The organism is Pseudomonas sp. D(2018) (assembly GCF_005502555.1).
Classification (GTDB): Bacteria; Pseudomonadota; Gammaproteobacteria; order Pseudomonadales; family Pseudomonadaceae; genus Metapseudomonas; species Metapseudomonas resinovorans.
The window spans coordinates 1-115,048 of the sequence record NZ_SCOK01000006.1; the positions used below are offsets into that span (position 1 = coordinate 1).

The following is a 115,048-nucleotide window of genomic DNA, read 5'->3' on the forward strand; positions in this document are numbered from 1 at the left end:
GCAGCTCGCCGGCAGCGTGGCGGCGCCGCCAGCGTCGGGTGGCAAAGGACAGCGACGTAGGATGGGTAGAGGTACGAAACCCATCAATCCGGCGATGGGTTTCGCTGCGCTCTAGCCATCCTACCAACGGCCTTTCGGCCCGTTTCGCCTCTGTATTCGGACCCACAAAAAACGCAAAAAAAAACCGCGCTACGAAGCCCGTCCCACAAAGCTTCGGCGCGGTGAAAGCCCGCTGTGGCAGGCGTCGATGACCCCCTCACGGGAGCAGGAGTAACGCGTTAGAAACCCCAGTGCAGCATGGCCAGGACCAGGGCGGCGAGGAATGCGGTTTCACCCACCATCAGCAAGATCGGCTTGATACCCACCGCGGCCAGTTCCTTGAGCTGGGTCTTCATCCCCAATGCGCTGATGGCGATGACCAGGCACCAGCGCGACAGTTCGTTGCCGGCCTCCTGCACCGCCGGCGGAATGACGCCCGTGCTGTTGGTGGCGGCCAGCACCACGAAACCCACGGCGAACCAGGGCAGCAGCGGCGGCCGCTTGCTGCCGGGTTCGGCGCCACGGAGTCGGGTGATCATGGCGGCGCAGAGAATCACCGGCAGCAGCATGGCGACCCGCATCAGCTTGACCACCGTGGCGCTGTCGCCGGTTTCGTGGGACATGCTGTAGCCAGCGCCCACCACCTGGGCGACATCATGGATGGTGCCGCCGATGAACAGCCCGGCGTGCAGCGGCGACAGGCCAAGGGCCTCGGCGATCATCGGGTAGAGGATCATCGCCAGGGTGGACAGTGCCGACACACCGATCACGGTGAACAGCGTGGCGCGCTCTTTCTGCGGATGGCTGGGCAAAGCCGCGGCCAAGGCCAGGGCCGCCGACGCGCCGCAGATGGCAGTGGCGCCACCGGTGAGCAGGCCGAACAGGCTGTTGAAGCCAAGCAGACGCGCCGCCGCTACTGACACGAGGATGGTAACCACCACCAGTGCCACCACCATGGCGACTGGCTGCCAGCCGAGGGACGCGATCTGTTCCAGGGTGATGCGGATACCCAGCAGCGCCACCCCCACCCGCAGTACTTCGCGGGCGGTAAATTCGATACCGGCTTTGCACGCGCCTTCAGTCGCCAGGAAGTTCACCGAGAGACCCAGCAACAGGGCGAAGAGCATCACCGGAGCACCGTAGTGCTCGGAAAGGAAGGTGGCCGCCGCGGCGACCATGGCGCTGACGATCACACCGGGCATCAAGACCCGGGTACGCGACCCCAGCGCGGCTATTGCAGTTGCAGACATGCGAGAGTTTCCTGCGGCCGGGGCCGCGACAAATCGATAAAACAACGGCCTTGCTGCTGCTCCACCGCATAGGTGGCGACACCAAAACCGCTCACGCCCGGGACGCAGCCCGTGGCCAGGTCGAAGCGCAGGCCGTGGGCCGGACAATGCAGCAGGCGCCCGTCCAGCCGGCCCGAGAACAACGAGGCGCCTTTGTGCGGACAGCCTTCGTCGATGGCATAAAGCTCGCCGCCCAGGTTGAACAGCACCAGGGACTTCCCGTCATGGCGAAACAGGCTGCGTCCACCGGCCGGCGGTACCTTTTCCGCTGGGACTTCCACCCGCTGGTTCATGCCGGGCAGGCCTCCGTCGTCGGACGCAGTTCCAGGGCGCGCTGCAGCTGGGCCAACATCAGCCACGGCGGCTGGGCACCGGCCAGGGATGGGCGCTGGTCGATCAGGAATGAGGGCACCGCCTGGTTCGCCGGGACAGCCTCGCGGCCGACGTAGGGACGGCCATCGTCATACAGCGCGCTTTCCAGACGCCGCGGGTCGTAGCCGCACTGGCTGGCCAGGCGCAGCAACAGCTCGCCCTGGCTGAGGTCCTCGCCCGCCTCGAAGTAACTGGCGAACAGGCGCTCCAGCAACGCGTCGACCTGCCGGGCACTGCCCTGCCCCATCGCCAGCTCCAGCAGGCGGTGGGCATTGGCGGTGTTGGGCATGGTCGTGATGCGGCGCAGGTCCATGTCCACATCAGCGTGGTACGCGGCTTCCTGCACCTGCTCCTGGCGCGCCCGCACCGCCGCCTCGCTACCGAGCCGCTGCACATAGAACTCCATGAAGGGCACGCCCTGCGCCGGCAGGTCCGGCAGCAACTGCACACCCCGCCAGCGGAGCTCGACGGGAACGTCCGGCCGGCTCTTGGCCAGGGTGCCCAGGGCCCGCTCAAGGTTGCGTTTGCCGATCAGGCACCAGGGGCAGATAAAGTCGAAGGTCATCTCGACCAACAGCGGTTTCATGGGCGCTCCTCGCTGGCCATCATCGGTGCCAGCTTCTGAATGTCCCGGTGGTAGTGACGCTTGCCGTACCAGAACACCAGGGCTGCAGCGACGCTGATCAGCGGAACGAACTGGAAGGCGCGGTCGAGGCCGACACTGTCAGCCAGTACACCGGTGATATACGGCCCCGGCGCCAGGCCCAACAGGTTGTTGGCCAGGGTCAGGGTGGCGAAGGCCGTACCGTGGATCGAATAGTGCGTGAGGTTGGCAACCATCGCGCCGGCCGGGCCGGATGTGCCGGTCGCCACCAGCATGGCCAGGCCGATGATCACCAGTTGCGGCAAGCCGGGCGCCATGCGGAAGGCCACGGACAGCAGCACGCAACTGATCAGGCAGTAAGCGATGGCCAGGGCGATCTTGCGGTCCGGGGCGTTGCGGCACAGACGGTCGCTGAGGATGCCGCAGACGATCATGCCGGCGCCGCCGGTGAGCACGATGATGGCCGAGACCACGCCGGCCTGGTCGGTACCCATGTGGTAGTAGCGGTTCAGGTAGCTGGGGAACCACACCATCACCGCCGCCCCCACGAAGAGCTGCAGGCCGCTGCCGACGTAGGCGCAGATCACTGAATGGCTGGCGAACAGGGTCTTGAGCGGACGACGGCACGGAAACTCGTCCGTGGCGCTGGCTGCCGGCAGCGGATTGCCGAGGCGCGACTGCTTGACCACCAGCGGATAGATCACCGCCAGCGCCATGCCGAAGAATGCCATGCCGGCGAAGGACCAGCGCCAGCCCAGCTTCTCGGCGAGGATGCCGCCGAGCGCCATGCCCAGCACCGAGCCAAACATGCCACCCGCCATGAAGGCACCGGTAACGGTGGCGCGCAATTGCCTGGGGAAGACGGACAGCACCACGGCGATGCCAACGCTGCCATAGGCCGCCTCACCCACGCCCACCAGGAAGCGGGCAATGAACATGTGCTCGTAGTTCTTCGCCAGGCCGCAGCCCAGGGTCGCCAGGCTCCAGAGCATGGCCATCAGCACGAGGCTCTTTACCCGGCCAAAACGGTCGGCCAGGAGTGACAGCGGGAAGGTCAGCAGGCCTACCATCAGGGCGACGATTCCGCTCAGCAGACCGAGCTGGGAGTCAGTCAGCGTCCACTCGGATTTGAGCAGCGGGAAGACCGCGTTGAGTACCTGCCGCGACATGTAGTCGGAAATCAGCAGGCCGAACGTCAGGGCGAACACCACCCAGGCGTAGGTACGGGGGACGTTCACGGCCGAATCGTCGAACTCGGCGGTGGCAGTAGCATGGAAAGCCATTGGATTACCTTGAGTGTGCGTCTTGTTGTTCTTGTCACGCTGAGTTCAGTAGGAAAACGGCCTTCGCGCGGCGTTTTTTCCTACTGAACCAAACTGGCGGAACGGCGGATTGCCGCTCCACCTGGGCCGGCCTTGTGGGCCGGCCCTTGGTCTACGCAGGTCAGGCACGCATGGGAACGTGCTTCTGGCCCGGCTGGCGGTTCGGTGCCATGCCGTTCATGCGCAGGGTTTCTTCCACGTCCTTGTACTCCACGCCGATCTTGTAGATCTCGCGCGCTTCCTTGCCGCTGGCGATTTCGCGACCCAGCTCGTGGGCGATGCGCACGGTCTGCTGGATCTGCTGCACCGAGGTGAAGCGTTTGCCGTGCTGGTCGATGATGGTGTCCTCGATGCCGACGCGCGGGTGCAGGCCCATGGCCAGGGCCATGGTGTTGAACGGCAGCACGTTCTTCAGCAGCGATTCGGCGGTGAGGGTGCCGCCATTCGGTGCGCGGTGGATGAAGTTGAAGAAGTTGAACGGGTTAGGGCCGTCGAAGCCGCCGCCGATACCGATCCAGGTCAGGTTCAGCGGGCCCTTGTAGACGCCCTTGCGCACCAGGCGCTCAAGGGTTTCCAGGGCATGCATGCCGGTGAGCTGGAAGTGCGGCTGGATGCCATTGGCCATCAGGCGCTTGAGGTGCTCCTCGACCCAGGCCGGGCCGGCCGGCACGGTCATCTCACTGTAGGCGGCCTGGTAGACCGGGTTCTCCAGGGAGGTGCCCTTCAGGTACTCCGGATAGAGCAGCTCCATGATGTTCATCTGGGTGGTATTGATGGCCACGGTGACCTGATCGGGCTTCGGCGTCAGCTCGGCCAGCATGTGGCGGGTATCGTCGGACAGCCACTTGGCCGCCTCGCCTTCACCCTCGGGGGCGAAGGAGATGGAACCGCCCACCTGGATGATCATGTCCGGCACGGCTTCGCGCACACCGGCGATCAGCTCGTTGAACTTCGACAGGCGCTTGGAGCCTGTGCCATCCAGCTCGCGTACGTGCAGGTGCAGCACGGTGGCGCCCGCTTCATAGCAGTCCACGGCCTTCTGGACCTGTTCGTCCATGGTCACCGGGATGTCTTCCGGGAAATCGGCCGGCATCCACTCGGGGCCATAGGGCGCCACGGTGATGACCACCTTTTCCATATTTTCCGGGTGCAGGGAATCGTCGAAGAATTGCATGGGAATGTCCTCGGTATGTTCTTGTTCAGTAGTCCCGGCCGGGTGATGTCCGGCCGGGCGGATCGGTGGTCAGTAAGGCGTGTCGCCGATGATCCCGGCACGTTCCATCTTGCGAACGCAGGGCGGGTAATCCATCACCGCGTAATGCTGGGTGGAGCGGTTGTCCCAGATGGCCACGCTGTTCTTCTTCCAGCGCCAGCGCACCTGGTACTCCGGGATGTAGGCCTGGCTGACCAGGTAGCGCAGCAGGTCGCTGCCGCCCATGCTGAAGTCCTGGCCGTAGCGGACATGTTCCGGCGTATGGAAGTTGGTGAAGTGCGTGGCGAAGGCGTTGACGAACAGCACCTTCTCGCCCGTTTCAGGATGGGTGCGCACCACCGGGTGTTCGGCATCCGGGTACATGGCTTTGAGCGCCAGACGCTTTTCAGCGGGCATGGCCGCACCGAAACTGGCCTCGATGCTGTGGCGGGCGCGCAAGCCCTCGATGCGCTGTTTCACATCCTCGGGAAGCTTCTCGTAGGCCAGCGCCATGTTCGCCCACATGGTGTCGCCGCCCACTGGCGGGCACTCCACGCAGCGCAGCACGCTGCCCATGGGCGGTGCGTCGCGCCAGGTGGCGTCGGTGTGCCAGGAGTTCTCGTAGCGGTCGTTGGGCTTGTCGGGGGTCTTGTAGATGCGCACCAGGCCGGGATGCTCCGGGTCGCTACCGGCCACCGGGTGGTCCTCCAGCTCGCCGAAGCGACGGGCGAAGGCCACATGCTCGGCGCGGCTGATGTCCTGGTCGCGCAGGAACAGCACTTTGTGCTGGAGCAGCAGCGCCTTGATCTCGGCGAACAGGCCGTCGTCGCGGGACGCATGACCCAGGTTCACACCGCTGATCTCGGCACCGATGGCGCAGGTGAGTTGCTCGACTTTCATGGTCAGCGCCCTCAGATGACGAAAATGGACGAACCGGTGGTCTTGCGCGACTCCAGGTCCCGATGGGCCTGGACCGCATCTTCCAGCGCGTAATGCTGGTTGATGTCGATGTTGATGCGGCCGTTGCCGACGTGGTCGAACAGCTCGCCCACCAGATCGGCCTTCTCGGCCGGATCGGCGATGTAGTCGGCCAGCGCCGGCCGGGTGATGAACAGCGAGCCCTTCATGGCCAGCAGCACCGGGTCGAAGGCCGGAATCGGGCCGGAGGCGGTGCCGACGCACACCAGCAGACCGCGACGCTTGAGCGAATCCAGGGAGGCGTTGAAGGTGTTCTTGCCCACGCTGTCGAAGACCACGTCTACGCCGCGCCCGCCCGTCAGCTCACGTACGCGCTTGGCGATGTCTTCGTCGCTGTAGTTGATCACGTGGTCGCAGCCGTGGGCCCGGGCGACTTCCGCCTTGGCTTCGGTGGACACCGTACCGATCACGGTCAGGCCGAGCAGCTTGGCCCATTGCGAAACGATCAGCCCCACACCGCCAGCGGCAGCGTGCAGGAGGATGCTGTCGCCTTCCTTGAAGTCGTGGATGCGACGCATCAGGTAGGCCGACGTGAGGCCGCGCATGGTCATGGCGGCAGCCGTCTCGAAGGCGATGGTTTCGGGCAGCTTGATCAGCGGCGCCGCCGACACCAGACGCTCGGTGCTGTAAGCCCCGAGGGTGTTGAGGAAGCCGGTGTAGGTCACGCGATCCCCCAGGGCGACGTTGCTCACGCCCTCGCCCACTGCCACCACCACGCCAGCGGCTTCCACGCCGATGCCGTTGGGCAGCGGAATGGGATAGGTGCCATTGCGGAAATAGGTGTCGGCGTAGTTCAACCCTACGGCAACGTGCCGGATACGGACTTCACCGGGGCCCGGGTCAGCGACCTCGACCTCTTCGTAGCGAAGTACTTCCGGACCCCCGGTCTCATAGAAACGAACGGCTTTGGCCATGCCTTATTCTCCAATCTCAATTCTTGTAGGCGGGTCACGGACCCATGGATTGGACTCTAGGCATCCCCCCTATCGGCTGCTTCTCATAGGGCGTCAGGCGCTTCGCATTTCATGACAGGCCTGTCAGGCCGGCGAGGAAGCTGCGAGGCCCACGGCGGATTATTCGGCAGGAATCACTCGCGGCAGCGGCTGGAACTGGATGGGCTGGGTCCTGGTCTGCGTCAGGCTGTTTTCCACCTGCCCGGACAGGTGGATCACCCCGGCCATCACACCTACTTCCGGGTTGCGCATCAGCTCCAGCCACTCCTCGTCGAAGGCTTGGTTGAGGCTCTTGCGCAAGGTCGCTTCACGATCAGGCCGCCCTTCTTCATTGAGCATCGCGCTGATGCCGGTGAAGCCGAGGGACAACACCGGGCCAGCCACGCGCCCCATGAAGCTGGTGACGAAACTGGCAGCACCGCTGGTCGCCAGTTCCGATTCCAATTGCTGGCTGGTGTCCCGGGTGATGCGCGACAGGCCGTCATCGGTGGCCCAGGCCCCGGCGCCACCCGGCGCATTGCGGATCCGCTCCATGAGCGAGGAATAAGCGGGCAGTTCCTCCAGCGGGTCAGCCTTCAGCACCTGGTAGAGGGATGCGCTATGGCCCGGTGGCGGCAACTCGATGGCTGGGATCTTCTGCAAATGCAGGGCGAACTGATCGTCGGGCACGCCGAAACGCTGGGGAATAACCTGCAGACGCTCATCGAGCTGCTGGATGTAGGTTCGCGTGGCCTGCTCCATGATGTCGTCCGGATCGAGCTCCCGGGAAACCGGTTCCAGCACCTGTTCGTCATATTCCTCCTGCAGGTAGGCGGCCAGCCGGTTCACCGTTTCCTCGCGCTCGCCGTCGGAACTCAGGCGATACCAGCCCACCTTCATGCTCAGCCACTTGCGGGTCCAGAAACTGGAGAACCAGGGGAGGAATTCGCTATCGGTTTGCCGGTAGACCAGGTCCATCCAGCGTTCCATGGATTCCTGGGCATAGCGGCGAGCCTGGCTGGTGGCCGCCAGGGAAGCGGCGGCGATGTCCCTGTCCACCCGGTTCCAGGTGGCCTGGGATACCAGCACGGGAGGTGGTTCGGGTTTCGACGCGCACCCGCCGACCGTCAGCGCAAGGATGACGATCAGCATCGAAAGCAGCGTACCCGGAGTTCCGAGGAGCCTGCCGGGCACCTGCTCCACTCGGATTCCAAGGGAAACTTGCGCAGCGCTCATGAGGATTCGCCCACCCGTGTGCCTTTCGGCCCAGGTTCTTTGAGTATAGGTACCCCGTCCCTCCCCCGTCCCGTTGTCGGACACGCTGCACCACGGAGCAAAAATGCCGCCGCGCGGTCTTAAGCGTCGCCAGGTCGAGCATCGCGATGAGCGCGTGGGCACTGGCCAACTCCAGCCGTATCGGAATCGAGGTAATGAAATGAAAACAGGCCCGTTCGTGGGTGTGTTTGTTCTGGTCGCAGCCCTTGCCGGCACTGTGCAAAGTGCCCAGGCCGACCACAGATGGGACAGGGACGACGGCAGGGTCGAGCAGTATCGCGATGGCCCCTGCCGGGTAAAGGAAATCACCGACCGCGGTTATTTCAGGAAAGTCATCCGTTGTCCGAACGGTCGTGGCAAGACCTGGCGACGCGGCGACTGGCACCGCGACTACCGCGACGGCGCCTGCCGGGTCCGCATCAGCGCCTCGCGCGAAGTATTCGACAAGGAAAAGGTCTGTCGCGGGCGGAACCATTACGACGACTGATCGCTCCGGGGCCGGCCAATCGCGCCGGTCCCCTTCCCGCCTCAGATCACGAACAACTCCACGAATTGCTCCACCGGCATCGCCTCGAGCGCGGCCTGGTCCTTGCACTGGGCGAGGACCCCGGCGCAACGCTGGGGCGCGAAGCGGGTCGCCAGGCTGGCTTTGAACTTCTCTTCCAGCAAGGGCATCCCTTCGCTGCGCCGCCGGCGGTGGCCGATGGGGTACTCGACCTCTACCTTCTCCGTGCTGCGGCCATCCTTGTAGAACACCTGCACGGCATTGGCGATGGAGCGCTTGTCGGATTCCAGATATTCGCGGCTGTAGCGCGGGTCCTCGATCACCTCCATGCGTTCGCGCAGGCGGTCGATGATCGGGTGGGCCTGATGGAATCCGTCTTCATAGTGCTCGGCGGTCAGGTCGCCGAAGGCCAGGGCGACCGCTGTCATGTATTGCAGGCAGTGATCGCGGTCGGCGGCATTGGCCAGGGCACCCTCCTTGGCGATGATGCGGATGGCCGACTCCTGGGTATTGATGACGATACGATCGATTTCGGTGACGCGGTTGCGTACCAGCGGATGCAGGCGCACCGCTGCCTCGCAGGCCGTCTGCCCATGGAACTCCGCCGGGTAGCTCACCTTGAACAGGATGTTTTCCATCACATAGCTGCCGAAGGGCTGGGGCAGGCTGAAACGGTGCTGTGCCGAGGGTTTGGTCGCCAGGTCCTTGTTGGTGTGGCTGAAGGACACGTCGTAAAAGCCCCATTGGGGCGCCCCCAGCACACCGGGAACGCCCATCTCGCCGCGCAGGGCGATATCCGCCAGGCGCACGCCCCGGCTGGTGGCATCTCCCGCCGCCCAGGATTTGCGCGAGCCGGCGTTCGGCGAATGGCGGTAGGTGCGTAGGGCCTGGCCATCCACCAGGGCGTGGGAAATGGCCGAGAGCAGTTGCTCACGGGTCGCTCCCATCAGCCAGGCGCACACTGCGGTGGAGGCCAGTTTGACCAGCACCACATGGTCCAGGCCGACGCGATTGAAAGAATTCTCCAGGGCCATGACGCCCTGTATTTCATGGGCCTTGACCATTGCTTCAAGCACCAGGCGCATGTTCAGTGGCGGCTCGCCACGCGCCACACGCCGCTGGGACAGGTGGTCGGCAACGGCGAGGATGCCGCCGAGGTTGTCCGAGGGATGCGCCCACTCCGCCGCCAGCCAGGTGTCGTTGAAGTCCAGCCAGCGGATCATGGCGCCGAGGTCCCAGGCGGCCTTCACCGGGTCCAACCGATAAGAGGTGCCCGGCACCCGCGATCCCTGGGGCACCTGGGTGCCCTCCACCAGCGGGCCGAGCAGCTTGGTGCACTCGGGGAAGCGCAAGGCCAGCAGCGCACAGCCAAGGCTATCCATCAGGCAGTTGCGCGCGGTATCCAGCGCCTCCGCCGACTCCACGCGGTAATCCAGTACATAGTCGGCGATGTCCTGGATCACCTGGTCGTAGGGCGGTCGCTGGTTCAGGTCGACGTTGCTGCTCATGGCCCAGCCTCCCGCTTGCCAAGTGTTCTGGACCTAGATTCCACCATCGCGCCATTCACCGATACCCGAGGCGACCGACGGCCAGCGCATCCCTCGCCGTTGTGCTGGGCTTAGGGGGAAGGCGCAAACCGGAGAGACCCCCGATGAGCAGCGATCCGAATGTCCGCACACCCGCCCCCAGGCCACAGGGGCCCAGCCAGCCACCGGAACAGGTGCCGGCAGCAGACGTGAAACGCATCAGCGACAAGGCACCGAGCAAGGACAAGAAGCCGGATGATTGGGAGTGAAAGTTGGGGTGGCCCCTGATGGGTTTCGCTTTGCTCTACCGCATCCTACGACTGCCGGTTCGGGTGGGCACATCACCTCCAGGGTGAGGCTCCTTTGTCGAGTCAACGCAGAAAGAATCTACCTCCTAGCCCAGCTAGCCATTTCAGACAGGTCAAATTTTCCTGCAGTGGTGAAGCCTATAGCCTGTTAGCCCTATCAGCGGTTTCATGCGTTGTCGACGGGGGAAGTCAGGGGCGCACGCAAGGCACCGTTAACGCCTTTTTAACAACTTGAGCAGGATCGCCTCCAGGGCGGCGGGCCCCACCACGACTGTTAATGCCGCGCCGCTCGCCGCTGGTCCGTTGCATGCCTTGGGGTGACAAAATGAGAGCCTCCTTCGAGAGCGTTCTGAAGAGCAAGAACCTGGCGCACCTGGACAAGGCCCGTCGTTCAGGGCTGACCACTCCGGTCCGTCGCGTGTCGTTCATCCTGCGCGAGCACTTCTCGATGATGGCCTTCACTGGTGCGGTGGATGCCTTGATCACAGCCAATCTCATGAGCTCGGCCCCGGTGTTCGAGATTCAGGTCGTGGGGGAAGACAGCAACCTGGTAGTAAGTGATCTGGGCATTTCCATTTCCACCGATTGCACGTTGTCCCAGCTGGCTGAAAAAACCCAGGACATAATCGTGGTGTGCGGCGGTTTCCGCGTTCGCCTCGAAGGTGAGGTCCTGTTGCGGGCGAAGCTGCGATCAGCCGATGCGGCAGGGGCGGTGCTTGGCGGACTCTGGAATGGTGCCTACTTTCTTGCCGAGGCTGGATTAATGGATGGCCACGACTGCGCCTTTCATCCAGACGGCAGGGCGATGATGGCGGAAGTCTTTCCCAAGGTGAGAATGACGAATCATGCCCAAGTGCTCGACCGCAAGCGAATCAGCTGCGCCGGAGCGAACAGCTCGTTGGACATGATGCTGGACGTGGTGCGCCACAGTGCTGGCCAGGAGCTGGTGAGTGCGGTAGAGGAAGTCCTTAGCTGCGACAAGATGCGGGAAGTTGTGGATGTGTCTGTCGTGTCGATTGATTTCGATCCAACGTTGCCGAAGACACTCAAGCTTGCGCTGGAGCTGATGCATAGCAACATAGAAGACCCCATCGAGATCGAAGAGATCGTGCGCTATGTGGGTATCTCCAGACGACACCTGGAGCGCCTGTTCAGGCGCTACGTGCAGGCAACTCCTCCCCGCTACTACCTCGAATTGCGGCTCACGCGTGCACGCCAATTGTTGCAGCAGACCAACAAGTCGCTAATCGAAATTGCGGTGGCGAGCGGGTTCGTGACCCTTTCGCATTTTCAGCGCTGTTTTCGCGCAATGTTCGATATGCCCCCAGGACAGTTCCGAAAGCGCAACTTTTTCAAGGTTTAGCCTGCCGAGCTTCTTCTGCTTTAGACACTTGGTTGGCGACGACTGACTGGTTCTACCCCGGCGTTCTGGGTGTGTTCTGCATGGGTCTCTATCGCAGTACTTGTTCCTGAAGAGCCTGGACGGACTCGATGCGCGTAACGCAGAAATGATCATCGCTCTGGAGCCGGTATATGCGACTGCCTGCGCTTAGTGGTCCTTCGGGAAGCAGCCCTCGTCGCTCCTGTCAGCAGGAACTGCCTTGATTATCGTGACCACGGTCCTGTCTTGAGGTCTCGAAGCATATCCGCCGAACCGTCCATATCCACCTAATGGATGAGCTCCCGGGAGCACACAAACCGATGTCGATTTTCCTCTATGCGGTGGCGAGTATGGGCAACCGACCCCCGAACCAGGTGGGCTATACCAACCACGCGTGATGCCTACCAAAACTGAACTTCATCACGGGTTTGCCGCTGAGTCGAGGACGCGTCGAGAAGAGACTCGACCTCCCGACTTCCCAGCGACCTGCCGGCAACTTCGCATCTCCATAACAAGGCCAAGAGAAGAGATCAGAATGACCATCACTAGAGCGGAAAGCGCAAGCAGCGAGTTGGCGCAAGGCTTCAAGCCTCGCCACATCACCATGCTCTCGATCGCCGGCATCATCGGCGCGGGATTGTTCGTCGGTTCCGGACATGCCATCGCATCCGCCGGCCCTGCCGCGATCGTGGCCTATGCGATGGCCGGGACACTTGTCGTCCTGGTCATGCGCATGCTGGGGGAAATGGCGGTGGCCAGCCCCGACACCGGTTCTTTCTCCACCTATGCGGACCGGGCCATCGGCCGCTGGGCCGGCTTCACCATCGGCTGGCTGTACTGGTGGTTCTGGGTGCTGGTGATTCCCATCGAGGCGATCGCCGCAGGCGTTGTGCTGAACAACTGGTTCCCGCAGGTCGAGACCTGGTTCTTCGCCCTGACGGTCACCGTCCTGCTGACTGCCACCAACTTCTTCAGCGTGGCGAAGTACGGTGAATTCGAGTTCTGGTTCGCAATGCTCAAGATCATCGCGATCGTCGCCTTCATCGCATTGGGCGCCAGTGCCCTTCTCGGCGTCCTGCCTGATCGCGAGGTCAGCGGCCTGCGGCGTCTGATGACGGAGCATGGCGGATTCATACCCAATGGCTGGACCGCGATCATCGGTGCTCTGCTGACGACCATGTTCAGCTACATGGGTACCGAGGCGGTTACCATCGCCGCCTCCGAGTCGAACGACCCGGCCCGGAACATCGCCAAGGCCACCCGCTCGGTGATCTGGCGAATCAGCGTTTTCTACCTCCTGTCGATCTTCGTCATCATCTCCGTCGTGCCGTGGAACGATCCGCTGCTGCCCGTCCAGGGCTCCTACCAGCGCGCCTTGGAAATCATGAACATCCCCTACGCGAAGTTCCTGGTGGACATGGTGGTACTGGTGGCGGTGGCCAGTTGCCTGAACTCGTCGATCTACATTTCCTCGCGCATGATCTTCTCGCTCAGCAAGCGCTCCGATGCGCCGGCGTTTATCCAGCGGACTTCCGCCGCCGGCGTACCCCGCGCCGCCGTCATCGCCAGCACACTCATCGGCATGCTGACGACCGCCCTGAACTTCTTCGCACCCTCCCAGGTATTCTCCTTCCTGCTGGCCAGCTCCGGCTCCATTGCCCTGTTGGTCTACCTGGTCATCGCCTTCTCCCAGTTGCGCATGCGGTCGATGCTGCAGAGACAGAGCGCCGAAATCGCCTTCAAGATGTGGCTGTTCCCCTGGCTGACCTGGGCGGTCATCGCATTCATCGTCTTCGTCCTGGGCGTGATGTTCGTCATGCCTCAGCACCGGATCGAGGTGACTTCGACCCTGGGGCTGGCCGTAGCGATTATGCTGATCGGCATCACCACCAAACGGCAGCACCATCAACCCGAACGTATCGGCTCCGTAGGAAAAGCCGGATGACCTGTTAGCCGGAGCAGTCAGGCGACCGCTTCCGGCTCCCAATCCGACCGCCATAGCCGATAGGCGAGCCCGGCATAGCCGTTTTCGGCGCGACTCAACAGCTCGTTGGCGCGACCGTCGTCGTCGGCCTGCTCGATGCTGACCCACGCGCCCCCGGCCAACTGCTCCTGTAACCACCGCACGTAGTCTTCGGTCAGCACTGATGGGTTTCGCTTCGCTCTACCGCATCCTACGGCTGCCGATTCGGGTGGGTCGGGCTTCACCGGTCCGCCGGGCGCCGCGCCTCTGATGGGTTTCGCTTCGCTCTACCGCATCCTACGACTGCCGATTCGTAGGGTGGGCTTCAGCCCACCAACCAAGGTCAGTCAGCAGCCCGGGCGTTAGAACCCCACGCTGGCCTGCACGTACCAGGTACGCGGCTGGCCGACGTAGATGCCTGCGTTGTTGTCGCTGGAGCGGGTGAAGTACTGCTTGTCGAAGATGTTCTTCACACCTACCCCCAGCTTCAGGTTGGACAGCTGCTCACCGAAGTCATAAGCGCCGCGCAGGTTCCAGGTCACGTAGCCGGGAATGTCACCGAACTGGCCATCGGCGGTCGGCTCGGTGATGTAGTCGCCGGTGAAGTTCCCATTGGAGTCGATACCGGTGCCCGGTGCGCGCTGGCCGGACTGGGCGTAGCCATCGAAGTTGTAGGTCCAGCGCTCGACCTGATAACGCAACCCGACGTTGGCCACATGGCGCGAGTAGAACGGCAGGTCGCGGGTTTCGAAGCCCGGGATGTCGCCCTCGTAGGTGGCACGGGTGAAGGTGTAGGTACCGGTCAGGCTCAGGCCGGCGAGAATTTCGTCCAGGTTGTAGTGGCCCGACAGCTCCAGGCCCTGGTGCTTGGTGGCGCCCAGGTTGGTCCAGCCCACGTCGTTGCTGATGTACTGCAGTTCATGGTCGAAGTCGATGTAGAACAGCGTCGCTTCGCCGCCCCAGGTATCGCCGTTGTAACGCGTACCCACTTCGTAGGTCTTGGCCTTCTCCGGCTCCAGGCCGTTGGCCGTGTTATCACCGATGCCGCCCTGGCCGATCTGGAAGTACTGCAGGCTGCCGAAGGAGGTTTCGTAGTTGGCGAACAGCTTCCAGGCGTCGGAGAGGTGGTACATGACGCTGATGGCCGGCAGCGGCTCGTTGTAGTCCTTGCTGCGGTTCTTCTCCTGCACTGGCAGGCCGTTGGTGCCGCGCACCGGGCGGTCATGCCAGTCGGTGTTGATGCTTTCGAAGCGGACGCCGGGGGTGATGGTCCAGTTGCCGACATCGATCTTGTCGTCGAGGTAGAAGGCGTTGGCCTCGGTACCGCCGGTACGGTCCTGATAGACATGGCCATCCGCCGACGGGCCGGTGGTCGGCGTCGGAACGTTGTTCACCAGCCGCACCCGACTGGTCTCTTCGTGCATGGCTTCCTTCAGGTAGCGGTAACCGACGCCCACTTCATGGGTGCTGTCGCCGGCGAAGAAGATGCGCGAAACGCGCGGCTCGAAACCGTAGGTGTAGTAGCTGCGCGGGAAGGAACTGAGGAAAGCCTGGTCGCGGCTGGCGAGGTTGCTGCCCCGGAAGCTGTCGCTGTAGTAGGTCAGCACCTCGACCTGGGTAACGTCATCCACTTGGCGCAGGTACTTCAGCGAGACGTCCTTGCGGCGGCCGCTGAAGTTGTCCCAGTCGCGGTCGGACTGGAAGGGATTGTCGTCGTACTGCGCCTGGGTCAGGCCGCCGGGCATGTCGGCCGTGGCGTCGTAGTAGTGGAAGTTCAGCGAGATATCGTCCTGCTCGGTGGGCGCCCAGTGGGTCTTGAGCATGACGTCGTCGATATCGTTGCCGTTGTTGCTGTCGCGGTAGCCGTCGCCATTGACGCCCGAGTAGAGCAACGCGGCGCCGATGCCGTTGTCGGCAGTGCCGCCGATGAAGGCGCTGTTGAGGTATTTCCAACCACCGTGGGCGGTGTCTTCCATGGTGGTGGTCACATCGCCGGAGAATTTCTCCGGGATGGCGCGGGTGACGAAGTTGATTACGCCACCGACGTTCTGCGGGCCATAGCGCACGGAGCCGGCACCGCGTACCACATCGATGCTGTCGAGGTTGCCGAGCGAGATGGGCGCCATGGACAGCTGCGGCTGGCCATAGGGGGCGAAGGCTGCCGGGACGCCGTCGATCAGCACGGTGGAACGGGGCGACAGGCGCGAGGTGAGGCCACGCACGCCGAAATTCAGGGCGATGTCGCTACCGCCGGTGCCGTTGGACTCCTGCACCTGGACGCCGGGGACCGAACGCAAGGCGTCGCGCACGTTCATCGCGCCCTTCTCGATCATGGCTTCACGGCGCACCACGGTGCGGGCGCCGGGGTGGTTCTGTACCACGGCATCTTCGGCCGTACCCAGCCAGTCACCGACGACGCTGATGCTGGACGCCGGCAGTTCCATGGCCGAGGCGCCTTCTTCGCTGGAAACCCGGCGCAGGATGGCGGTGCCGTCCGCCAGGTCGAAGGTCAGGCCGCTGCCGGCCAGCAACGCAGCGAGGACCTCTTCCGGCAACAGGGTGCCGTCGACAGCCGGGGCCGCCTTGCCGGCCACCAGATCGGGACTGAAGAACAGCTGCAGCGAGGTCTGCTGGCCAAGCTGACCAAGGGCGCCAGCCAGGGACTGGGCCGGGATGTGTACTTCCTTGCGCTCGGAGGCCACGGCGCCGAGGCTGCCCACCGCCAAGGCCACCGCCAGGCTCAGGGACAGCCAGGGTTGGCTACGAAGGGGCTTGCTAGAGGAGGCTGGCGATACCGCGTGTTGCTGTACTTCGTTATTCACGTTCGTCCGGTCCTGAAAGAAAGCGCCCAGCCATGCGCTGGGCGTGAAGAGTCGGACGAGAAGACGAACGAGACGAAAAAAACCTGAATCTAAAACGGAATAATTTCGTTTGAGCCATCAGAAAGGGTTCTGACCTTGACCGGCAGGATGCGCGGCAAGGCCGTCAGCAAGGCATTGGTGTCGTCCGAGCGGAACACGCTGGAGAAGCGCAGGCTCGCGACTTCCGGGGCAACCCGCAGCGGTCTTTCCCGGTAGCGGGACACCTCTGCCGCGACCTCGGCCAAGGGCACATCGTTGAAAATCAGCTTGCCCTGGCGCCAGGCAGTGACGGCCTGGACGTCGATGCGCTGCACCGGTCCGATGCTGCCGTCTGCCCCTACCCGCACGCCATCTCCGGCCATCAACGGCCGGCTTGCCGCGCCCTGCCCGCCTGCCACCAGCACCTGGCCCGACTCGACTGCCACGCGCATCTCCTGCGCGTCATGGCGGACGTTGAAGCGAGTGCCGGTGACCGTCACGCGGCCGGGCCCGGCTTCCACCACAAAGGGCCGCGACTTGTCCGGTGTCACGCTGAACATTGCCTCGCCGGCATCTATCCGCACCAGGCGGCGGTCATCACCGTAGAGGACGGTGACGCGGGTCCGGCCGTTGAGGTCGAGCGTCGAACCATCCGCCAGCGTGACCTGGTGGCGCTCACCAAGTTGGGTGACAAAGGTGTCGCCGCGCAGAGAAAAGGGATCGAACAGGTAGGTCGCCCCACCCGCCAGCACCACACTGGCTGCAGCCGCCAGCGCGCCCTGCAGGAAACGCCGGCGCGACGCTACCGGCAAGGGTCGAACCTCCGCCGTGCAGAGCGCGCGCAGGCGTTGCTCGGGGATCAGGTCGGCAGCGCTCCACATCTGCTCGAGCAACCGGTACTCCTCGCGGTGCAACGCATCCGCCTGCAGCCAGGCTTCGAAGCGGCAGCGCTCCTCGGCGCTCTGCTCGGGGTCGCGATTGCGGCTGAACCAGTGGGCAGCCTCGTCTCGTACGTTGCAGGCGTGCGTCATCGTTGCGCCGTCCAGGTGGCGGGAATCAGGCTGCGGTGGTTGTCCATGGATCGGGTCTTGGTGCCCTGTCTGGTAGGTCCGGCTCATGAAGCGCTCAAGTCCAGGCGCTCACGCAAATGGCGAAGGGTGCGGATCATATACCGCTCCACCATATTCTTGGATAACCCCAGGCGCTCGGCAATTTCCGCCTGGCTCAGCCCTTCCAGCTTCTGCCAGATGAAAACCTGCCGGCAGTTCACGGGCAACTCGGCCAGCACCTTCTCGATGGAATCGGCAAGCTGCACGGCGTGCATATAGGCCTCGGGGTCGTTCCTCCCCTCCTCGTCCTGCCCGGCCATGTCCAGTTCCAACTGGGCGCGGCGCTCCTCACGGCGGAACTGGTCCACCGCGATATTGCGTGTGGTCTGGTGCAGGTAAGCGCGGGGTTGCTGGACGTTGCCCTGGTCGGTTTCCAGGACGCGCACGAAGGCGTCGTGGGCCAGATCCTCGGCGCGATGGCGATTCCTCAGCCGGCGCGTCCACGTGCCGATGAGTTCTTCATAGTGTTCGAAGAAGCCATGATTGCGCTGAGGCATCTGGGGATAGGAAGGGTCGGAAATCGAAAGGCGCGAATGATAATAGCTTGCAAGTATTCCCGCAATTTCCCCTTCCCCGCTTCCAGTCGCCAGCCGACGAAACCACCTTGCCTGCCCATATGGAGCCCATGCACCTTTGCGGGTATCTTCTCCTGCCGTCGCCAACTGCCCCACAGGAAGTGCCTGTTCCATGAGCCGTACCACCCTCCAGGCCGCTGTCTTCTGTCTTGCCGCTCTCTGTTCGGCTGCCACCTTTGCCAAGGTGGAAGTCCAACCCGTCCAGCACACCAAGGCGGGCCGGATTCTCGCCGTGCAGATTTCAGAAGACATCGCTCCCGGCGACTACGAAGCCCTGATGAAAGGTTTGCGCGCCAACGCCGGCAAGTTCGACCGCAAGCTGGTGTTGCTGGACAACATCGGCGGCAGTGTGACCGAAGCCATCCGCATGGGCCGCCTGCTGCGGGAAACCGGCTTCGATGTGATGGTCCCTACCGACGGCGTGTGCCAGGGCAGCTGCGTCTACCTCCTGGCCGCCGGCCGCAACAAGACCGTGCGCGGCTACGTCGGCCTGCACCGCCCCTACTTCCCCCACGGCGATTCCGCCCAGGTTGCCCCCGTCGGCAGCCGCTACAGCCCGACCGCCTACCTCAGGGAAATGAACGTCCCCTTGAGCCTGCTGGACGAGATGAACAGCATCGAACCAACGCGCATGCGGGTGCTGACGAAGGATGAGCTGGCGAAATACCGGTTGAACTGACGGCGGCTACCCTATGGGGCTGCAGCGTGGACTTGCCTATGACCCCTATAAGGTGGCGTCGCGGATGCAGCTAGCCAGGTCGACGTGTAGGAGCGAGCTTGCTCGCGAAACATCGTGCTCGGGCTGTTCGCGAGCAAGCTCGCTCCTACAAACAATCCGATTTCATCCCGCACATCAGCGGACGACCCAGTCCACCAGGGCAGCGGCAAGGAACAGGCCCAGGCCGAAGACGCTGTGATTGGCCAGGCTGCGCAGGCAGTTCTTCATCGGTATGGGTGTCTTGCTGGCGAACAGGCCGGCGCCCATGGCCGGCTGCATCACCAGCAACGGCGCGGCGACGGTGCCCATACCTACCAGCACGGCGGGCAGCAGGGTTGGGCTGGCGGTCCAGCCGATGCCGGTGAGCACCACGAGCAAGCCCGCGAAGCCAACGCCGATGGCGTAGTGGGTGAACCAGCCCAGGGCCAGCTCACCCGGAATGGGCTCCGCCCTGGCGATGGCTTCGTGGGAAAAGCGACCACGGAGCAGGTGACCGACCCAGCGACCGATGAAGGCGAAGTTGAGGGTCTGCACGCCCATGCGCTTGAGAACGAGCAGCCAGATGTCCATGACGGCGGTGGCGCCGATACCGATGCAGGCCACTGTGATGATGACGTTGGGAATATTCATGTGAGCCCCTTGTGCGTTGACGATGGGAGGTGTCGGGGCCACTCTAGAAGTTGAAGTCAACTTCAAGTCAAGGGATCACAGATGGACATTGCCGAGGTCGCCAGACGAACGGGCTTACCGTCATCGACACTGCGCTACTACGAGAAGAAAGGGCTGATCACTTCCCTCAGCCAGCAAGGGACCAGGCGCTGGTTCGCCCCCGGCATCCTCGACCAGTTGGCGCTGATTTCACTGGGCCAGGCGGCTGGGTTGTCGCTAGATGAGATCCGCTCGATGTTCTCGCCCAATGGCACGCCGAACATCGACAGGCAGCTGTTGCTTACCAAGGCCGATGAGCTCGACGCCCTGATCAAACGCCTGAAGGCCATGAGCAATGGCTTGCGCCATGCGGCGGCCTGCCCCGCTCCGAGTCATTCGGAATGCCCGACCTTCAAGCGGCTGCTGCAGGCGGCCTCCTCGGGGGCCATCGAACGTCGCTGGAACAAGCCTGCACCCACAAGCCGGTAGGCGGCTCGTCGGCGGACTGTTCAGATCAACCCAAGCGTCAGCGCCTTCAGCGTCGCCGCCGCGCGGGTCGAGCAATTCAGCTTGCGGAATACGCTCTCGACATGGGTTCGCACCGTGCTCGGGCTGATGCCGAGATCGCGCGCCACTTCCTTGTTGCTCGCCCCCGAGCTGATGCGCCGAAGTATCTCTGTCTCCCGCTCGGACAAGGTGCCGCTGGCGGTCTTGCACAAGGCAGCAGAGCGCTCTCCACGGGCGGCGGCAATCACCGCCTGGCATGCCCTCGGATCGAAACGCCCCTGCCCCGCTTCAGTCTCCAGCAACCGTGCAGCCTCGCCGTCGCTGAATGCCGGCCGCCATGGACGTTCAGACCGCAAGGCCTGCCAGGCCAGCGCCGCAGCCAGCAGGCGGTGGTCAGGCTGCAAGGAGTCACCACTGAAGGCGCGGAAGTAGCCACTGCCATCCAGCCGTTCATAGGCATGGGCGGCCAGTTGGCCGGGGACTGCCAGTCCGCCGATCTGACTGCACGCGCGCAAGGTCCAGTAGGGCACCAGCCGCACCTGTTCCTGGTCGCCAGCAAGCAGCGGGCCCGGCGTGTTCCAGATACGGTTGGGCACCGCCGCGCGGCCGATGCCGTGGATGAGCGCGGCCCGTCCCAGCTGCTCGACGCTACCCGACGGCAATCCCCACAGCCTGGCGGCTTCGCGCACCAGATCGGCTGCCTGGCGTGAATAGCCGGTAAGCCAGGGCAGCTTGAGGTCGATCACGTCCCCCACCAGCGTCAGCGAGACCTGTGCGTCGCTGCCCAGTGCATCTGACGGGAAATCTTCGGGCAGTTGCAGGGCCTCCAGCCAGTCGGCGGCATGGCGCAGCAGTTCAGCCGCCAGGGATGCCGGGTAGCGGCGATCCCCCTGGGAAGCGATCCACTCCAGCGCCGAGTCCAGGCCATGAACCCGGGAGAGAATTTCCAGGTCGCCCGCCAGCACCACCTGATACACGACCTCCGGCACGTCGGGATGGCGCAGACCAAGCGGATTGCCCTGGCCATCGAACTGCTCGAATACGTGGCGCAACCCCAGCTCGACATCGGCGTTCAAGCCCAGCGTGCGGGCGATATCACCGGACACCTCGCAATGCACTTCGGCCAGGGGCGCGGACTTGCGCATCGCGCGAAGCCCGGACGGCCCCAGCGTCTGGCTGAGCATCGCACGGCGACCGCCGACATCATCCCCCAGCAGGTGCATGAAGCCCTCGGCGTTAGCCGTGCAGCCTGACCAGCGCAGCAACGCCACCTGACGCGCGACGTCCGCCCGTACATCGTCGCCACCACAGGACTGCGCCAGGAGGCCAGCGAGGCGTGCGGTACGTCGGGATTGGTCGATGGGCTGGCCCATGCTCAGATCCCCCACCATCGCCAGGGCCAGGATGGCGTCCCCCAGTGCAACGCAGTCGGTGTCCATCAGATTGCTCTCCACGGATTCGCTCGCATTCTCGCCGACCTGCCTCGGATAAACGACCGATACCGGCACACTCGGGCAATCCCGACACTAGGCACTCCCAAGCACAGGAGATCCCACCATGTCCAAACCCAAGACCCTCGCCCTGGCACTCGCCATGGCCACCTCCCTCTTCACGCTCGGCAGTCAGGCCGCCACTGCGACCCCCTCGGTCGTGATCGTCCACGGCGCCTTTGCCGACGGCTCCGACTGGGCCAAGGTCGTGCCACTGCTCCAAGCCGAAGGCATCAGGGTAACCGTGGTGCAGAACCCGTTGACCTCGCTGGCCGACGATGTGGCCGCCACCCAACGCGTGCTGAACAACCAGGAAGGCGACGTGGTGCTGGTCGGGCACTCCTGGGGCGGCACGGTGATCAGCCAGGCCGGTGCCGACAATAAAGTGCGTAGCCTGGTCTATGTCGCGGCCTTCGCGCCCAACGCCGGGCAGAACACCAAGGAACTCTACAACGGCTACCCCTCGCCGCGCGGCGTGAGCCAGATCGCGCCCGACAAGAACGGTTTCCTCTATCTGACGCCACAAGGCATGGCCACCGACTTCGCCCAGGACGTATCGCGCGAGCAGGCCGCCGTGATGGCCGCCACCCAGGGGCCGATCCGCGCGGCGGCGTTCGAAGAGAAGACCAGCATCGCCGCCTGGAAAGGCAAGCAGAACTGGTACGTCGTGGCCAGTCAGGACCATATGATCCAGCCGGACCTGCAGCGTGACTTCGCCAAGAAGATTGGTGCCAGCGTCACCGAACTCGACTCCAGCCACGTTCCGCAGCAGTCACGCCCGGACGAGGTAGCCAAGGTGATCATCCAGGCCGTGCAGAGCGCCCATTGACCCGGATGCGACACGGCCGCACCTGAGGCGCGGCCGTGTCGGCAGCGAGAAGAGCGCGCTGGAAGCGACGCACGCATTCCGGGTCAGGCCACCGGAACCTGAAGATCAACACCATGCACAACACTTCGGTGATCCTGATCGGGGCACTGCAAACCTGTTCTGGCATGCGAAGTACCACCGGGACTCCGCCAACCGCTGGCTAAGACAGTTGATGTTCGAGCTGTTTTCAGACTGACAACGAGACAGCTGGGCGATCGTACCGCCCCCGCCCAGTGACGGACTTGCAGCCTGCTTGCTCAGACCCGGGCGGACCCGGCGTGCATGTGCGCAATCACAGCACCGCTGCTTTTGCCGGAGGCGTCTTCTTGCGTGGGGGCCGGACGGTCGGGGGTGCATCGGCGACCTCTTCCGGGTCCGGGAACGAATAGAGTTCCGCCCTGGAAAAGGTCGGCAAGCGCGGTGCGCGTTCGGGGGATTTTGCGGGGTCCGGGAGTGTCTGGACCCTGATCGATTTGTCGCTACAGCTTGAAATGCTCATGGTGCTCTCGCTAAAGCCCGGACTACTGCGGGCCAATTCAATGAGCATTGCAGAGCGCGGAGCCGGCGTCGGTACGCTAACGCACTCATGCCCTGTAGGGCACAAGGTTCAAGCCTTGGGACCCTGATGGGGTGGCGTTTCATCGCTCTGCGGCACGCGTGCCGCCTCGTTCGCTTCCTCGGCGCTGCGCAACAGCAGCTCGCCAGGCGTTTTCAGGGGAAGCGGGCCTCTGGAATGACGTTTGCCGGGTTTTCGAGGCAGGTTGGGATCAATGTAGGTGTGCATGACGACCTCAGGGACGAATGCGCTGCAGGATTGCAGTCGCTCGCATCAATCATTGCAGGTCCGGCGAGTCCTCTCGGTGCGCCAGCCCACAGAGGGCTAAGTGCCCTAGCGCACCGACTGCGCGCAGCCAGCCTGACAGCATGTTTGCAGCACGCCATTCCGCCTGTGAGGAGCTGACATGACCGCCGAAGCCGATAGCCAAACACCTGATACCGTCGATGCCGCTGCGCAGGAACTTGATAGCCTCGCGCGTAAACAACGAACACACGCCCTCTACCACTTCCTCGACAGGGTCGACGCCATCATCAAGAACCGCTGCGCGCTGATGCCGGAACGACAAGCCGAGGGCAGAGTTCCAGGCGAACAGCGCCTGCCGCAGGAGAACCAGCCCCCTCAGTCCTTCGGCTGTTCCATCACCCCACGTGGTGATGACGAACTCACCGACACCACTCCTGTCGAGGCTCCCAGGCGCTGATCCCCAGCGCTCGGCGGCCTTCCCGGCTACAGCCCGCATCTGCGCAACTCAACAGCGCTATGCGCGATGGCGCACCGACCGAACACCCTGCTCCTGAGATGATGATTGCGATGAGCGCTCGCCCGTTCGCGAGTCCCGCCATCCAATGATCGAGGCCAGACAATGAGCAGGGTTCTTGCAGACATCATCAAGGGCAAATGGCGCGAGCTGGTGGGTACCGCCAGGGTCGTCTGGGATGAACTGACAGTGGCCGAGTTGATTGGCTCCGAAGGCGATACCCAGAAGCTGGCCAACCTGATCCAGGAGCGCTACCAGATGACGCATGAAGAAGCCGAGAAGCAAGTGATCAGCTTTTTCGAGAGAAGCCGCACCCTCTGACAGCAAACTCCAGCCAAAGGCCAGCCTGGTAAAGGAGATGAGCATGATTACCGCGTACTTCGTCGTGGCGAGAGGCTCCGGCAACATCATCCGGATCACCCGACGCGAAAGCGTGCCAGACGATACACCCACCGTGATCAACGTGCCGGTGTCGACCGCCAGCCTGATGCGCTATGAGGACCTCCTCGCCCGCGGCGAGGACCTGATCAGCCTGCAAAGCGTCACCCGGCTGGTCAAGGCCGACAATCGCAACCATCAGAATTCCTGCCGGATCATCTGATCTGCGGGCCGCCCCTCAGTTGCATAGGGCAGCAGGCGGTCGGTTTCTTTCTTCACCACGGCATAGCACTCGCAGCTCAGTGCCTCGAGCCTGGGACGGTCGAGTACCGTGATGTGCCCGCGGCTGTACTCGATCACACCAAGCTTCTGCAGCTTGCCCGCGGCATCCGTGACGCCTTCGCGGCGCACGCCCAGCATGTTCGCGATCAATTCCTGGGTCATCGTCAGGTGGTTGCTCGGCAGGCGATCCAGCGACAACAGCAACCAGCGGCACAACTGCTGGTCGATCGAATGGTGCCGGTTGCAGACCGCCGTTTGTGCCATCTGGGTAATCAATGCCTGGGTGTAGCGCAGCATCAGGAGCAGCAGCTCCCCGTGGCGATTGACCTCGGTTTTCAAACGCTGCCCTTGCAGCCGGTAGGCGTGGCCGGCGCTCTGCACGATGGCTCGGCTCGGTGTGCTTTCACCCCCCATGAACACCGCCAGGCCAATCAGACCTTCATTGCCGACCACCGAGATTTCCGCCGAGGAACCGTTTTCCATCACATAGAGCAGGGAAACGATCGAGTCCGTGGGGAAATACACATGCCGCAAGGTGTCACCCGACTCATACAAGACCTTGCCGAGCGGCAGGGGTACCAGTTCGAGCTGCGGGATCAGGCGTTGCTGAACCTCTTCCGGCAATGCGGCGAGCAGGTGATTCTGCAATGGCGAAGGCGTGCGCGGCATAGAGGTCACCCATGAATCGAGCACCTGAAAGGGCCTCGTCCTTGTAACGATAGGACAACTGGACAACCCCGGGGTGAACCACCGGACGCAGGGTGTCCGGTGGAGGATTTCCTGCTTCGTACCAGCCGGCCGGACGCCTGGCCGCACGCTGTTATTCCATATTCGTTCACCGTCGCTTCGCGGTGCAGCCGGCAAGGGATAACCCCCGGTCCGGTTTACCGACAAAGGCAAGTAATTGCCGGCCAGAAGGTAGATAGTGGACGTCTACCCACCTCACGATCGGGCCGAGATCAACATGAAACGAAACTTCCCCGCGCACGTTGCATGGAGCGAAGCACGCATGAACGGTGACCACGCCCTGGCATTCGTTGCTGTCAAACCGCACAGCCCGGATACCGAAGCGAGCTTTCATCTCGTCTATGACCGGGCCAACTTTTCCCGACTCTCCGAAGCGCGCACCGCCGCAGAGCGTGCTCTGAACAAAATCCTGAGCTTCGACGCACGCGACGCGCCCGTGTTCAGCTCACCGGAATGCTGACCAACACCAGCCCGGGGCATCGGTCCGGGGCGGCATAATCCCAACCCCGCACAGACAGATGGACCTGGTGATGTGGATCGATCAAGGCAGCGCGAGAGGTACCTCGCCGCTGCCCTGCCGTCACCTGCCAACCTTACAGGCCTACGCCGGTTTCATCAGCGCGGCCGTGGTGGACCTTATGGCTGACTCATAGCTGCCGAGGCCACGTTTCCACAGCCCGCTCGTGCGGGTTTTTTCTGGGAAACAACTCGGCAATCGGTTTCGCTCGGGACGTTCCAGCAACAGTTGACTCAGACAGACTCCGTCAATCGCGCCGCACCAGCTTGGGCCGGAGCATGACCAGCGCGATCGCCAGGAACAGGAGAATGTGGATGAGCCCCCCGATGTAGAACGATGTGAGCACGCCCAGCGCCCACACAACCAACAAGACGATCACGATAGCTTCGAACATGTTCAATCTCCTTCCTCGGCCCGGCGCAGACCGGCTTCCATGCAGGTTGCGGCCGAAGTCACGGAGCGGTCTGTACGGCAACGCACTCATGACAAGCCGCTGACCACCCCCACGAGGCACGCGACCTGGCAGCGACCTCGTTGCAATCAGTCCGGCTTGCGTGCCCTACCGAACAGACCACCGCCAGCGCCAGGCGCCAGAGTGCAGCATGCGCGCAGTCAGCAGACTTCCCGCTCAACCCCACGACGTCCGTGAGCTGCAAGGCAAAAGGAGGCGGCCATGGTGACCAACCGACTGCTCAGCGGCATCCCGGGGCGGGAACGTGACCGGATCCTGAACCGTTGCGAATCGGTAAACCTGGACTTCGGCCGCACGCTTTGCGAGGCAGATCAGCCCTACAGTCACGCTTACTTCCCGCTTACCGGGTTCATCTCGCTGATAGCGAAGCTGGACGCCCATCGCCCCCTGGAGATGGGGCTGATCGGCAGCGAGGGCATGCTGGGCGTAACGCTCCTGCTGGGCGTTCGCAAGGCGCCGAACCGAGCGGTGGTGCAAGGCGCCGGTATCGCCTGGCGAATTACGGCCCCGCAGTTTGCACGCGAGCTGGGCGAGTGCCCTGCTCTGCAGCGCCGAATGAACCGCTACCTCTTCGTCTTGATGGCACAGTTGGCGCAAACGGCCGCCTGCACGCATTTCCATCAGATCCAGCCACGACTGGCTCGCTGGTTGCTGATGACCCAGGACCGCGCGCAGGCCGATCACTTCCACCTCACCCATGAGCTTCTTGCCGACATGCTCGGGGTACGCCGCAGCGGCATCACCGTGGCGGCGGGGGCGTTGCAGCAGAAACACCTCATTCACTACACCCGCGGTGAAATCACCATCCTCGATCGCACCGGGCTCGAGGCGGCTGCCTGCGAATGCTACGACGCAGTGACGGACTGCTACAGCAGGCTGCTTGGCTGAACCTGGCACCCTTGGGGCGGTGCCTGACGGGAAGCGGTAACGTCAGCTGGACTTGTCCTTCTTTCTCACGAAGTCCAGATAGAAGCTCACCACCGCAAACAGAAGAATCAGGGAAATCACCAGCAAGCCAGCCTCAGTGCTGCTCATCACACGCTCCAGTCAAGACTCGGCCGACATCCTGCGCCGAATGATCCAGGTGAATCCGTGGGCGGATAGCCGCGCACGCCAATGACCCTGGCCTCACGAGAAGACCCGGGTAAAAAACCTTCCTCGCCTACGCCCCTGCGAGCCAACCTCCCCTGCAGGCCTAGGGCGAGCCGCGCGGAAATCCCGCGCCATACGCTGCAGGAACAGCACCATCACGCCGCCCAGCAGCAGCATTGCGAGCACCAGGGCCGGATACGCCAGCCACCAGGGCACACCGGTGGTCATCATGCTGAACTCGGACATGCCGCCGATGCTGGCAATCAGGTTCAGGGGCAGGAACACCACGTTGATGAGGGTCAGCTTGCGCAGCATTTCGTTCATGGTGTTGTTGGCCAGGTTGCCGCGGGCATCCATCAGCCCGGCGAACACCGTCGAGTAGATTTCCGCCTGCTTGTAGCACTGGGTGTTCTCGATGATCAGGTCATCGATCAACGCCACCACTTCCGCGCCGAAGTGGTGCTTCTCGGCGTGGTTGCGCAGGCGCGAAAGCACCGTGCCGTTGCTGTGGATGGCGTTGATGTAATAGATCAGGCTCTCGCTGAGGTTGAACATCTGCACGAGATGGTGGTTCTGCATCGAGCTGTTGAAGCGCTGCTGCAGCTCGCGGGCGACCATCTTGATCACCTTGAGGTGACCCAGGTAGTGGTGGATGTTGTGCAACAGCATGTCCAGCAGCACATCCAGCGGCGTGTGCAGATCGTGGCGGACACCGAGGCCTCGCATCTGCGAGTCGTCCGGAGCGATCACTACCAGGCGCTCGGCGTTGAGCAACAGGCCGAACGACGACACCTCGAAGGAGAAACTGTCGCCACCGGAGTAGTTCTCCGGGCGTTTCCAGATCAGGAACAGGCTGTCTGGATGGAACTCGATGCGCGACACCTCGTCGGGGTCCAGCGCCGAGGCCAGGGCATGCTCATCAAGGTGGAACCTGCTTCGCAGCAGGTCGCGCTCGGCGGTGTCCGGATTGACGAAGAGCAGCATCTGGCTGTCCTGGTCTTCGCTGGGATGCAACGCCCCTTGGGCGAGTTGGAAGCTTTTGATCATTGGGACTCCCCTGATCCGGGCCAACGTGCTCTACCAGGTCTGTCCCCGGCGCTTCAGTTCCAGGCGGCGGACGAACTCCTCCAGCACCAGCGAATAGAGGTCGTCCTGCAGGTAGGCATCCTCGATGCCGGCGTCGAGATTGGGGTTGTCGTTCACTTCGATCACCACCACCCGGTCGTCCGCCTGCTTGAGGTCAACGCCATACAGGCCATCACCGATCAGGTTGGCGGTTTTCACAGCCAGGTCCACCACAGCGCGGGGCGCCTCGTGTACCGCCATGGTCCGGCATTCGCCGTTGACCTCGGCACCTTCGGCCTTGTGGTTGAAAATCTGCCAGTGCCCCTTCGACATGAAGTACTGGCAAGCGAAGATCGGCTTGCGATTCAGAATGCCGATGCGCCAGTCGTAGTCGGTGTAGAGGAACTCCTGGGCCAGCAGCAGCACCGAGTGCTCGAACAACTGCGCCGTCGCCCTGAGCAGTTGTTCCTGGTTTTCCACCTTGATGACCCCGCGTGAGAAGCAGCCATCGGGAATCTTCAGCACCAGCGGGAAGCCCAGGCGGTCGCCCACCTGTTCCAGTTCCAGTGGGTTGTCCTTGTAGAGGATTTCGCTGGCCGGCATCGCCAGTTTATTGCTGCGCAACAGGTCGGTCAGGTAGACCTTGTTGGTACAGCGCAGGATCGAAGTCGGGTCATCCATCACGACCAACCCTTCGCTTTCGGCCTTCTTGGCGAAGCGGTAGGTGTGGTTGTCCACGCTGGTGGTCTCGCGAATCAGCAGCGCGTCGTATTCGGCAAGGCGCGAGTAGTCCTTCTTCTCGATCAGTTCGACATCGATGCCCATGTTCCGGCCAACGCGAATGAAACTGTCCAGGGCCTTGGCATTCGAAGGCGGCAACGGCTCGTCAGGGTCGTGCAGGACGGCCAGGTCATAACGCGCCAGGCGCCTGGAACGCGGTACGCGCCAGATCTTGCGGCTGAAACCATCCAGCGCGTTGGCAAACTGATCTTCCTGATCCTCACGCAATTTGTGCAAGGCACCGGACTTTATTCCGGAAATCTGCCAGCCATCGGCCTTGCGGAATTCGACCAGCAATATCGGACAGGGAAATACCTCGAACAACTGACGGGCAATATCCTGCAAAGGCTCCATATCCGTCCGACCAAAGTAAAGACTTAATGTAAACCCTTCGGTACTTGCATACGGGTGTTTGACCAGCGCCTTTTCAAGCGTCTTTTCAAGATCATCAAGCGCCAGGCCATAGAGCGACTTCCGGGTAAGTTCACTGATTGTCCTGACCGACGGAATCACCTTGTGACCTCGCGCTTCAGCCAGCAGCGAACAATAGTAACCATGCCCCAGGTACTTGTAGTTACGGCACAAGTTGATGACCTGGACGCGTTTTCCTGACTCATTCTCGCGCGGCTGCTCTAGGTATTCCTGAGCGGTCAGTACATCTTCGCTCGGAAAGTATTTCGCCCAGTCTTCTTTTCGCTCGACAATAATCACCAACTGACTAGAACTCTTTTCATCATTCGCAATATATGCTTTACCGTCTATTGCCGGAGCCGGACTTTTGCTCAATACTCCGCGCAAATCAACCTGTGCCGATGCCATCTCTCTGTGACCCGTTGAAGAACAAGTGCCTAACTATTAAGCACGGACTTTCTTAAAAGTCTCGTTCCATTACGAAAGTTTTACGGCGATCCCCATGGACTTTATATTTCGCAATGCCAGACCCGATGACCTCCCGTCCTTGTTGGGCCTGGAGAACCAGTGTTTCGAGCATGATCGGCTGTCGCCCCGCAGCTTCCAGTGGATGATCAGCCGAGCCCACGCCAGCCTGATCGTCGCCCAGAGCCAAGGCCGGTTGATGGGGTACGCACTGCTGCTGTTCCACCGCGGCACTTCACTGGCCCGGCTCTACTCCATCGCCATTGCGCCCGACGCCCGCGGCCAGGGACTGGGCAAACGTCTGTTGGCGGAGGCAGAGCAAAACGCACGCGAGCACGACTGCGCCTATCTACGGCTTGAGGTACGCCCGGACAACCCGGCGGCCATCGGACTCTACGAAGGGGTTGGGTATCGGCGCTTCGCCCTGATCAACGACTACTACGAAGACCACGCAGACGCACTGCGCTTCGAGAAGCGCATCATCCAACGGCCCGCCAGCGCCGCACGCCAGGTGCCCTATTACCAGCAGACCACCGACTTCACCTGTGGCCCGGCCTGCCTGCTGATGGCCATGGCCGCCCTGCAGCCCGGACGAGCGCTGGCAAGGCGCGAAGAGGTGCAGCTCTGGCGGGAAGCCACCACCGTGTTCATGACCTCGGGGCACGGTGGCTGCAGCCCGCAGGGGCTCGCCCTGGCCGCCTGGCGGCGGGGCTTTCGCGTGAGCTTGCAGGTCAGCGTTGACGGGCCACTGTTCCTCAGCGGCGTACGCAGCGAGAACAAGAAGGACGTGATGCGCCTGGTCCATGAAGAGTTCTGCAATGAACTCCAGCACAGCGATGTGCAACAGGTGCGCAGCAGTCAGCTCGACATCCCACGCCTGTTGGCCGAGGGCGGCCAGCCCCTGGTGCTGATCAGCAACTACCGCCTGACCCGCGCCAAGGCACCCCATTGGGTGCTGGTCACCGGCTGCGACGAGGATTTCATCTACCTGCATGACCCGGACATCGACCACAGCCGTCATCGCCAGGCCCTCGACTGCCAGCATCTGCCGGTGAGCCATGCAGAATTTCAGCGCATGAGCCTGTTCGGCGGCAACAAACTGCGGGCTTCGGTCATTCTCCACGACAGGCAACAGGCCAACGGCCCGAACCATGGGTAGCGACAGGAACGCCCTTGGCTCAATCGCCTTCTGGACCGGTTCGAACTCAGGCTGCCGTTCTTGAACGGGTTTGCATGCCTTCCCAAACCCGAGGTTCACGGCAGCCGATAGAAGCCACCTAGCTGGCAGCTCCTGAGTCGCGTAGCTGAACCTGCGCAGCAGAGAGCTTCTGCCTCTCTCTGAGCAGGCAGACAACGAGTGCTGTTACACCGATGCAAAAGAAATAGAGCGCTTGAGGGCCGATATGGTCCATGAGCGCTCCTGCAACCAGTGGGCCGATGGTCGCGCCGATGCCGAACGTCATCAACAGCACGCCTGCTACGGAAACACGCAGCTCTGTTTCGAGATTGTCATTGGCAAGGGCCACGCCAAGCGGATACAGACTGAACTGCAGGAAGCCTACGACAGCACCGGCAAACATCACCCAGCCCAGCCCTGGGGCATCCAGAAAGGCCAATGGCAGATAGGCGATGGAGAGCAAGGCGGCGGTCAGTCGGATCAAGGTGACACGGGAATAGCGGTCCGACAGTTTCCCAAGCGGAAGCTGGGCTAACAGTCCCGCTGCGATGCTGGCGGCCATGAACTGGCCAACCTGCGCTGGTGTGAATCCCAGATGCGCCGCAAAGATCGGCGTCAAGCCGTAGAGGCAACCGTTCAGCAGTCCCGACGCGAGAATGGTGCCCAACGCCTGGGGCAAGCGGCGCAGATAAAGCATGGGTTGCACCCGCACCTGACTGATGGCGCTGGGCTGCATTCCCCGGTGCATGACCATGGGCACCACGCCAATGGCGAAAGCGATGGCCACACCGGTCAAGGCTGCCGCATCGAGCCCATTGCCGAGGCTGAGCAGCAGTTGTCCGAGCATCATGCCGACGTAACTGGCCACCATGTAGATCGACAGGGCACCGCCTCGGCGGTCGACCGGTGCGCAATCGTTCAACCAGCTCTCGATGACCATCAGCTGACACATCATCGCAGCCCCCACGATGAACCTCAGCGCAAGCCAAAGTGGCAGCCAATCACTCAATTGGTGGCTGAGCACCGCCATGACGATCACACCCGCGCTCACCACAAAGGCGCGGGGATGGGAAACGAGGCCAATCAGCCAGTAACCGATTCGGCCTCCAATCACCATGCCCAGCGCATTGGCGGCCATCAGGGCGCCGCCCCAGAGTTCAGCCACCCCCGCAGCGTTCAGGCGCAAGGCCAGGTAGGTCATCAGCAAGCTTGAGCCCAGCTGCATCAGTAGCGCTGCAGCGTAAATCGTTCCGAACGCCTTGGTGAGTGCGAACACGTTGAGCCCTGGATGAGTTGTGGTGGGAAATCAGGCAAGCCCGTGGCGCTGCTTCCAGTCACCGGGGTGCACGACATAGCCGAACAGCGCATGGCCGCCATAGATGAGCTCGGTCCCTTCCGGAATCCAAAGGAGCTGGCCGGGCTCCACCCGATAGAGTTCGCCGTTGGCCTTGAGCTCGAAACAGCCTTCGATGACGAAAATCACTTCGTCATACAGCAAGGTCCAGGCAACCTCCGCGCCCTCCCAGCGGGCAAAGCCGATCCCAAGATTTGGAGATACCTCGTTGCTGATTGCCCGGGCCACACTGGCGCCTCCAGGAGGCCCGCCGCGATGGGTGAAGGTCAGGTCCCGGTGATCGACAAGAAGTACCGGCCCTTTACCACCTGGAGCAGTCGTCATATCTCGCTCCTGCTGTTCCAGGCCGCCCAGCGAATGCGTGTCTTGACCCCCAGGCCGAGGAACGGCTCCGGCGGATTGAGCGAAGGCATGCCCGTCACTGCCTGGATATCGCGCAGCTGACTGGAGTCGGCACCTACGACCCTGTCCGCCAGCAGCGCCCCGGAGATGGTGCCCCAGGCTGCGCCGACCCCGTTGTCGCACGCTGTGGCGTAAACGCCCTCGCTCAATTGGCCGAAGAAGTTGGTGAAGTTGCGCGATATCGCATAGGTTCCTCCCCAGGTATGGGTGAAGGGAACATGGGCAAGTTGCGGGTAGCGGGCGAGAAACGCTTTTCGATGGTCGTCGCGAATTTGAAAGCGCGTCTTCTCATCGACACTGCGGCCATATCGCGGCACGTGCTTGTAGGTATTGCGAATGATGAGGCGACCATCCTGGGTCATTCGCACCGTGGTGCCTGCATGGTCGGCTGGCGTCAGGCCCCAGTCGAGGGACGCGCCGATGGCTTCCAGCTCGGCGCTCTCCAGCGGACGAGTCCAACTGGCAAAGGTCATCACGGGAAGCAGGCGATTACGCAAGTAACCGAACTCTTGGGTGAAGATGCTGGTGCCCAGCAATAGCCGTGGCGTGCGGATGATCCCCTGGTTGCCATGCAAGATCCAACGTCCCTGGGCATCCTGCTCCAAACGCTGGATGGGCGACTCTTCGAGAATCTCGACGTTCTCTGGCAAGGAAGCGCCCAGCCCGCGCACCAGTGCCGCCGGCTGCATCAGGTAGCAGCCCGGTGTGAAGATGGCGCGACTGTAATAGCTGGTGCCGAGTACAGCCGAAAGCTCCTCTCGCTCAACCCGTCGATAGGGTTCGCCGAGGTCGGCCATCAACTTCTCGAAATGATCGAGGTACGCCAATCCACGCTCGCCTACAGCGCCCTGATACTTGCCGGCATGGGACCACTGGCATTCGATGCGGTGTTGGCCAATCAGCGATTGCAGCTGATCGATAGCCGCCCGATTGAGCCCCAGTAGACGCTGCTTATGCTGCGGGTCCGGATGCTCCAGGGCGAACTTGTGCGGCAAATCGATGACGAAACCGGAGTTGCGGCCTGACGCGCCGTACCCGATGCGCTGGGCGTCGACGAGCAGGATGCGGGCTTGCGGCAGGTGCTCAGCCAGGCGTCGCGCCGCCGAGAGCCCTGCGAAGCCCGCGCCGATCACTACATAGTCGGCCTTCTGCTCGCCAACCAGGCGCGTGCAGGGAAGAGGCTCGGGCAGCGCGGCATACCACCCACAGCTGCGGTCATCATTGGGCAGGTTGACAATACTGTTCATGGTCAGGCCCTCAGGCCACGTTCTGTTGGATGTCCTGGCAGCTCTGCAGCCAGGTATTACGTTTCGACTGCGCCTGCCGTCCGAGAAGGACGAAGCCGCGCATGGCACCGGCCGCGTCATGGAAGGCTGCACTCAGTCCGTCCGCAGTTACTTCGCAGCGCCACTGTCCCTCGCATTCGACAGGTGGCGGCAGCAGGCAAAGCGGTGCCGCCGGCGTCTTCACCGTCACTGGCGCCAGTGGGTAGCTGACAAGGCTCGGCTGTCCCAGCAGGGTCTTGGCCAGGGCGCGTATGCCTTCGTTGATCGGTGCGAGATAGGGCAACAGCTGCCCGTTGATCTCAATGCAGTCACCCAGCGCATAGACGCCCGGCTGCGAGGTTTGCAGATGTTCGTCGACCTTGATGCCACGCCCGCACGCCAGGCCTGCCTCAAGCGCCAGCTCCAGGTTGGGCCGCAAGCCGACGGCGGACAGCACGAGGTCCGCCTCGAAGCGCTGGCCGTCGGCCAGGGATAGCTGATAGCCATCAGCCCCCTGCTCGATGCGCTGCAAGGTCGTGCGCAAATTCCATTGCACACCGAGGGCGGACAACGCTTCCTGCAATTGCAGCCCGGCGGATTCCGGTAACAAGCGCTCCATCGGCCAGGCACCCAGGCCAATCACGCGCACCTGGTAACCGCTGCTCGCCAGGTCATTGGCGAACTCGCAGCCGATGAGCCCATCGCCGAGGATCGCGACACGACGCACGCCCGCCAGCCGTTCACGGAACTCCCGATAGTCCTGGAGGTTGTTGACGCTCAGCAGCGCCTCGGCACGGCCCTCTATAGGCAACCGCACCGGCGAGGCCCCGCTGGCCAGCACGAGCTGTCCATACTCCATTTCGCCGAGACTGGTGTGCAAACGGCGCGCCTGGGTATCGATTCGCTCGACCCGGCAGTGGGTGTAGATACGGATGCCCAGTCGCCGCTCCAGCGCCAAGGGGCTTTCCGTCGCCAGCGCCTCGGCGCTGCGCCCTTGCGCCAAGGCGATGGACAGCGCCGGCTTGGAGTAGATGTGCCCGGTTTCCTGGGTGAGCACACGAATATCCAGTTGCGGGTTGGCCTTGCGCAGTTCCTGGGCCAGGCCGTAACCGGCATGCCCGCTGCCAATGATGACCACCGGCTGGGCTGGAATAACTGCGGCAAGGGGCTTCACCACGGCCGGTGGGGTCGCCACCGCAGTCACGGGCTCGCTGATTTCGATCATTTCGAAGTCGGACTTGCCCACTTTGCAGTCGGGGCAGAGCCAGTCCTCGGGGACGTCCTCCCAGCGGGTACCGGGGGCAATGCCGTCGTCCGGCCAGCCCTGGGCCTCGTCATAGATCAGGCCACAGATAATGCAGAGCCATTTTTTCATCGCCGCATCCCCCTTCATTCGCCCTTGATGCGCAAGGCCAGGTTTTTGGTCCGCACGTAGCTGTAGAGGGCCTCCTGGCCTTTCTCCCGGCCGAAGCCGGAAAGCCCTACTCCGCCGAATGGCGTCTCGATCCCGCCGGCATACCACTCATTGATGAATACCTGTCCGGCACGCAGGCGACGTGCACAACGCAAGGCCCGGTTGAGATCCTGGGTGAAGACGCCGGCGACCAATCCGAACTCGGTGCCATTGGCAATGGCGATGGCCTCCTCCTCGGTATCGAAGGGAATTACCGCAAGTACCGGCCCGAACACCTCGTCACGGGCAATTTCCATATCCGGGGTAACGTCGCGGAAAACCGTAGGCGCCATGTAGTGCCCGCGCATTCCGCTGATTGCCTCGCCGCCGGTTGCGAGCACTGCGCCCTGTTCCACGGCACGTCGGCACATGGCCTCGATGCCTTCGAGCTGGCCGGCGGAAATCACCGGCGTCAGATCTGGATTGTCCTGGCCGAGTCCGACGCTCAACCCTTCGGCCATGGCGGCCACCTCGGTGACTACCTCGTCGTACACGGAGCGGTGTACGAGCAGCCGCGACATGGCCGAGCAAACCTGGCCAGCGTTGAAAAAGATGCCGCTCTTGACGCTGGCGAGCAGTTGCTCGCGATCAGCATCGGGGAACACCAGCGCAGCGGACTTGCCACCCAGCTCCATGACGCTGGGAATGGCGTGCTCTGCCGCCACACGCAGAATGCTCTGGCCCGTGGGGACAGAACCGGTGAAGACGATCTGGTCGACATCGCCATGCCCGGCCATGTAGGCCCCCACTTCCCGGCCGCGGCCGCAGATGAGGTTGACCGCGCCACGCGGAAGCCCGGCACGATCAATGGCTTGTAGCAGGACGCAGAGCCCCAATGGGGAAAGTTCCGGCGACTTGATCACGACCGCGTTGCCTGCAGCCAAGGCCGGTGCCAGCGACCGGGCACAAATGGAAACCGGGAAGTTCCACGGCACGATCTGCAGCGACACACCCATCGGATCGTAGACAGTGAAGTCCATGTAGCCGTTGCCGAGAGGAATCGACGTCCCCTCGATCTTGTCCGCCATGCCGGCGTAGTACTCGAAATAGCGCGCCGCCTCGACGAACTCGTCGCGGGCATCACGCAGGCTCTTGCCGTTCTCCTGGCAAAGCACCCAGGCGCCTTCCTCGGTCACTGCGCGGATCTGTGCGGCGATTTCCAGCAGCCAGGCAACTCGCTGGGCAGGTCGCGCGCGGGTCAGCTCGCCGCTGTCCGCACAGCGACGCGCTGCCTGGATAGCGCGCTCCGCGTCGCCAATACTCGCTTGGGCGACAGTGGCCACCCGTCCGGTCGTCCCGGGATTGTTCACGGTGATGCGCTGCTCATTGTCGGTCCACTGACCGTCGATGAAGTTCAGCCAATGTGAGGCGATCGAATGCATGGCGGCCACCTCAGGCGTTCTGTGCGCAATCAAGCAGCTGGCGCGCAGCCCACTTGTGGAAGTAGTGGGTCGGCAGGTCCATCTCCGGCGAGAACGCGCCACCGTTGTAGCCGGGGGAGTTTCGACCTTTCTGCATGCCCTCTACCGATGCGATGTCTTCGGCGAACACCACACGCCAGGACTGCATGACGGCATTGCGCGCCGCTTCGAAATGGCCATCCAGTGCCTCGTCGCCTACATAGAAGAGACGCAGGTGCTCGACGGTCTTACCCGGTGCAATCGGCTCCAGCATCATCGCGAAGGCATGGTCGGCCTGGATGCCCAGCAGGACGTTGGGGAAGAAGGCCACGTACTCGGCGGTGCGCAGGCGATCCTTGGGCCAGGACGGGAAGATCGGCAGGTGCGTGCCAGCAACATCGGAGAGGTTGTAGGCGTGGCTACCCTGGCCGGCGAACTGATCGAACATGATGTTGTAGTGATCTTCGAGACGGGAATAGCTGTTCAGGCTCGGGTGTACCCACGGCAGGTGATAGGCCTCGCAGTAGTTCTCTACCGCCAGCTTCCAGTTGCAGTTGACCTCGATGCTCATGGCGCCGCTGTTGGCTTCGCGTCGCATCAGCCCCATGCCATCAGCACCGAGGAACTGCGTCCAGCGCTCGGTCAGCGGCGCGAGTTGCTCTTCCAGGGCCGGAGCATCGCCAGACAGATTGATGAAGACCATATCCATCCAGATCGTACTGCGCAGAGCCTTCAAACCATGTTTCTCGCAGGCGAAACGGTCGTCCTTGTGCTGATTGATGCCGCCCACATGCGGCGTTCCCTTCAAGCCACCGTTCAGGTCGTATGTCCAGGAGTGATAGGGGCAACGAATCACGCCCTGAACCTCGCCGGCCTCCTGTACCAACTTCACGCCGCGATGGCTGCAGACGTTGTGAAATACCTGAACCAGGCCTTCGCGGTTGCGCATCAGCAGCAGCGGCAGGCCCATGAAGTCCACTGGTTTGACATAGCTGTTCTTCGGCAGATCGCTCGCGAAGCCAATGCAGGCCCAGTTGCGGCCGAGCACCTGGTCGCGCTCCAGCTCGAAATAACGGTGGTCGGTATAAAATTCGTTCGTCAGTCCATGAGCTTCATGGATGGGAGCCAGGACGGTTTCCAGGGCATGGGTAGGGATGATCTGGGATGCAGTCATTGTTTTTCTCTCTCTTGTTCTGTTCGCAAGGACGGTTTGCACGGCTAGCTCGGCCTGGTGCTTGGCGCCGAGTTTCGACAGAGAGAGAAACGCCGACAAACGATTTTATTCAGCGTTATTTATTAGTTTTAATCATTAATTATTTTCTGTTTACTGCGAACCAGATCGCTGTTCGAAATCCACTCTCATTGAGCTTTAGCGCCAACGAATTAATGCGCTTTGGTAATGAATTGATGATGAGAAATGAGTTGTCGCAAGTTCTACGTTGACCCATTTTGTCGGCACGCCCGTGGCCCAAAAGCCCATGGTGATCGATGGGTACGCCTGACCCATTGGCGATGGATTCGCCAGCCCAACTCAGTCAAATCCTCAAACCCTTGAACAAGAACAAGAGGGGATAACAATGCGTGCAGAATCAGGCCTGTTGAAGGGCCTCAATCCCACCGTGACGGTCACTTCATTGGTCGCCGTCATTACCTTCGTGCTTTTTTGCGCCCTCTTTGCCGAGAGTGCGAGCGCTGTCTTCCAGTCCACTTCCGACTTCATCCTGCAGAACTTCAAATGGTTCTACCTGGCGTTGGTCAGTGGCGTGCTTGGGCTGCTGATCTACCTGATGTTCAGCCGCTACGGCCAGATCAAGCTGGGACGCGATGAAGACGCGCCCGAATTCAGCTTCGGGTCCTGGATTGCCATGCTGTTCAGTGGCGGGATGGGAATCGGCCTGATCTTCTGGTCTGTCGCCGAACCCATGTGGCATTACGCCGGCAATCCGTTCGCGACGGGATTGACCGATGAAGCCGCCACCACGTCGATGCGTATCACCCTCTTCCATTGGGGCCTGCACCCGTGGGCAATATTCACGGTTGTCGGCCTTGGGCTCGCCTACTTCGCCTATCGAAAGGGGCTGCCGCTGACCATGCGGTCCATCCTCTACCCGCTGATCGGTGACCGCATCTACGGGCCAATCGGCCATGTGGTGGACATACTCGCCGTGGTCATCACCGCGTTCGGCGTTTCGCAGTCCCTCGGCCTGGGTGTGGTGCAAATGAACACAGGGCTCAGCCAAGTGTTCGACCTGCCTATCAGCCTGGGTGTGCAGATAACCCTGATCGTGCTGATCAGCATCGTGACCACCCTGTCGGTCATGGCCGGTGTCTCCCGGGGGATGAAGCGCCTGTCTGAATGGAACATGCTGCTTTCCGTCGTTCTTGTCGCGCTGGTCCTTTTGCTGGGTCCCACCCGCTACATCCTCAACCTGATGCTCGAGAGCACCGGTGACTATGCCCAGAACATCGTGGGCCTGAGCTTCTGGAGCGATGCCCAGAAAGATAGCGGCTGGCAGAACTGGTGGACCGCCTTCTACTGGCCGTGGTGGATGACCTGGGGTCCATTCGTGGGTCTTTTCATCGCTCGAATCTCCAAGGGTCGCACCATTCGCGAGCTGATCGCTGGCGCCTTGGTGGTTCCCACCCTGGTCACCATCGTCTGGATGTCGGTCTTCGGCGGCGCTGCCTTGAAGAGCGAGCAGGCCGATCGCCAACTTCATGAACAACGCGTGGCGAGCGGTGAGCTTCAAGGCGAGCAAGCAAAGTTCGAGGGCGGAACGGTACTTCTGGCCACCAAGGAAGAAACCACAGCGGCCATGTTCACCCTGCTGGAGAAAATCGACGGCGGCATGATTGGCAAGTCCCTCAGCATTCTGGTGTGCATCCTGCTGGCAACCTACTTCATCACCTCTGCCGACTCCGGCACCCAGGTGCTATGCACACTGAATTCGCTGGGCAGCGCCAATCCACCTCAAAGCATCCGACTGCTTTGGTGCGTCATGGAAGGCGCCATCGCTACCGGCTTGCTACTGGCCGGTGGGCTCAAGGCCATTCAGATGGCCAGCATCGCCGCGGGCCTGCCAATTGCTGCATTCATCCTGCTACTCAGCTACACCCTGCTACGCAGCCTGCGTCAGGAGATGGCTGGCGTGCTGCCTGAGTTACCCCCTGGCAGCCGCAATCCCACGCAGGAGTTTTCCCGGGAGGGTGTCTCGCATATTGGCGGACCAGTGCCGGGCGGGGCCCTTGATCTCGGTTTGACTGCGCAAAAGGCCGGCTGACACTGGCTGGATAGAGCCACCTGAAAGCATCGAAGCCGACAGCCACAAGCTGCCGGCTTCGGTCGTTCTGGGCTTCACTCGCCCCGCACTGATGGCAAAGCCATCAGCCAATCCCGAAATAACCGCACACTTTGACGTGGGCCGCGTTCGCTCGGAGATTCAAGCAAGCAGAACTTAGCGTCTGTCTGAAGGATGACGTCATTCGGCCTGACCAAAGCGCCCGTGCTTAGCGGTTCATCCACCAGGTTGCCCCACGCCAGAGCGACACCTTGTCCACTGATCGCCGACTGGATAAGCATGCTGTAGCTGTTGATATTGACCCGGTGTTTCGGAGTCAGAAGCTCATACCCCAGACGCTTGAACCATTCCGGCCACCCAATCCAGTCCCGCTGCGAATCTTCGAGCCATAGCCAGGTACAGGACGAGAGCCCATCAACGGATCGCAGTTGCGGGTGCTTCTCCAGATAACCCGGGCTGCATACGAGGAAAATCTCTTCCGAAAACAGCGGAGTGACCTCCATTCCTTTGGGAGGCGTACCGCAGTAGTAGAGCGCCAGGTCGCTATCGAGCCTGGAATAGTCCTTCACATGGTCATGAGCAATGATGCGCAGGTCGATGTCTTCGTGCTGGCTCTGGAATTCCGCGACCTTGGGCAGTAGCCAGAGCGATGCCATAGCCGTACTGGTAGCAACGGTTACCTGCTGATCGCCTCGCCATTGACGAATCTCGCCGGTCGAACGGGCCAGGTGCAGCATGCATTCACGCACCGTTTCGTAGTACTGACTCCCGGTTGGAGTCAGGCTCATGCTGCGCGTCGTTCGGGTGAACAACGCCTTGCCAAGATACTCTTCGAGCAGACGAACCTGACGGCTGATCGCGCCCTGTGTGACGTTCAGCTCTTTGGCTGCGATCGTAAAGCTCAGGTGACGCGCAGCGGATTCAAAGGCAAGCAGGCTGTTAAGCGGCGGAAGCGGTTGGATTTTCACGGTTTGACGCACCCATCCATTCCTTTTTTATAAGTTCGTCATTTTAACGGGCCGCCTTGGGTTTAGGTGCGCCAGCGGAACAAAATGAACTGAGTATTTTGCCTCGCATGCGGATTGTGGTTGCCCGCACGTTCGCACCTCTGCTGTTGTGTTGAGAACGTACCCGCGAGGTGGAATTGACTTGCGCCTTCGGCCGGAAGCGACACAGGTGGGTAAACCTCTACACCGAGTACTCCGCCCCCTGTTGGTGCAAAATAGTGCCCACTAGAACTTTGCTAGCCTGGATTGTGAGTCCAGCCCCTGTCGCGTAATGCAGCGAAACGAGGACCGATATGAAAGCCGATTTTGAGCGGATTGATGCCCCTGAACCCGAGATGCCGCGTGATGGAAGTCACCACAGGTCCCACCAGCCGTCGGTGGTGACAGCATGATCGAGGTAACCGAGGTTTCAATTGCCGAACTGCGTGCCGCGCTCGAATCCGGTCGGACGACTGCGGTTGAGCTGGTCCAGGCCTATCTCGCCAGGATCGATGCCTATGATGGCCCCGACACACCCACGGCCCTCAACGCGGTGGTGGTTCGCAACCCCGATGCGCTGAAGGAAGCCGAGGCGTCCGACGCCCGCCGGGCCCGGGGCGAAACGCTGGGGCCGCTTGATGGCATCCCCTACACCGCCAAAGACAGCTACCTGGTGAAGGGACTGACTGCGGCCTCCGGCAGTCCGGCATTCAAGGACCTGATCGCCTATCGCGATGCGTTCACCATCGAACGACTTCGCGCTGCGGGAGCGATCTGCCTGGGCAAGACCAATATGCCGCCCATGGCGAACGGCGGCATGCAGCGCGGGGTCTATGGCCGCGCGGAAAGCCCTTACAACGCGAACTACCTCACCGCGCCCTTCGCGTCGGGTTCGTCCAATGGTGCGGGCACCGCAACCGCGGCCAGTTTTGCGGCATTCGGCGTTGCTGAAGAAACCTGGTCGAGCGGACGCGGGCCTGCATCGAACAATGGCCTGTGCGCCTATACGCCTTCGCGCGGGGTGATCTCGGTGCGCGGCAACTGGCCGCTGACGCCGACGATGGATGTCGTCGTGCCCTACGCCCGAACCATGGCCGACCTGCTCGAGGTGCTGGACGTTGTAGTGGCGGAGGACCCGGACACGCGTGGCGACCTGTGGCGTCTGCAGCCCTGGGTGCCGATCCCGAGCGTTGATTCGGTACGTCCCGCCTCCTACCTGGAGCTGGCCAAGCAGGCCGAAGCCCTGGCGGGCAAGCGCTTCGGCGTTCCGCGCATGTTCATCAACAAGGACCCGGACGCCGGCACCAGCGAAGCGCCGGGCATTGGTGGCCCGACCGGGCAACGCATCAACACTCGCCCGTCCGTGATCGCGCTCTGGGAAGAGGCGCGCAAGGCCCTGGAAGCCGCCGGCGCCGAAGTGGTCGAGGTCGACTTCCCGCTGGTGTCCAACTGCGAGGGCGACCGGCCGGGCGCACCGACCGTGTTCAACCGCGGCCTGGTATCCAAGGAATTCCTCCATGACGAACTGTGGGACCTGTCGGCCTGGGGCTTCGATGATTTCCTGAGGGCCAACGGCGATCCCAAGCTGAACCGTCTTGCTGACGTCGACGGTCCGAAGATCTTCCCGCACGATCCGGGCACGCTGCCAAACCGCGAAGGCGACCTGGCCGCAGGCATGGACGAATACGTGCGAATGGCCCAGCGCGGCATCAAGCAGTGGGACCAGATTCCCACGTTGCCGGATGGCCTGCGCGGACTGGAGCAGACTCGCCGCATCGACCTCGAAGACTGGATGGATCGCCTGGGGCTCGACGCTGTGCTGTTCCCGACGGTGGCCGACGTGGGCCCGGCGGATGCCGATGTGAATCCCGAATCTGCGGATATCGCCTGGAGTAACGGTGTCTGGGTCGCCAATGGCAATCTCGCCATCCGGCACCTGGGCGTCCCCACGGTAACCGTGCCGATGGGCGTGATGCCGGACATCGGCATGCCCGTTGGGCTGACGTTCGCCGGTCGTGCGTACGATGACTCGGCGCTGCTTGGTTTCGCTTCGGCGTTCGAGTCGACGGGGACCAAGCGATTGATTCCACCGCGAACCCCACCGCTGCAACGCGGCTAGATAGGGAGCTGGCGGGATGGGCGCGGTACAAGCCCATCCCTCAGCGAGCAACCGTCGTTTTGCTTATCCGACTTTGAACTGAGTGCGGCTGCGAAACTGCCCGGGGGCTATATCGAATTTTTCGCGGAAGCAGCGATGAAAATGCGGGAGCGTGGCGAATCCACTGGCGACCGCTATTTCAATGAGGGATTTGTTGGTGTGCTGCAACAACTGGCGTGCGTGAGTAAGGCGCAACTCCAGGTAGTACCGCGGCGGAGTTGCCTTGACGTAGCGCCGGAAGAGGCGCTCCAGGTGTCGCCTGGAGATGCCCGCATGACGGGCGATTTCGTCGATCTCTATGGGGTCTTCGATATTGCTGTGCATCAGCTCCAACGCGAGCTTGAGGGTTCGCGGCAGGGTCGGGTCGAAGTCGATCGACACCACGGACACATCGACGACTTCCCGCATCTTGTCGCAGCCCAGCACCTCCTCCACAGCATTCAGCAGCTCCTGACCAGCGCTGTGCCCGACCACCTCCAGCATCATGCCCAACGAGCTGTTCGCGCCGGCGCAACTGATCCGCTTGCGGTCGAGTACGTGGGAATGGGTGGTCACCCTCACCTTGGGAAAGAGTTCGGCCATCATTGCCCGCCCGTCAGGGTGGAATGCGCAGTCATGGCCATCCAGCAGCCCCGCCTCGGCAAGGAAGTAACAACCATTCCAGAGCCCTCCAAGCACTGAACCCGCGGCGTCAGCGTGGCGCAGTTTCGCCCGCAGCAGGGGGTCGCTCTCGAGGCGGACACGGAAACCGCCACACACGACGATGATGTCTTGGTGTTTTTCGTCCAGCTCCGACAGGGGGCAATCGGCGGCAATGGCAATCCCGAGGTCGCTCAGCACCAGGTTGCTCTCACCCCCGACCACCTGCACCTCGAACACGGGCGTTGAACTCATCAGGTTGGCGGTAACCAGGGCATCCACGGCGCCGGTAAACGCCATCATCGAAAAATGCTCGCGCAGGACGAAGGACACGCGGCGGACCGACGTCGTCAACCCGGCACGGCTGGCCCTATCCAGATGTGCCAGGTTCTTGCTCTTCAACACACTCTCGAATGACGTTCTCATCTCTCGACTCACAGGCGCTCAGGCGCCACCCGACAAGGCTGCATCGAACAGCAGCGCAAACAGCTTCGCACAGTCCGGGCTGTCAGGCAGTGCCGCAACCGTCTCTGCAATTGCCCTTCGCGACGCATTCCCCACTCGAAGGCGGCGTCCTCGAACATCGGCTCCGATGGCTCGATCAGGGCATACGTCCCGGTCACCTTGCAACGGCGTTTGCGGCGTTCGCGCCACCTACTCCTCGAAGCGACTCGTGGGGTCACGATCGCGGTCGTAGTGCCTCGTGAGAGGGAACGGCGGCAACCAGGACTCGCGACGGACGGTCCAGCTTTCATAGGTTGGTCTTAGTTGGTCGGGGGCATCCAGGGTGCCCAGGTTCACTTCGATCTCGTCTGCGGTGCGGGCGAAAACGGACGAGCCGCAGCGAGGACAGAAATACCGCCCGGCGTAGTCGCGTGTTTCGCCATCGATCGTCACCGCGTCCTGCGGGAACACGGCAGATGCGTGAAACAGGGCGCCATGATGTTTGCGACAGTCGAGGCAGTGACAAAGGCCGACCCGGTAGGGGAGCCCCGAGGCCACAATCCGGACGGCGCCACAAAGGCAACCGCCTGTGAATCGGTCCATGCTGCGTCTCCTCTGCTATCTAGCCGTCGGGATGCTGGCAACGAGCCTCGCCGGGTGCCCATTGAAGCTGTGCCAGCCATTTCCGCTGCTTGTGAAAATAGCAGCCACACCGTTGCAACGAGTGGCTATCGGCCTCGCCTCATCGCCATGGCTGGCTTCGTGACGAGCTTGAACCGCACGGCATTACCCAATCAATCGCCTATCGGGTGGTGTTCATGCAGTTTCACCGGGTCTTCCTTGCGCCCGCGTGCGATACGCATGCGGATGTTCAGCGCCTCCACGGCCAGGGAGAAGGCCATGGCGAAGTAGACGTAGCCTTTCGGCACATGGACTTCGAAGGATTCGGCGATCAGCACGGTACCGACCACCACCAGGAAGGTCAGGGCCAGCATCTTCAGGCTCGGATGCTTTCTGGCCAGGCGGCCCGAAGTGGCGCAGGCGCCGGCCCGCTTGTGGCGGAAAGGCGCTTGCACCCCGCATAGGTAAAGTCGCTGCCGGGCGAATCGGCGAGCGATAGACCGGCCCTTCCGGGATCGCCGGCAAGGGCCAGGACGGGGCCCGATCAGGCCGCCGCGTAAACCACCAGTTCCACCAGCATCTCCTCGCGAGCAAGGCCCGCCACGACCACGGCAGCGCGGTTCGGGTAGGGGGCGGCGAAGTATTCGGCGTAGACCGCATTCACCGTGGCCAGGTAGCTGCGGTCAGTGACGTAGATGAGCACCTGGGTCACCGCGTCCAGGCCCAGCCCGGCGCAATCCAGGGTGTGCTTGAGGTTGTCCAGGGTCTGCCGCGCCTGCGCCTCGATGCCCCCTTCCACCACACGCCCTTCGACATCGATGGGGATCTGCGCCGTGTACAAGGTCCCGTTACCGATCACGGCCCACTCCAGCGGGGCCTTGGACGGGTACAAACGGGTGCTGACTGCCTGTTTCATTGAACTCTCCAGGGGGAAGAAAAAAGGGAGGGACAAGCCCTCCCAAGGGACTAGACCTGCTGCTCGCGCGCCAGACGGCGGGCGATCTGTGGGGCGTTCCAGAGCGCGGGGAGGATCAGCAGGGACACCGGCACGGCGGTGATGACGATGAAGGATTGCAACGCCGTGACCCCACCCGAGCCGATGGTGATCAGCACCACCGCAGCCAGCCCCATGCCGATGCACCAGAAGGCGCGCAGCCACTTCTTCGGCGAGTCGTTGCCGGACATCGCCATGGCCACGGTGTAGGCCATGGCATCGCCGTTGGTAGCCACCGAGATGAAGCTGAGGAACAGGAACAGCGCCGACACCAGCCCCGCCAGCGGGAGGCTCTGGGTCACGCCCAGCAACATGGCCTCGGGCTGGGTGCCGTGGGCGGTGACGGTGCCGGGGTTTTGCAGCTCCAGGCCGATGCCGGTGCCGCCGACCACGGTGAACCAGAACATGGTGACCAGCGGCGCGATGATCGACAGGGTCATGATGATCTGGCGAATGCTGCGGCCCCGGGAAATCTTGGCCACGTACAGGCCCATCATGGGTGCATAGCCGATGAACCAGCCCCAGTAGAACACCGTCCACCAGTCGAGCCACTTCGGATCGGCGCGGTACAGGGTCATCGGCAGGAAGTTTTCCAGTTGCATGCCGAACGCCACGGGGAAGCCCGAAAGGATGAACAGGGTCGGGCCGGCCACGATCATGAACAGTGCCAGGCCGATCATCAGCCAGACGTTGATCTCGCTGACGAAACGGATGCCGTTCAGGCCCACCAGGCAGGAGGTGGTGTACATGGCCGTCACCAGGATGATGGTGATGGACTGGGTCAGCAGGTCATTGGGCAGGCCCCAGACGGCTTGCAGTGCATTGCTGATCTGCAGGCCGAGGAAGCCGATCGGGCCAATGGTGCCGGCAACGACCGCGATGATCGAGGCGGCATCGGCGAGGTTGCCGATGGGTCCCTTGAGTGCGCGCTCGCCCAGCAGCGGATACAGCAGCGTGCGCGGCGCCAGCGGTAGGCCCTTGTCGTAGTGCAGGTGCATCAGCACGATCGCCAGCAGGCTGCCGAGCACCGCCCAGGCGAGGAAGCCCCAGTGCACGAAGGACTGGGCCAGGGCCAAGTGGCCGGCCTGCTCGGTGTTCGGCTGCACACCGGCGAACAGCGGCGGCGGACTGGCGAAGTGCATCAGCGGTTCGGCAGCCGCCCAGAAGGCGCCGCCACCGGCCAGCAGTGCACACATGATCACAGCGATCCAGTTGAAGGTGCTGGTTTCCGGCTTCCGGTCGACGCCACCCAGGCGCACCCGGCCGCACTTGCTGAAGCAGATGCCCAGGCTAACCAGGAAGGTCGCCAGCATCAGTACCTGCCAGTAGAGTCCGAAGACTTTCGTCGACCAGGCGAACAGCGTGTTGACCAGCGCCGAGACGGCGTCGATGTCCACCAGCGCCGCCACCAGGAAACTGAGCAGGAAGCCACCGCTGATGACGAACAGCGGCCAGTCGATGCCTTGCAGTGCCGGGGGCTTCATCGGCGTGCTGCCTATGGTCTGGGTCGGGAACACTTTCATGATGCCTCCAGGTTGTAGCTTAGGCCCCGCCGGCATGCGGCACGCGCGGGGCGAATGACCAGGGGTTCGAAACGACGAGGGTCGTTCGTCAACGCAAGGGGCGCATGTCGCGCGCGCCCCCTGGAGGCAGCGGGTGATGGTGGTGTGCGGGTGGGCACAGGCCAGCTCCACGGCGGGAGTTGGACGAGGCTCTGTTCTTGTTTTTGTTCATGGCGTCCTCACGGGGTGGGTAGATCAGTTCTGCGGCGCGGTGCCGCGTTCCAGAAGGTTCAGCCAGTTCAGGCCCATGATTTTGCGCACCTCGTCCTCGGCGAAGCCGCGTTGGCGCAGGCCCTGGGCGATGACGGGGAAGTCGCGGCTGTCACGGAACCAGTGCAACGGGGCCGGCCAGTCGGCGTTGTCCGCCGAGCCTTCGCCGTAGTCCTTGGCCTTGCTCCAACGGCCATTGCGCATCCACTCCAGCACTTGCAATGGCTGCTGCTGGCAGAGGTCGGTACCGATGCCGATGTGGTCGATGCCCATCAGGTCGGCGGTGCGCGCGACCATGTCGCAGAACTCGTCGAGCTGGCAGGCCGAACCGCCGCGCAAGTGGAAGGGATAGGTGCTGAAACCGAGCAGCCCACCGGACTCGGCAATACCACGCAGCACCGCATCGGACTTGTTGCGCTTGGCTGCATGGAAGCTGGTGGGGTTGGCGTGGGAGATGATCACCGGCCGGCTCGACAGCTCAATGGCTTCCAGGGTGCTGCGCTCGGCGCTGTGGGACATGTCGATGAGCATGCCGACGCGGTTCATCTCTTCGATCACCTGGCGGCCGAAGCGGCTGATGCCATTGTCCTCGCGCTCGTAGCAGCCGGACGCCAGCAGGCTCTGGTTGTTGTAGGTCAGTTGCATGATGAAGACGCCGAGCTGGCGGAAGACTTCCACCAGGTCGATGTCGTCCTCGATGGGCGAGCAGTTCTGGAAGCCGAAGAAGATCCCCACCCGTCCTTCCTGCTGTGCCAGGCGGATGTCCGAGGCCTGGCGCACGGGGCGGATCAGCTCGGGAAAGGCCTCGAAGCGGCGGTTCCACTCGCCGATGCGCGACAGCGTCTCGCGGGCGGTTTCGTGGTAGGCGATGGTGGCGTGGACGGCGCTCAGGCCACCTTCCTGCATCTGCCGGAACAGCTCAGGGCTCCAGTTGGAATACTGCAGGCCGTCGATCATCAGAAGCTCTTGCATGGCGCTCTCTCCCTCAGGGACGCACGTAGACGGTCTTGACCACCGTGTAGAAGTCGCGGGCGTATTGCCCCTGCTCGCGCGGGCCGAAACTGGAATCCTTGCGGCCACCGAAAGGCACGTGATAGTCGGTGCCGGCGGTGGGCAGGTTGACCATCACGCAGCCGGTATTGGCCCGGCGCTTGAAGTCGCTGGCGTATTTCAGCGACTGGGTCATGATCCCGGCGGTCAGGCCGAAGCGCGTGTCGTTGAGGATGGCCAGGGCCTCTTCGTAGTCCTTCGCCTTGATGACGCAAGCGATGGGCCCGAATACCTCGTCGCGGTTGATACGCATGTCGTTGCGGGTGTCGACGAAGAGCGCCGGGCGCATGTAGAAGCCCTCGTGCTCCTCGGCGATGCGCTCGCCGCCGCAGACCAGGCGCGCGCCTTCGGCCTTGGCGTCTTCGATGTAACGCAGGTTCTGCGTCAGCTGACGTTCGTCGATCACCGGGCCGATCTGCACGCCCTCGTGCAGCGGATGGCCGACCTTGAGCTGTTTGATTCGCTCGATCAGCGCCTCGACGAAGCGGTCGTGAATGCCCTCGGTGACGATCAGGCGGGACGACGCCGTGCACTTCTGGCCGGTGCCGAAGAAGGCGCCGTTCACCGCGCACTCCACCGCCAGCGCCAGGTCCGCGTCGTCGAGCACCACCAGGGCGTTCTTGCTGCCCATTTCCAGTTGGCAACGGACGAAGTTGGCGGCCGTTGCGGCGGCGACCCGGCGCCCGGTTTCAACCGAGCCGGTGAAGCTCAGGGCATTGATGCCGCTGGAGTGGATCAAGCGCTCGCCGACTTCGGCACCGCTGCCCATCACCAGGTTGAAGGTGCCCGCGGGGAGGGCCTGCCGGGAAATGATCTCGGTCAGCGCCCAGGCGCTCGCCGGCACGGCATTGGCCGGTTTGAACACCACGGCGTTGCCGAAGGCCAGGGCCGGGGCGATCTTCCAGGCGGCGGTGGCCATCGGGAAGTTCCAGGGGGTGATGATGGCGACTACGCCGACCGGCTCGCGACGGACTTCGATTTCCACGCCGGGGCGCACCGAATCGGCCGTCTCGCCCATCTGCCGCAGGACTTCGGCAGCGTAGTAGTGGAAGAACTGCCCGGAGCGGTAGACCTCGCCAATTCCCTCGGCCAGAGTCTTGCCCTCTTCCCGCGACAGTTGCTCGCCGAGTTCCGCCTTGCGGGCGATAAGTTCGTTGCCGATGGCCATGAGCACCTGGTAGCGCTCCTCCAGGCCACTGCGGGCCCAGATGGCCTGGCCGGCTGTGGCGGCGGCAAGCGCCTGATCCACCTGAGCGGCATCGGCCTGGGTGTAATGGCCTATCACGTCGTCGACGTTGGCGGGGCTGCGGTTGGCAACACTCGCGGCACCTTCGACCCAGGCGCCACCGATGTAGTTGTTGAAGATCTTGCTGGGCATGTGCACCTCCGTTCTCGCTTTGAGCGCATGGTAGGTGCCGTCTCAGATAAACTAAAATTAGTTGTGAATATTGATTGATAAGGAAAACTTACCATGCTGCCGGACCTGAAGATCGTGCAGTTGCGCCATTTCGTCTGGGTCGCCGAGCTGCAGGGCTTCCACGCCGCGGCTGAACGGGCGCACCGCACCCAGCCGGCGATTTCGCTGTCCATCCGCGACCTGGAGGGCAAGTTGGGCCAGGCCGTGTTCGAGAAGCGCAATGCGCGGGTCACCAAGCCCGAGCTGACCCCCTTCGGCGTGCAGTTCCTGGCTTATGCCAAGGAGCTGATCGAGCACCACGACCGCGTGGTGCGCGACATGAGCCTGATCGCCCAGTACAAGTCCGGGCACCTGCGCATCGCCTCAGTGCCCTCCATCGCCAGCCGCCTGCTGCCGGATATCCTCACGCGCTTCATTGGTGATGCCACCGACCTGCACGTCAGCCTGTTCGACGATAACTCCGAGGCGGTGCTGAACATGGTGGAGAACCAGCAGGTGGACTTCGGCATCTCCAGCCTATGGGAAGCGGAGAGCGACATCCGCTTCATTCCCATCTGGGAAGACAGCATCGGCGTGGTCTGCCACCAGAACCACCCGCTGGCCGGCGAAGCGCAGCTCGGCTGGCAGCAACTGCGCGGAGAGCGCCTGATCGCCAACGGCACCTCGCGCCTGCTGGCCGGCACCCGCGCCGAGGAGCTGGTCAGCGACTCGCAGTTCTATATCTCCAACATGATTTCCCTGCTGGCCATGATCGAGGCCGGCATGGGCATCACCACCCTGCCCCGCTTCGCCTTCCCGGCCGAGCCCGGCCAGTTGCGCTTCATTCCCCTGGCCGACCCGCTGGTGACCCGCGACATCGGCATCGTGCGCCAGGCCAACCGTTCCCTGCCGGTGGCCGCCCAGGCCCTGTTCGAGTTCATCCTGCGCGACAACGAACTGGACCCGGAGGAATGGCGATAACCCGACTGATCGACGAAGCCATTTGAATAAGGCTTCCTTATCAAACGATAGGGCGATCTGAATTGCTCCGCGGGGCCTGCTGTCCCACCATCGGCGGCAGATCAATAACAAGCCGCCGCCCGAAAGCCAGCAGGCAACGGTGCGCGGTGAACGCCAGTTGAGGGCCCCAGAATGAGCACCCCTTCGATCATGGAATCCAGCCTGCCCGAGGCCGCGACTCCGTACATGCGACCTGCCCACCTGGTCATGGACCTGGAGCGGCTCGGCAGCCTGCACCAGAGCCGCCTGAGCTTCATGCGCAGCCTGGTCCGCCGGATCATGCGCGAGCAATGGCAGATCGAGGCGCCGCGCTTCGAACTGGATGCCGACGGCTATGGCACGGTGATCTACCGCATCCGTACCCGCGGCGACCTGTTCAGCTTCGTACTCTTCTCCCAGTACCTGGCGCCGGAAAAGCGCAACGACCGGGTCATCGCCAGCGAATGGGACCTGACCATGGCGCTCTGCGAAGGCGAGGTGGACGAGGCCTATGTCGACTACCTGCGCCAGAACGTGCCGCTGCAGGAAGCGGGCCGGCTCGACGCCAAGGTGATGGTGCTGTCCCGCGCCAACCGCAGCGTGCGCAACTTCGACAGCGTGGTGGAGGCCCTGAGCCAGGGGCGCCAGCCCGATGTGGCGCAGATCGCCCGGGTCGGCTACCTCTACCGCACCACCGCCGTCTATGGCAGCGGCAAGCTGGGCATGGCCGACTGGGAAAAAGTCAGCCGCAAGCACCCGGATTTCGCCCGCCCGTTTGCCGCCGAAATGTTCACCTGTTTCATGCTGCGCAACTTCAGCCTGCAGCAGGCCGAACACATTGCCCGGCGCCGCTCACCGGAAACCGCCGCGCCTTTCGCCCCGGCCCTCAAGCGCTACTTCGGCATCGGCAATTCCACCGGCCTTGGCATGGCGCCCTACCTGATCAACCACCCGCAACTGATCAGCCGCTGGATCGAAATGCGCGAACTGGCGCTAGCGCGCATCCTTGCCGGCGCCCCAACGGCCGCGCAACTGGCCCGACTGCCACAACTGCTTGAACGTGCCATCCGCCATCTCGAGCAAACCTTTACCGAAGACGAATGGCAGACCGGCCACAACCAGCGCGTCCTGGCTGACCTGCTGGCCCTGCGCACCGGGCTCGACCTGCAACCGCTGCAGGCCTGGCAGTCCCTGCAGGACTGGGCCCACAAGCGCGCCAGCCTGCAAGGGCAGGAGCTGATCAACTGCATCCTCCTGGAACTGCACCCGGAACTGGTAGACGAACTGGAAGACCGTCTCGCCCTGCCCGAGCAACTGGAACTGAACGCGGAAATGTCCGCCAGCCGGCTGAAAGAACTGATCGAGACGAGTTACGACTGGGCCCTGGCAATCGACTTCAGCGCGGAGGGTGCCCAGGAAACCTTCTGGTACCGCTCCGAAGAAAAGCAGGAGCCGCGACTCGGCAGTTGCAGCCTCGATGAAGGTCGGGACAAGCAGATGCCCCTCGGCATCGGCTACCTGGTGCAGCAGTGCCACCAACGCCTCTCCGAGTACCTGGCGCAAAACCCCGCCCACAAGGTCGCCCATTTCCTGCTCCGTCATCCGGAGCAACGCGGCATCGTCCGCCGTATCCAGACCATGGCCCGCACCCACTACGGCGAGATCCGCGCCAACCTGCTGGACCGTGACGTGCTGCCCATGCACCTGCTGCGCTGCAAGCTGTCGTTCTTCGGGGTGAGCAAGTTCGACCCGCGTTCGCGCCTGTGGGTACGCAACACCATGTTCCAGGGCGCGCCCCTGCTGGAGGACATCGGCCAGCCCTTCGACGATGACTGGTTCCTGCCGCTCGCCCCTACCCAGGAGAACGCTTGATGCTGATTTCCGCCAATGAACTCAAGGCCCTGCTCAAGCGCGTGTTCGAGGGCATGGGCTATGCCCTGGGCACCTACGAAGACGCAGCGGCCCTGGTGGGCTGGCTGCACCTGCACGGCGAAGATGGCCTGGGCGAACTGGAGCGGGCGCTGGACCTGGTAGCCGACCGCGAACGTCCAATGGCCGAACTCATCGCCGAAGGACCGGCCACGCTCACCGTCGAGTGTCATGGCCGTAGCGCTCTCAACTGCTTGCCGGCACTACTGGAACTGGCCAGCGTCCAGGCCCTGGAGCAGGGACTGGTGCGCGTCGACTTCCTTCACTGCCACAACCGCAAGTTCGTCCTTGGACTGCTGACAGCGTGCGCGCGGCAGGGCCTGTGGGCACAGGCCTCCTGGGATAACGGCCACGGGCCAGTCCAGCGGCATGTGGCGTGGATCGACGCCGGCGATGCAAACCCGACCTACCAGACGTACCAACTCGCAGCTGACGCGCCCCTGGCGCAACGGCAGTCACTGAGCCTGACGCTTGGTATCCCGGGCGACCCGCAGCGCCTGACCGAGCCCGCCCCTGCCCGGTACGACCGATGCGTCTCCCCGACGGAGTTCGCCCTGGCCGGTGAGCAGGCCCTGGAGAACGGCATGGAGGTTTCCCCCGCCCTGTGGCAACGCCTCAACCGGTTGGCCGAGGCCGTACTGGTGGAGAACTCCGAGCGCTCGCGCAGCGGTGCCGGCGGACGCTGAGCACCAAGAGGAAAACCGGCCCGGACACCCATGGCACGCGTGGTGGTCCGGGTCGTGCTGGCAACTGCCGAGTGCCGAGCCTAGTCAGCGGGTATTCATCGCACATCGACGAGCCCTATCCGCTTCGGGCCTGAAGCGCACGTCAAGCGACTCGCCGGTTCGCCATTGGGGTATCCGACGGCGTTGTTGAGCAGTCCCGCGCGCGGGCACGGGCCTACTTGACGCTTTTGATGAGATTGTCGCGTAGCGCCACGATCGCCTTCTGGATCTGCTCGAACGCTTCCGGCTCCAGGCCGGTCGCCTGGCTGAGGCTCCCTTCCAGTCCTTTCTCACGCAGTGCTCGACCCTGGCTCGTCAAACTGAGTCGCACTTGACGTTCGTCCTCAGGATCTCGCTGCCGCTGAACGAGCCCCATTGCCTCCAGCTTCTTCAGGATGGGCGTGAGCGTGTTCGATTCGAGAAACAGCTTTTCACCCAGTCCGCCAACGGTCTGATTGTCTTGCTCCCACAGCGCTACGATGGTGATGAACTGCGTGTAGGTGAGCCCAAGCTGCTCGAGAACGGGTTTGTAAGCCTTTCCGAAAGCCAGGTTCGCGGAGTAGACCGCAAAGCACAGAAAGTCGGAGAGTGGTGCGGGCTTTGCGGATGCCGCCTTGTTGCTGGGTTTCATAGGCTTCTCCCTGGGACGATGGCCATTGCCCGGAAGGAGCAGGCCATAAATCGCATACGATAATATCGGAACAACACCAACTCAATACCACACTGAGAGAACGCCCCGAGTACCTGATCGCTGGTCGGATGGTCCCTGTTTCCGTAACATTCGCCCCCCTATTTTTGTCATCCCTCGCGACCGCACCCGCCGGTCCACAGCTCAGGTACACCATGAAACCAGCCCGTCTGCGCGCCGATGTCCTGGCCGGACTCACCACGTCGTTCGCCCTCGTTCCCGAATGCATCGCTTTCGCCCTGGTCGCCCACCTTAACCCGCTGATGGGCCTGTACGGCGCCTTCATCATTTGCACCCTGACTGCGCTGTTTGGCGGTCGACCCGGGATGGTGTCCGGTGCGGCGGGGTCGATGGCGGTGGTGATCGTCGCGCTGGTGGTGGAACACGGCGTGCAGTACCTCTTGGCCACCGTTTTGCTGGGCGGGGTGATCATGATCGCGTTCGGGGCATTGCGCCTCGGCAAGCTGGTACGCATGGTGCCCTACCCGGTGATGCTCGGTTTCGTGAATGGCCTGGCGATCATCATCGCGCTGGCCCAGCTGGAGCATTTCAAGACGGGGGAAGACTGGCTGGGCGGCATTCCGCTGTACCTGATGCTGGGGCTGGTGGCACTGACCATGGCCATCGTCTACCTGCTGCCGCGCCTGACCCGCGCCGTGCCGCCCGCGCTTGTGGCGATCCTTAGCGTCGGCCTTCTGGTCTACCTGCTCGGCCTGCCGACCCGCACCCTCGGCGACATGGCGCACATTGCTGGCGGCCTGCCCACGCTGGCCCTGCCGCAGGTGCCCTGGGACCTGGAAACCCTCAAGGTCATTGCGCCTTACGCCGTGCTGATGGCACTGGTGGGCCTGCTGGAAACCCTGCTGACCCTGAACCTCACCGACGAGATCACCGAGAGCCGCGGCTACCCGGACCGTGAGTGCGTGGCCCTGGGTGCGGCCAACATCGTCTCCGGCGCGTTCGGTGGCATGGGCGGTTGCGCCATGATCGGCCAGACAGTGATCAACCTCAGCTCCGGCGGCCGTGGCCGGCTCTCGGGGGTGATCGCCGGGGTGATGATCCTGCTGTTCGTGCTGTTCCTCTCGCCGCTGATCGAGCGCATTCCGCTGGCAGCACTGGTGGGCGTGATGTTCGTGGTGGCCCAGCAGACCTTCGCCTGGGGCTCGCTGCGGGTGGCGGGCAAGGTGCCACTGAACGACGTGCTGGTGATCGGCGCCGTGACCGTCATTACCGTCTTCACCGACCTGGCCACTGCCGTTCTTTGCGGCATCGTCATCGCCGCCTTGAACTTCGCCTGGCACCACGCCCGTGAACTCTATGCCGACAGCCACGTCGAAGCCGACGGCAGCAAGCTCTACCAGCTTCACGGCACGCTGTTCTTCGCGTCCACCACTCCCTTCCTCAACCAGTTCGACCCCGCCGACGACCCGCACCAGGTGACCCTGGACTGCCGCCATCTCAGCTTCGTCGATTACTCGGCCATCGCCGCGCTGAAGACCCTGCGCGAACGCTATGCCAAGGCCGGCAAACACCTGCGCGTCATACACCTGTCCGAGCGCTGCAAGAAGCTGCTCAAGCGAGCGGGGGAGCAGCACTAGCCACCCCTCGTCCGAAGGGCTGGCGGGATCAGGGGCGTTCGAGGGGATTCTCGCGCGGTTCACGGGCCGGTGGATCACCACGCACGGGGGAAACGGACGGGCATCAGTGTGAGAGGCTGACGGTGAACTATGCGCGACGGGCTTGAGGAACGAACGACCGCGGATTGAACCAGGCCGTGCCCCCATATCGGCCGCAATTTGATGGGTATCGTGGCCTCCACCCATCCTACGATTGCATCCCGCCACGGTGCGCAGTTCACGCCGTCCTCCCGTCCCGCTGAAGGTCACTTGACCCTGAAGTAACTACAGGGTGTTCACTGCCGTCACCTCCCCTTGCAGGAACACCCCATGAAAACCGAACTTCACATCGCCATCGAACAGGCCTTCCAGCAGGCCTGCGACGCCCTCGCCGCCCAAGATCCGCAACGCGCCTACCCCTGGCTGGAACGCGCCCACATCCTCAGCCAACGCCTGCCGTTGCTGCATACCCGCAGCCACTGGCTGATGCTGAAGGCCGGCTGGCAGCAGGGCGATTTTCGCGAGGTGATTGGCCAGGCCTTCCGCATGCCCGCCGCCCTGCTCTTCTCGCGAATCTGGGTCCCCCTGGGTAACACCGGCCGGGCCAGAGTCAGCGCCTTCAAGCCGATGCCAATGTCCGAGGAGCTGCGCCAACTCCTGGGCTGAACCGGCTCAGTCAGGCTCGGGTGCGATGTGACGCGCCAACTGAACGCCTGATGACTGGGGGAATATCAATCGCAGGGCTCCGACGGAATACCGACGCACGTTTTCCTGACATCGACTACCGTAAAACTGTCCCCTTGCAGAGGACAATTGAAGTCGCCACGGTCGCCACCTCCCCCGTAAGTTGACCGCACCGTGGCGGCCTTTTTTTGCCTGTTTTCCTTGTGGGGGCGAACTCAACGGCACGCCTGCCCTACCCTCGCTTAACCGCCTGCAGGGTGTAGCTCAGTGGCAACCGCCAACGGTCCCGCTCCAGCCGCCACTCGCCCGCCTCGTCCAGCACCATTCGGCCGGGCAGTGCTTCCCAGGGAATGCTGTCGTGCTCTTCCAGGGCGGTGAGCTGCAGGCCATGCCGCAGCAGCGCTGTAACCACCTCGCCCAGGCCATGGTTCCATTCATAGGACCGGGTCGCGGTCAGTCTGGCGTCGGTTTCCACGTAGGTGCTGTCGTCGTCCCATTCCATGGGCTCGGTCCGTTCGAAATAGGGGTACTCGATGACCAGCCCGTCTTCCCGCGCCTCGTTTACCGCACAAAGCATCGGGTGCCCTTCACGCATGAACAACCGACCGCCCGGTTTGAGCAAGGCAGACACCACACGCGCCCACTCGTCGATGCGCGGCAGCCAGTTGATCGCGCCGATGCCGGTGTAGACGAGATCGAACGTACCCGCCGGCAGCACCTGGTCGGCTGCGTAGACGTCGGATTCGACGAAGCCGATTTCCTTCCCGCAGCGACACGCCAGCAAGCGCGCCTGCTCAAGGGAGGCTGGGGAGAAATCGAGGCCGCTCATCCGTGCGCCCAAGCGGGCAAGGGACAGCGTGTCGGTGCCGATATGACACTGCAGATGCACACCGTTCTGGCCGGTGATATCGCCCAGTCGCGGCAGGTCGAAGCGCACCACATCCGACAGGTAACCCGGATCGCTGGCAAACGCCTCGGCGGCATAGTCACGGGACGCGGCATGCAGGGGGGCACGCTCGTCCCAGTTGACCTTGTTCAGTTCGAGGTAATCACTCATGAGGCAAGACTCCGTTCTTCCCTGGAAAAGAGCGGAACGCTACCCCTGCACCGTGCAACCGTCTACCAGTTCTGCACGAACAGCTGGATGCCTGTCAGCAGCAACCCCGCCCAGGCGATGCGATAGAACCAGGTGTGATTCACCCGCCCCTGCAACCAGATACCCAGCCACACCCCGACCACCACGATGGGCGCCAGGGCGAGACTTGCGGTCAGGCTGGTGGTGGTGAACTGCCCAAGCAGCGCATAGGGCACCAGCTTGATGGCATTGGTCAGCAGGAAGAAGCAATTCACCGTGGCGACGTAGCGCACCTTGTCCATCTGCTGCGGCAACAGATACATCATGATCGGCGGACCACCCGCATGGGCGACGAAACTGGTGAAGCCTGCGATGCCCGACAGCAAAGTGCCCTTGGCCACCTTCGGTGCACTGGGCGCCTGGGCCGCGGCAGCGTTCAGCACGTTGAGCAGGAAGAAGACGATGGCGATGCCGCCGATCATCAGACCGATGAGCCGCTCACTGAGCAGACCGAAGCTCAGGGTGCCCACCAGCACACCGAGCAATGCGCCAGGGAGCATGATCTTCAGGTTGCGCGGGTCCCATTTGCCGTAGAAGCGGCGCAGACCGGTGATATCCGCCATACAGAGAATCGGCAGCATGATCGCCGCCGCCTGGGTGGGCGGCATCATCAGGGCCAGCAGCGGCACCGCAATGCCCCCCAGAGCGCCGCCGAACCCTCCTTTGGAAATGCCGGTCAGCAGGACGGCGGGAATGCCCAGTAGAAACAACTCGGCGAATGACATCGGTGGACAGCCTGTTCAGGTGGACAAACGGACGGGGCGCCATTATGGCGGGCTTTTCGTCGAGTGCCTCCGTCCTGGGGCCCCGAAACGGGCGGTCAGCGAACACCCCGGCCCAACTGACTCTTCGACGTAAGGGCAACCGTTCGTCCAGAAGCAGGCACCCCCCCTATTGACGCCATTTTGTTTGTGCGCAAACATTTCTACATCGCATACGATTTAATCGAATGCGACCACAAGGCAAAACCACCACCCGGCAACCGCTCAAGCACACGAAGCAATGAGGAACTCCCCATGACCACCAAGATCGAAAAAGTCCTTTTCACTGGCAAGACCCACACCACCGTAGCCCACCGCGAAGGCGCGTCACGTAATGACCACGGCCGCCTCGACATCAAACTGTCGGCCCCCCGTGGCGGCAGCGCGAACTCGGAACTCCAGTTCGACGCAACCCTGCCCCACCCCACTGCCGAGCAACTGTTCGCCGGTGCGTGGTCGGCCTGCTACATCGCCGCTATCGGGCTCGTGGCCCAGCAGCGCAAAGTGGTGCTGCCGAAGGACCTGGCCGTCGAGATCGAAGTAGACCTGGGCATGACCGGTAACGCTTATTTCATCCAGGCTCGTTTCAACGTCAGTTTCCCGGGCGTACCGCACGAAGTCGCCGAGGCAATCGCCAAGGAAGCCCACGAGATCTGCCCGTACTCCAAAGCCACCCACGGCAACATCGACGTCGCACTGAATGTGATCGCCGATTGATGCACCGCTCGCCTAGTGCATCGCGAGCTACATAAAAGCCGCCCCGGCCTGAAAGCCGGGGCGGCTTTTTTGTTCGCGTGACACGGTTGGCGTTGCCCGGGGCTAATTGCCCGCACGCCCCTCAGCCGCCTCGAATATCGCCAAGAGATCCAGCGCCGTGCTTTCCAGGTACTTCCCGGCCCGATAGTCCGGCTTCATGGCATCGCCACCGGCGATCACATCCTGCGGCCGTTCAATGAAACGGCCAACCAGCGTGAAGCGTTCGTCCAGCACCGCCACGAGGGGGATCTGAATGCGTTCCAGCCCAAGGCGCTCCTGCAAATCGTCCTCCGCGCGCCCCTTGGAGATCACGACCAGATCGACGCGCGGCTGCAGGCGATGCAGGAAATCCATGACCGTGACGTTGATCTGGCAGTCCGGGCACCACATCTCACCCACCACCAGCAGGTGGTAGCGGCCCTGCACGGCCTGCAGGCGCTGCCGGGTTGCTTCGCTGAGCGCGCCGGGTTCGGCCAGTTTGCGCTGCACCGCCTGCACGGCGGCGATTTCTGCCGGCAGACCGCGGCCGACGAACGCGTCAAAGCGTTCACCGATGGCAAAGAGTTGCTCAAAGGAGGCCATGGGGGGGTTCCTCAACTACAGAAATAAAGGTGGCATCCCAGCAGAAATACCGGGGCACGGCAAATGGGTGAGATCCGTTTGACGACGCGGGCAGTCGGCCTATCAAGAGGAGCAGGCCTTCGTTCACGGCATCGCCGACAAGGCTCAGGTTCTGGCCGAAACCGGCCTGTGGAACCGGTGGATCAGAGCAAGCGAGGAACAACTTCGGGCAAGGCCTAATCCATCGCCAGCATCAGGAACAGTCCCACCATCAGCAGCGCCGAAGCCGCCAGGGCGGTACCGGCTCGAACATGGTTCCAGCGCGTCCAGTGCTCCACATAGTGGCGCCACGGGGCGACGGCATCGGGGCTGCCCGCGTTCAGCTTTGCCAGGGCGTTATTGCGCGGGACGTTGCACACCAGCGTGACGCCGAAATTACCCAGCAGGTACATCAGGCTGCCGACGAGCAGGAATAAGGTACCGGGTACGTCCCAATGCACGAAGGTGTAGAGCGTGAGCAGCGCGCAGGCAGCAGTCGTGCCCAGGAAGATGGCGAGGAAGACTCGGTTGAGCACCGTCTGGTTGATGGCCTGCATGGCGGCGATGCCGGCTTCCGGCGCAATGCGCGCCAGCGCCTGCATCACGAAGTTGGAGAATGCGAAGAACAGCCCGCCCATCAACCCGCAGGCAATCACGGCGAGGAAGGCGAGCACAAAGGCCAGGTCATCGATAAAGGGCATGGTCGGGTTCTCAGGGGCCGTCCAGTCAAGTCCAGGCCCCGCGCCTGTGAGGTTCAGGGGAGAAGGAAAGCAGATTTATGGGTGCTTGTGCATTCGCCTTGAGTCGATAACGACCCGCTGCGGCATGCTCGCAATCGCCGCTCAGGGCAGTCTCCTTGTCACTTTCCAGATTCCCCCACGGATCGGTCGGCAGGTATTGGCTCGCAGTACAACCGCATGCGAAGGGTTTAACGCACCGTTCGTCCCCCATCCGCCTGCCTTGCTACGCCCCCGTGCATTCTGGATCAGACGAGGATTCCTACCGCCCAGTCGTCAACCGAGTTGCCGAGGACACGAGCATGGCTGAAGAAAACGAATCCAACCGGCACCTGCGTGAAGTGTGGACCTGTCTTAATCGAATGGACGAGCGATGCAGTACATATCCCAGGCCCTCACGTTGCGCGCGGGCCAATAACGTTCAGGGAGGGGGAGTTGTACGCAGACGGGGCATTCGGGGGGGCACGACCACCACGAGCCCTGCGCCACTTGCACGAAGGTCTGGCGCGCCTGCAGCGCGCGGTGGACAAGCTGACGACGAAAGGCCGGGATTAGGCTGGCTATGCCTGCATTACGTGTTGCAGGCAGCTGCATTGCCCGTAGGAGCTGGCTTGCCAGCGAATGGCGGCGTTTCGCTGGCAAGCCAGCTCCTACAAGGCTCTTGACCCGATGGTAAATCTCTCGCAACAGCTAGCGCAGACCTAGCGAATAGGCTCAGCGCGCCACTTTGCAGGTCATTTCAGTGCCATACCAAGTCACCTTGGCTTCGCCCTGGTGCTCCCAGAAATCCATGCCGTCGGTGCTGTAGTGGGCGCCGCTGGCGGCGGGCTGGCTGATGGCGATGGTCTGGTCATTGCCATAGGTGAACACCGCTGCAGTGGGCTCGAGGTTGTTATAGAACGCAGCGGTGAAGGGTTTGCTGTTATCCCCGCAGATGAATTCCACGGCCTTGGGCGCCATCACCGAGCCGGACTGGATCTGCAGCTCCACCAGACGCGTCTGGTAGCTCAGGGTCAGGCACTGGTTCTGATCGTCCGCCTTCCAGCACTCATCGCGACCCTTGAGCCAGCCGCGCTGTTCGGCACGCAGTCGCTTCTGGGTCGCCGCGTCGGTCGCGGCCAGGGTTTTCTTGTAGACATCCGAAAGTTGGCGGTCCAGAAGGCTCAGGTCAGCGCTTTTGCATACCTGCTGCTCGACGCCCTTTGCCTTGGTGCAGTCGAAGGATGGGCCGGAGTCGGCCATGGCCAATGGGCTGGTGGCGCTGAGCGCCAATAGAAGTCCTTTTGCGGGAATCATTTCGGCCTCCAAGCCTGTGGTGGGGACGATTGCCAAGTAAAGCGCAGAGCGCCCGAAATATCCTCCCGGCAAAGGGATTACGGATCCTCCAAGCGTCGGGGAGTCAGGTCATCGTCTCCGAACAGATCAGGCTGCCTGATTAGGAAGAGGCTTTGCGCGTTCGATCCTGGCCCGGCGGTCAGGCGAGTTGAGTGCTTCCCACAGATCATTGCGACGCTGCAGGTTCAGCCAGAAATCGGCCGAGTTGCCGAAGACCCGGGACAACATCAACGCCGTGTCCGCCGTGATGGCGCGGCGGTTGTTACAGAGTTCGTTGACGAGCTTGCGCTGAACACCCATGGCCTCTGCCAGTTGACCCTGGGTAATGCTCATGGGCTCGAGGAACTCTTCGGTGAGCATCTCGCCGACGCTCACCGGCTTACGTTCGGTAATGATCATGCTTCACCTCATCGGTAGGAGTGATTGTCGAGGTACACCCCCGACGCTTCGCCTTTGTCCCCATCCCACTCGAACACCAATCGCCACTGCTGATTGACGCGAATGGAATGCAGCCCCTTCAACTTGCCCACTAGCTTCTCGAAGTGATTGCTCGGTGGAATGCGCAGGTCACTGTCAGTCGTGGCATCGTCCAGCAGCTGTAGCTTTCGAAACAGCCGGTTGCTGATATCGGCTGGAATCTGTTTAGCGTGTTCGTCACGAACGAAGAACGCTTCCAGCCATGCCTCCCTGAAGCTTTTGATCATGAGTCAAATTCTTAGGATTTGTGCCACTGTACCGCACAAGGGTACACCGCGACTACGGCCAAAGGGTGTGATCGCCCTCTCCAGCACAGGCCTCAATGCGAATGCAGCAACAGCGCGAACAACTCGGCATGGCCGCTGACGTTGAGTTTGTTGTAGAGGTTGCGCCTGTGCACTTTCACCGTCTCGGGTGAAATCCCCATGCGCTGGGCAATGGCCTTGCTGGAAAAGCCCTGGAGAATCAACCGCGCGGTATCCATCTCGCGCTCGGTCAGGCGCGCGTCGAATCGACCCAGGATGGAGGCCAGGTCGCTGGCCATCTCTTCGTTCGCCGGCCCCTCCGGAGGCATGATCTGCACGTGCCTGCGCATGGCCGCCAGCACCCAATCACGCACGCAGAGCAAGCGCCCATATTCGTGGTCGGCGAAGGCTTGCTCGCGTCCCAGCGAGAGGCTGAGCACGGCATCGTCCAGGTTGCAGATGAACTGCAGCTCGCCGCCACCGACCACGGCGCGGAAGTAGCTCAGGTAGTACTCGCTTTGCAGGAACTGGTCAGGTGCAACGGATTCAAGGCGGTGCAGGCCATCGGCGATGCCGTTGCATGCGGCCAGGTAGAAGGGATCGAGCAGGTAGCGGCCGGCGCAGTAATCGGCCAGGTCCTCGCGCTCGTCCAGCCCGCCGCGGAACTCGAAGTCGGCCAGCAACTGCGGCACCCGGCCCGGGCGCATCAGTGCCACCAGCGCGTTGTCCACGGGAACCAGCAGCCGCAGCGTATCCACCAGGCTGCGCCAGAAGCCTTCCTGCCCCAGGCTGCCGAACATGCGCGCCAGCCCCTGGTGCACCGGCAGTTCTCTCAACAAGGCTTCCACGCTCTACCCCTTTCGCATAACCCGTGATGGGAATGTCCAGCAACGCCTCAGACCTCTAGCCTCGGAACCCTCGACCACCAAGGGCCTGCCAGGGGCCAGGAGTGCCGCATCATGCTTCGTCACCGCTCGTACCTCAACCTCGGATTCGGCGCCTGCCTGTCGGCGTGGCTGTCGACCGCCGCAGCCGACGCGCCCACCGTCCACGTGTACAACTGGTACGACTACATCGGCCAGACCACCCTGGCGGACTTCAAGCGCGACACCGGTATACAGCCCGTGTACGACACCTTCGACAGTGCCGAGATGCTGGAAGGCAAATTGCTCACCGGTGGCAGCGGCTACGACGTGGTGGTGGCCAGCAACTTCAGCCTGCCAACCCTCATTCAGGCCGGCGTACTGGAGCCCCTGGACCCGTCCCGGCTGCCCAACTTCAAGCACATGGATCAGGACCTGCTGGCCAAGCTGGCCGTCAACGATCCCGGCAATCGCTACGCCGTGCCTTACCTCTGGGGCACCAACGGCATCGGCTACAACGTCGACAAGGTCCGCGCCGTGCTGGGCGACCAGGCCCCGGTGAACTCCTGGGACCTGCTGTTCAAGGAGGAGAACCTGGCCAAGCTGAGCCAATGTGGCGTGGCGATGCTCGATTCGCCTTCCGAAGTACTGCCCATCGTCCTGCACTACCTGGGGCTGCCGCCCAACAGCACCAACCCCGACGACTACAAGAAAGCCGAGGCCTTGCTGCTCAAGCTGCGCCCCCATATCGCCTACTTCAACTCATCGAAGTTCATCAGCGACCTGGCCAACGGCAACATCTGCGTAGCCCTGGGCTGGTCCGGCGGCATGCTGGAAGCCAGGACCAACGCCGAACAGGCCGCGAACGGCGTGAAGATCGAATACAGCCTGCCGACCGAAGGCGCGCCCGTGTGGTTCGACACCCTGGTGCTGCTCAAGCAATCGCCGCACCCCGATCAGGGCCTGGCGTTCATCGACTACCTGATGCGGCCGGAAGTCATCGCACCGATCTCCGATTTTCTCAACTACCCCAACGGCAATCGCAACGCCACGCCGATGGTCGCCGAAGCCACCCGCAACGACCCCAGCGTTTATCCGCCAGCCGAGGCCATGGCCAGGCTGTTCACCCTGGAGCCACTGCCCAAGAAAGCCGAGCGCGTGCGCACACGCGTCTGGAGCAAGGTGAAGAGTGGCCAGTGATTCAACCCTCCATCTTTCCTGTAACTACCTGCCATGAGTAAAACGATGAAACCACGTGCCCGCGATCTCGGACTCCAGTTTGGCCAACTGCAACCTGGCCTCCTCAATGCCATCACCGACGTACCCGGCGTGCGGGTCGGCCATTGCGATATACGCGGCCGCACAGCCGAAGGGCGTGATATCCAGACCGGCGTCACGGTGATCGAACCACGCCCGGGCTCGACCAACCTGCAGCCCTGTTTCGCCGGCGTCCACATCCTCAACGGCAACGGCGATGCCACCGGCCTTGAGTGGATTCGCGAGGCCGGCCTGCTGACCAGCCCGATCGCCTTCACCAATACCCACAGCGTGGGCACCGTGCGGGACGCTCTGATTGCCCTGGACCGCGAGGAGCAACCCCAGGATGGCCGGCTGTACTGGAACATGCCGGTGGTGCTGGAGACCTTCGATGGCCTGCTCAACGACATCAACGGCTTTCACGTGCGTATCGAGCATGTGGCCCAGGCCCTGGGCAATGCCGTCGATGGCCCGGTGACCGAAGGCGCGGTGGGCGGCGGCAGCGGCATGATCTGCCATGAGTTCAAGGGAGGCATCGGCACCGCCTCGCGCCGGCTGAGCACCGAGCAAGGCGGCTGGACGGTCGGCGCCATCGTCCAGGCCAACCACGGTGTCCGGCAAGAGCTGCGCGTCGATGGCTACCCGGTGGGCCGCTACATGGAGCAGGTGGACTCACCCTTCCTCAAGGCCCGCCTGCCGCACCCCGGCATGGGCTCGATCGTCGTCTGCCTGGCCACTGACGCGCCATTGCTGCCGCACCAGTGCACGCGCCTCGCCCAGCGCGCCAGCATCGGCCTGGCCCGAACCGGTGGCGGAACGGAAGATCACAGCGGCGACATCTTCGTGGCCTTCTCCACAGGCAACCAGCACCTGCCGGCACCCGCCTACGAGGCCAAGGGTGCGCCGACCTGCGACAACCTGCGCATGGTCAACAATGACCACATCAGCGAATTGTTCCTCGCCGCCGCCGAAGCCGTGGAAGAAGCCATCATCAACGCGATGCTGGCCTCGCCCACCACCGAAGGCAACGGCCATCGGGTACCGGGGCTGGACGTCGAAACCCTGACCAAGGCGCTGCATCAGGCGGGTTGGCCGGGCCAGAAACCCTGACAAGGACGAAGCTTCCTGTGGGGGGCGCTTTCATTGGCCCCCACAGGAGAAGCCGCCGCCCGTGCCGAGCCGGCCCAATGGGTTTACCATTGCGCCCTTTCCTCTCCACTGGCTGCCCCCAATGACCGACCCCGTCCGCTTGTCCAAATGCGTTATCGAACTCACCGGCTGTTCGCGCCGGGAGGCGGAGCTCTATATCGAGGGCGGCTGGGTGACGGTCGATGGCGAGGTGGTCGAACAGCCGCAGTTCAAGGTTGAAGGCCAGACAGTCGCTCTACTCCCTGGTGCCACGCCCGATCCGCAGGAGCCGGTGACGCTTTTACTGAATCAGCCCGCCGGCCTGTCCTTCGAAGCCGCCCAACGCGTGCTCAACCCTGAAAGCCGATGGCCGGAAGACCGCGCCGCTGTGCGCCTGCTGCGCAGCCACTTCGCTCGCCTGACCACCACCCTGCCGCTACAACCGGGCGCCAGCGGGCTGCTGGTGATGACCCAGGACTGGCGAGCCCTGCGCAAGCTCAACGAAGACGCGAACAAGCTGGAACAGGAATACGTCGTCGAAGTCAGCGGCACGATGCTGGACAAGGGCCTCGACCGCCTGAAACGGGGCATCAAGGTCAAAGGCCAGGACCTGCCACCAGTGAAGGCAAGCTGGCAAAACGAAACCCACCTGCGCTTCGCTCTGAAGAACCCCAAACCGGGCCTGATCGCCGCTTATTGCAGCGCCGTTGGCCTCAAGGTCGTCGGCATGAAGCGCATTCGGATCGGCGGCGTACCCATGGGCAAGGTGCCGGTCGGGCAATGGCGCTACCTGGGGCAGGCCGAGCGGTTCTGAGGCCGTTCTGGGCCTTCTCTTTGTAGGGGCGAATTCATTCGCCAAGGGATGCGCAGCGTCCCCGCAAACCCAAGGGCAGCCCTTCGGCCGGCGCATGAATTGGCTATATCTGCATTGCCCGTAGGAGCTGGCTTGCCAGTGAATGGCCCCGTTTCGCTGGCAAGCCAACTCCTACAAGGCACTTGGCCCGATGGTAAATCTCTCGCAATAGCTAGCGCAGACATGGCGAATGAATTCGCCCCTACAACCGCTGTTCCTGGCCGGTACGGCTTTCCTGCGGTCGCTGGCCGGACGATGCCGTTCGTTCGGCTGGGTTGGCGCTCAGGCGCTGGAACTCGAACACCGGTGTCTTGGCCGGTTTGCTCCGGATGGCGACGCTGCCCGGCCCCTGGCCAGCGTACTGGCCGTAGACGCCCAACATGAACATGCCGATCACCATGAAGATGGCGGCACGCTCGATCGACCTGGGGTTCTTGCCGGAAGGCTGGTGCAGGACCTGCAGCCTCGGCGAACGGGATGCGCGCTTCATCAGTCGTCCAGGAGCCGGTCCATCAATTCCAGGCCCAGGCGCTGGGTGCTGGATTCGTCCCGCAGCTCGCGCTGGCTGATGCCGGCGATCTTGGTCCGAGGGATGGCGAGGTGCTGGTTGCGCAGGGTGATGGAACAACTGCCATCGGGCTCCCACAAGCACTCGAACTGAAAGGTGACGCTCATTTTGTTCAAGGTGTCCTCAACCTGGCGAAGCATCAAATTATTCATTCTCAGTCCTCCCCACCAATCGAGTGGCCGGACTGAAAAACCTAGCAGGGAAACTCGCCACGTAAATGTCATTGGGCGGCTATTCATCGGAAAGCTTCCTCCAACACAATGACAACCCCGTTGCAGAGCCTTTGCAGACAAACGGTCCTTGAAACCTGCCTCAGTGGGTACGTCACTTGCCATAAGGCAAGTCCGAGGCGGCCCGCATGCCCAACGATCCTGTTGCACCCGTGTTCGGCGTCGAGGAAAGCTTTTTCCTGGTCGACACACGCAGCCGCAACCTGCCAACGCAACTGCCGGATGGATTTCTCGAGACGGCACGGGACGCGTTCAGGGAAGGCTTCAGCCAGGAAATGTTCCAGAGCGTGGTGTGCCTGGACATGGCCCAACCGACCCTGCTGGAAATCAATGAGGCCCGCGCTTGCCTGCTGGAGAAACGTACGCGCCTGGCTGCCATCGCCAGGGAGCATCAGCTGGCGCCACTCTGTGCGGGCTCCCACCCCTTCGCCGACTGGCATGTGCAGGTGCCGTCGGATGACCCGCACTACCAACCGCTCTTCGAAGACCAGCGGATGATCGCTCACCGCAGCCTGGTCTGCGGCATGCGCGTGCACGTGGTGGTGCCGCTGGAGATCGACCGCATCCAGGTGATGAACCGGGTACTGGGCTGGCTTCCGTTGCTGTTGGCGCTGAGCACCTCATCGCCTTTATGGAACGGCCGCCCAACCGGGTTGATGAGCTACCGCCAGGCGGTGTGCGCCGAGTGGCCGCACAAGGGCATTCCCGAGCACTTCCCCGACGAGCCTGCCTTTAACGCCTATCTGCAGTGGCTGATGGCCTCGGGGTCGATACGCCGCGAAGGCGACCTGGCCTGGTGCATTCGCCCGTCGCCGCGCTTTCCCACCCTGGAACTCCTCGCGGCCGATGCCTGCCCCTCGGTGGAAGACGCCCTGTGCATCGTCGCCCTGTTCCGCGCCCTGGTCAGTTGGGCCATGGTCCAGGACGACGGCGACCTGCAAGACGCCCCCCTGCAACGCCTGGTCCTGAAGGAGAACCACTGGCGCGCCATGCGCTTCGGCATCCACGGCATGTACCTCGACGGCTCGGGCGAGGCCAGCCTCTCTGCCGGGGCCTGGCTGGCAAGGGCGTACGCCTGCTTTGGCGAACTCGCCGAGTCCGAGGGCGATGACCAGGCCTTCGTCCGTGGCCGGCATGTGCTGCGTTACGGCAGTAGCGCCGACCGGCAGCTACTGCGCTACCGGGAAGCCCTGCAGTCCGGCCTGCCCCGGCAGCAGGCGCTGGTGGCGGTCATCGACGAGCTGATTGCCGAAACCACTGGCGGCTAGCCGACCGGGCTGACCTTCAAGACACAGGAAATGCTCTGTGTGCGGCCGTCCCAGATATAGCGGAAGTGCGCGCCCTGCACCGGCAGGCTGACCGCAGGCGGGCGGAAGGCCGCCACGCACTCGTGGCCCGGCAGGCGCACGCTGTTGTACAGCAGCCCCCACTTGCCGGCATTGCGGTGAAGCCCGGCGAAGGCCTGGCTGGTGCCGTAACTGGCCATGTCCGGGTCATGCAGCTCGACACGGTCGCGCACATCGAGCATCGGGCTGACCACCTTGTTCACATAGGCCCGTAGCGTGATTTCGATGCTCGCCTCCTGGGTGGCACGCCAGAAGTGCTCCTGGTGGTAACGGGTTTCGGCGATGGCCGCGTCGAGGGAGCTTGCACAGTAGTAGACGCCGAAGCTGCCGTCGGTAAAGCGGCTGGCGCGACCGATATGGGTGAATACGGCCATCACCACGGTGGCGCCGCTGCCACTGACACGGTCTTCGGGGGCAACGCGGGAAATCTCCCCCACCTGGTCGCGCAGGCGGTCGTTGGTCATGGCCTCGATGGCGTAGGCCAGCTCCAGCTCATCGGGATCGAGGGTGTCTTCGAATACGGAAATGGGCGGGAAGGCGCTGTTGACCAGGCGATAGGCCTTGCTCCACTCGGGAATCCGTTCCACCAGCAACTCCTCGGTCATCAGCCTCGCACTCCATCGAGGTAACGGCGCACATCGGCCACATCCACCACCTGGCCACCGAGCATGTACTGCAGGGCGCTGCGGCCGTTGAAGGGTGCCGCGCTGTTGGGCTTGTGCACCCATTCGTAGGCACGCGCTTCCTGGTTGCTGAAGAGGATACGCAGGGACTTGTGGATGCCCATCAGGTAGGAGATCCGCTCCAGCGTGTCGTGCGGCAGGCGCACACTGGGCAGCTTCTTGTAGCTGAAATAGGTGGTGTTGCCGATGGAGCCGAGCAAGGTGCGCTGCTGCTCCTTGGAGCAACCCCACTTGTCCATCAGGTTGAAGAAGAACTTCAGGGCCACGCGGCCGGCTTCGCCGCTCTGGAGGTCTGGAATGACATGGCGGGCAGGGCTGCTCATGGCGTCTCCTGGGTGAATGACTATGCTTTCAACTCTACTCCTGATCCGAACTATTTCAAGTATTCAGTTCGTATACGTAGTCACTTTTGTCCTGCTGACGGCCTTCATGTGCGATCAATGGAAAAAAACGCCAATGTAGCGGAGCGCTCAGGACCTAGGCCCCGCCGTCCACGCTGGCTAGAGTGCCGGCGCACGCCATTCGCGAGGGCCACCGCCATGCTCGACGCCACCACCGCCCGCCGCTCCCGTTACCTGGAGAACCGCCACCTGGCACTGGCCCTGTTCGCCGAGCAGGGCTACGGCCAGGTGAGCATGCGCGACCTGGCGGCACAGCTGGGCATCAAGGCCGGCTCCATCTATCACCATGTGGAAAGCAAGGAAGCCCTGCTGTTCGAGTTCATCGAAGAGCTCTACGAGCAGTTGCTGGACAATGCCGCCCTGGCCACCCGCCGACACCGCGACCCAGCCAAGTGCCTGGCCGCGCTGATCGACGCCCACCTCGCCCTGCATCAGCCCATGGGCCTGCACTTCCGCCTGGCCGAGCTTGAAGCCCGCTGCCTCTCCGGCGAGCGCCTGGAACAGGCCCGCGCGCTGCGCCAGGCCTATGAAGCCGCCCTGCTGGAGCCCTTGCAGCAACTGGTCGGCCAGCCCCTGGATGTCGCCGGACGCGGTGCCGTGGCCAGCATCGTGTCCCTGCTCAACCAATTGCCGGCCTGGCTGGATGCCAGCGGCCTGCCGGCGGAACAAGGGCTGGAGTTGATGAAGCGGATGGTACTGGGCAGCGTGCGCGGTGCCATGCGCCTGCCCTGAGGCGGGCGCGCCGTCGCAAACAGCCGGGCTACCGACTGGGCAGCCCTTCGGGCTGCATGGCGATTGAAATGGCGCTGTCTGCGTTAAGTGTTGAAGGTCCTGGAATCCCTTGTAGAAGCTAGCTTGCTAGCGATTTCGCACTGTGCGTCAGGCCGGAAGAAACCGCATCTCCTTGCTCTCCCCCAGCAGGAACGCCCGGTTGTACTCGGCGCTTTCGCGCAGGTACTCGGCCGCCAGGGCGATGCGTTTCAGCTTGCGCAGGTCCTCGCGGTAGTACATCCAGAACTGCCGCGTGACTTCCACCTGCCCCGGCAGCACTTCCACCAGCCGCGGGTCGGGCCCGGCGATGAAGCACGGCAGGATGGCCATCGCCCGGCCCTGCAGCGCCGCGTGGTACTGGGCGATCACGCTGGTGCTGCGCAGATGGCTGACCGCGCCGGGGATCACGTCCTCCAGATAGAGCAGCTCCGGGCTGAACGCCAGGTCATCGACATAGGTGACGAACGCCCGCCCGGCCAGGTCCTCGCGGCGTTCGATCGGCCCCTGGCGCTCCAGGTATTCGGGCGTCGCGTATAGCCGCAGCCGGTAGTCGCACAGCCGCGAGCAGACGTAAGGCCCCCGCTCCGGGCGCTCCAGGGCAATGGCGATGTCCGCGTCGCGGCGTGACAGGCTGATGAAGTGCGGCACCGGCAGGATGTCCACCGAAATGTGCGGGTAGCGGTCCTGGAAGCGGCTCATCTGTGCAGTGACGAAGTACGAGCCGAAACCTTCGGTGGAACCGATGCGCAGATGCCCGGACAGCGCCAGGCTGGTGCCCGAAACCTGCTCGCAGGCGGCCTGCAGGGTGCTCTCCAGCGACTCGGCATAGCTCAGCAGGCGCTGCCCCTCGGGTGTCAGGACGAACCCGGCATTGCGTGATTTCTCGAACAACAGCGCGCCCATGCCCTGCTCCAGGGCACGGATGCGCCGCGACACCGTGGTGTAGTCCACATCCAGGCGCCGGGCAGCGGTGCTGGCGGTACGGGCGCGCGCCACTTCGAGGAAGTACTTGAGGTCGTCCCAGTTCAGGCGCCCGACCAGGGTAGGATTTTTTTGCATATCGAATCGGCTTTTTTGGCTATTCCAAGGCGTATTTGTGCCTACCTATACTCGGTCCAACGCACCTTGGCCAGCTTCCAGGGCCAGCCCGCCAGACAACAACAAAGGAAAGGCGACCATGAGCGACAACCGGCATCCCTTCGTCACCGCCCGCGACTTCCTGTTGGCCCATCGCACCGACTACGACACCGCCGTGCGCGAGTTCAGATGGCCGGAGCTCAAGGAATTCAACTGGGCGCTGGACTACTTCGATGTGATGGCCAAGGGCAACGACGCCCCGGCGCTCTGGATAGTCGGCGACCAGGGTCGCGAGCAGCGCTACAGCTTCCAGGACCTGTCGACCCGCTCCAACCGCGTCGCCAACCACCTGCGCCAGCTCGGCGTGCAACGCGGCGAGCGCATCCTGCTGATGCTCGGCAACGAGGTCGCGCTCTGGGAGATCATGCTGGCCGCCTTCAAGATCGGCGCCGTGGTCATCCCCGCCACCGCCCTGCTCACCCCGGAAGACCTGCGCGACCGCCTCGACCGGGGCCGGGTCAGACATGTGATCGCCGGCAGCGCCAACGTACAGAAGTTCGACGGACTGGCCGGTGACTACACCCGCCTCTGCGTCGGCGAGCCGGTACCGGGCTGGATCAGCCACGCCGGCGCCCTCGCCTGCTCCGGCGAATTCGAGGCCGAAGGCCCCACCCTCGCCACCGACCCGCTGCTGCTCTACTTCACCTCCGGCACCACCTCCAAGCCCAAGCTGGTGCTGCACAGCCACCAGAGCTACCCGGTGGGCCACCTCTCCACCCTCTACTGGATCGGCCTGCAGCCCGGCGACGTACACCTGAACATTTCCTCCCCCGGCTGGGCCAAGCACGCCTGGAGCTGCTTCTTCGCCCCCTGGAACGCTGGTGCCTGCGTGTTCATCTATGACGTCCCGCGCTTCTCCGCCCGCGGCCTGCTGGAAACCCTGGCCAGCCACGGCGTCACCAGCCTCTGCGCACCGCCCACCGTGTGGCGCATGCTGGTGCAGGAAGACCTCGCCGCCTACCGCTCGCGCCTCAGCCTGCGGGAGCTGGTGGGCGCCGGCGAACCGATGAACCCGGAGATCATCGAACACATCCGGCAAGCCTGGGGCCTGCCCCTGCGTGACGGCTTCGGCCAGTCGGAAACCACCGCGCTGATCGGCAACACCCCCGGCCAGCCACTCAAGGTCGGCTCCATGGGACGCCCGCTGCCCGGCTACCGCGTAGTGCTGCTGGATGCCGACGGCAACCCGCGTGAGGAAGGTGAAGTGGCGCTGCAGTTCGACCCGCGCCCGCTGGGCCTGATGACCTGCTACGAAGACAGCCCGGAGAAAACCGCCGAAGTCACCCGTGGCGGCCACTACCGCACCGGCGACACCGCCGCCCGCGATGCCGAGGGCTACATCACCTTCGTCGGCCGCGCCGATGACGTGTTCAAGTCCTCGGACTACCGCATCAGCCCCTTCGAGCTGGAAAGCGCCCTGATCGAGCATGACGCCGTCATGGAAGTCGCCATCGTGCCAAGCCCGGACCCGGTGCGCCTGGCCGTGCCCAAGGCTTTCCTCATCCTTGCGCCGGGCCATGTTCCCAGCCCCGCCCTGGCCGAGGCGATCCTCGCCTTCGCCCGCGAACACCTGGCGCCCTACAAGCGGGTGCGCCGCCTGGAGTTTGTCAGCGAACTGCCCAAGACCATCTCCGGGAAGATCCGCCGCGTCGAGCTGCGCCGCATCGAATTGCAGCGCCGCCAGGACCACACGCGAGCCGAGCTGGAGTTCTTCGAGGAAGACTTCCCGGCCCTGCGGACCGAGACCGCCCGCTGACCCCCACCCCATTCACCGGGGCCGAACCATCGGCCCCACGGGCGACCTCGCCCTGACGATTCACTCACGACAGGATAGGAACCATGAGCCAGAACACCGCCATCCCCACCGTCAAATTGCTGATCGACGGCAAGCTGGTCGAGTCCCGCACCAGCCAATGGCGCGATGTGGTCAACCCGGCGACCCAGGAAGTCCTGGCCCGCGTGCCCTTCGCCACTGAAGACGAAATGAACGCCGCCGTGGCCAGCGCCAGGGAAGCCTTCAAGACCTGGCGCAAGACCCCCATCGGCGCCCGCGCGCGCATCTTCCTCAAGTACCAGCAACTGATCCGCGAGAACATGAAGGAGCTGGCCGCCCTGCTCACCGCCGAACAGGGCAAGACCCTGCCGGACGCCGAGGGCGACATCTTCCGTGGCCTGGAAGTCGTGGAGCACGCCGCCAACATCGGCACCCTGCAGATGGGCGAACTGGCCAACAACGTCGCAAACGGCGTGGACACCTACACCCTCAACCAGCCCCTGGGCGTGTGTGCCGGCATTACCCCCTTCAACTTCCCGGCGATGATTCCGCTGTGGATGTTCCCCATGGCCATCGCCACCGGTAACACCTTCGTCCTCAAGCCGTCCGAGCAGGACCCGATGGTGACCATGCGCCTGGCCGAACTGGCCATCGAAGCCGGGATTCCGGCCGGCGTGCTCAACGTCATCCACGGCGGCGTCGACGCGGTGAACCTGCTCTGCGACCACCCGGACATCAAGGCCGTATCCTTCGTCGGCTCGACCAAGGTGGGCACCCACGTCTACAACCGCGCCACCGCCAACGGCAAACGCGCCCAGTGCATGATGGGCGCCAAGAACCACGCCATCATCCTGCCCGACGCCCACAAGCAGCAGACCCTCAACAACCTCGCCGGCGCGGCCTTCGGCGCGGCGGGCCAGCGCTGCATGGCGCTCTCGGTGGTGATCCTGGTCGGCGAGGCACAGACCTGGCTGCCGGACCTGGTTGAAAAAGCCAGGAGCCTGAAGATCGGTGCCGGTGTCGAGCCGGGTACGGATGTCGGCCCGGTGGTCTCCTGCGCCGCACTGGACCGCGTCAGCAGCCTGATCGCTGCGGGCGAACGGGAAGGCGCGCAGTTGGTACTCGACGGCCGCAACCCGCAGGTGACCGGCTACGCCAGCGGCAACTTCGTCGGCCCGACCATCTTCGCCGGCGTCACCCCGGAGATGAGCATCTATCGCGACGAGATCTTCGGGCCGGTGCTCTGCGTGGTGAACGCCGCCAGCCTGGACGAGGCCATCGCCTTCATCAATGCCAACCCGAACGGTAACGGCACCGCCCTCTTCACCCGCTCCGGCGCCGCCGCGCGGCACTTCCAGGAAGAGATCGATGTCGGCCAGGTGGGCATCAACGTGCCGATCCCGGTACCGGTCCCGCTGTTCTCCTTCACCGGCTCCCGCGCCTCCAAGCTCGGCGACCTCGGCCCCTACGGCAAGCAAGTGGTGCAGTTCTACACCCAGACCAAGACCGTAACCTCGCGCTGGTTCGACGAAGACGAAGTGGGCGGCGCGGTCAACACCACCATCACCCTCAAATAACCACCGCCCCGTCGGTTGGCGTAGAGCGAAGCGAAACCCAACGTTCCCGAACACCGGGGTCGTTGGGCCACGCGCAGCTCGAACCAACCCATAAAACCTGCAAGCGAGAACGGACTATGAATATCGGCTTCATCGGACTCGGCAACATGGGCGGCCCCATGGCCCTCAACCTGGCAAAGGCCGGTCACCGGCTGCACGTCTTCGACCTGTCGCAACTGGCGGTGGCGCAACTGGTGGAGGCCGGCGCCCGTGCCGTTGACTCCCCCGCCGCCGTGGCCCGCGCGGGCGTCGACGTGATCATCACCATGCTGCCGGCAGCGCAGCACGTGAAAACCGTCTACCTCGGCGAAGACGGCCTGCTGGCCAATGTGGCCAAGGGCGTGCTGCTGATCGACAGCTCCACCATCGATCCGCATAGCGCCCGTGAAGTGGCCGCCGCCGCCCGCAAGCAGGGCAATCCCATGCTCGACGCGCCGGTTTCCGGCGGCACCGGTGGCGCGGCGGCCGGCACCCTGACCTTCATGGTCGGTGGCGAAGCGGCGGACTTCGACCGCGCCCATCCGGTGCTCTGCGCCATGGGCCGCAACATCGTCCACTGCGGTGACACCGGCAACGGCCAGGTGGCCAAGGTGGCCAACAACATGCTGCTGGGCATCTCCATGATCGGCGTCGCCGAAGCCATGTCCCTGGGCGTGTCCCTGGGTATGGACGCCAAGGTGCTGGCCGGCATCCTCAACACCTCCAGCGGCCGCTGCTGGAGCTCGGAAATCAACAACCCCTTCCCCGGCGTGCTGGAAAACGCCCCTGCCTCGCGCGGCTACAGCGGCGGCTTCGGCAGCGACCTGATGCTCAAGGACCTCGGCCTGGCCACCGAAGCCGCACGCCAGGCGCGCCAGCCGGTGATCCTCGGCGCGCTGGCGCAGCAGCTCTACCAGAGCTTCAGCCTGCAGGGCCACGGCGGCCTGGACTTCTCCGCCATCATCAAACTCTACCGGCAGGACGGCTGAACAGCCGTCCGGGAGCATCACGATGCAGGATTTCGAACTCTCCGAAGAGCAGCGGATGATCCGCGACATGGCGCGGGATTTCGCCCGTGCCGAGGTGGCGCCGCACGCGCAGGCCTGGGAAAAGGCCGGCTGGATCGATGATGAGCTGGTGCAACAGATGGGTGATCTGGGCCTGCTCGGCATGGTGGTGCCGGAGGCATGGGGCGGCACCTACATCGACTACGTGGCCTATGCCCTGGCGGTGGAGGAAATCTCCGCCGGCGACGGCGCCCTCGGCGCGCTGATGAGCATCCACAACTCGGTCGGCTGCGGCCCCCTCCTCAACTACGGCAACGAGGCCCAGAAAGACCGCTGGCTGCCGGAGCTGGCCAGCGGCGCCGCTATCGGCTGCTTCTGCCTCACCGAACCCCAGGCCGGCTCGGAGGCGCACAACCTGCGCACCCGCGCCGAACTGCACGACGGCCAGTGGATAATCAATGGCGCCAAGCAATTCGTCAGCAATGGCAAGCGCGCCAAGCTCGCCATCGTCTTCGCGGTGACCGATCCGGAACTGGGCAAGCGCGGCCTGTCCGCCTTCCTGGTGCCGACCGACACCCCCGGATTCAACGTCGACCGCAGCGAGCACAAGATGGGCATCAAGGCCTCGGACACCTGCGCCGTGACCCTGAGCGACTGCCGCATTCCCGCGGAAAACCTGCTGGGCCAGCGCGGCAAGGGCCTGGCCATCGCCCTGTCGAACCTGGAGGGCGGCCGCATCGGCATCGCCGCCCAGGCTCTCGGCATCGCCCGCGCAGCCTTTGAAGCAGCCTTGGGCTATGCGCGGGAGCGGGTGCAGTTCGGCAAGCCGATCATCGAGCACCAGAGCATCGGCAACCTGCTCGCGGACATGCAGACGCGCCTGAATGCCGCGCGCCTGATGATCCTCCACGCCGCCCGCCTGAAGAGCGCCGGCCTGCCCTGCCTGTCGGAAGCCTCCCAGGCCAAGCTGTTCGCCTCGGAAATCGCCGAGCAGGTGTGCTCCAGCGCCATCCAGATCCACGGTGGCTACGGCTACCTGGAGGATTACCCGGTGGAGAAGTACTACCGGGACGCGCGCATCACGCAGATCTACGAAGGATCGAGCGAGGTCCAGCGATTGCTGATTGCACGGGAGTTGGCGAACTACGCGCTTTGATCGGCGCGTTGGGGCGAACCTGCGGTCCGCTTGGCGAATGAACTCGCCCCTACAAGGGAGTCACCCAGCCTCGTAGGGGCGATTTCAATCGCCGCCCAAGACACTCGCTGTCAGCCCACCGACTCCAGCAGCCCACCCAGCGCCTGCAGCGGCCGCACGGCGCGCGGCAGCGCGTTGCGGCGCTTGCCGGCGTACTGGTAGAGCGACTCGGCAATTTCCTCGGCGCGCACCGGCAGTACCGACAGCAGCGTGTCGCTCAGGCCATGGCTGGCCTGGCAGAAGCCCTGCATGTAGACCGCCGCCTTGAAACGCTCATCGGCCTGCACACGGTAGTCGCGGCCCACCTCGAACTCATCGAGGTATTCGGCCACCGGCGCCAGCAATTCGCGGTGCATCTGCCGTTCGTAGCCGGTCGCCAGGACCACCGCGTCATAGACATGGGTTTCCACCTCGCCGCTGGCGCTGTTGCGCAGGGTGATGGCGATGCCGGCGTCGCTGGCTTCGACCTTCTCCACCTTGCGCAGGCAACGGAAGGCATGGCGCTGCAGGCCGGAGACTTTCTGGCGGTAGAAGATGCCGTAGATGCGCTCGATCAGGTCCAGGTCCACCACCGAGTAGTTGGTGTTGTGGTACTCGTTGATGATGCGTTCGCGGTCGGCGATGGGCTGGCGGAACACCAGGTCGGTGAATTCCGGGGAGAAGACTTCGTTGACGAAGGGGCTGTCGTCCGCCGGCTTGAGGGAGGAGCCGCGCAGGATCATGTCCACCTTGACGCCGGGGTAGCTGTCGTTGAGGTCGATGAAGGCCTCGGCCGCGCTCTGGCCGCCACCGATGATGGCGATGCGCATGGGCGCACCATTGACGCAGGGCTGCGTGGCCATGCGCTCCAGGTACTGGGCGTGGTGGAACACCCGCGCGTCGCCCTTCAGGTGGGCGAATGGCGCCGGAATGCGCGGTGTTCCACCCACGCTGACCACCACCGAACGGGTGCTGCGGGCAACCTCGCGGCCATTGGCATCGCGGGAGATCACCTTCAGGCCTTCGACATTGCCGCCCGCCAGTTGCGGCTCCACACGCAATACGTGCTCGCCGTAGCTGGCCTGCTCGGTGAAATGCCCGGCGACCCAGCGCAGGTAGTCGTTGAACTCCATGCGGCACGGGTAAAAGGTGCCGAGGTTGATGAAATCCACCAGACGGCCGTGCTGGTGCAGGTAGTTGACGAAGGAGTAAGGGCTGGTGGGATTGCGCAGGGACACCAGGTCCTTGAGGAAGGAAATCTGCAGCTCGCTCTGGGCCACCAGGGTGTTGCCGTGCCAGCGGTAGTCGGCCTGGCGGTCGATGAACAGCGAGCGCAACGCGCCGTGCTCGCCAGACAGCTCCTCCAGCGCAATGGCCAGGGCGATGTTCGAAGGGCCGAAACCTATGCCGATCACATCTAGGTCGGTCGGGGTGTGCATCGGGGTCATCTCGTAGTCCTCTGAGTCATGAGCCGGGCCAGGCGCCAGGGGCATGCCGTCGGCATGCGTGCTCAGAAGTAACGAGACGTGTCTGCGAAAATTTAGCGGGGTGAGGGGAAGATCTTCCTGTGGGGGCGCATTCATTCGCCATGCAGGCCGCAGGCCTGCCCTTCGTACTGTTTCGGGGGTAGCTACGCCGCCCTTGGCGATTGAAATCGCCCCTACACCTCCCACTCCTGAATACGCACGCGGCAATGCTTCATCGCATTGACGATGTGCTTTTCCACCATCCCCTTGGAAATGCCCAGCCGCTCGGCAATCTCGTTGTGGCCCAGGCCCTCGATCTTGCGCAGGAGGAAGGCATCGCGACACACCGCCGGCAGTTCATCGAGGGCACGCTCGACCATGTCCAGGCGCTGCTTCTGGTAAAGCGAAACCTGCGGCGAATGCACCCGAGGTCCCTCTTCCTGCTCCAGGACTTCCAGGGGCTCGTTGCGGCGCACCAGATTGCGACGATGCTCGTCGATGGAAAGGTTGATGGCGGTGCGATAGAGGAAGGCGCGCGGCTGCTCGATCGCATCCTGGCGCGTCCGTTCGAGCACCCGCAAATAGGCGTCATGCGCGACGTCGGAGGCCAGATGGCGATCTCCCAGCGTCGACGTCAGGTACTTGACCAGTTCCCGGTAGTAAGACTCCAACATCACTTCCCCGCCGCGCCGCCGGTGGACTTCCTCGAACCTGTGAAAATGTGAACAATGCCCGGTACTGGCACTTGGTACCCGCACAAATTTATAATAATTCTCATCAACATTTGAAGCCTGACCACTGATTTAACTGCCACGCCACCAGGCCCGCAACGGATCGACTCCCCTATGAACACGCCACCGCCTGCCACCTCCAGGGGCGAAAAGCTCACCGAGGATGCCGCCTACTGGTGCATGCGCCTGCACGATCAGGACTGCACCGACGAGGAGCGCCTGGCGTTTCAGCACTGGGTCGACGCGGACCCTGACCACGCCCGCGAATTCGCCGAGATGCTGGAAATCTGGGACATCTCGTCCGAGCTGCCGAAGCGCCGCAGCCCCCTGGCTGCGCAACCGGCATCGATCATCGAGTTCCCCAAACCGGCCCCACGCCAGAGCGGCCGCCTGCGCCGGATGGCGGTAGCCGCCGCCCTCGCCCTCTTCGTGCTACCGGTGGCCGGCTACACCGGCTGGAGCCTCGGCCTGGTCCCCAACGACTACCGCCGCTATGAAGCCGAGAACAGCCGTCGCCATGTGGTCCTGCCCGATGGCAGCGAAGTGGACCTGAACCTTGGCACCCGCCTCTCCTACGCCAATTTCAAGGACCAGCGCAGCGTGTCGCTGAGCCAGGGCGAAGCTTACTTCCATGTCGCCCATGACTCCCGGCACCCCTTCGTGGTGAGCGCCGCCAGCGGCACCATCACCGTCACCGGCACCCGCTTCAACGTCTGGAAATACCAGGACGAAGTGGTGGTCACCGTCACCGAAGGCTCGGTACGGGTCAGCAGCGACCGCCAGCGCAACCAGGGCAGCACCCTCACCCCCGGCATGCAGGCGCGCTACCACGCACAGGACTACTTGCCCGCCGTGGGCCCGGCCGATACATCCGCCACGCTCGCCTGGCGCGACGGCAAGCTGATCCTCGACGACATGAGCCTTGCCGAGGCCCTGCCGCTGATCAACCGCTACCTCGACCGCCCCGTGCTGCTGGCCGACCCGGCCACCGCCCAGGTCCGCGTCGGCGGCATCTACAACACCCGCGACATCCACGGCCTGGTCAACACCCTGCCCAAGGTCCTGCCGCTGAAGATCAGCAAGAACCAGGAAGGCAGCACGGTACTGAGCCTGCGCTGAATCGACCTGTGACACTAACCCTGTGGGGGCGAAAACCCTGTGGGGGCGAATTCATTCGCTAAGCAGACCGCAGGTCTGCCATTGCGGCTTCAAGGGACTGATGCGCAGTCCTTGGCGATTGAAATCGCCCCCGCAGGAAAACCGTCGCTGAAGCCCTAAATTCCCTCTTCCACGGCTCGTTCAGTCAGGGATGCGCCAATCCCACCCCGCTGCCGGACCCCTGATGCATGAGAAGTCGCCGTACCAAAGCCTGGGCCCTGACCGTTCCCCTGATCGCAACCGCACTGGCCCTGGCCGGTTGGCAAACCTTCTCCTCCGGTGATGCTCCGCCCGCCACGGTCGCCGTCACCCGCGCAGATCTCGAAAGCAGCGTCACCGCGCTCGGCACCCTGCAACCGCGTCGCTACGTCGACGTCGGCGCCCAGGCGTCGGGCCAGGTCCTGCGCCTGCATGTGGAAGTGGGCGACGAGGTGAAGGAAGGCCAACTGCTGCTGGAGATCGATCCGTCCACCCAACGCGCCAAGGTGGATGCCGGCCACGCCCAGATTGATAGCCTCAAGGCGCAGTTGGAGGAGCAACAGGCCCAGCACGACCTGGCGCGCCAGCAGCACCAGCGCCAGGCCAACCTGGCCCGCAGCGGTGCCACCCGTGATGAAGATGTGCAAACCGCCAACGCCCAACTGCGCGCCACCCAGGCCAAGCTGAAAATGCTCAAGGCACAGATCCGCCAGGCCGAAGCGACCCTGCGCAGCGACGAGGCGGAGCTCGGCTACACCCGCATCTACGCCCCCCTCTCCGGCACCGTGGTCGCCCTTGACGCCCGCGTCGGCCAGACCCTCAACGCGCTGGAGCAGACGCCCCTGGTGATGCGCATCGCCAGGCTGTCACCGATGACCGTCTGGGCCCAGGTGTCCGAAGCCGACATCGGCCGGGTCAAGCCAGGCATGACCGCCTACTTCACCACCCTCGGCGGCGAAGGCCGGCGCTGGCAGGGCAAGGTGCGGCAGATCCTGCCGGTGCCGCCACGTCCGCTGGAGCAGATGAACCAGGGCGGTGGCAGCCCCGTCAGCGGCACCGGCCAGGGCGCCAGCAGCGGCCGCGTGGTGCTCTACAGCGTGCTGCTGGACGTGGACAACGACGACCACGCCCTGCTGTCGGAGATGACCGCACAGGTGTTTTTCGTTGCCGCCAGCGCCAAGGGCGCCCTCAGCGTGCCCCTTGGCGCCCTGGAAGCCATCGACGGCAAGCCCGACACCTACCTCGCCCGCGTGCTCGACAGTCGCGGAGAACCGAAGGCACGGGAAGTCCGCACGGGCGTGCGCGACCGCCTGCGCATCCAGATACTGTCCGGCCTGGAAGAAGGCGAGCGACTGCTGGTCGGCCCCGCCGCCAACGAAGGCTGAAGCCCGCCATGAGCGAACCCCTGATCCATCTCGAAGGCATCCGCAAACGTTACAGCGGCGAAAATGGCGCGCCACAGACCGAAGTGCTGCGCGGCGTCTCGCTGTCCATCCGCACTGGCGAGTTCGTCGCCATCGTCGGTACTTCAGGCTCGGGCAAATCCACCCTGATGAACATCCTCGGCTGCCTCGACCGTCCCAGCGACGGCCGCTACCGCTTCGCCGGCCAGGACGTCGCCGACCTCGATGACGACCAACTGGCCTGGCTGCGGCGCGAGGCCTTTGGCTTCGTCTTCCAGGGGTATCACCTGATCCCGTCGGCCTCGGCACGGGAAAACGTCGAGATTCCCGCCATCTACGCCGGCACCCCGGCCGAGCAGCGCCACCGGCGCGCCAGCGACCTGCTCGCCCGACTCGGCCTCGAACAGCGGATGGACCACCGCCCCAACCAGCTTTCCGGCGGCCAGCAGCAACGGGTGTCCATCGCCCGCGCACTGATGAACGGCGGCCACATCATCCTCGCCGACGAACCCACCGGCGCGCTGGACAGCCACAGCGGTGCCGAAGTCATGGCCCTGCTGGACGAACTGGCCGATCTCGGCCACACCATCATCCTCATCACCCACGACCGCGAAGTGGCTGCGCGGGCGCGGCGGGTCATCGAAATTCGCGACGGGCAGATCCTCAGCGACAGTGGAAACACCGTCGCGCCGGCAGTCGAAACCGACGCCATGGCCGAACGCCTGGCGCGCGGCGACAGCGGCGGCGCCTCCCTGCTGGCGGACATCCGCGAAGCCATGCAGGCAGCCTGGCGCGTCATGTGGGTCAACCGCTTCCGCACCGCCCTCACCCTGCTCGGCATCGTCATCGGCGTCGCCTCGGTGGTGGTCATGCTGGCGGTGGGCGAAGGCAGCAAGCGCGCGGTGATGAACCAGATGGGCGCCTTCGGCTCCAACCTCATCTACCTCTCGGGCCTGTCCGAAACCCCGCGCAGCCCGGCCGGCATCGTCACCCTGGCCGACGTCGAGGCGCTGGCCAGCCTGCCCCAGGTAAAGATGATCATGCCGGTCAACGGCGGCGATACCGTCGTGCGCTACGGCAACGTCGACCACCAGGCCTATACCCGCGGCAACGGCGTCGACTTCCCGCGCATCCTCAACTGGCCAGCGGTGGAAGGCAGCTTCTTCACCCAGGCCGACGAAAACAGCGCCGCCGCCGTGGCGCTGATCGGCAAGAAGGTGAAGGAGAAACTCTTCCGCAACGGTGAGGACCCGCTTGGGCGCTACATCCTGATCAACAACGCGCCATTCCAGGTCATCGGCCTGCTGGCGGAAAAAGGCGCCAGCTCCGGCGACGAAGACGCCGACAACCAGATCGTCGTGCCCTACTCCGCCGCCAGCGTGCGCCTGTTCGGCCAGCCCAACCCGGAGTTCGTCATCATCGCCGCCGCCGACTCCGAGCGCGTGCATGAAGCCGAGCAGGCCATCGACGCCCTGATGCTGCAACTGCACCGGGGCGTTCGCGACTACGAGCTGACCAACGACGCGGCGATGATCCAGGCCGAGGCGCGCACACGGAACAGCCTGTCGCTGATGCTCGGCGCCATCGCCGCCATCTCCCTGGTGGTGGGCGGTATCGGCGTGATGAACATCATGCTGATGACCGTGCGCGAACGGACCCGCGAAATCGGCATCCGCATGGCCACCGGCGCCCGCCAGCGCGACATCCTCCGCCAGTTTCTCACCGAAGCCGTGATGTTGACCCTGATCGGCGGGCTGGTGGGCCTGGTCTTGGCCATGCTGATCGGCGGCGCCCTGCACCTGGCCGACGTGGCCCTGGTGTTCTCCCTGCCCGCCGTGCTCGGCGCCTTCGGCAGCGCCCTGTTCACCGGCGTCCTGTTCGGCTACATGCCCGCGCGCAAGGCCGCACAACTGGCGCCCGTGGTGGCCCTTTCCAGCGAATGAACCCGATGAAGCCACGCCTTACCCTGCTCTCCCTTTGCGTTCTCCTGGCCGCCTGCGGCTCGCCCCTGGAAAAGCCCGAAAGCGGCATCACTGCCCCAGCGGCCTGGCAAGGCCCCAACGACCCGCAAGCCGCCCGTACAAGCACCGACTGGTGGCAAAGCTTCCACAGCGCCGAACTCGGCCGCCTGATTGAACAGGCCCGCCTCGCCAACCAGGACCTGGCCGCCGCGCTGGCCCGCGTACGCCAGGCCGAAGCCTCGGCGCGCATCGCCGGTGCCGCACTGCTGCCGAGCCTGAACGCCAACCTCGACGCCAACCGCCAGGGCCTGATCAGCGGCGACGGCTACAGCCAGCTGGACGCCAGCGGCGAGGACAAACGCATCGACTACTTCAGCGCCGCGCTCAGCGCCAGCTACGAAGTGGATTTCTGGGGTGCCAACGCCGCCGCCCGCGACGCCGCCCTGCAACGTCTGCGCGCCAGCGAGGCGGACCGCGCCACCCTGGAGCTGACCATCAGCGCCGGCGTAGCCAGCACCTACATCCAGGCGCTGGCCCTCGGGCAGCAACTGGAGATTGCCCGGCAGAACCTGGCCAACGCCGAGCAGGTGCTGGACCTGGTGCAGTCCCGCCAGGCCGCCGGTGCCGCCACGCAACTGGAACTGGCCCAGCAACGCAGCCTGGTGGCGGCGCAGAAACGCCAGCTCCCCCTGCTCGCCCAGCAACAACGGGAAGCGCAGATCGCCCTGGCCGTGCTGCTTGGGCAGCCGGTGCAGGACCTGAAGCTGACCGGCCGACTCGAAGACCTGAACAACCCCGGCATCGCCGCCGGCCTGCCCAGCGACCTGCTCACCCGTCGCCCGGATATCGCCAGCGCCGAAGCGCAACTGGTGGCCGCCGACGGTGACCTCAAGGTGGCCCGCGCCGCCATGCTGCCCAAGCTGACCCTCACCGCCAGCCTCGGCAGCGGTGCCGACCATTTCCACGACTTGATGCGCAACCCCTACTACAACCTGGCCGCCGGGCTGGCCGCGCCGATCTTCAGCGGCGGTCGCCTGACCGCCGAGCGCGACCGCGCCAAGGCGCGCCAGGACGAGCTGCTGGGAACCTACAACAGCGCCATCCTCAACGCCCTGGCCGACGTGGAGAAAGCCCTCAACAGTGCCGACGGGCTCGACCAGCAACGCCGCTGGCAAGGCGAAGAAGTGGAACAGACGCGACTCGCCTTCGACCTCGCGCAAACGCGCTACGAAGCGGGCGCCGAAACGCTGCTCACCGTGCTGGAGACCCAGCGCACCCTGTTCCAGGCCCAGGACCAGCAAGCACAATTGCAGCAGGCCCGGTTGCAAGCGTCGGTGAGCCTGTACCGGGCGCTTGGCGGCGGCTGGAGCCCAGCTCCAAACACCCCGTAGGACGGGGTAGAGCGAAGCGAAACCCACCGGCACGAATTGATGGGTTTCGCAGCACCTAGGGTGGACGTCGCTTATTACGTCCACCATCGGTGCCACATCTGGCACCGTTGGCGGACCGGTGAAGCGTGGTCCATCCTGCGAAAAGCGTGCTACACCGTCCGCCCCAAGCTCCTTGCATAGAACGGCCGCCGTGGCGCGCGCTTGAGCAGGTCGGGCACGTCCTGGTCCGCACTGAAGGCGATGCGGATGGCCAGTTTCATGGTCTCGATATCGGTCTCCACCGTGGTCATCTCGGCGTCGTGCAACCACTGCCCGCAGCCATGGCTGGTCGGACCAAGCCAGGGCTCGTCCACTTCCACCCATTTGCCCGGCGCGAACCAGGGCACGCCGTTCACTTCGTGACGCACCACCTCGCCCGGATGCGCGCGTTCATGGGCGCGGAACCAGTCTTCCAGGCGGTCGTCGATCCAGCCGTGGAAGGACCAGAACACCGGGTTCACATGGGACGAGAAGGGGTCGCCGAGGTAGTCGTTCTCCGCGCGGAACCAGCGCGGCGAGAAGTCCACCGGGTCGCGGTCGAAGATCACCGGCATGCCGTTGGACGGGTCGCGGGTGACCGCCGCCCAGCGCATGTGCAGCCAATCGTGCATGCCCAGCTCCAGCTGCGAGCCGAACTCACCGAGCTTCAGCTTCGCCAGGTACTCCGGGTCCTGATACTGCGCTTCCCACATCTGGAAGTTGGCGTGGAAGGCTTCGTTGCTCTTGATATCCAGCAGCCACTTGTTGAACTCCTCGTCTTCCGGCGCTTCCCAGGCCGGCGGCACGGCGTAGCCGTCGTGGTTCACCGTCTTTGCCGCGAAATCCTCCAGGCCATAGCCGATGTACTGGCGCGGCAGCGGCAGGCTGGTCCAGGACGGCAGCGGCTGCAGCCTGCGTGCAGCCATCAGCATGTGCCGGTGCATGAAGAGAAAATCCACCCCGGAGCCATTGCGGTGCTTGGCCTTGCCACGGGCATCGCGCTCCTGCCCCAGCGGGCCGGGCTGCCAGCCGAGGCCGCGCAGGGCGTTGCGCTTGTCGTCGTCGAGGTCGTCCCATTTGTCCCGCGAAGCGTGCCAGATCTGATGGAACAGCCGGTGGCCCGGCGATACCAGCCAGGCCAGCGTTTGCGGTTGCAACGGAATACGCTCGCGGGCTTCGGGGAAGGGTTGCTTCACCGCCAGGAATTTCAGCGGCGTGCGCATGGGCTCATCCAGCCAGGCCAGACGGCCGCTGAGCGATGCGCTGCTGCCGTCGCTCGCCCACGCACCCCAGACCTCATCCAGCAACGCCGTGCATTCATAGGCTGCCGGGCGGCCATCCTCGGCCAGGCGCCAGCGCACGCGAGTCTGCTGGCTGCTGGAAAGGTCGCCCAGAACCTGGAACGTCTTGCCATCGGGGGTGCGCAACACGCCACGAATGGAACGACCGGCCGCCGCGACATCCAGAAGCAGCTCACACTCACCGGTCAGGCCGGGCAGCACGGCATCCACCACGCGGAAACGCCAGCTGCCGCGCAAGCGGTTGCCCAGGTGGCTCTCGGTGGTTTCCGGCAGGGTCAGACTGGCTTCGTCCGGCGTCAGCTTCGCCGCCTCCTTGCGCTCCCGATCCTGGTGCCAGGCATGGATGGCAGTGGGTACTACCACGGCGGTCGTGGCCGCCACGCCTGCCATGAAACGTCGTCTGGTGAAGCGCATAACCTGTCGTCGATCCTCGTGAGCCGTGCCCTATCAAGGCAAGGACGAGTCGCCATCCGCGAAATTTAGCGGGGCCGAAGCGTAGGATGGGTAGAGGAACGAAACCCATCACAGCCTAGCGATGGGCTTCACAGGCTCTACCCATCCTACGGAGCTGAGCTAAATTTCCACGCCCCTCGCGCGTTCTGATGCATAACGCGTCCATCATCGAGGGAACCATGCTCCGCTCCAGAAAACTCCTGCTGACCGGCGTCGCCCTGTTCGTCCCGGCCCTGGCCGCGGGCCTGTTCTTCGGCCAGAAGTACCTGCTGGAAGAAGGCCCCGCCTACCCGCCCAAGGTGATGAAGCACGCCAATGAACTGCAGGAGCGCATCCTCTCCTTCGACAGCCACATCAACGTGCCCATCGACTACGGCACCCCCGGCTCGGAAGCCGACAAGGACAGCGGCACCCAGTTCGACCTGCCCAAGGCCGCCCGTGGCCGTCTTTCCGGCGCGGCGCTGACGGTATTCGCCTGGCCCGAACTGTGGAACGGCCCCAACGCGCCGCATCGCCCCACGCCGGCCTTCCTGCCCGAAGCGCAGCAGGAGCAGGAGACCCGCTACCGGATCATCACCGGCATCGCCCGCGACTTCCCCAACCAGGCCGCCATCGCCTACACCCCCGATGACTTCCGGCGCCTTGCCAGCGAGGGCAAGTTCGCCATCGTCATCAGCATGCTCAACGCCTACCCGCTGGGTAACGACATCAGCCGCCTCGACCACTGGGCCGCGCGCGGCATGCGCATCTTCGGCTTCAGCTACGTGGCCAACAACGACTGGGCCGACTCCTCGCGCCCCATGCCCTTCTACAACGACACCCCGGACGCCCTCGGCGGCCTCTCCGATATCGGCCGCCAGGCGGTGAGCCGGCTGAACGAGCTGGGCGTAGTGATCGACGTGTCGCAGATGTCGCGCAAGGCCGTGGAAGAAGTCACCCGCCTCACCCGCGCGCCGGTCATCGCGTCCCACTCCGCCGTGCGCGGCCTGGTGGATATCGACCGCAACCTCAGCGACCAGGAACTCAAAGCCATCAAGGACACCGGCGGCGTGGTGCAGGTCGTGGCCTTCCCCACCTACCTCAAGCCGCTGACCCAGAAAACCCGCGAACGCCTCAACGAACTGCGTGCGCAACACGGCCTGCAGCCCCTGGAAAACCTCAACCAGGCGCTGATGCCCGCCGACCCGGTGATCGCCATCTGGCCGGAACAGAAGTTCGGTGAATACGCCGGCGCCCTCTACGGCATCCTCGAAGAAGAGCCCAAAGCCACCCTCAAGGACTACGTCGACGCCATCGATTATGCGGTGAAGAAGGTCGGCATCGACCACGTCGGCATCAGCTCCGACTTCAACGACGGCGGTGGCGTAATCGGCTGGGAGAACGCCAGCGAAGCCCGCAACCTCACCGCCGAACTCATCACCCGCGGCTACTCCGACCAGGACATCGCCAAGCTCTGGGGCGGCAACTTCCTGCGCGTCTGGGGCGAGGTGCAGAGGCTCGCCACCGTCGCCGCCCATCCCTGATCCCCTCTCAATCGGACGCAGTCATGACCGATCGCCGTACCTTCCTCAAGCAGGCGGGCCTGCTCGCCGCCAGCCTGCCGCTGATGCCCGTCGCCGAACGCGCCGGAGCCGCCGCGCCTGCCGCAACCGGCAACAAGTGGACTGACCTGCGCGCGCTGTTCGAGCTGGACCCGAATTACCTGCACTTCTCCAACTTCCTCCTGGCCTCCCACCCGCGCCCGGTGCGCGAGGCCATCGCGCGCCTGCGCGAGCGCTTCGACGAAAACCCCGGCGAAGTGGTGGACTGGCACCGCGAAGAAGTCTGGAAACATGAAGACGCCGTGCGTGCCGAAGTCGGCCGCTACCTCGGCGTGCGCCCCGGCCAGGTCGCCCTGATCGGCAGCACCACCGAAGGCCTGGCGATGGTCTATGGCGGCGTGCAGGTGCGCCCGGACCAGGAAATCCTCACCACCGTCCACGAACACTACTCCGCCTACACCACCCTGGAATTCCGCCAGCAGCGCGCCGGCACCAAGGTGCGCAACATCACCCTGTTCAAGGACCCGCAGAAGATTTCCCTCGATGAAGTGCTGGGCAACATCGCCGGCGCCATCCGCCCCGAAACCCGCGTACTGGGCATGACCTGGGTGCAATCGGGCAGCGGCGTGAAGCTGCCCATCGGCGAGATCGGCAAGCTGGTGCATCAGGCCAACCGCAACCGCGACGAGCAGGACCGCATCATCTACGTGGTGGACGGCGTGCACGGCTTCGGCGTGGAAGACGCGACCTTCGCCGACCTGGACTGCGACTTCTTCATCGCCGGCGCCCACAAGTGGATGTTCGGCCCGCGCGGCACCGGCATCATCGTCGCCCGCTCCGAACAGCCGAAAGGCATCACCCCCAGCGTGCCGACCTTCACCGAAGGCAAGAATTTCGGCACCCTCTTCACCCCCGGCGGCTACCACGCCTTCGAGCACCGCCTGGCATTGGGCGAGGCCTTCAAACTGCACCTACAACTGGGCAAGGCCGACGTCCAGGCGCGCATCCACCAGCTCAACAGCCACCTCAAGCAGCGCCTGCTGGAATACCCCAAGGTCCAACTGGTGACCCCGGCCAGCCCGGACTTCTCCGCTGGCTTCACCTTCTTCCGCGTCCAGGGGCGCGACTGCGACAGCGTGGCCAACCACCTGATGAAGAACCGCGTGATCGCCGATGCCGTGGAGCGCGACGTCGGCCCCGTGGTGCGCCTTGCGCCTAGCCTGCTGAACAACGAGGCGGAGATCGGACAGGTGATGACGATCCTCGCTCCCCAGCTTTCCTGATCACTTTCCAGCTAGGACTTTCCATGCGCACTTCCACCCTGCTTCTCGCCAGTCTGCTGGCGACCGCCGCCAGCGGCGCCCAGGCCAATGCCAAGGCCGAGCCCGGCCAGGTGTTCAAGGACTGCAAGCACTGCCCCGAAATGGTGGTGCTGCCCGCCGGCAGCTTTTCCATGGGCACCCCGGACAGCGAAGTCGGCCGCCAGCCCGACGAAGGCCCGCTGCACACCGTGACTTTCGCCAAACCCTTCGCCATCAGCCGCTTCCAGGTGACGGCAGAGGAATGGGACGCCTACCTCAAGGCCTCCGGGGTGAAGATCGCCGATGGCGACACCCGCCCCGGCCGCGAATGCATCGCCGGCAAACCGCGCTATGAACAAGGTCCGCGCCAGCCCGCGGTGTGCATGAGCTACCCCGATGTGCAGGCCTACGTCGCCTGGCTGTCGAAGCAGACCGGCAAACACTACCGGATGATCAGCGAGGCCGAGCGCGAGTATGGCTCCCGCGCCGGTAGCCAAGGCCCGTTCCCCTTCCCCTTCGATGAAGGCCAGCCCTACAGCATCGCCAAGCACGCCAACGTCTACGGCGCGGCGGACGGCTACAACTACACCGCCCCGGTGGGCAGCTTCGAGCCCAACGCCTTCGGCGTGTACGACATGCACGGCAACGTCTACGAATGGGTCGCCGACTGCTGGCACGACAGCTACAACGGCGCCCCGAACGACGGCAGCGCCTGGATGGACGAGAAGTGCGAGCTGGTGCAGATCCGTGGCAACGACTGGGGCGAACCGCCGATCTTCTCCCGCTCCGGCAACCGCAACAACGCCTACCCCAGCGACCGTGGCGACTGGATCGGGTTCCGTGTGGCCCGGGAGCTGTAAGCCTTCACATATTCCTTGTAGGGGACGATTGAAATCGCCCCTACAGTGAACTGCCACGCCGACACCACCTAAATCCCCCCATTCCCCGCTCGTCTTCCCCTGTGTCAGCCATTGCCTTGGCCATCGAGGACTCCCCATGACCACCCGCTCCCCCAGCGCCGTCGGCGAACTGTTCAAACTCCTCAGGCCTTATTGGCCCGTCGTGCTGGTTTCCACCCTGCTGGGCATGGTCGGCGGCCTGTCCGTCACCGCGTTGCTGGCCACTATCAACAAGGGGCTGCATGCCGACGGCGGGATGAGCAACGCCCTGGTGCTGGCCTTCGCCGGTTTCTGCGTACTGGCACTGGCCAGCTCGATCATTTCCGACATCGGCACCAACTACGTCGGCCAGCACATCATCGCCAGGCTGCGCAAGGAACTGGGCGCCAAGGTGCTCTCCGCGCCTATCCAGCAGATCGAGCGCTACCGCACCCACCGCCTGATTCCAGTGCTGACCCATGACGTCGACACCATCAGCGACTTCGCCTTCTCCTTCGCGCCGCTGGCCATCTCGCTGACCGTCACCCTCGGCTGCCTGGGCTACCTGGCCATGCTCTCGCTGCCGATGTTCCTCATCACCCTGCTGGCCATCGCCATCGGCTCGCTGATCCAGTACGCCGCCCAGGCCCGTGCCTTCCAGGGCTTCAACGACGCCCGCGAAGCGGAGGACCTGCTGCAGAAGCACTATCGAGGCATCGCCGAAGGCGCCAAGGAACTGCGCATCCACCGCCCACGCCGCCTGCGCATGCATGAAGCGAACATCCAGGGCACCGCCGAGCGCATCTGCACACTGCAGATCGGCTCGATCAACACTTACGTGATCGCCAAGAGCCTGGGCTCGATGCTGTTCTTCGTGGTCATCGCCATCGCCCTGCTGGTGCAGTCTTTCTGGCCAGCGGCGGACAAGGCGGTGATCAGCGGATTCGTGCTGATCCTGCTGTACATGAAGGGCCCCCTGGAGCACCTGATCGGCGTGCTGCCCGTCGTGGGCCGGGCGCAGATCGCCTTCCGCCGCATTGCCGAGCTGAACAGCCAGTTCTCCTCCCCTGAGCCTCATCTGCTGGAAGCCGCGACCGACCCCGCGCCGCGCCGCGTGCACAGCCTGGAACTGCGCGACCTGCGCTATGCCTACCCGCCAGCCGAGGGCGCCGCGCCCTTCCAGCTCGGCCCGGTGAACCTGACCCTGAAGCAGGGCGACATCCTCTTCATCGTCGGCGAAAACGGTTGCGGCAAGACCACCCTGATCAAGCTGCTGCTGGGCCTCTATGCGCCCACCGGCGGCGAGATCCTGCTGGACGGCAAGCCGGTGGACGCCGCCAATCGCGACGACTACCGCCAACTGTTCACCACCGTCTTCGCCGACTACTACCTGTTCGATGACCTGATCCAGGGCACAGGCACCATCCCGGCAGACGCCAGCCGCTACCTGGAACGGCTGGAGATCGCCCACAAGGTCCAGGTGCAGGACGGCACCTTCAGCACCACCGATCTCTCCACCGGCCAACGCAAGCGCCTGGCCCTGGTCAATGCCTGGATCGAGGAACGCCCGGTGCTGGTGTTCGACGAATGGGCCGCCGACCAGGACCCGACCTTCCGCCGCATCTTCTACACCGAGCTACTTCCGGAGCTGAAGGCGCTGGGCAAGACCATCATCGTCATCTCCCACGACGACCGGTATTTCGATGTGGCGGACCATCTTTTGCGGTTGGAGAGCGGGAAGGTGGTGAGTGCCGAAGGCGTTGCAGAGCTGGTGTAGGGCCGAAGGTCCGCCATGAGGTTCCTGGGGCTGCTTCGCAGCCCTTGGCGAATGAATTCACCCCTACAAGGAACCGCCCCGCGCCCGCCCCCGAAACACCTCGTTACACCTCCCCTGGCGGATTCGCCGTTCTCATCCGTCCTTACCAGACAAGCCCTGAAAAATTCGGATTCCCCATGCGTTCCTTCGCCACCCTCCTTCATCGCTGGGCCGGCCTGGCCACAGCTGTTTTCCTGTTCATCACCGGTCTGACCGGCGCGATCATCTCCTGGGACCACGAGCTGGATGACGTGCTCAACCCTCACCTGACCCAGGTCAGCAGCCAGGGGCCGGCCATGGACCCATTGGAGCTGGCGCGCCAGGCGGAGGCCCGTGATCCGCGTGCGGTGGTTACCTTCGTACCGCTGGCACCGGAACCGGGTGAATCCCTGGAGCTGGGCGTCACGGGCCGGGTCGACCCGGCCACAGGCAAACCCTTCGAGCTCGGCTACAACCAGGTCTTCGTCGACCCCGTGACCGGTGCGGAACTGGGCAAGCGCGAATGGGGCGCGGTCTGGCCGGTGACCAGCGAGAACCTGGTGTCCTTCCTCTACGTACTGCACTACAGCCTGCACATTCCCGAATTCTGGGGCATCGACCACTGGGGCCTCTGGCTGCTGGGTATAGTCGCCATCGTCTGGACCCTCGACTGCTTCGTCGGCCTCTACCTGACCCTGCCCGCACGCCGCCGCCAGGCCGCCGTCAAGGCCAGCAAAGCCGCCAGCGGACCGTCCTGGTGGCAGCGCTGGAAGCCGGCGTGGAACGTGCGCTGGAGCGGCGGCTCCTACAAGCTCAATTTCGACCTGCACCGCGCCTTCAGCCTCTGGACCTGGGTGCTGTTGCTGATCCTGGCGTTCACCGCGTTCTCCCTGAACCTGTATCGGGAAGTCTTCTTCCCGATGATGCAACTGGTCACCGAAGTCACTCCCGGCCCCTTCGACAAACGCGAGGAAACCCCGGAAAACCAGCCCATCGAACCGCGCCTGGGCTTCGCCGAGGCCATCGCCACGGCCAAGGCGGAAGCCACCCGGCGTGGCTGGGAAGAACCGGTGGGAAGCATCTTCTATGCACGTCAGTTCGGTATCTACGGCGTCAGCTTCTACCACCCCGGCGGCGACCACGGTGACGGCGGCGTGGGGCCGGCAGCGCTTTACTTCGACGGCCAGGACGGCAGCCTGCTGGGCGACAGCCAACCCTGGAAAGGCACCGCCGGCGACATCTTCGTGCAGGCCCAGCTGCCCCTGCATTCCGGGCGTATCCTCGGCCTGCCGGGGCGCATCCTGATCTCCGCCATGGGCGTGGTGATCGCCATGCTATCGGTCACCGGCGTGATCATCTGGTGGCGTAAACGCGCAGCCCGCGTGCGTTCCCTGCAGAACAAGGCGCAACGCCAGACGAGCACTGAAGACGGCGACATCCTGCCTTCCAGCTGACCTTCCCGCCGCCGCAGGCCTGCTCTGTTCGATCAGGCCTGCGGACCCGTCCGAAGATTTTCTCGCGATTCCATTCCGGTTTTTCCTGCCTCGTTCGTTTAATTCCAAACAAGAACGAAACGCAATTGCCAACACAACAACGAATCGAGATCAGGAAGATGCCTTTCAAACCCGCGTTGTCCCCCTTCACCAAAGCCTTGCTGATGCACCGCGCCCTGCAGCGCAACCTGGCGGCCGCCTCCCTCGGCATGGCACTGACCCTGCCCTTCCCGGCCATGGTGCAAGCCCAGCAGGTGAGCCTGGACATTCCCGCGCAGTCCCTCGCCGGTGCCCTGCGCCAACTGGGCCAGCAGGCCAACCTGCAGATCCTCTACAGCCCCAACGACGTGGCCAACCGCCGCAGCCCGGGCGTGCGCGGCAACTATGAGCCCGCCCAGGCGCTGGCCGCCGTCCTTGCCGGCAGTGGCCTGCGCTACAGCGTCGACGGCAACACCGTGACCCTGGTTTCCCCCAGCGACAGCAGCGCCCTGGAAGTGGCGCCCACCAGCATCAACAGCACCGGCCTCGGCGAAACCACCGAAGGCACCGGCTCCTACACCACCGGCGCGACCAGTACCGCCACCAAGCTGCCGCTGTCGATTCGCGAAACCCCGCAGTCGGTCAGCGTGGTCACCCGCCAGGTGATGGACGACCAGAACGCCACCAGCATTAGCGACGTGCTCAAGCACACTCCGGGCGTATCGGTGCAAGCCTACGACAGCGACCGCATGGAGTTCTCCGCCCGCGGCTTCGCCATCACCAACTACCAGTACGACGGCGTCAACACCATCTATGACGGCGTCTACGACCAGGGCACGACCCACGTCGACATGGCCATCTACGACCGCGTCGAGGTCATCAAGGGCGCCACCGGCCTGATGACCGGCTCGGGCGACCCGTCGGCCACCGTCAACCTCGTGCGCAAACGCCCGACCCGTGACTTCCAGGCCTCCATCACCGGCATGGCCGGCTCCTGGGACAACTACCGCACCGAGGGCGACGTCTCCGGCTCGCTGAACACCGAAGGCACCGTGCGCGGCCGCTTCGTCGGTGCCTACCAGGACCGCCAGTCCTACCTGGACCACTACTCGCAGAAGAAGGACATCACCTACGGCATCCTCGAGTGGGACCTGACCCCGGACACCCTGCTGACCTTCGGCATCGACCACCAGAACGTCAGCCCGCGCGGCACCTCCTGGACCGGCAACCCGGTGTACTTCGCCGACGGTTCGAAAATCGACGTCAGCCGCTCCTGGAACCCCGGCACCGACTGGAGCCGCCGCGACTTCGAGTCCTACACCTACTTCACCTCGCTGGAACAGAACCTGGCCAACGACTGGAAGCTGAAGGTGAACGTGAACCAGATGCGCAACGAGCACGACACCCTGCTCGGCTCCGCCAGCGGCGGCAACCCCGACCCGGCCACCGGCCAAGGTGCCTTCTTCTACTGGGGCCACTGGGAAGGCAAGCGCGTCCAGAACACCTTCGACGTGAACGTTTCCGGCCCTTTCGAGCTGTTCGGCCGCGAGCATGAGCTGGTGGCCGGCTTCACCACCGCCGCCGCCAAGACCACCGGCGACGACTTCGATAATTCGGCATTCGTGGAAGTCCCCGGCAACATCTACGACTGGGATGGCAACTACCCGAAGCAGGGCTTCCCGAAGATCGGCGACTACGAGATCAACCAGCGCCAGAACGGTGGCTACCTGGCCGCACGCTTCAAGCCGGCCGACGACCTGTCGCTGATCCTCGGCACCCGCGTCAGCGACTTCAAGTACGACGAGAAGCACGACAACCTCGACGGCACCCCGCGCCTGAACCGCTCCAGCTACGAGCAGCACGGTGTGGTCACGCCTTACGCGGGCATCGTTTACGACCTGGACGACGTCTACTCGGCCTATGCCAGCTACACCAAGATCTACCAGCCGCAGTCCCTCAAGGACGCTGACCTGCAAACCCTCGAACCGGTCGAAGGCGACGCCTACGAGACCGGCCTGAAAGCGGCCTACTTCGACGGCAAGCTGAATGCCACCCTGGCCTTCTTCCGCATCGAGCAGGACAACTTCGCCCAGTACGTCGAGACCAACCCCGAGTTCATCGACATCTACCGCGCCATCGATGGCGCCACCACCAAGGGCCTGGAACTGGAAGTCGTGGGCGAAGTCATGGACGGCTGGAACATCACCGCCGGCTACACCTATGCCCGCACCCGCGACGCCGACGAGCAGCGCGTGTTCGGCTTCCCCCTGGCGGCCACCAAGCCCGAGCACCTGGTCAAATTGTTCACCACCTACCGCCTTCCCGGCGAGCTGAACAAATTCACCGTGGGCGGCGGCGTGGACTGGCAGAGCGGCTTCTACGCGCAGATCTGGAATCCCGCCCTCAACGACAACGCCATCCTGGAGCAAGGCAGCTACGCCCTGGTCAACCTCATGACCCGCTACCAGCACGACGAGCACCTGAGCGTGACCCTCAACGCCAACAACGTCCTGGACAAGGAGTACTACACCGGCATGGGTAACTTCTCCACCGTGTTCTACGGCGAACCGCGCAACCTGATGCTCACCACCAAGTGGGACTTCTGATGGCCTGAAGCGGAAACGACAAAGGCGCCGAAAGGCGCCTTTGTTTTTAGGAGCACGAAACCCATGGCGAGAACCTTGTAGGGGCGATTTCAATCGCCAAGCGAACCGCAGGTTCGCCCTTCAATCCTCAATGCGGATGTTGCAACTCCCGCAATGCAGCGGTGGCCAGAAAGCCGGAGCGCGAAGCGTAACGTCTATCGCTCTTCACCCGCTCATCGATGCGACGCAACAGATGCTCCGGCATGGTCGCATTGAAACGTACGGAAGCGCCGAGATATGGCGTGGTATCGAACTCCACGACCGCCCAGACACCGCCGGCATAGTCAGGATTGGCCAGATGAACATCCACTTCCTGCGGTTGGGGAATGGGTTCACCATCCGCCATCAACCCTTCGAAATGCAGGGCCAACGCCTCCGTGAGGTTGTCCAGCGCCTCACTGACGGTTTCACCGGCAGAAAAACATCCAGGCACATCCGGAACCGTCACGCCGTAGTCGGAACCAGGGTCCTTATGAAGTACAACTGGAAATTTCATGAACTCCACCATCTGATTGCTGTTGCTGGACCTGGGCTTCATCTGAGGCCTGCCTGCTTGAGAATGTTGCGGACAGTCCCCTCCGGTAAATCGCTCTTGGGGTGAGGCACCGTAACCCTGCCCTTCTTGGCTGGGTGCTTGAACTGGTGATGACTGCCTTTGACATCCACCTCGAACCAGCCATCCGCCTCGATCAATTTGATCAACTCCCGACTTCGCATCCTTGCACTCCATGGCTTGCGCCTTGGTGTGTACCGTACACATCAAATCTCGGACTGGTCAATTCCGATTCGCAGGTGTGGCTTGCTGGCTCGGATTCACCGCCCTTCGCGAATAAATTCGCTCCTACAAAATTACTCGAAGCAGAACACAAACCTTGTAGGGGCGATTTCAATCGCGAAACGAACCGCAGGTTCGCCCCTCGAACCTTCAGGGGCAGCTGCGCTGCCCTTGGCGAATGAATTGGCTCCTACAGTCAAACCAACTTTCCCGCCAGCCACTCCACCACTTCGGTGTGAATCCCTTCCACCTCGGCCAGCAACCCGGCCATGCGCAGGAAGTCGTGGGTCAGGCCGGGCTGGGTCAGCACCTTCACCTCATTGCCCGCCGCTTCCAGCTTCTGCGCATAGGCCAGGCCTTCGTCGTGCAGCGGGTCATGCCCGGCGAGGTAGACCAGGGCCGGCGCCAGGCCGGACAGGTCGGGCGCCAGCAAGGGCGAGCAGCGCCAGTCGGCCAGGTCTTGCGGGGTGCGTCCGTAGTGCTGGTAGAACCAGTCCAACGTCGCGGTTTCCAGCAGGTAGCCCTCGGCGAAGTCGCGGTGCGACGGCCGCTTGGAGGTGGCATCGGTCACCGGATAGACCAGCACTTGCGCCTTGGGCACCAGGGCCAGTTCCTCGGGGTTACGGGCGGCGATGATCGACAGCACGGTCGCCAGACTGGCGCCAACGCTGTCCCCGGCAAAGGCCACGCGCGTCGAGTCGAGGCTCAGCGCGGCACCTTCGCGCAGCAGCCAGTTGGCCGCATCGCAGGCGTCCTCAACCGGTGTCGGAAAACGCCATTCCGGGGCCAGGCGGTAGTCCACCGCCAGCAACGCGAAGAAGCCGTGGCCGGCAAGGCGACGGCACAGGGCGTCGTGGGAGTCCAGGCTACCGACCACATAGCCGCCGCCGTGGAAGTACAGCAACGTCGGCTGCGGTTCCGCGCCCAGATCGGGGGCTCGGTACAGCCGCGCCGACAGCGTCCAGCCATCGCGTGCCGGAATGCCCAGTGACGTGCAGGCGACGTGTGCCAGCGGCTGGTCCAGCGCCAGGGAGGCCAGTTCAAAATCAGCGCGGGCCTGCTCCGGGGTTTGTTCGTGCATGGCCCGGCTCTTGCCGGTAAGACGGCCGAATTCGACCAGTTCGAGGAAGGCTTCGAGTTCAGGCACGACGGCCATGGTGTGTCCTTGAATGGAGGGCGACAGAACCTAAGGAACGATTCCGGCGCTCGAACATTTAGCTGACTCCGATGGGTAGAGCCTGCGAAACCCATCGCTCCGTGGTGATGGGTTTCGCTCCGCTCAACCGCATCCTACGAAAGCGTCGCCGGCTGGGGTGCCAGCAGCGCCTGCAGCTCGGCCAGCAGCTCGGCCAGCAGCTCGTCCTGCTGCAGCAACGCGTAGTGCCCACCGGAGACGACGCGGTCCAGGGCGCGGTGAACCTGGCCGTCGAACACCCGGCGTTCTTCGTCGCGGCCGGCCACCCACCAGCAGTGGGCCGCCACGTCGGTCGACGGCAGGCTGTGCTGGCCAAGGGACAAGGCCTTGAGGCGCGAGCCCACGGCGAAGATCTGCCCCAGCTCGCTGGCACCCAGCAGGCCGTGGTCGCGCTCGCCGCTGTGCGGTGCATCCATCGCGGCCTCGATCACCCGTGTGGCGCCCTCGGCCTCGGCCTGATTCGCCGCATGCAGGGCGATCAGCCCGTCAGCCTCTTCCGCCGCCATGCCCAGCACGAAGACCAGGAAGTCGCGCAGGTCCTCGCGCCAATCCCCCGCTTCGGCCACGCCGGCCACGAAGGTGTCCACCAGGCCGGCGAACTCCACCAACTGGCCCCGGGCTTCCAGCTCGTGGGCCACCAGCAGCGCCAGGGCGCCGCCGAGGGACCAGCCGAGCAGGTGATACGGGCCGTGCGGCTGCTGCTGGCGGATGCGCGCGGCATAGGCTTCGGCCATGGACTGCAAGGAAACGTCCTGCCAGGTCGGGTCGAGCAACATCCGGCATTGCAGGCCGTAGACCGTGCGCCGGCCGTCGAGTCGGCGGGCCAGCGGCTCGTAGTCGAACACTGTGCCGAAACCGGCATGCAGGCAGAACAGCGCCGGCACCTCGGGGATGCGAGTGTTCAGCGCCAGCAGCGGGTCCGGCGCTTCGTTCTGCTCGGTTGGCCCATAGCCGGACAGTTCGGCAATACAGGGCTTCTGCATCAAGTCGCGGAGCTTGAGGGTGAAGCCCAGCTGCGGCTGGCTGCGCACCCGCGAGATGACCTTGAGCACTTGCAGCGAGTCGCCGCCCAGTTCGAAGAAGTTGTCGTCGATGCCGACCTTGGGCACGCCAAGCACCTCCTGCCAGATGGCTACCAGCGCCTGTTCCAGGGCGTTGCGCGGGGCGCGGTAGCTGTTGGCGCTCCACTCGGGTTCGGGCAGCGCGCGGCGATCCAGCTTGCCGTTGGCCGACAGCGGGAAGCACTCCAGCACCAGGATGCGCGCCGGCACCATGTAATCCGGCAGCTGCGCCTGGAGTTCGGCCTTGAGGGCGCGTTCCAGGCCAGCCCCGGCGCTGGACACCACGTAGCCGGCCAACTGCTTGCCGGTGGCGCTTTCGCGCACCACAACCGCCGCATACTGCACGCCGACGCAGGCCCGCAGGCGCGCCTCGATTTCGCCCAGTTCGATACGGAAGCCGCGAATCTTCACCTGCTGGTCGAGGCGGCCGAGGTAGTCCACCAGGCCATCCTCACGCTGTCGTACCAGGTCGCCGGTGCGGTACATGCGCCCGCCCCGTGCGGCGAAGGGGTCCGGCACGAAGCGCTCGGCGGTCAGCCCTGCACGCTGGTGGTAGCCGCGCGCCAGGCATTCGCCACCGAGATACAGCTCGCCGGCGACGCCCACCGGCAGCGGGTTGAGATCGGCATCCAGCACATACAGGCCACGCCCCGCCACGCCACGGCCGATGGGTGCGTAGGCGGCGTCGCAGCGCTCGCTGGCCTCGGCGCGCCAGAGCAGCGGCGTGACCACGGTTTCGGTGGGGCCGTAGCCATTCACCAGGCGGCGCGGACGCAGGGCACGCTTGACCTGCTCGAAGCTGGCCTCGGGCACCGCATCGCCGCCGAAGCAGTAAACCTGCACGGCCGGTGCCTGGCCCTGGCGCTCGGCCACGTCGGCCAGTTGTTGCAGGTAAGCCGGCGGGAAGCAGGCCACGGTGACACCGTGCTGCTGCAGGGCAGCCAGCGTCTGCTCCGGTGTCCACAGGCTGTCGTCGCGCACCACCAGGCTGCCGCCGGCCAGCAACACACTGAGCCAGCGTTCCTGGGCACCGTCGAAGGCGAAGGACATGAAGTGCAGCTCGCGGCTGGCGCTGTCCAGCTCATACAGGTCGATGATGCTGCGGCAATGGCGGTGTATCGGTCCGCGCGCCACAGCCACGCCCTTGGGCAGGCCAGTGGAGCCGGAGGTGTAGATCAGGTAGGCAAGATGACCCGGCAGGTACGTGACCTGCGGCGCGGCATCGGTGCCCTCTACCACCAGACGATCCAGTTCCAGGCGCGGGGTATCGCCGCCGAGGGCGACGCGCTGGTCCAGGTCGCTGTCGCAAAGCAGCAGGCTGGCGCGGGAGTCGGCCAGCATGAAGGCCAGCCGCTCGGCTGGATAGTCCAGATCCAGCGGCACGTAAGCGCCGCCTGCCTTGAGCACGGCGAGGAAGGCCAGCACCAGTCGCTCGGAACGTGGCAGCGCCACCGCTACCAGGCTTTCCGGGCCGATGCCGCGCTGCTGGAGCTGACCAGCCAACTGGTTGGCCTGGCGGTCCAGCCCGGCATAGGTCAGTTCGCGGCCCGCGCAGATCAGCGCCACCTGGTCCGGCTGCTGGCGCACCCGCTGGTCGAAGGCAGCCAGCAGGTCGCCCGCCTGCGCTTCCACCGTTGGCAGCTCGAAGCAGGCACCCGGCAGGCCGAACTCGCCCAGCGGGCGCGCCGCGTCAAAGGTGATCACCGCCAGCAAGCCTTCCAGCTGGGCGCGGATGCGCACCACTTCGGCCTCGCTGAAGCGCTCGCGCAGGTACAGGTACTCGATCTCCAACCCTTGTTCAGTGGCGCTCACCATCAGATCCATGGGGAAGTTGGTGACGCCACCGCTGCCGACTTCGGCAAAGCGCAATTCACCTTCCTGCGAGCCACGCAGGGCGCGGTCCACCGGGTGGTTCTCGAACACGATGATGCTGTCGAAAAGGCCCTGGCCGCCCTGTCCGGCCCAGCGCTGGATATCGGACAGCGGCGTGTGTTCGAAGTCGCGCACCGCCAGGTTGTAGTCCTGCAGCTCACGCAGCCAGTCGCCAAGCGCCCGCTGCGGTTCCAGGGTCTGGATCACCGGCAGGGTATTGATGAACAGGCCGAGCATGTCCTGCGCGCCGGCGAGGTTCGCCGGGCGGCCGGCCACCGTGGCGCCGAAGGCCACGCTGCGCTGGCCGCTGTGGCGTTGCAGCAGGAGCAGCCAGGCGGCCTGCACCAGGGTGTTGAGGGTGACGCGCTGCGCCTTGGCGAAGGCATGCAGGCCACGGGTGGCCTCGGCGTCGAGGTAGCTGTACATCACCCCGTGGCCCTTGCCTTCGGCGCCGGATGCCTTGGCCAGGATGGTTGGCTCCTCGAGGGTCGCCAGCCGATTGCGCCAGAAGCCTTCGGCTGCACCACCGTCCTGGCGTTGCAGCCAGGCGATGTAATCCGCATAGCGCCCGGCCAGGGCCGGCAGGTTCTCGCCGGCGTACAAGCGCAGCATCTCGCCCAGCAGGCGCGAGGCGCTCCAGCCGTCCAGCAGCAGGTGGTGGTAGGTCCAGATCATCTGGTAGCGGGCATTGCCCAGGCGAACCAGGGTGAAGCGCATCAGCGGCGGCTGGGCAAGGTCAAAGCCACGGGCCTGGTCCTCGGCGGCCAGCGCTTGCAGCGCGGCTTCGGTCTCGGTGCGGTCGCGCCAGTCCAGCTCGGTGATGGGTAGCTCCACCTGCTGGTGCACGGCCTGCAACGGGTCGGCCTGGCCATCACGCCAGAGGAAGGCTGCACGCAGCACTTCATGGCGCTCCAGCAATACGGCCCAGGCGGCGCGGAAACGCGCCGGGTCCAAGCCGTCGACGGAGACGCTGAGCTGGTTGACGTAGAGGTTCAGCTCCGGGGAATCCACGCAGTGGAAGAGCATGCCCTGCTGCATCGGCGACAGCGGATAGAGGTCGCTCAGCCCGGTGCGATTTGCCTGGCTCGGTGCCAGGGCGAAGGCCGGCGTATCCAGCGCCACGTCCAGGGCGGCATCGCGGCGCACGGCCACCGCCGCCAGGGCGCGGATGGTCTGCTGCTCGAACAACTGCTTGGGCGTGAACGCCAGGCCACGCTGGCCGGCACGACTCACCGCCTGCAGGGAGATGATGGAATCGCCGCCCAGTTCGAAGAAGTTTTCGGTGACGCCGATGCGCTCCAGCCCCAACAGCTCCTGCCAGATGTCCACCAGCAACGCTTCGGCCGACGTCGCCGGGGCCACCCGTTCACCCACCTCGCGGCTGCCTTCCGATGCCGGCAGCGCCTGGCGATCGAGCTTGCCGTTGGGGGTCAGCGGGAAGGCCGCCAGGCACATCAGGTGCGCCGGCAGCATGTGCGCCGGGAGGCCGGCACGCAGGTGCGCGGTCAGCGCCTCGCGCAGTGCGGCCTCGTCGGCCAGCGGGTCGCGCGGCACCACATAGCCCACCAGTTGGCGGCCAGCGGGGCCTTCGCGGTCCACCACCCAGGCTTCGCGCACGCCTTCATGTTCCAGCAGGCTGGCCTCGATCTCGCCCAGTTCGATGCGGAAACCGCGAATCTTCACCTGCTGGTCGATGCGGCCCAGGTACTCCACCACGCCGTCCGCACGGAAGCGCGCCAGGTCACCGGAGCGATACAGGCGCGCGCCGGGCACGAAGGGATCGGGCACAAAGCGCTCGGCGGTCAGCCCCGGACGCTGGTGGTAGCCACGGGCGACGCCTTCGCCGCCCAGGTACAGCTCGCCGGGCACGCCCACCGGCAGCGGCTGCAGGTTGCCGTCCAACACATAGGCCGTGCGCCGGCCCACCGGCCGGCCGATGGGCATGAAGGCGGAGTCGAAGGTGGTATCGGGATAGGCGCGCCAGATCAGCGGCGTGACCACGGTTTCCGTCGGGCCATAGCCGTTGATGATGCGCGGCGGCCGCAGCACGCGCTGGACCTCGTCGAAGGCGTGCTTGGGCATGCCCTCGCCGCCCACGGTGTAGGAGCGGATCGGCAGGTCGCGTCCGGCTTCGCCGATGTAGTCGGCCATCTGCAACAGGTAGCTGGGGGTGAAGCAGGCGATGGTGATGCCGTGGCGGGCGATCTCGGCGCAGGTGCGCTCCACGCTCCACAGCTCGTTGTCGCGGGGCATCAGCGCCGAGCCATACACCAGCGGGGTCAGCCAGCGCTCGTGGGCGCCGTCGAAGCTGATGGAGGCGAATTGCAGCTCGCGGTCTTCCGGGGTCATGCCGTACAACGCGCCAATGGCCAGGCAGTGCATGGCCAGCGGGCCCTGGGCGACGCTGACGCCTTTCGGGCGGCCGGTGGAGCCGGAGGTGTAGATGAGGTACGCGAGGTTTTCCGGGTGGCTGAGGTTGACCGGGTTGCTCTCGGGCAGGTGCGCCAGCGGCTCGCTGTCCAGGGCCAGCATCGGCAGGCCTTCCGGCACCGGCAGGCCGGCGTGCAGCCAGGACTGGCTGAGCAGCAGCGCGATGCCGCTGTCCTCCATCAGGTAGCGCAGGCGCTCGGACGGGTAGGCCGGGTCCAGCGGCACATAGGCGCCACCGGCCTTGAGGGTGGCCAGCAGCCCCAGGATCATGTCCGGCGAACGTTCCACCGCCACGCCCACACGGACTTCCGGGCCGACACCCAGCTCGCGCAGACGATGGGCCAGGCGATTGGCGCGGACATTCAGTTCGGCGTAGCTCCACTCCAGGTCACCGAAGATCAGCGCCGTGGCCTCTGGTCGCAGCGCAGCCTGGGCCTCGATCAGTTGGTGTACGCAGGGTCGGGTTTCCGGCTCTGGCTGCGGCAGGTTCCACTCCACCAATTGCTGGCGGCGCTCGGCGACGGTGAGCAGGTCCAGGTCGCCCAGGGCGCTCTGTGGCGCGGCAACCATGGCCTCCAACAGGGCCGCCAGATGCTCGCTCATGCGGGCAATGGCAACACGGCTGAAGTGGCCGCGCAGGTAGCTCCAGGTCAGGCTGAGCTGGCCTTCATGCACCGCCGCCAGGGTCAGTGGGTAGTTGGTGCGCTCGTGGTTTTCCGGGATGGAGAACGCCAGCCCCGCCGGAGCACCCTGCTGCAGGGCCGCGGCGATGGGGAAGTTCTCGAACACCAGCAGGCTGTCGAACAGCGGTTCGCCGGCGCTTCCCGCCCAGCGCTGAACATCCGCCAGGGCGGTGAACTCATGCTCGCGCAGCTGCAGGTTCTGTCCCTGCAGGTGCTCCAGCCACTGGGCGACGCTCAGCGACGCTTCGGGCGCGGCGATTACCGGCAGGGTGTTGATGAACAGGCCGAGCTGGCCTTCCGCACCGGGCAAGTCCGCCGGACGGCCGGACACAGTGGCACCGAAGGCCACGCAGCGCTGGCCGCTGTAGCGTTGCAACAGCACTACCCAGGCACCCTGCACCAGGGTGTTGAGGGTCACTTTGCGTTGCCGGGCGAACTCGGCGAGGCGCTGGCTGGTGGCCTCGTCGAACTGTTGGCGGTGGTCGGCATAACCGCCCTGCTCCGCTTCATCCGGCGCGCCATGGGCCAGGCTCTGGGCCAGCAGCGTCGGCTGGTCGAGTTCAGCCAATTGCGCGCGCCAGAAGGCCTGGTCGGCCTCGGCGTCCTGATCGTGCAGCCAACCGATGTAGTCGGCGAAGCGGCCGGCCGGGGCCGCCACGTCGTCGCCGGCATAGCGTTGCAGCACTTCGCCCAGCAGCAGCGAGTTGCTCCAGCCGTCCAGCAGCAGGTGGTGATGGGTGTAGATCAGTTGCTGACGGTCATCGTCCAGGCGCACCAGGGCCAGACGCAGCAGCGGCGGCCGCGCCGGGTCGAAGCCCAGGCGCTCGGCATCGCTCAGCGCCGCCAGGGCGTCGGCCTGATCGGCACGACCGCGCCAGTCCAGCACCTGCAGCGGCAGGCGCAGGTCGCGCTCCACCAGTTGCAGCGGTTCGCTGGCGCCAGACGGCCAGTGGAAGCCGCTGCGCAGGATCGGATGGGCATCCAGCGCCGCTTGCCAGGCGCGGCCCAGGCGCTCGGCGTCCAGGCCGCGCACCTCCACGCTGAGCTGGTTGACGTAGGCGCCGGCCTGCGGCTCGTAGAGGCTGTGGAACAGCAGGCCCGCCTGCATCGGCGAAAGTGGATAGAGGTCGTCGATGCGCGCCGGTGCAACGGGCAGCGCGTCCAGCTGCGCCTGGGTGACGCGCGCCAGTGGAAAGTCCGCCGGGGTCACGCCGCCAGCGCCCTCTTCCTGGCAATGGGCAATCAGCGCCAGCAGTTCGTGGCGGAAGCCTTCGGCAAGGGCGCGGATGGCACTGGTTTCGAAGCACTGGCGGCTGAAGCTCCAGTCCAGCTTCAGCTCGCCACCGTAGACCTGGCCATCCACTGCCAGCCAGTTGATCAGCGGCGCATCGGCATGCTGCGTCGCGCCACTGCTCTCGCGAGCGGGAGCGAACAGCGCGTCCTCGCTGAAGCTCTGGTCGAACTGGCCCAGGTAGTTGAAGGTGACTCGCGCCTGGGGCAGCGCCGCCAGGGCGGCACGCGTGGCGTCATCGCCCAGGTGGCGCAGCAGGCCGTAGCCCAGGCCCTTGCCGGGAATCTCGCGCAGCTGCTGCTTGATCGCCTTGATGGAGCCGGCCATGTCCGCAGTCGGAACCAGCTTCACCGGAAACAGGCTGGTGAACCAGCCGACGGTACGGGTCAGGTCGAGGTCGTCGAACAGCTCTTCACGGCCATGGCCTTCCAGTTGCACCAGGGCCGACGATTGCCGGGACCAGCTGCACAGGGCGCGGGCCAGGGCGGTCAGCAGCAGGTCGTTGACCTGGGTGCGGTAGGCGGCCGGCGCCTGTTGCAGCAGGCTGCGGGTCTGCTCGCGGTCCAGGCCGATGCTGACGCACTGGCGATGGCGCAGCGCCTGGCTGGCAGTCGGGTTGGCCACTGGCAGTTCACCGCTGGCATCCGCCAGATGCGATTGCCACCAGGTCAGTTCGGCATCCAGTTGGCCGGAGCGCGCGTACTGCTCCAGGCGCGCGGCCCAGGCCTGCATCGCGCTGGTCTTTTCCGGCAGAGGTTGATCGGCGTAGGCGGCTTGCAGGTCTTCCAGCAGCACGCGCCAGGACACGCCGTCCACCACCAGGTGGTGGATCACCAGCAACAGGCGCTGGCTGCCATCGCCGCAGTTGACCAGCGCCGCGCGCAGCAGCGGGCCGTCATGCAGCGATAGGCTGCGCTGGGCTTCATCGCAGAGCGCCTGCAGAGACTCCTCGCCCATGGCGCGACCGGTCCAGAGCAGGTCGGTGGCGGCGGTGCTGTCCAGCGGCATGTAGCGCGCGGTCCATTGGCCGTCGACTTCGCGGAATTGCAGGCGCAGCGCGTCGTGCTGGGCCAGGAGTTTCTGCAGGGCCGCTTGCAGGCGGCCCAGTTCCAGCGGCTCGCGGGGCTGCAACAGCACTGCCTGGTTCCAGTGCTGGCGCTGTGGGATGGATTGCTCGAAGAACCAGCGCTGCACCGGAGTCAACCGCTGGGCACCTTCCACCGGCCCTTGCTGAGCCTGGCTGGCTTCCTGCTCACGGGCCACGGCGGCCAGGGCTGCCAGGCTCTGCTGCTGGAACAGGTCACGGGGGGAAAGTTTCAGGCCGGCGCGTCGGGCACGGCTAACCACCTGGATGGAGATGATGGAATCGCCGCCCAGTTCGAAGAAGTTGTCCTGTCTCCCTACCCGCTCGACGCCCAGCACCTCCTGCCAGATCGCCGCCATCTGCTCCTCACGCTCACCGCGCGGCGCTTCGAACTCGCGCTGGCTGACGCTGGCTTCAGGCTTGGGCAGGGCCTTGCGGTCCAGCTTGCCGTTGGGGCTCAGCGGCATGCTTTCCAGGAGGATCATCTGCGCCGGCACCATGTAGTCCGGCAGGCTGGCCAGCAGGTGCGTCTTCAGCGCCTCGCGCCACGGCCCCTGGGCAGCGGCGTCCAGCAGTTCGCGGCGCTTGGGTACCAGATAGGCCACCAGTTGCTTGCCGCTCGGGCCGTCCAGGGCCAGCAGCACGGCCTCCTGCACGTCGGGGTGTTCCTGCATGCGCGCTTCGATCTCGCCCAGCTCGATGCGCAGGCCGCGAACCTTCACCTGGTGGTCGAGTCGGCCGCAGTACTCGATGGCGCCGTCGGCGCGATAACGCGCCAGGTCGCCGGTGCGGTAGAGGCGTTCGCCGCTGCCGAAGGGGTCTGCCACGAAGCGTTCGGCGGTCAGGCCCGGACGGCGGTGGTAGCCACGGGCCAGGCCGACGCCGCCCAGGTACAACTCGCCCACGGCACCCGTGGGCAGGGGTTGCAGCTCGGCGTCGAGGATGTGGGTACGCAGGTTGGCGATGGGCCGGCCGATGGGCACGCTGTCGCGGCCCTCCTCCAGGCAGGTCCAGTGGGTGACGTCGATGGCCGCCTCCGTGGGGCCGTAGAGGTTGTACAGGCCCGCATTGGGCAGCAGGCGCAGGGTCTGGCGCTGCAGCTCCACCGGCAGGGCTTCGCCGCTGCAGATGATGCGGGTCAGCGACGTACAGCCGGCCGCTTCATCGGCGCCGACGAAGGCCTGGAGCATGGAGGGCACGAAATGCAGGGTGGTGATGCCCTCGTTGCGGATCAGCGCCGCCAGCCCCTGCGGGTCGCGGTGCAGGCCGGGTTCGGCGACCACCAGGGTGGCGCCTTCCATCAGCGGCCAGAAGAACTCCCACACCGACACGTCGAAGCTGAACGGCGTCTTCTGCAGCACCTTGTCACCGGCGCGCAGGTGGTAGGCCTGTTGCATCCAGGCCAGGCGGTTGTACAGGGCAACGTGGCGATTGCCCGCGCCCTTGGGCTTGCCAGTGGAGCCGGAGGTGTAGATGACGTACGCAAGGTTCTCGGCCGTGGCGAGGTTGTCCAGGTTCTCGCCGGACTCCTCGGCCAGCCAGTCGGCATCACCTTGCAGGCAGATGCTCTGTACGCCTTCCGGCAACGGCAGCGTGGCCAGCAGGTGCTGCTGGGTCAGCAGCAGTTGGATGCCGCTGTCTTCGATCATGTAGGCCAGGCGGTCGGCCGGGTATTCCGGGTCCAGCGGCACGTAGGCGCCACCGGCCTTGAGGATGGCCACCAGGGCCACGACCATTTCCAGCGAGCGCTCGCAGGCCACGCCCACCAGGGATTCCGGGCCGACGCCCTGCTTGCGCAGGTGACGGGCCAGGCGGTTGGCGCGCAGGTTCAGCTCGGCATAGGACAGGCGCTGCCCCTTGAACACCAGGGCCGTGGCCGCGCCGTTCTCGGCTACGCAGGCTTCGATCTGCTGTTGCACGCAGACCGGGCCGGGATACCGGGTAGCGGTCGCGTTCAGCGCTTCCAGGGTGGCGCTGCGTTCGGCGGCGTCCAGCAGCGGCAGCTCGGCGATGGGCGCCTCCGGGTTGGCCAGCAGGCCGCCCAGCAGGTTGCGCCAGTGTTGCGCCAGGCGCTCGATGCGCGGTGCGTCGAACAGGTCGGTGGCGTAGGTCAGGCTGGCCAGCAGGCGCTCGCCTTCTTCATGGGTGTCCAGTTGCAGGTCGAACTGGGTGGTGCGACCGCTCCAGTCCAGGCTTTCTACCTTCAACCCCGGCAGCGCACCGTCGAGGGCACCCGGCCTGGACTGCTGGTGGTTGACCATCACCTGGAACAGCGGGCTGTGGCTCAGGCTGCGCTCACCTTGCAAGGCCTGCACCAGACGCTCGAAGGGCAGCTCCTGGTGGTCCTGGGCACCGAGCACGGCATCGCGGGTGCGCTCCAGCAGTTGGTTGAACGGCAGGCGACCATCCATCTCAGCGCGCAGCACCTGGGTGTTGACGAAGAAACCGATCAGGCCGCGGGTTTCCGCGCGGTTGCGGTTGCCCACCGGCACGCCGACACAGAAATCACGCTGGCCGCTGTAGCGGTGCAGCAGGGTCTGGAAACTGGCCAGCAGGAGCATGAACAGGGTCACGCCGCGTTGCCGCGCCAGGGTCTTGAGGCCAGCAGCGGTGGCCGCGTCGAGGGCGAAGTCCAGGCGCGCGCCACGTTGGCTCGGCTGGGCCGGGCGTGGGCGGTCGGTGGGCAGTTCCAGCAGGCTCTGCTCGCTGCCGAGCTGGGCTTTCCACCAGTCCAGCTGTCGTTCCAGCTCGCCGGCTTCCATCCAGCGGCGCTGCCACAAGGCGTAGTCGGCGTACTGGATCGGCAAATCCGGCAATACCGCATCAACGCCCTGGCTGAAGCCGGCGTAGAGCTGGGAGAACTCTTCCACCAGCACGCCCATGGACCAGCCGTCGGCGACTATGTGATGCAGGCACAGCACCAGCACCTGATCCTCGTCGTCCAGTTGCAGGAGCGTCACGCGCAGCAGCGGGCCGGTGGCGAGATCAAAGGGGCGCTGGATCTCCGCTTCCACCCGGAGCAGGGCGGCGTCCAGACGCTGGCCTTGCGGCACGTGGCGCAGGTCCACCTGTTCCAACGGCAGGCTGAATGCCGCTTCCACCTGTTGCAGCACCTGGCCTTCCTGCTCGATGAAGCGCGTGCGCAGGGTCTGGTGACGGGCCACCAGCGCATCGAAGCTGCGTTGCAGCGCCGCCACGTCCAGCTTGCCGATCAGGCGCAGGGCCGCCGGGATGTTGTAGGCGGCGCCTTGCGGGTCCAGTTGCCAGAGGAACCACTGGCGTTGCTGGGCGTAGGACAACGCCTGCGGCTCGCCGGCTTCGGCACTCGGCGGGATCGGCAACTGGCCGAAACTCACGCCCTGCTCGGCCATGCGCTTGAGGAACTCGCGACGCTGCTCGGGGGCCAGGCCGGCGAAACGGGTGGCGATACGCCAGGCGGTGGTGTTTTCCATCAAAGAGTCTCCATCTCGTCCAGCAGCGATTCGAGCGCGTCCAGACGTGCAGCGTTGTCAGCCGGAGCCTGTGCCCCGGCCAGGGCCGCGTAGGCCCGAAGATCGGCGGACTCGAACAGCGCGCGCAGCGGCAGTTCGATGCCCAGTTCCAGTTCCACCCGGGCGCTGGCTTGTGCCGCCAGCAGGGAATGCCCGCCCAGGTCGAAGAAGTTGTCGCGGCAACCGACCCGCTCCACTTCCAGCACCTCGGCCCAGATGGCGGCGATGCGCCCTTCCAACTCGCCCTGGGGCGCCTCGAAGGGTCGCTGCCAGGCGTCGGCATCCGGCGTCGGCAGGGCCTTGCGGTCGAGCTTGCCGTTGCCGGTCAGCGGCAGTTGGTCCAGCAGCAGCAGGTGCGCCGGCACCATGTAGTCCGGCAGCCCGGCCTTGAGCGCGGTGCGCAGGGCATCGCGCCAGGCCAGCGGGTCGACCGGCTGCACCTCGGGCACCACGTAGGCACAGAGCTGCGCCCCGGCGGCGCTCTGCTGCACCGCCAATACCGCCTGGCGCACGCCGTCCTGCTCCAACAGGCGCGCTTCGATCTCGCCCAGCTCGATGCGGAAGCCACGGATCTTCACCTGCTGGTCCTTGCGGCCCAGGTAATCGATGCCGCCATCGGCGCGCTGGCGCGCCAGGTCGCCGGAGCGGTACAGGCGCTCGCCAGCGGCGAAGGGGCTGGGCACGAAGCGTTCGGCGGTCAGCCCGGCGCGGCCGTGGTAACCACGGGCGAGGCCGGCGCCGGCGATGTACAGCTCGCCACTGGCGCCCACCGGCACCGGCTGCAGGTTGGCGTCCAGCAGGTACCAGGCGAGGTCGCGGATCGGCCGGCCGATGGGGCTCTGCGCCGGGCCGTCGAGGTCCGCCAGGCTGATCGGCCGGTAGGTGACATGCACCGTGGTTTCGGTGATGCCGTACATGTTCACCAGGGTCGGCTTGCGGTCGCCAAAGCGCTCGAACCAGGGCTTGAGGCTGGCCAGCTCCAGCGCCTCGCCACCGAAGATCACCACCCGCAGGGCCAGCTCGCGGGGGCTGCTGCAGGCCAGCGGCAGCAGTTGGCGGAAGGCGGTCGGCGTCTGGTTGAGCACGGTAACGCGCTCATCGCCCAGCAACTGGAGGAAGGCTTCCGGCGAGCGGCTGACGAAGTACGGCACCACCACCAGGCGGCCGCCGGTGCAGAGGGCGCCGAACAGCTCCCACACCGAGAAATCGAAGGCGTAGGAGTGGAACAGGGTCCAGACATCCTCGGCGCCGAAGCGGAATTCCTCCGCCGTGGCGCTGAGCAGGCGGGTGACGTTGCCATGGCTGAGCAGCGCGCCCTTCGGGCGGCCGGTGGAGCCAGAGGTGTAGATGACGTAGGCGAGGTTGTCCGGCGCGGTACGGTTGCCAGGGTTCTCGGCGCTGTAGCCGGCCAGGTCCTGCTCATCCAGGCAGAGCGCCTGGAGGCCTTCGCGCATCGGCAGCCCGTCTTTCAGGTGAGCCTGGGTCAGCACCAGGGCGATGCCGCTGTCTTCGACCATGTAGGCCAGGCGGTCGGCCGGGTATTCCGGGTCCAGCGGCACATAGGCGCCACCGGCCTTGAGGATCGCCAGCAGCCCCACCACCAGCGGCATGGCGCGTTCCGTGGCGATGCCCACCCGCACGTCCGGGCCGACACCCAGCTCGCGCAGCTTGTGGGCCAGGCGGTTGGCCTGGGCATTCAGCTCGCCGTAGGACAGGTGCTCGCCCTCGCAGCTGAGCGCCAGAGCCTCGGGACGCTGGGCAGCCTGTGCCTCGAAGAGCTGGTGCAGCACCGGCGAAACCGGCTGCGCCTGGAACGACGGGTTCCAGCTTTGCAGCAGGCCATCACGCTCGGCGGTGGTGATCAGCGGCAACTCGCCGACTCGGCATTGCGGGTCTTCCACCACCGCACGCAGCAGGTGCTGCCAGTGGCCGGCGAGGCGTTGGACGCTGCTGGCGTCGAACAAATCAGCCGCATAGGTGAGGCTGGCGTGGAGAGTGTCGCCCTGCTCTTCGGTGTCCAGTGCCAGGTCGAACTGGGCGCTGTGCTGGCGCCAGTCCAGGCGCTCGACCTTGAGCCCCGCAAGCTCGCGCTCAACGCTCTGGCCCAGTTGCTTCTGGTGGTTGTAGAGCACCTGGAACAGCGGGCTGTGATTGAGGCTGCGCTGCGGTTGCAGGGCTTCCACCAGTTGCTCGAAGGGCAGTTCCTGATGGGCCTGGGCGCCCAGCGCGGCCTGTCGGACCTGTTGCAGCAGCGCGCTGAAGGGTTGCTGGCCGTCCACCTCGGCGCGCAGCACCTGGGTGTTGATGAAGAAGCCGATCAGGCCTTCGGTTTCCAGACGCGAACGCCCCGCGTTGGGCACGCCAACGCGGATGTCGTCCTGCCCGCTCATGCGGTGCAGCAGGGCCTGGAAGCTGCCCAGCAGGAGCATGAACAGGGTCACCTGCTGCTCCTGGGCGCGGCGGCGCAGACCGGCGACCAGTGCCGGTTCCAGGCTGATTTCCAGGCGCGCCCCCCGTTCGCTGCGGCGGGCCGGACGGGTCAGCTCGCTGGGCAGTTCCAGCAGCGGCTGGCGCTCGCCCAGTTGCGCCTTCCACCAGTCGAGCTGGCGGGCGCCCTCCCCGGCATCCAGCCAGTCGCGCTGCCAGCGGGCGTAGTCGGCGTAGCGCACCGGCAGTGTCGGCAGGCGGGCCTCGCGGCCTTCGACCCGGGCCTGATAGAGCTGGGCGAACTCATCCACCATCACTTGCATCGACCAGCCGTCAGCGGCGATGTGGTGCACGGTGAGCACCAGCACATGCTCGTCCTCCGCGACGTTCAGCAACAGCACCCGCAGCAGCGGGCCGTTGCGCAGGTCGAACGGCTGGCGCATTTCCTCTTCCACCAGGGCGTCGATCTGCGCCTGGCTCGGCGCCTCCAGGCTCAGCTCGCTGAACTGCAGCGGCAGGCTGGCGTGCAGCACCGGGCGGGCTTCGTGGCCGTCCTGGGTGAAGGTGGTGCGCAGGGTGTCGTGGCGCGCTTGCAGGGCGGCGAAGCTTGCCAGCAGCGCGTCGCGGTCCAGGCGGCCCTTCAGGCGCAGGGCGGCGGGAATGTTGTAGGCGGCGCTCTGCGGGTCCAGTTGCCAGAGAATCCACTGGCGCTGCTGGGCGTAGGACAGCACGGCCGGCGCGTCGGCGGGCAGTCGCTTGAGCTGCGGCTGGCCGCTGCCACCGGCCTGGGCGGCGCGCTTGGCGAAGGCGGCCAGTTCGCTGGCCTCGAACAGGCTGGCCAGCGGCAGTTCGATGCCGAGCTGCTGGCGCACCCGCGAAATCACCTGGGTGACCAGCAGGGAGTGGCCGCCGAGTTCGAAGAAGTTGTCGCTGCGACCGACCCGTTCGACCTTCAGTACCTCGGCCCAAATGGCTGCCAGCTGGCTTTCCAGGCCTTCGGCGGGGGCTTCGAAATCGCGCTGCCAGTCGCTGGCCTCGAAGCGCGGCAGGGCCTTGCGGTCCACCTTGCCGTTGGCGTTCAGCGGCAGGCGTTCCAGCAGCAGCCATTGCAGCGGCACCATGTATTCCGGCAGTTGCGCCTTGAGGGCGTTCTTCAGGCGCTCGCGCAGGGCGGCCGGCTCCTCGCGGGCGTCATCCGCCACCACGTAGGCCACCAGCGCTTTGCCGGTGGGGCCTTCCTGCACCAGCACGACCGCTTCTCGCACACCGTCCAGGTCACGCAGGCGGGATTCGATTTCGCCCAACTCGATGCGGAAGCCGCGAATCTTCACCTGCGAGTCGATCCGGCCGACGTATTCCAGCAGGCCGTCCGGGCGGCGGCGTGCCAGGTCGCCGG

Annotated in this window: 95 protein-coding genes and 2 pseudogenes (1 of these 97 cut by a window edge); 40 read left to right on the forward strand and 57 right to left on the reverse strand. The window is 64.5% G+C overall.

All coding sequences use genetic code 11. From position 1 onward, the window contains the following. Positions 1-278 precede the first annotated feature (278 nt). From FFS60_RS06405 to FFS60_RS06440, 8 genes are all read right to left on the reverse strand, one after another. Entirely contained in the window at positions 279-1,289 is a 1,011-nt protein-coding gene (locus FFS60_RS06405) for a YeiH family protein (protein WP_028629337.1), read from the reverse strand. Further along, positions 1,271-1,621: a Rieske 2Fe-2S domain-containing protein gene (locus FFS60_RS06410; RefSeq protein ID WP_137821439.1), complete on the reverse strand. Its 351-nt coding sequence runs from the start codon at positions 1,619-1,621 to the stop codon at positions 1,271-1,273. The genes FFS60_RS06405 and FFS60_RS06410 overlap by 19 nt, the downstream gene beginning before the upstream one ends. After that, positions 1,618-2,286, reverse strand: a complete 669-nt coding sequence (locus FFS60_RS06415; protein WP_137821440.1) for a DsbA family oxidoreductase — start codon at positions 2,284-2,286, stop codon at positions 1,618-1,620. Before FFS60_RS06415 ends, FFS60_RS06410 begins: the two co-directional genes overlap by 4 nt. Next, on the reverse strand, positions 2,283-3,587 hold the full coding sequence (locus tag FFS60_RS06420; protein ID WP_137821441.1) for an MFS transporter: 1,305 nt from the start codon (positions 3,585-3,587) through the stop codon (positions 2,283-2,285). Before FFS60_RS06420 ends, FFS60_RS06415 begins: the two co-directional genes overlap by 4 nt. 160 nt (positions 3,588-3,747) lie before the next feature. After that, positions 3,748-4,800, reverse strand: a complete 1,053-nt coding sequence (locus FFS60_RS06425; RefSeq protein WP_028629333.1) for a 3-keto-5-aminohexanoate cleavage protein — start codon at positions 4,798-4,800, stop codon at positions 3,748-3,750. Positions 4,801-4,869: 69 nt separating this feature from the next. Continuing rightward, positions 4,870-5,718 (reverse strand): TauD/TfdA family dioxygenase, encoded by an 849-nt coding sequence (locus FFS60_RS06430; protein WP_137821442.1) that lies wholly within the window; start codon positions 5,716-5,718, stop codon positions 4,870-4,872. A gap of 11 nt (positions 5,719-5,729) precedes the next feature. Further along, a complete protein-coding gene (locus tag FFS60_RS06435; protein WP_028629331.1) occupies positions 5,730-6,710 on the reverse strand; it encodes a quinone oxidoreductase in 981 nt (326 codons plus the stop codon). 159 nt (positions 6,711-6,869) lie between these two features. Beyond that, positions 6,870-7,964 (reverse strand): hypothetical protein, encoded by a 1,095-nt coding sequence (locus tag FFS60_RS06440; protein WP_256658042.1) that lies wholly within the window; start codon positions 7,962-7,964, stop codon positions 6,870-6,872. Between the two features lie 103 nt (positions 7,965-8,067). On the opposite strand from FFS60_RS06440, the gene FFS60_RS06445 reads away from it, so the two are divergent. Then, positions 8,068-8,490, forward strand: a complete 423-nt coding sequence (locus FFS60_RS06445) for a hypothetical protein (protein ID WP_245586511.1) — start codon at positions 8,068-8,070, stop codon at positions 8,488-8,490. A 41-nt stretch (positions 8,491-8,531) separates the two neighbouring features. Here FFS60_RS06445 and prpD read toward each other — a convergent pair whose 3' ends face one another. Continuing rightward, positions 8,532-10,016 (reverse strand): 2-methylcitrate dehydratase, encoded by a 1,485-nt coding sequence (gene prpD, locus FFS60_RS06450; RefSeq protein ID WP_137821443.1) that lies wholly within the window; start codon positions 10,014-10,016, stop codon positions 8,532-8,534. 143 nt (positions 10,017-10,159) lie between these two features. On the opposite strand from prpD, the gene FFS60_RS28625 reads away from it, so the two are divergent. The 3 genes from FFS60_RS28625 (at position 10,160) to gabP (ending at position 13,668) form a co-directional block, all read left to right on the forward strand. Further along, positions 10,160-10,303 (forward strand): hypothetical protein, encoded by a 144-nt coding sequence (locus FFS60_RS28625; protein ID WP_003454081.1) that lies wholly within the window; start codon positions 10,160-10,162, stop codon positions 10,301-10,303. A gap of 364 nt (positions 10,304-10,667) precedes the next feature. Next, positions 10,668-11,705 (forward strand): GlxA family transcriptional regulator, encoded by a 1,038-nt coding sequence (locus tag FFS60_RS06455; RefSeq protein ID WP_137821444.1) that lies wholly within the window; start codon positions 10,668-10,670, stop codon positions 11,703-11,705. Positions 11,706-12,258: 553 nt separating this feature from the next. Continuing rightward, entirely contained in the window at positions 12,259-13,668 is a 1,410-nt protein-coding gene (gene gabP / locus FFS60_RS06460; protein ID WP_137821445.1) for a GABA permease, read from the forward strand. A gap of 17 nt (positions 13,669-13,685) precedes the next feature. Here the strand turns inward: gabP and FFS60_RS06465 are convergent, their stop codons facing one another. The 4 genes from FFS60_RS06465 to FFS60_RS06480 all read right to left on the reverse strand — a co-directional run bounded on the left by FFS60_RS06465 (position 13,686) and on the right by FFS60_RS06480 (position 18,132). Beyond that, entirely contained in the window at positions 13,686-13,868 is a 183-nt protein-coding gene (locus FFS60_RS06465; protein ID WP_137821446.1) for a hypothetical protein, read from the reverse strand. A 180-nt stretch (positions 13,869-14,048) separates the two neighbouring features. Continuing rightward, positions 14,049-16,436 carry a TonB-dependent receptor gene (locus FFS60_RS06470; RefSeq protein ID WP_256658043.1) on the reverse strand — a complete coding sequence of 796 codons (2,388 nt, stop codon included), beginning with the start codon at positions 16,434-16,436 and terminating at the stop codon, positions 14,049-14,051. A gap of 161 nt (positions 16,437-16,597) precedes the next feature. Beyond that, positions 16,598-17,557, reverse strand: a complete 960-nt coding sequence (locus FFS60_RS06475) for a FecR family protein (protein WP_137821448.1) — start codon at positions 17,555-17,557, stop codon at positions 16,598-16,600. A gap of 83 nt (positions 17,558-17,640) precedes the next feature. Then, positions 17,641-18,132 (reverse strand): sigma-70 family RNA polymerase sigma factor, encoded by a 492-nt coding sequence (locus FFS60_RS06480; RefSeq protein ID WP_137821520.1) that lies wholly within the window; start codon positions 18,130-18,132, stop codon positions 17,641-17,643. 190 nt (positions 18,133-18,322) lie between these two features. On the opposite strand from FFS60_RS06480, the gene FFS60_RS06485 reads away from it, so the two are divergent. Further along, positions 18,323-18,889, forward strand: a complete 567-nt coding sequence (locus FFS60_RS06485; protein ID WP_137821449.1) for a hypothetical protein — start codon at positions 18,323-18,325, stop codon at positions 18,887-18,889. 174 nt (positions 18,890-19,063) lie between these two features. Here the strand turns inward: FFS60_RS06485 and FFS60_RS06490 are convergent, their stop codons facing one another. After that, positions 19,064-19,558, reverse strand: coding sequence for a DUF2938 domain-containing protein (locus tag FFS60_RS06490; RefSeq protein ID WP_137821450.1), 495 nt, complete (start codon positions 19,556-19,558; stop codon positions 19,064-19,066). 81 nt (positions 19,559-19,639) lie between these two features. Between FFS60_RS06490 and FFS60_RS06495 the strand changes: the two genes are divergently transcribed. Then, positions 19,640-20,065 carry a helix-turn-helix domain-containing protein gene (locus FFS60_RS06495; RefSeq protein WP_137821451.1) on the forward strand — a complete coding sequence of 142 codons (426 nt, stop codon included), beginning with the start codon at positions 19,640-19,642 and terminating at the stop codon, positions 20,063-20,065. A 20-nt stretch (positions 20,066-20,085) separates the two neighbouring features. Here the strand turns inward: FFS60_RS06495 and FFS60_RS06500 are convergent, their stop codons facing one another. Next, positions 20,086-21,522: an HD domain-containing phosphohydrolase gene (locus FFS60_RS06500; protein ID WP_137821452.1), complete on the reverse strand. Its 1,437-nt coding sequence runs from the start codon at positions 21,520-21,522 to the stop codon at positions 20,086-20,088. 118 nt (positions 21,523-21,640) lie between these two features. Between FFS60_RS06500 and FFS60_RS06505 the strand changes: the two genes are divergently transcribed. Continuing rightward, a complete protein-coding gene (locus FFS60_RS06505; RefSeq protein ID WP_137821453.1) occupies positions 21,641-22,402 on the forward strand; it encodes an alpha/beta hydrolase in 762 nt (253 codons plus the stop codon). A 646-nt stretch (positions 22,403-23,048) separates the two neighbouring features. On the opposite strand, the gene FFS60_RS28630 is transcribed toward FFS60_RS06505, so the two are convergent. Beyond that, on the reverse strand, positions 23,049-23,225 hold the full coding sequence (locus FFS60_RS28630) for a hypothetical protein (RefSeq protein WP_155945736.1): 177 nt from the start codon (positions 23,223-23,225) through the stop codon (positions 23,049-23,051). A 178-nt stretch (positions 23,226-23,403) separates the two neighbouring features. Here FFS60_RS28630 and FFS60_RS06510 point away from each other — a divergent pair, with 178 nt between their 5' ends. From FFS60_RS06510 to FFS60_RS06520, 3 genes are all read left to right on the forward strand, one after another. Then, positions 23,404-23,700: a hypothetical protein gene (locus FFS60_RS06510; protein ID WP_137821454.1), complete on the forward strand. Its 297-nt coding sequence runs from the start codon at positions 23,404-23,406 to the stop codon at positions 23,698-23,700. Between the two features lie 162 nt (positions 23,701-23,862). Beyond that, positions 23,863-24,078: a CsbD family protein gene (locus FFS60_RS06515; RefSeq protein WP_028629316.1), complete on the forward strand. Its 216-nt coding sequence runs from the start codon at positions 23,863-23,865 to the stop codon at positions 24,076-24,078. A gap of 43 nt (positions 24,079-24,121) precedes the next feature. Continuing rightward, a complete protein-coding gene (locus tag FFS60_RS06520; protein WP_137821455.1) occupies positions 24,122-24,358 on the forward strand; it encodes a hypothetical protein in 237 nt (78 codons plus the stop codon). Here the strand turns inward: FFS60_RS06520 and FFS60_RS06525 are convergent. Continuing rightward, positions 24,334-25,086 carry a Crp/Fnr family transcriptional regulator gene (locus FFS60_RS06525; RefSeq protein WP_028629314.1) on the reverse strand — a complete coding sequence of 251 codons (753 nt, stop codon included), beginning with the start codon at positions 25,084-25,086 and terminating at the stop codon, positions 24,334-24,336. The genes FFS60_RS06520 and FFS60_RS06525 overlap by 25 nt on opposite strands. A 295-nt stretch (positions 25,087-25,381) precedes the next feature. Here FFS60_RS06525 and FFS60_RS06530 point away from each other — a divergent pair, with 295 nt between their 5' ends. Beyond that, positions 25,382-25,624: a hypothetical protein gene (locus tag FFS60_RS06530; RefSeq protein ID WP_081668097.1), complete on the forward strand. Its 243-nt coding sequence runs from the start codon at positions 25,382-25,384 to the stop codon at positions 25,622-25,624. Between the two features lie 304 nt (positions 25,625-25,928). Here the strand turns inward: FFS60_RS06530 and FFS60_RS06535 are convergent, their stop codons facing one another. Beyond that, positions 25,929-26,075 (reverse strand): lmo0937 family membrane protein, encoded by a 147-nt coding sequence (locus tag FFS60_RS06535; protein WP_137821456.1) that lies wholly within the window; start codon positions 26,073-26,075, stop codon positions 25,929-25,931. Positions 26,076-26,354: 279 nt separating this feature from the next. Here FFS60_RS06535 and FFS60_RS06540 point away from each other — a divergent pair, with 279 nt between their 5' ends. Next, complete coding sequence (locus FFS60_RS06540) at positions 26,355-27,041, forward strand: Crp/Fnr family transcriptional regulator (protein WP_137821457.1); 687 nt, start codon at positions 26,355-26,357, stop codon at positions 27,039-27,041. Positions 27,042-27,281: 240 nt separating this feature from the next. Here FFS60_RS06540 and FFS60_RS06545 read toward each other — a convergent pair whose 3' ends face one another. After that, the gene (locus tag FFS60_RS06545) at positions 27,282-28,292 is read right to left on the reverse strand and encodes a magnesium transporter CorA family protein (RefSeq protein ID WP_137821458.1); all 1,011 of its coding nucleotides are present in this window, start codon (positions 28,290-28,292) and stop codon (positions 27,282-27,284) included. A 30-nt stretch (positions 28,293-28,322) separates the two neighbouring features. Next, positions 28,323-29,909 carry a RimK family protein gene (locus FFS60_RS06550; protein WP_028629310.1) on the reverse strand — a complete coding sequence of 529 codons (1,587 nt, stop codon included), beginning with the start codon at positions 29,907-29,909 and terminating at the stop codon, positions 28,323-28,325. A 94-nt stretch (positions 29,910-30,003) separates the two neighbouring features. Here FFS60_RS06550 and rimI point away from each other — a divergent pair, with 94 nt between their 5' ends. After that, a complete protein-coding gene (gene rimI / locus FFS60_RS06555) occupies positions 30,004-31,125 on the forward strand; it encodes a ribosomal protein S18-alanine N-acetyltransferase (RefSeq protein ID WP_137821459.1) in 1,122 nt (373 codons plus the stop codon). A gap of 118 nt (positions 31,126-31,243) precedes the next feature. Here the strand turns inward: rimI and FFS60_RS06560 are convergent, their stop codons facing one another. From FFS60_RS06560 to FFS60_RS06585, 7 genes and pseudogenes are all read right to left on the reverse strand, one after another. Continuing rightward, a complete protein-coding gene (locus FFS60_RS06560; protein WP_137821460.1) occupies positions 31,244-32,419 on the reverse strand; it encodes an MFS transporter in 1,176 nt (391 codons plus the stop codon). 30 nt (positions 32,420-32,449) lie between these two features. Continuing rightward, positions 32,450-32,821, reverse strand: a complete 372-nt coding sequence (locus tag FFS60_RS06565; RefSeq protein WP_137821461.1) for an ethanolamine utilization protein EutQ — start codon at positions 32,819-32,821, stop codon at positions 32,450-32,452. Continuing rightward, positions 32,818-34,146 (reverse strand): FAD-binding oxidoreductase, encoded by a 1,329-nt coding sequence (locus tag FFS60_RS06570; protein ID WP_137821462.1) that lies wholly within the window; start codon positions 34,144-34,146, stop codon positions 32,818-32,820. Before FFS60_RS06570 ends, FFS60_RS06565 begins: the two co-directional genes overlap by 4 nt. Positions 34,147-34,156: 10 nt before the next feature. Then, the gene (locus tag FFS60_RS06575; protein WP_245586515.1) at positions 34,157-35,389 is read right to left on the reverse strand and encodes an FAD-dependent oxidoreductase; all 1,233 of its coding nucleotides are present in this window, start codon (positions 35,387-35,389) and stop codon (positions 34,157-34,159) included. Next, positions 35,378-35,539, reverse strand: a pseudogene (locus tag FFS60_RS28980) (rubredoxin); the annotation flags it as partial. The pseudogene FFS60_RS28980 and the gene FFS60_RS06575, both read right to left, overlap by 12 nt. Before the next feature lie 14 nt (positions 35,540-35,553). Next, positions 35,554-36,999 (reverse strand): aldehyde dehydrogenase family protein, encoded by a 1,446-nt coding sequence (locus tag FFS60_RS06580; protein ID WP_137821463.1) that lies wholly within the window; start codon positions 36,997-36,999, stop codon positions 35,554-35,556. A 10-nt stretch (positions 37,000-37,009) separates the two neighbouring features. Continuing rightward, positions 37,010-38,191, reverse strand: a complete 1,182-nt coding sequence (locus FFS60_RS06585; protein ID WP_137821464.1) for an aromatic ring-hydroxylating dioxygenase subunit alpha — start codon at positions 38,189-38,191, stop codon at positions 37,010-37,012. 403 nt (positions 38,192-38,594) lie between these two features. Here FFS60_RS06585 and FFS60_RS06590 point away from each other — a divergent pair, with 403 nt between their 5' ends. After that, positions 38,595-40,298: a BCCT family transporter gene (locus tag FFS60_RS06590; RefSeq protein ID WP_137821465.1), complete on the forward strand. Its 1,704-nt coding sequence runs from the start codon at positions 38,595-38,597 to the stop codon at positions 40,296-40,298. Between the two features lie 74 nt (positions 40,299-40,372). Here the strand turns inward: FFS60_RS06590 and FFS60_RS06595 are convergent, their stop codons facing one another. Beyond that, the gene (locus FFS60_RS06595) at positions 40,373-41,284 is read right to left on the reverse strand and encodes a LysR substrate-binding domain-containing protein (RefSeq protein WP_028629301.1); all 912 of its coding nucleotides are present in this window, start codon (positions 41,282-41,284) and stop codon (positions 40,373-40,375) included. Positions 41,285-41,711: 427 nt separating this feature from the next. Between FFS60_RS06595 and FFS60_RS06600 the strand changes: the two genes are divergently transcribed. Continuing rightward, entirely contained in the window at positions 41,712-43,421 is a 1,710-nt protein-coding gene (locus FFS60_RS06600) for an amidase (protein ID WP_137821466.1), read from the forward strand. A 63-nt stretch (positions 43,422-43,484) separates the two neighbouring features. On the opposite strand, the gene FFS60_RS06605 is transcribed toward FFS60_RS06600, so the two are convergent. The 7 genes and pseudogenes from FFS60_RS06605 to FFS60_RS06635 form a co-directional block, all read right to left on the reverse strand. After that, a complete protein-coding gene (locus tag FFS60_RS06605; protein WP_036997504.1) occupies positions 43,485-44,525 on the reverse strand; it encodes a GlxA family transcriptional regulator in 1,041 nt (346 codons plus the stop codon). A gap of 228 nt (positions 44,526-44,753) precedes the next feature. After that, entirely contained in the window at positions 44,754-45,146 is a 393-nt protein-coding gene (locus FFS60_RS06610) for a GFA family protein (protein WP_028629298.1), read from the reverse strand. Between the two features lie 191 nt (positions 45,147-45,337). Beyond that, positions 45,338-45,556, reverse strand: a pseudogene (locus tag FFS60_RS06615) (TerC family protein); the annotation flags it as partial. Between the two features lie 152 nt (positions 45,557-45,708). Beyond that, a complete protein-coding gene (locus FFS60_RS06620; RefSeq protein WP_028629297.1) occupies positions 45,709-46,080 on the reverse strand; it encodes a RidA family protein in 372 nt (123 codons plus the stop codon). A gap of 50 nt (positions 46,081-46,130) precedes the next feature. Further along, on the reverse strand, positions 46,131-47,681 hold the full coding sequence (locus FFS60_RS06625) for a BCCT family transporter (RefSeq protein ID WP_137821467.1): 1,551 nt from the start codon (positions 47,679-47,681) through the stop codon (positions 46,131-46,133). A gap of 234 nt (positions 47,682-47,915) precedes the next feature. Further along, positions 47,916-48,902, reverse strand: a complete 987-nt coding sequence (locus FFS60_RS06630; protein ID WP_137821468.1) for a dipeptidase — start codon at positions 48,900-48,902, stop codon at positions 47,916-47,918. Between the two features lie 13 nt (positions 48,903-48,915). Next, on the reverse strand, positions 48,916-50,358 hold the full coding sequence (locus FFS60_RS06635; protein ID WP_137821469.1) for an aldehyde dehydrogenase family protein: 1,443 nt from the start codon (positions 50,356-50,358) through the stop codon (positions 48,916-48,918). Between the two features lie 93 nt (positions 50,359-50,451). On the opposite strand from FFS60_RS06635, the gene FFS60_RS06640 reads away from it, so the two are divergent. From FFS60_RS06640 to FFS60_RS06650, 3 genes are all read left to right on the forward strand, one after another. Continuing rightward, positions 50,452-51,357, forward strand: a complete 906-nt coding sequence (locus FFS60_RS06640) for a LysR family transcriptional regulator (protein WP_137821470.1) — start codon at positions 50,452-50,454, stop codon at positions 51,355-51,357. A 189-nt stretch (positions 51,358-51,546) separates the two neighbouring features. Beyond that, a complete protein-coding gene (locus tag FFS60_RS06645; RefSeq protein WP_218570588.1) occupies positions 51,547-53,247 on the forward strand; it encodes a hypothetical protein in 1,701 nt (566 codons plus the stop codon). Then, positions 53,247-53,990 carry a DUF3726 domain-containing protein gene (locus tag FFS60_RS06650; RefSeq protein WP_137821472.1) on the forward strand — a complete coding sequence of 248 codons (744 nt, stop codon included), beginning with the start codon at positions 53,247-53,249 and terminating at the stop codon, positions 53,988-53,990. Before FFS60_RS06645 ends, FFS60_RS06650 begins: the two co-directional genes overlap by 1 nt. Positions 53,991-54,204: 214 nt before the next feature. Here FFS60_RS06650 and FFS60_RS06655 read toward each other — a convergent pair whose 3' ends face one another. Then, positions 54,205-54,660, reverse strand: a complete 456-nt coding sequence (locus FFS60_RS06655) for a MarR family winged helix-turn-helix transcriptional regulator (RefSeq protein WP_028630172.1) — start codon at positions 54,658-54,660, stop codon at positions 54,205-54,207. A gap of 212 nt (positions 54,661-54,872) precedes the next feature. Between FFS60_RS06655 and FFS60_RS06660 the strand changes: the two genes are divergently transcribed. After that, positions 54,873-56,315 (forward strand): SulP family inorganic anion transporter, encoded by a 1,443-nt coding sequence (locus tag FFS60_RS06660; protein ID WP_137821473.1) that lies wholly within the window; start codon positions 54,873-54,875, stop codon positions 56,313-56,315. A 348-nt stretch (positions 56,316-56,663) separates the two neighbouring features. Then, the gene (locus FFS60_RS06665) at positions 56,664-56,999 is read left to right on the forward strand and encodes a DUF3703 domain-containing protein (RefSeq protein ID WP_028630174.1); all 336 of its coding nucleotides are present in this window, start codon (positions 56,664-56,666) and stop codon (positions 56,997-56,999) included. Between the two features lie 250 nt (positions 57,000-57,249). Here the strand turns inward: FFS60_RS06665 and FFS60_RS06670 are convergent, their stop codons facing one another. Both FFS60_RS06670 and FFS60_RS06675 read right to left on the reverse strand, forming a co-directional pair. Continuing rightward, a complete protein-coding gene (locus FFS60_RS06670) occupies positions 57,250-58,074 on the reverse strand; it encodes a bifunctional 2-polyprenyl-6-hydroxyphenol methylase/3-demethylubiquinol 3-O-methyltransferase UbiG (protein WP_137821474.1) in 825 nt (274 codons plus the stop codon). A 62-nt stretch (positions 58,075-58,136) separates the two neighbouring features. Further along, positions 58,137-58,877: a sulfite exporter TauE/SafE family protein gene (locus FFS60_RS06675; RefSeq protein WP_137821475.1), complete on the reverse strand. Its 741-nt coding sequence runs from the start codon at positions 58,875-58,877 to the stop codon at positions 58,137-58,139. A gap of 291 nt (positions 58,878-59,168) precedes the next feature. Here FFS60_RS06675 and FFS60_RS06680 point away from each other — a divergent pair, with 291 nt between their 5' ends. Then, on the forward strand, positions 59,169-59,630 hold the full coding sequence (locus FFS60_RS06680; RefSeq protein WP_028630177.1) for an Ohr family peroxiredoxin: 462 nt from the start codon (positions 59,169-59,171) through the stop codon (positions 59,628-59,630). A gap of 102 nt (positions 59,631-59,732) precedes the next feature. Here the strand turns inward: FFS60_RS06680 and FFS60_RS06685 are convergent, their stop codons facing one another. From FFS60_RS06685 to FFS60_RS06710, 6 genes are all read right to left on the reverse strand, one after another. Next, the gene (locus tag FFS60_RS06685) at positions 59,733-60,251 is read right to left on the reverse strand and encodes a thioredoxin family protein (RefSeq protein ID WP_137821476.1); all 519 of its coding nucleotides are present in this window, start codon (positions 60,249-60,251) and stop codon (positions 59,733-59,735) included. 215 nt (positions 60,252-60,466) lie between these two features. Beyond that, positions 60,467-60,970, reverse strand: coding sequence for a DUF1772 domain-containing protein (locus FFS60_RS06690; protein WP_137821477.1), 504 nt, complete (start codon positions 60,968-60,970; stop codon positions 60,467-60,469). Between the two features lie 750 nt (positions 60,971-61,720). Continuing rightward, positions 61,721-62,302 (reverse strand): MliC family protein, encoded by a 582-nt coding sequence (locus FFS60_RS06695; RefSeq protein ID WP_137821478.1) that lies wholly within the window; start codon positions 62,300-62,302, stop codon positions 61,721-61,723. 126 nt (positions 62,303-62,428) lie between these two features. Continuing rightward, entirely contained in the window at positions 62,429-62,740 is a 312-nt protein-coding gene (locus FFS60_RS06700; RefSeq protein ID WP_137821479.1) for a HigA family addiction module antitoxin, read from the reverse strand. A gap of 8 nt (positions 62,741-62,748) precedes the next feature. Further along, positions 62,749-63,045 carry a type II toxin-antitoxin system RelE/ParE family toxin gene (locus tag FFS60_RS06705; protein ID WP_028630182.1) on the reverse strand — a complete coding sequence of 99 codons (297 nt, stop codon included), beginning with the start codon at positions 63,043-63,045 and terminating at the stop codon, positions 62,749-62,751. 92 nt (positions 63,046-63,137) lie between these two features. Beyond that, entirely contained in the window at positions 63,138-63,911 is a 774-nt protein-coding gene (locus FFS60_RS06710) for a helix-turn-helix transcriptional regulator (protein WP_137821480.1), read from the reverse strand. Positions 63,912-64,022: 111 nt separating this feature from the next. Between FFS60_RS06710 and FFS60_RS06715 the strand changes: the two genes are divergently transcribed. The 3 genes from FFS60_RS06715 (at position 64,023) to FFS60_RS06725 (ending at position 67,125) form a co-directional block, all read left to right on the forward strand. Then, positions 64,023-65,126 (forward strand): polyamine ABC transporter substrate-binding protein, encoded by a 1,104-nt coding sequence (locus tag FFS60_RS06715; protein ID WP_137821481.1) that lies wholly within the window; start codon positions 64,023-64,025, stop codon positions 65,124-65,126. A gap of 45 nt (positions 65,127-65,171) precedes the next feature. Continuing rightward, positions 65,172-66,293, forward strand: a complete 1,122-nt coding sequence (locus FFS60_RS06720; RefSeq protein WP_137821482.1) for a P1 family peptidase — start codon at positions 65,172-65,174, stop codon at positions 66,291-66,293. Positions 66,294-66,414: 121 nt separating this feature from the next. Continuing rightward, a complete protein-coding gene (locus tag FFS60_RS06725) occupies positions 66,415-67,125 on the forward strand; it encodes an rRNA pseudouridine synthase (RefSeq protein WP_137821483.1) in 711 nt (236 codons plus the stop codon). Between the two features lie 241 nt (positions 67,126-67,366). Here FFS60_RS06725 and FFS60_RS06730 read toward each other — a convergent pair whose 3' ends face one another. Next, positions 67,367-67,654, reverse strand: a complete 288-nt coding sequence (locus FFS60_RS06730) for a hypothetical protein (protein ID WP_137821484.1) — start codon at positions 67,652-67,654, stop codon at positions 67,367-67,369. Then, positions 67,654-67,839, reverse strand: a complete 186-nt coding sequence (locus FFS60_RS06735) for a hypothetical protein (RefSeq protein ID WP_028630194.1) — start codon at positions 67,837-67,839, stop codon at positions 67,654-67,656. Before FFS60_RS06735 ends, FFS60_RS06730 begins: the two co-directional genes overlap by 1 nt. Before the next feature lie 251 nt (positions 67,840-68,090). Here FFS60_RS06735 and FFS60_RS06740 point away from each other — a divergent pair, with 251 nt between their 5' ends. After that, positions 68,091-69,230: a carboxylate-amine ligase gene (locus tag FFS60_RS06740; RefSeq protein WP_137821485.1), complete on the forward strand. Its 1,140-nt coding sequence runs from the start codon at positions 68,091-68,093 to the stop codon at positions 69,228-69,230. On the opposite strand, the gene FFS60_RS06745 is transcribed toward FFS60_RS06740, so the two are convergent. Together FFS60_RS06745 and FFS60_RS06750 are read right to left on the reverse strand one after the other, a co-directional pair. Further along, positions 69,227-69,913: an RES family NAD+ phosphorylase gene (locus FFS60_RS06745; protein ID WP_137821486.1), complete on the reverse strand. Its 687-nt coding sequence runs from the start codon at positions 69,911-69,913 to the stop codon at positions 69,227-69,229. The genes FFS60_RS06740 and FFS60_RS06745 overlap by 4 nt on opposite strands. After that, positions 69,913-70,314, reverse strand: coding sequence for an MbcA/ParS/Xre antitoxin family protein (locus FFS60_RS06750; RefSeq protein WP_028630197.1), 402 nt, complete (start codon positions 70,312-70,314; stop codon positions 69,913-69,915). The genes FFS60_RS06745 and FFS60_RS06750 overlap by 1 nt, the downstream gene beginning before the upstream one ends. A 216-nt stretch (positions 70,315-70,530) precedes the next feature. On the opposite strand from FFS60_RS06750, the gene FFS60_RS06755 reads away from it, so the two are divergent. Then, complete coding sequence (locus FFS60_RS06755) at positions 70,531-71,124, forward strand: TetR/AcrR family transcriptional regulator (protein ID WP_028630198.1); 594 nt, start codon at positions 70,531-70,533, stop codon at positions 71,122-71,124. A gap of 147 nt (positions 71,125-71,271) precedes the next feature. On the opposite strand, the gene FFS60_RS06760 is transcribed toward FFS60_RS06755, so the two are convergent. Then, complete coding sequence (locus tag FFS60_RS06760) at positions 71,272-72,222, reverse strand: LysR family transcriptional regulator (protein ID WP_028630199.1); 951 nt, start codon at positions 72,220-72,222, stop codon at positions 71,272-71,274. Positions 72,223-72,340: 118 nt separating this feature from the next. Here FFS60_RS06760 and FFS60_RS06765 point away from each other — a divergent pair, with 118 nt between their 5' ends. The 4 genes from FFS60_RS06765 (at position 72,341) to FFS60_RS06780 (ending at position 77,832) form a co-directional block, all read left to right on the forward strand. Beyond that, the gene (locus FFS60_RS06765; RefSeq protein WP_137821487.1) at positions 72,341-74,056 is read left to right on the forward strand and encodes an AMP-binding protein; all 1,716 of its coding nucleotides are present in this window, start codon (positions 72,341-72,343) and stop codon (positions 74,054-74,056) included. An 83-nt stretch (positions 74,057-74,139) separates the two neighbouring features. Continuing rightward, the gene (locus tag FFS60_RS06770) at positions 74,140-75,651 is read left to right on the forward strand and encodes a CoA-acylating methylmalonate-semialdehyde dehydrogenase (RefSeq protein WP_028630201.1); all 1,512 of its coding nucleotides are present in this window, start codon (positions 74,140-74,142) and stop codon (positions 75,649-75,651) included. 116 nt (positions 75,652-75,767) lie between these two features. Beyond that, positions 75,768-76,658: a 3-hydroxyisobutyrate dehydrogenase gene (gene mmsB, locus FFS60_RS06775; RefSeq protein ID WP_028630202.1), complete on the forward strand. Its 891-nt coding sequence runs from the start codon at positions 75,768-75,770 to the stop codon at positions 76,656-76,658. A 22-nt stretch (positions 76,659-76,680) separates the two neighbouring features. Then, positions 76,681-77,832 carry an acyl-CoA dehydrogenase family protein gene (locus FFS60_RS06780; RefSeq protein ID WP_137821488.1) on the forward strand — a complete coding sequence of 384 codons (1,152 nt, stop codon included), beginning with the start codon at positions 76,681-76,683 and terminating at the stop codon, positions 77,830-77,832. Positions 77,833-77,942: 110 nt separating this feature from the next. Here the strand turns inward: FFS60_RS06780 and FFS60_RS06785 are convergent, their stop codons facing one another. Next, a complete protein-coding gene (locus tag FFS60_RS06785) occupies positions 77,943-79,298 on the reverse strand; it encodes a lysine N(6)-hydroxylase/L-ornithine N(5)-oxygenase family protein (protein WP_137821489.1) in 1,356 nt (451 codons plus the stop codon). Positions 79,299-79,510: 212 nt separating this feature from the next. Further along, positions 79,511-79,990 carry a sigma-70 family RNA polymerase sigma factor gene (locus FFS60_RS06790; protein WP_036997687.1) on the reverse strand — a complete coding sequence of 160 codons (480 nt, stop codon included), beginning with the start codon at positions 79,988-79,990 and terminating at the stop codon, positions 79,511-79,513. A gap of 171 nt (positions 79,991-80,161) precedes the next feature. Here FFS60_RS06790 and FFS60_RS06795 point away from each other — a divergent pair, with 171 nt between their 5' ends. The 4 genes from FFS60_RS06795 to FFS60_RS06810 all read left to right on the forward strand — a co-directional run bounded on the left by FFS60_RS06795 (position 80,162) and on the right by FFS60_RS06810 (position 85,939). Beyond that, a complete protein-coding gene (locus tag FFS60_RS06795) occupies positions 80,162-81,166 on the forward strand; it encodes a FecR family protein (RefSeq protein ID WP_028630206.1) in 1,005 nt (334 codons plus the stop codon). A 227-nt stretch (positions 81,167-81,393) separates the two neighbouring features. Further along, positions 81,394-82,569: an efflux RND transporter periplasmic adaptor subunit gene (locus FFS60_RS06800; protein ID WP_028630207.1), complete on the forward strand. Its 1,176-nt coding sequence runs from the start codon at positions 81,394-81,396 to the stop codon at positions 82,567-82,569. A gap of 8 nt (positions 82,570-82,577) precedes the next feature. Then, positions 82,578-84,530 carry a MacB family efflux pump subunit gene (locus FFS60_RS06805; protein WP_137821490.1) on the forward strand — a complete coding sequence of 651 codons (1,953 nt, stop codon included), beginning with the start codon at positions 82,578-82,580 and terminating at the stop codon, positions 84,528-84,530. Positions 84,531-84,535: 5 nt separating this feature from the next. Beyond that, on the forward strand, positions 84,536-85,939 hold the full coding sequence (locus tag FFS60_RS06810) for an efflux transporter outer membrane subunit (protein WP_137821491.1): 1,404 nt from the start codon (positions 84,536-84,538) through the stop codon (positions 85,937-85,939). 149 nt (positions 85,940-86,088) lie between these two features. Here FFS60_RS06810 and FFS60_RS06815 read toward each other — a convergent pair whose 3' ends face one another. After that, the gene (locus tag FFS60_RS06815; RefSeq protein ID WP_171016493.1) at positions 86,089-87,672 is read right to left on the reverse strand and encodes a PvdJ/PvdD/PvdP-like protein; all 1,584 of its coding nucleotides are present in this window, start codon (positions 87,670-87,672) and stop codon (positions 86,089-86,091) included. A gap of 218 nt (positions 87,673-87,890) precedes the next feature. Here FFS60_RS06815 and FFS60_RS06820 point away from each other — a divergent pair, with 218 nt between their 5' ends. The 6 genes from FFS60_RS06820 to FFS60_RS06845 all read left to right on the forward strand — a co-directional run bounded on the left by FFS60_RS06820 (position 87,891) and on the right by FFS60_RS06845 (position 97,304). Then, complete coding sequence (locus FFS60_RS06820; RefSeq protein ID WP_028630211.1) at positions 87,891-89,234, forward strand: dipeptidase; 1,344 nt, start codon at positions 87,891-87,893, stop codon at positions 89,232-89,234. Between the two features lie 23 nt (positions 89,235-89,257). After that, positions 89,258-90,535, forward strand: a complete 1,278-nt coding sequence (gene pvdN / locus FFS60_RS06825) for a pyoverdine-tailoring periplasmic protein PvdN (RefSeq protein ID WP_137821492.1) — start codon at positions 89,258-89,260, stop codon at positions 90,533-90,535. Positions 90,536-90,558: 23 nt separating this feature from the next. After that, positions 90,559-91,413, forward strand: coding sequence for a formylglycine-generating enzyme family protein (locus FFS60_RS06830; RefSeq protein WP_137821493.1), 855 nt, complete (start codon positions 90,559-90,561; stop codon positions 91,411-91,413). A 136-nt stretch (positions 91,414-91,549) separates the two neighbouring features. After that, positions 91,550-93,208: a cyclic peptide export ABC transporter gene (locus tag FFS60_RS06835; RefSeq protein WP_137821494.1), complete on the forward strand. Its 1,659-nt coding sequence runs from the start codon at positions 91,550-91,552 to the stop codon at positions 93,206-93,208. A gap of 176 nt (positions 93,209-93,384) precedes the next feature. After that, a complete protein-coding gene (locus FFS60_RS06840; protein ID WP_137821495.1) occupies positions 93,385-94,680 on the forward strand; it encodes a PepSY domain-containing protein in 1,296 nt (431 codons plus the stop codon). Between the two features lie 158 nt (positions 94,681-94,838). After that, complete coding sequence (locus FFS60_RS06845) at positions 94,839-97,304, forward strand: TonB-dependent siderophore receptor (protein ID WP_137821496.1); 2,466 nt, start codon at positions 94,839-94,841, stop codon at positions 97,302-97,304. 127 nt (positions 97,305-97,431) lie between these two features. Here the strand turns inward: FFS60_RS06845 and FFS60_RS06850 are convergent, their stop codons facing one another. The 5 genes from FFS60_RS06850 to FFS60_RS06870 form a co-directional block, all read right to left on the reverse strand. After that, positions 97,432-97,839, reverse strand: a complete 408-nt coding sequence (locus FFS60_RS06850; protein ID WP_137821497.1) for a type II toxin-antitoxin system HicB family antitoxin — start codon at positions 97,837-97,839, stop codon at positions 97,432-97,434. Between the two features lie 38 nt (positions 97,840-97,877). Continuing rightward, positions 97,878-98,060, reverse strand: coding sequence for a type II toxin-antitoxin system HicA family toxin (locus FFS60_RS06855; protein WP_016492210.1), 183 nt, complete (start codon positions 98,058-98,060; stop codon positions 97,878-97,880). Positions 98,061-98,314: 254 nt separating this feature from the next. Next, positions 98,315-99,274 (reverse strand): alpha/beta hydrolase, encoded by a 960-nt coding sequence (locus FFS60_RS06860; protein ID WP_137821498.1) that lies wholly within the window; start codon positions 99,272-99,274, stop codon positions 98,315-98,317. Positions 99,275-99,408: 134 nt separating this feature from the next. Continuing rightward, complete coding sequence (locus FFS60_RS06865; protein WP_137821499.1) at positions 99,409-111,186, reverse strand: amino acid adenylation domain-containing protein; 11,778 nt, start codon at positions 111,184-111,186, stop codon at positions 99,409-99,411. Further along, a protein-coding gene (locus FFS60_RS06870; RefSeq protein ID WP_137821500.1) for a non-ribosomal peptide synthase/polyketide synthase crosses the window boundary here: on the reverse strand, positions 111,186-115,048 show its 3' end. It continues 7,219 nt past the right edge of the window; only the last 3,863 of its 11,082 coding nucleotides appear in the window; its start codon lies off the right edge, out of view — the gene reads right to left on this strand; the stop codon is at positions 111,186-111,188. Before FFS60_RS06870 ends, FFS60_RS06865 begins: the two co-directional genes overlap by 1 nt.

Coding starts and splice junctions, on each gene's coding strand:
- FFS60_RS06405 (WP_028629337.1), bottom strand. CDS start 1,289: ATGTCTGCAACTGCAATAGCCGCGCTGGGGTCGCGTACCCGGGTCTTG.
- FFS60_RS06410 (WP_137821439.1), bottom strand. CDS start 1,621: ATGAACCAGCGGGTGGAAGTCCCAGCGGAAAAGGTACCGCCGGCCGGT.
- FFS60_RS06415 (WP_137821440.1), bottom strand. CDS start 2,286: ATGAAACCGCTGTTGGTCGAGATGACCTTCGACTTTATCTGCCCCTGG.
- FFS60_RS06420 (WP_137821441.1), bottom strand. CDS start 3,587: ATGGCTTTCCATGCTACTGCCACCGCCGAGTTCGACGATTCGGCCGTG.
- FFS60_RS06425 (WP_028629333.1), bottom strand. CDS start 4,800: ATGCAATTCTTCGACGATTCCCTGCACCCGGAAAATATGGAAAAGGTG.
- FFS60_RS06430 (WP_137821442.1), bottom strand. CDS start 5,718: ATGAAAGTCGAGCAACTCACCTGCGCCATCGGTGCCGAGATCAGCGGT.
- FFS60_RS06435 (WP_028629331.1), bottom strand. CDS start 6,710: ATGGCCAAAGCCGTTCGTTTCTATGAGACCGGGGGTCCGGAAGTACTT.
- FFS60_RS06440 (WP_256658042.1), bottom strand. CDS start 7,964: ATGAGCGCTGCGCAAGTTTCCCTTGGAATCCGAGTGGAGCAGGTGCCC.
- FFS60_RS06445 (WP_245586511.1), top strand. CDS start 8,068: ATGCCGCCGCGCGGTCTTAAGCGTCGCCAGGTCGAGCATCGCGATGAG.
- prpD (WP_137821443.1), bottom strand. CDS start 10,016: ATGAGCAGCAACGTCGACCTGAACCAGCGACCGCCCTACGACCAGGTG.
- FFS60_RS28625 (WP_003454081.1), top strand. CDS start 10,160: ATGAGCAGCGATCCGAATGTCCGCACACCCGCCCCCAGGCCACAGGGG.
- FFS60_RS06455 (WP_137821444.1), top strand. CDS start 10,668: ATGAGAGCCTCCTTCGAGAGCGTTCTGAAGAGCAAGAACCTGGCGCAC.
- gabP (WP_137821445.1), top strand. CDS start 12,259: ATGACCATCACTAGAGCGGAAAGCGCAAGCAGCGAGTTGGCGCAAGGC.
- FFS60_RS06475 (WP_137821448.1), bottom strand. CDS start 17,557: ATGACGCACGCCTGCAACGTACGAGACGAGGCTGCCCACTGGTTCAGC.
- FFS60_RS06480 (WP_137821520.1), bottom strand. CDS start 18,132: ATGCCTCAGCGCAATCATGGCTTCTTCGAACACTATGAAGAACTCATC.
- FFS60_RS06485 (WP_137821449.1), top strand. CDS start 18,323: ATGAGCCGTACCACCCTCCAGGCCGCTGTCTTCTGTCTTGCCGCTCTC.
- FFS60_RS06490 (WP_137821450.1), bottom strand. CDS start 19,558: ATGAATATTCCCAACGTCATCATCACAGTGGCCTGCATCGGTATCGGC.
- FFS60_RS06495 (WP_137821451.1), top strand. CDS start 19,640: ATGGACATTGCCGAGGTCGCCAGACGAACGGGCTTACCGTCATCGACA.
- FFS60_RS06500 (WP_137821452.1), bottom strand. CDS start 21,522: ATGGACACCGACTGCGTTGCACTGGGGGACGCCATCCTGGCCCTGGCG.
- FFS60_RS06505 (WP_137821453.1), top strand. CDS start 21,641: ATGTCCAAACCCAAGACCCTCGCCCTGGCACTCGCCATGGCCACCTCC.
- FFS60_RS28630 (WP_155945736.1), bottom strand. CDS start 23,225: ATGCACACCTACATTGATCCCAACCTGCCTCGAAAACCCGGCAAACGT.
- FFS60_RS06510 (WP_137821454.1), top strand. CDS start 23,404: ATGACCGCCGAAGCCGATAGCCAAACACCTGATACCGTCGATGCCGCT.
- FFS60_RS06515 (WP_028629316.1), top strand. CDS start 23,863: ATGAGCAGGGTTCTTGCAGACATCATCAAGGGCAAATGGCGCGAGCTG.
- FFS60_RS06520 (WP_137821455.1), top strand. CDS start 24,122: ATGATTACCGCGTACTTCGTCGTGGCGAGAGGCTCCGGCAACATCATC.
- FFS60_RS06525 (WP_028629314.1), bottom strand. CDS start 25,086: ATGCCGCGCACGCCTTCGCCATTGCAGAATCACCTGCTCGCCGCATTG.
- FFS60_RS06530 (WP_081668097.1), top strand. CDS start 25,382: ATGAAACGAAACTTCCCCGCGCACGTTGCATGGAGCGAAGCACGCATG.
- FFS60_RS06535 (WP_137821456.1), bottom strand. CDS start 26,075: ATGTTCGAAGCTATCGTGATCGTCTTGTTGGTTGTGTGGGCGCTGGGC.
- FFS60_RS06540 (WP_137821457.1), top strand. CDS start 26,355: ATGGTGACCAACCGACTGCTCAGCGGCATCCCGGGGCGGGAACGTGAC.
- FFS60_RS06545 (WP_137821458.1), bottom strand. CDS start 28,292: ATGATCAAAAGCTTCCAACTCGCCCAAGGGGCGTTGCATCCCAGCGAA.
- FFS60_RS06550 (WP_028629310.1), bottom strand. CDS start 29,909: ATGGCATCGGCACAGGTTGATTTGCGCGGAGTATTGAGCAAAAGTCCG.
- rimI (WP_137821459.1), top strand. CDS start 30,004: ATGGACTTTATATTTCGCAATGCCAGACCCGATGACCTCCCGTCCTTG.
- FFS60_RS06565 (WP_137821461.1), bottom strand. CDS start 32,821: ATGACGACTGCTCCAGGTGGTAAAGGGCCGGTACTTCTTGTCGATCAC.
- FFS60_RS06570 (WP_137821462.1), bottom strand. CDS start 34,146: ATGAACAGTATTGTCAACCTGCCCAATGATGACCGCAGCTGTGGGTGG.
- FFS60_RS06575 (WP_245586515.1), bottom strand. CDS start 35,389: ATGATCGAAATCAGCGAGCCCGTGACTGCGGTGGCGACCCCACCGGCC.
- FFS60_RS06580 (WP_137821463.1), bottom strand. CDS start 36,999: ATGCATTCGATCGCCTCACATTGGCTGAACTTCATCGACGGTCAGTGG.
- FFS60_RS06585 (WP_137821464.1), bottom strand. CDS start 38,191: ATGACTGCATCCCAGATCATCCCTACCCATGCCCTGGAAACCGTCCTG.
- FFS60_RS06590 (WP_137821465.1), top strand. CDS start 38,595: ATGCGTGCAGAATCAGGCCTGTTGAAGGGCCTCAATCCCACCGTGACG.
- FFS60_RS06600 (WP_137821466.1), top strand. CDS start 41,712: ATGATCGAGGTAACCGAGGTTTCAATTGCCGAACTGCGTGCCGCGCTC.
- FFS60_RS06605 (WP_036997504.1), bottom strand. CDS start 44,525: ATGAGAACGTCATTCGAGAGTGTGTTGAAGAGCAAGAACCTGGCACAT.
- FFS60_RS06610 (WP_028629298.1), bottom strand. CDS start 45,146: ATGGACCGATTCACAGGCGGTTGCCTTTGTGGCGCCGTCCGGATTGTG.
- FFS60_RS06620 (WP_028629297.1), bottom strand. CDS start 46,080: ATGAAACAGGCAGTCAGCACCCGTTTGTACCCGTCCAAGGCCCCGCTG.
- FFS60_RS06625 (WP_137821467.1), bottom strand. CDS start 47,681: ATGAAAGTGTTCCCGACCCAGACCATAGGCAGCACGCCGATGAAGCCC.
- FFS60_RS06630 (WP_137821468.1), bottom strand. CDS start 48,902: ATGCAAGAGCTTCTGATGATCGACGGCCTGCAGTATTCCAACTGGAGC.
- FFS60_RS06635 (WP_137821469.1), bottom strand. CDS start 50,358: ATGCCCAGCAAGATCTTCAACAACTACATCGGTGGCGCCTGGGTCGAA.
- FFS60_RS06640 (WP_137821470.1), top strand. CDS start 50,452: ATGCTGCCGGACCTGAAGATCGTGCAGTTGCGCCATTTCGTCTGGGTC.
- FFS60_RS06645 (WP_218570588.1), top strand. CDS start 51,547: ATGGAATCCAGCCTGCCCGAGGCCGCGACTCCGTACATGCGACCTGCC.
- FFS60_RS06650 (WP_137821472.1), top strand. CDS start 53,247: ATGCTGATTTCCGCCAATGAACTCAAGGCCCTGCTCAAGCGCGTGTTC.
- FFS60_RS06655 (WP_028630172.1), bottom strand. CDS start 54,660: ATGAAACCCAGCAACAAGGCGGCATCCGCAAAGCCCGCACCACTCTCC.
- FFS60_RS06660 (WP_137821473.1), top strand. CDS start 54,873: ATGAAACCAGCCCGTCTGCGCGCCGATGTCCTGGCCGGACTCACCACG.
- FFS60_RS06665 (WP_028630174.1), top strand. CDS start 56,664: ATGAAAACCGAACTTCACATCGCCATCGAACAGGCCTTCCAGCAGGCC.
- FFS60_RS06670 (WP_137821474.1), bottom strand. CDS start 58,074: ATGAGTGATTACCTCGAACTGAACAAGGTCAACTGGGACGAGCGTGCC.
- FFS60_RS06675 (WP_137821475.1), bottom strand. CDS start 58,877: ATGTCATTCGCCGAGTTGTTTCTACTGGGCATTCCCGCCGTCCTGCTG.
- FFS60_RS06680 (WP_028630177.1), top strand. CDS start 59,169: ATGACCACCAAGATCGAAAAAGTCCTTTTCACTGGCAAGACCCACACC.
- FFS60_RS06685 (WP_137821476.1), bottom strand. CDS start 60,251: ATGGCCTCCTTTGAGCAACTCTTTGCCATCGGTGAACGCTTTGACGCG.
- FFS60_RS06690 (WP_137821477.1), bottom strand. CDS start 60,970: ATGCCCTTTATCGATGACCTGGCCTTTGTGCTCGCCTTCCTCGCCGTG.
- FFS60_RS06695 (WP_137821478.1), bottom strand. CDS start 62,302: ATGATTCCCGCAAAAGGACTTCTATTGGCGCTCAGCGCCACCAGCCCA.
- FFS60_RS06700 (WP_137821479.1), bottom strand. CDS start 62,740: ATGATCATTACCGAACGTAAGCCGGTGAGCGTCGGCGAGATGCTCACC.
- FFS60_RS06705 (WP_028630182.1), bottom strand. CDS start 63,045: ATGATCAAAAGCTTCAGGGAGGCATGGCTGGAAGCGTTCTTCGTTCGT.
- FFS60_RS06715 (WP_137821481.1), top strand. CDS start 64,023: ATGCTTCGTCACCGCTCGTACCTCAACCTCGGATTCGGCGCCTGCCTG.
- FFS60_RS06720 (WP_137821482.1), top strand. CDS start 65,172: ATGAAACCACGTGCCCGCGATCTCGGACTCCAGTTTGGCCAACTGCAA.
- FFS60_RS06725 (WP_137821483.1), top strand. CDS start 66,415: ATGACCGACCCCGTCCGCTTGTCCAAATGCGTTATCGAACTCACCGGC.
- FFS60_RS06730 (WP_137821484.1), bottom strand. CDS start 67,654: ATGAAGCGCGCATCCCGTTCGCCGAGGCTGCAGGTCCTGCACCAGCCT.
- FFS60_RS06735 (WP_028630194.1), bottom strand. CDS start 67,839: ATGAGCGTCACCTTTCAGTTCGAGTGCTTGTGGGAGCCCGATGGCAGT.
- FFS60_RS06740 (WP_137821485.1), top strand. CDS start 68,091: ATGCCCAACGATCCTGTTGCACCCGTGTTCGGCGTCGAGGAAAGCTTT.
- FFS60_RS06745 (WP_137821486.1), bottom strand. CDS start 69,913: ATGACCGAGGAGTTGCTGGTGGAACGGATTCCCGAGTGGAGCAAGGCC.
- FFS60_RS06750 (WP_028630197.1), bottom strand. CDS start 70,314: ATGAGCAGCCCTGCCCGCCATGTCATTCCAGACCTCCAGAGCGGCGAA.
- FFS60_RS06755 (WP_028630198.1), top strand. CDS start 70,531: ATGCTCGACGCCACCACCGCCCGCCGCTCCCGTTACCTGGAGAACCGC.
- FFS60_RS06760 (WP_028630199.1), bottom strand. CDS start 72,222: ATGCAAAAAAATCCTACCCTGGTCGGGCGCCTGAACTGGGACGACCTC.
- FFS60_RS06765 (WP_137821487.1), top strand. CDS start 72,341: ATGAGCGACAACCGGCATCCCTTCGTCACCGCCCGCGACTTCCTGTTG.
- FFS60_RS06770 (WP_028630201.1), top strand. CDS start 74,140: ATGAGCCAGAACACCGCCATCCCCACCGTCAAATTGCTGATCGACGGC.
- mmsB (WP_028630202.1), top strand. CDS start 75,768: ATGAATATCGGCTTCATCGGACTCGGCAACATGGGCGGCCCCATGGCC.
- FFS60_RS06780 (WP_137821488.1), top strand. CDS start 76,681: ATGCAGGATTTCGAACTCTCCGAAGAGCAGCGGATGATCCGCGACATG.
- FFS60_RS06785 (WP_137821489.1), bottom strand. CDS start 79,298: ATGACCCCGATGCACACCCCGACCGACCTAGATGTGATCGGCATAGGT.
- FFS60_RS06790 (WP_036997687.1), bottom strand. CDS start 79,990: ATGTTGGAGTCTTACTACCGGGAACTGGTCAAGTACCTGACGTCGACG.
- FFS60_RS06795 (WP_028630206.1), top strand. CDS start 80,162: ATGAACACGCCACCGCCTGCCACCTCCAGGGGCGAAAAGCTCACCGAG.
- FFS60_RS06800 (WP_028630207.1), top strand. CDS start 81,394: ATGAGAAGTCGCCGTACCAAAGCCTGGGCCCTGACCGTTCCCCTGATC.
- FFS60_RS06805 (WP_137821490.1), top strand. CDS start 82,578: ATGAGCGAACCCCTGATCCATCTCGAAGGCATCCGCAAACGTTACAGC.
- FFS60_RS06810 (WP_137821491.1), top strand. CDS start 84,536: ATGAAGCCACGCCTTACCCTGCTCTCCCTTTGCGTTCTCCTGGCCGCC.
- FFS60_RS06815 (WP_171016493.1), bottom strand. CDS start 87,672: ATGCGCTTCACCAGACGACGTTTCATGGCAGGCGTGGCGGCCACGACC.
- FFS60_RS06820 (WP_028630211.1), top strand. CDS start 87,891: ATGCTCCGCTCCAGAAAACTCCTGCTGACCGGCGTCGCCCTGTTCGTC.
- pvdN (WP_137821492.1), top strand. CDS start 89,258: ATGACCGATCGCCGTACCTTCCTCAAGCAGGCGGGCCTGCTCGCCGCC.
- FFS60_RS06830 (WP_137821493.1), top strand. CDS start 90,559: ATGCGCACTTCCACCCTGCTTCTCGCCAGTCTGCTGGCGACCGCCGCC.
- FFS60_RS06835 (WP_137821494.1), top strand. CDS start 91,550: ATGACCACCCGCTCCCCCAGCGCCGTCGGCGAACTGTTCAAACTCCTC.
- FFS60_RS06840 (WP_137821495.1), top strand. CDS start 93,385: ATGCGTTCCTTCGCCACCCTCCTTCATCGCTGGGCCGGCCTGGCCACA.
- FFS60_RS06845 (WP_137821496.1), top strand. CDS start 94,839: ATGCCTTTCAAACCCGCGTTGTCCCCCTTCACCAAAGCCTTGCTGATG.
- FFS60_RS06850 (WP_137821497.1), bottom strand. CDS start 97,839: ATGAAATTTCCAGTTGTACTTCATAAGGACCCTGGTTCCGACTACGGC.
- FFS60_RS06855 (WP_016492210.1), bottom strand. CDS start 98,060: ATGCGAAGTCGGGAGTTGATCAAATTGATCGAGGCGGATGGCTGGTTC.
- FFS60_RS06860 (WP_137821498.1), bottom strand. CDS start 99,274: ATGGCCGTCGTGCCTGAACTCGAAGCCTTCCTCGAACTGGTCGAATTC.
- FFS60_RS06865 (WP_137821499.1), bottom strand. CDS start 111,186: ATGGAAAACACCACCGCCTGGCGTATCGCCACCCGTTTCGCCGGCCTG.